The organism is Streptomyces aureocirculatus (assembly GCF_000720475.1).
Classification (GTDB): domain Bacteria; phylum Actinomycetota; class Actinomycetes; order Streptomycetales; family Streptomycetaceae; genus Streptomyces; species Streptomyces aureocirculatus.
This window is the reverse complement of the sequence record NZ_JOAP01000001.1, coordinates 1-113436: the sequence shown is the minus strand read 5'-3', so window position 1 is coordinate 113436 and position 113436 is coordinate 1. Positions and strand designations below refer to the sequence as shown.

At 72.0% G+C, this 113436-nt stretch carries 100 protein-coding genes, 1 tRNA gene and 1 pseudogene (1 of these 102 only partly in view); 47 read left to right on the top strand and 55 right to left on the bottom strand.

The genetic code is table 11. From position 1 onward, the window contains the following. Nucleotides 1–509, top strand: partial view of an alpha/beta fold hydrolase gene (locus IG78_RS0100520; protein WP_030558851.1) — the 3' portion only. Its footprint begins 259 nt before the window's first position; only the last 509 of its 768 coding nucleotides appear in the window; its start codon lies off the left edge, out of view; its stop codon occupies nt 507–509. Between the two features lie 46 nt (nt 510–555). On the opposite strand, the gene IG78_RS0100515 is transcribed toward IG78_RS0100520, so the two are convergent. From IG78_RS0100515 to IG78_RS0100475, 8 genes are all read right to left on the bottom strand, one after another. After that, complete coding sequence (locus IG78_RS0100515; RefSeq protein WP_030558850.1) at nt 556–822, bottom strand: DUF4235 domain-containing protein; 267 nt, start codon at nt 820–822, stop codon at nt 556–558. Nucleotides 823–935: 113 nt separating this feature from the next. Further along, nucleotides 936–1208 carry a hypothetical protein gene (locus tag IG78_RS0100510; RefSeq protein ID WP_051852241.1) on the bottom strand — a complete coding sequence of 91 codons (273 nt, stop codon included), beginning with the start codon at nt 1206–1208 and terminating at the stop codon, nt 936–938. Between the two features lie 84 nt (nt 1209–1292). Beyond that, the gene (locus IG78_RS0100505; protein WP_030558847.1) at nt 1293–2642 is read right to left on the bottom strand and encodes a TRAP transporter large permease subunit; all 1350 of its coding nucleotides are present in this window, start codon (nt 2640–2642) and stop codon (nt 1293–1295) included. After that, entirely contained in the window at nt 2639–4033 is a 1395-nt protein-coding gene (locus IG78_RS50875; protein WP_225881882.1) for a class II aldolase/adducin family protein, read from the bottom strand. The genes IG78_RS0100505 and IG78_RS50875 overlap by 4 nt, the downstream gene beginning before the upstream one ends. Then, complete coding sequence (gene otnK / locus IG78_RS0100490; RefSeq protein WP_063760681.1) at nt 4030–5463, bottom strand: 3-oxo-tetronate kinase; 1434 nt, start codon at nt 5461–5463, stop codon at nt 4030–4032. Before otnK ends, IG78_RS50875 begins: the two co-directional genes overlap by 4 nt. Continuing rightward, nucleotides 5442–6179, bottom strand: coding sequence for a hypothetical protein (locus IG78_RS0100485; RefSeq protein WP_225881881.1), 738 nt, complete (start codon nt 6177–6179; stop codon nt 5442–5444). Before IG78_RS0100485 ends, otnK begins: the two co-directional genes overlap by 22 nt. Continuing rightward, nucleotides 6176–6967 carry a hydroxypyruvate isomerase family protein gene (locus IG78_RS0100480; RefSeq protein WP_030558843.1) on the bottom strand — a complete coding sequence of 264 codons (792 nt, stop codon included), beginning with the start codon at nt 6965–6967 and terminating at the stop codon, nt 6176–6178. The genes IG78_RS0100485 and IG78_RS0100480 overlap by 4 nt, the downstream gene beginning before the upstream one ends. Nucleotides 6968–7707: 740 nt before the next feature. Next, complete coding sequence (locus tag IG78_RS0100475) at nt 7708–8715, bottom strand: phosphoglycerate dehydrogenase (protein ID WP_030558842.1); 1008 nt, start codon at nt 8713–8715, stop codon at nt 7708–7710. 115 nt (nt 8716–8830) lie between these two features. On the opposite strand from IG78_RS0100475, the gene IG78_RS0100470 reads away from it, so the two are divergent. Further along, nucleotides 8831–9514, top strand: coding sequence for a GntR family transcriptional regulator (locus IG78_RS0100470; RefSeq protein WP_030558840.1), 684 nt, complete (start codon nt 8831–8833; stop codon nt 9512–9514). Between the two features lie 103 nt (nt 9515–9617). On the opposite strand, the gene IG78_RS0100465 is transcribed toward IG78_RS0100470, so the two are convergent. Beyond that, nucleotides 9618–10124 carry a hypothetical protein gene (locus tag IG78_RS0100465; protein WP_051852287.1) on the bottom strand — a complete coding sequence of 169 codons (507 nt, stop codon included), beginning with the start codon at nt 10122–10124 and terminating at the stop codon, nt 9618–9620. A gap of 685 nt (nt 10125–10809) precedes the next feature. Between IG78_RS0100465 and IG78_RS0100460 the strand changes: the two genes are divergently transcribed. Continuing rightward, nucleotides 10810–11559: a S1 family peptidase gene (locus IG78_RS0100460; RefSeq protein WP_078964666.1), complete on the top strand. Its 750-nt coding sequence runs from the start codon at nt 10810–10812 to the stop codon at nt 11557–11559. 156 nt (nt 11560–11715) lie between these two features. Beyond that, nucleotides 11716–13959, top strand: a complete 2244-nt coding sequence (locus IG78_RS0100455; protein WP_051852240.1) for an MGH1-like glycoside hydrolase domain-containing protein — start codon at nt 11716–11718, stop codon at nt 13957–13959. A gap of 22 nt (nt 13960–13981) precedes the next feature. On the opposite strand, the gene IG78_RS0100450 is transcribed toward IG78_RS0100455, so the two are convergent. The 3 genes from IG78_RS0100450 to IG78_RS0100440 all read right to left on the bottom strand — a co-directional run bounded on the left by IG78_RS0100450 (nt 13982) and on the right by IG78_RS0100440 (nt 16946). Beyond that, entirely contained in the window at nt 13982–14707 is a 726-nt protein-coding gene (locus IG78_RS0100450; RefSeq protein ID WP_030558835.1) for a nucleotidyltransferase domain-containing protein, read from the bottom strand. A 144-nt stretch (nt 14708–14851) separates the two neighbouring features. Next, nucleotides 14852–15601 carry a nucleotidyltransferase domain-containing protein gene (locus tag IG78_RS0100445; RefSeq protein ID WP_030558834.1) on the bottom strand — a complete coding sequence of 250 codons (750 nt, stop codon included), beginning with the start codon at nt 15599–15601 and terminating at the stop codon, nt 14852–14854. Nucleotides 15602–15686: 85 nt separating this feature from the next. Next, nucleotides 15687–16946 (bottom strand): SLC13 family permease, encoded by a 1260-nt coding sequence (locus IG78_RS0100440; protein WP_030558832.1) that lies wholly within the window; start codon nt 16944–16946, stop codon nt 15687–15689. 217 nt (nt 16947–17163) lie between these two features. On the opposite strand from IG78_RS0100440, the gene IG78_RS0100435 reads away from it, so the two are divergent. Next, nucleotides 17164–17379 carry a hypothetical protein gene (locus IG78_RS0100435; RefSeq protein WP_030558831.1) on the top strand — a complete coding sequence of 72 codons (216 nt, stop codon included), beginning with the start codon at nt 17164–17166 and terminating at the stop codon, nt 17377–17379. 33 nt (nt 17380–17412) lie between these two features. Here IG78_RS0100435 and IG78_RS0100430 read toward each other — a convergent pair whose 3' ends face one another. Beyond that, nucleotides 17413–18066, bottom strand: coding sequence for an RNA polymerase sigma factor (locus IG78_RS0100430; RefSeq protein WP_404827631.1), 654 nt, complete (start codon nt 18064–18066; stop codon nt 17413–17415). A 215-nt stretch (nt 18067–18281) separates the two neighbouring features. Here IG78_RS0100430 and IG78_RS0100425 point away from each other — a divergent pair, with 215 nt between their 5' ends. Beyond that, a complete protein-coding gene (locus tag IG78_RS0100425) occupies nt 18282–19352 on the top strand; it encodes a MerR family transcriptional regulator (protein ID WP_030558828.1) in 1071 nt (356 codons plus the stop codon). A gap of 21 nt (nt 19353–19373) precedes the next feature. Here the strand turns inward: IG78_RS0100425 and IG78_RS0100420 are convergent, their stop codons facing one another. From IG78_RS0100420 to IG78_RS0100400, 5 genes are all read right to left on the bottom strand, one after another. Beyond that, nucleotides 19374–20747, bottom strand: coding sequence for a cryptochrome/photolyase family protein (locus IG78_RS0100420; protein WP_030558827.1), 1374 nt, complete (start codon nt 20745–20747; stop codon nt 19374–19376). Nucleotides 20748–20852: 105 nt separating this feature from the next. After that, nucleotides 20853–21899, bottom strand: coding sequence for a Rieske (2Fe-2S) protein (locus IG78_RS0100415; protein ID WP_030558826.1), 1047 nt, complete (start codon nt 21897–21899; stop codon nt 20853–20855). Beyond that, a complete protein-coding gene (locus IG78_RS0100410) occupies nt 21896–22948 on the bottom strand; it encodes a phytoene/squalene synthase family protein (protein ID WP_063760680.1) in 1053 nt (350 codons plus the stop codon). The genes IG78_RS0100415 and IG78_RS0100410 overlap by 4 nt, the downstream gene beginning before the upstream one ends. After that, on the bottom strand, nt 22945–24477 hold the full coding sequence (gene crtI / locus IG78_RS0100405) for a phytoene desaturase family protein (protein ID WP_037684658.1): 1533 nt from the start codon (nt 24475–24477) through the stop codon (nt 22945–22947). Before crtI ends, IG78_RS0100410 begins: the two co-directional genes overlap by 4 nt. Beyond that, a complete protein-coding gene (locus IG78_RS0100400; protein ID WP_051852238.1) occupies nt 24474–25802 on the bottom strand; it encodes a polyprenyl synthetase family protein in 1329 nt (442 codons plus the stop codon). The genes crtI and IG78_RS0100400 overlap by 4 nt, the downstream gene beginning before the upstream one ends. Before the next feature lie 230 nt (nt 25803–26032). On the opposite strand from IG78_RS0100400, the gene IG78_RS47465 reads away from it, so the two are divergent. From IG78_RS47465 to IG78_RS0100370, 6 genes are all read left to right on the top strand, one after another. Continuing rightward, a complete protein-coding gene (locus IG78_RS47465) occupies nt 26033–27265 on the top strand; it encodes a lycopene cyclase family protein (protein ID WP_030558821.1) in 1233 nt (410 codons plus the stop codon). Continuing rightward, complete coding sequence (locus IG78_RS47460; protein ID WP_107054786.1) at nt 27262–28854, top strand: FAD-dependent oxidoreductase; 1593 nt, start codon at nt 27262–27264, stop codon at nt 28852–28854. Before IG78_RS47465 ends, IG78_RS47460 begins: the two co-directional genes overlap by 4 nt. A 303-nt stretch (nt 28855–29157) precedes the next feature. After that, nucleotides 29158–29508, top strand: coding sequence for a hypothetical protein (locus IG78_RS0100385; RefSeq protein ID WP_030558819.1), 351 nt, complete (start codon nt 29158–29160; stop codon nt 29506–29508). Nucleotides 29509–29635: 127 nt separating this feature from the next. Further along, nucleotides 29636–30955, top strand: a complete 1320-nt coding sequence (locus tag IG78_RS0100380; RefSeq protein WP_030558818.1) for a cytochrome P450 — start codon at nt 29636–29638, stop codon at nt 30953–30955. A gap of 70 nt (nt 30956–31025) precedes the next feature. Beyond that, a complete protein-coding gene (locus IG78_RS0100375; protein WP_030558817.1) occupies nt 31026–31880 on the top strand; it encodes a helix-turn-helix domain-containing protein in 855 nt (284 codons plus the stop codon). Nucleotides 31881–31947: 67 nt separating this feature from the next. Beyond that, a complete protein-coding gene (locus IG78_RS0100370) occupies nt 31948–33015 on the top strand; it encodes a methyltransferase (protein ID WP_037684657.1) in 1068 nt (355 codons plus the stop codon). A 47-nt stretch (nt 33016–33062) separates the two neighbouring features. On the opposite strand, the gene IG78_RS0100365 is transcribed toward IG78_RS0100370, so the two are convergent. Further along, a complete protein-coding gene (locus tag IG78_RS0100365) occupies nt 33063–33521 on the bottom strand; it encodes a nuclear transport factor 2 family protein (protein WP_030558815.1) in 459 nt (152 codons plus the stop codon). Between the two features lie 227 nt (nt 33522–33748). Here IG78_RS0100365 and IG78_RS0100360 point away from each other — a divergent pair, with 227 nt between their 5' ends. Then, on the top strand, nt 33749–34306 hold the full coding sequence (locus IG78_RS0100360) for a TetR/AcrR family transcriptional regulator (protein ID WP_030558813.1): 558 nt from the start codon (nt 33749–33751) through the stop codon (nt 34304–34306). A gap of 128 nt (nt 34307–34434) precedes the next feature. On the opposite strand, the gene IG78_RS0100355 is transcribed toward IG78_RS0100360, so the two are convergent. After that, complete coding sequence (locus IG78_RS0100355) at nt 34435–35382, bottom strand: methionyl-tRNA formyltransferase (RefSeq protein WP_030558812.1); 948 nt, start codon at nt 35380–35382, stop codon at nt 34435–34437. A 211-nt stretch (nt 35383–35593) separates the two neighbouring features. Here IG78_RS0100355 and IG78_RS0100350 point away from each other — a divergent pair, with 211 nt between their 5' ends. The 7 genes from IG78_RS0100350 to IG78_RS0100320 all read left to right on the top strand — a co-directional run bounded on the left by IG78_RS0100350 (nt 35594) and on the right by IG78_RS0100320 (nt 54447). Next, nucleotides 35594–36649, top strand: a complete 1056-nt coding sequence (locus IG78_RS0100350) for a FecCD family ABC transporter permease (RefSeq protein ID WP_078964664.1) — start codon at nt 35594–35596, stop codon at nt 36647–36649. Nucleotides 36650–36669: 20 nt separating this feature from the next. Continuing rightward, on the top strand, nt 36670–37776 hold the full coding sequence (locus tag IG78_RS0100345; RefSeq protein ID WP_051852285.1) for a FecCD family ABC transporter permease: 1107 nt from the start codon (nt 36670–36672) through the stop codon (nt 37774–37776). A 43-nt stretch (nt 37777–37819) separates the two neighbouring features. Next, nucleotides 37820–38680 (top strand): ABC transporter ATP-binding protein, encoded by an 861-nt coding sequence (locus IG78_RS0100340; protein WP_030558808.1) that lies wholly within the window; start codon nt 37820–37822, stop codon nt 38678–38680. Between the two features lie 111 nt (nt 38681–38791). Continuing rightward, complete coding sequence (locus tag IG78_RS0100335) at nt 38792–39847, top strand: iron-siderophore ABC transporter substrate-binding protein (RefSeq protein ID WP_030558807.1); 1056 nt, start codon at nt 38792–38794, stop codon at nt 39845–39847. 2 nt (nt 39848–39849) lie between these two features. Next, nucleotides 39850–41637, top strand: coding sequence for an ABC transporter ATP-binding protein (locus IG78_RS0100330; protein WP_030558806.1), 1788 nt, complete (start codon nt 39850–39852; stop codon nt 41635–41637). A 71-nt stretch (nt 41638–41708) separates the two neighbouring features. Further along, nucleotides 41709–52757: a non-ribosomal peptide synthetase gene (locus IG78_RS0100325; RefSeq protein ID WP_030558805.1), complete on the top strand. Its 11049-nt coding sequence runs from the start codon at nt 41709–41711 to the stop codon at nt 52755–52757. After that, entirely contained in the window at nt 52744–54447 is a 1704-nt protein-coding gene (locus IG78_RS0100320; protein ID WP_030558804.1) for an ABC transporter ATP-binding protein, read from the top strand. The genes IG78_RS0100325 and IG78_RS0100320 overlap by 14 nt, the downstream gene beginning before the upstream one ends. A gap of 7 nt (nt 54448–54454) precedes the next feature. On the opposite strand, the gene IG78_RS0100315 is transcribed toward IG78_RS0100320, so the two are convergent. The 10 genes from IG78_RS0100315 to IG78_RS0100270 all read right to left on the bottom strand — a co-directional run bounded on the left by IG78_RS0100315 (nt 54455) and on the right by IG78_RS0100270 (nt 63890). After that, nucleotides 54455–55642, bottom strand: coding sequence for an alpha/beta hydrolase-fold protein (locus IG78_RS0100315; protein WP_030558803.1), 1188 nt, complete (start codon nt 55640–55642; stop codon nt 54455–54457). 81 nt (nt 55643–55723) lie between these two features. After that, nucleotides 55724–56140 carry a hypothetical protein gene (locus IG78_RS0100310; RefSeq protein WP_030558802.1) on the bottom strand — a complete coding sequence of 139 codons (417 nt, stop codon included), beginning with the start codon at nt 56138–56140 and terminating at the stop codon, nt 55724–55726. A 33-nt stretch (nt 56141–56173) separates the two neighbouring features. Next, nucleotides 56174–56593 (bottom strand): hypothetical protein, encoded by a 420-nt coding sequence (locus tag IG78_RS0100305; protein WP_030558800.1) that lies wholly within the window; start codon nt 56591–56593, stop codon nt 56174–56176. A 661-nt stretch (nt 56594–57254) separates the two neighbouring features. Continuing rightward, on the bottom strand, nt 57255–58319 hold the full coding sequence (locus IG78_RS50870) for a helix-turn-helix transcriptional regulator (RefSeq protein WP_225881880.1): 1065 nt from the start codon (nt 58317–58319) through the stop codon (nt 57255–57257). A gap of 58 nt (nt 58320–58377) precedes the next feature. Continuing rightward, complete coding sequence (locus tag IG78_RS0100295; protein ID WP_030558797.1) at nt 58378–59364, bottom strand: SDR family NAD(P)-dependent oxidoreductase; 987 nt, start codon at nt 59362–59364, stop codon at nt 58378–58380. A 69-nt stretch (nt 59365–59433) separates the two neighbouring features. Then, a complete protein-coding gene (locus IG78_RS0100290; protein ID WP_030558796.1) occupies nt 59434–60618 on the bottom strand; it encodes an alcohol dehydrogenase catalytic domain-containing protein in 1185 nt (394 codons plus the stop codon). Between the two features lie 101 nt (nt 60619–60719). Next, the gene (locus IG78_RS0100285) at nt 60720–61319 is read right to left on the bottom strand and encodes a flavodoxin family protein (protein WP_030558795.1); all 600 of its coding nucleotides are present in this window, start codon (nt 61317–61319) and stop codon (nt 60720–60722) included. A gap of 128 nt (nt 61320–61447) precedes the next feature. After that, nucleotides 61448–62122 (bottom strand): HAD family hydrolase, encoded by a 675-nt coding sequence (locus tag IG78_RS0100280; RefSeq protein ID WP_030558794.1) that lies wholly within the window; start codon nt 62120–62122, stop codon nt 61448–61450. Between the two features lie 215 nt (nt 62123–62337). Then, nucleotides 62338–62574: a hypothetical protein gene (locus tag IG78_RS0100275; protein ID WP_051852236.1), complete on the bottom strand. Its 237-nt coding sequence runs from the start codon at nt 62572–62574 to the stop codon at nt 62338–62340. Between the two features lie 8 nt (nt 62575–62582). Beyond that, nucleotides 62583–63890 (bottom strand): cytochrome P450, encoded by a 1308-nt coding sequence (locus IG78_RS0100270; protein WP_030558792.1) that lies wholly within the window; start codon nt 63888–63890, stop codon nt 62583–62585. Between the two features lie 125 nt (nt 63891–64015). On the opposite strand from IG78_RS0100270, the gene IG78_RS0100265 reads away from it, so the two are divergent. Then, the gene (locus IG78_RS0100265; protein WP_030558791.1) at nt 64016–64762 is read left to right on the top strand and encodes a uracil-DNA glycosylase; all 747 of its coding nucleotides are present in this window, start codon (nt 64016–64018) and stop codon (nt 64760–64762) included. 13 nt (nt 64763–64775) lie between these two features. On the opposite strand, the gene IG78_RS0100260 is transcribed toward IG78_RS0100265, so the two are convergent. Next, entirely contained in the window at nt 64776–65369 is a 594-nt protein-coding gene (locus IG78_RS0100260; protein ID WP_225881879.1) for a helix-turn-helix domain-containing protein, read from the bottom strand. A gap of 119 nt (nt 65370–65488) precedes the next feature. Between IG78_RS0100260 and IG78_RS0100255 the strand changes: the two genes are divergently transcribed. Beyond that, on the top strand, nt 65489–66334 hold the full coding sequence (locus IG78_RS0100255; RefSeq protein WP_030558788.1) for an alpha/beta fold hydrolase: 846 nt from the start codon (nt 65489–65491) through the stop codon (nt 66332–66334). On the opposite strand, the gene IG78_RS0100250 is transcribed toward IG78_RS0100255, so the two are convergent. Then, complete coding sequence (locus IG78_RS0100250) at nt 66324–67283, bottom strand: helix-turn-helix transcriptional regulator (protein WP_030558787.1); 960 nt, start codon at nt 67281–67283, stop codon at nt 66324–66326. The genes IG78_RS0100255 and IG78_RS0100250 overlap by 11 nt on opposite strands. A 332-nt stretch (nt 67284–67615) precedes the next feature. Here IG78_RS0100250 and IG78_RS0100245 point away from each other — a divergent pair, with 332 nt between their 5' ends. Beyond that, the gene (locus tag IG78_RS0100245) at nt 67616–67915 is read left to right on the top strand and encodes an ANTAR domain-containing protein (protein ID WP_030558786.1); all 300 of its coding nucleotides are present in this window, start codon (nt 67616–67618) and stop codon (nt 67913–67915) included. 112 nt (nt 67916–68027) lie between these two features. Here the strand turns inward: IG78_RS0100245 and IG78_RS0100240 are convergent, their stop codons facing one another. Beyond that, a complete protein-coding gene (locus IG78_RS0100240) occupies nt 68028–68693 on the bottom strand; it encodes a TetR/AcrR family transcriptional regulator (RefSeq protein ID WP_030558784.1) in 666 nt (221 codons plus the stop codon). Between the two features lie 252 nt (nt 68694–68945). Between IG78_RS0100240 and IG78_RS52385 the strand changes: the two genes are divergently transcribed. The 7 genes from IG78_RS52385 (at nt 68946) to IG78_RS0100210 (ending at nt 76842) form a co-directional block, all read left to right on the top strand. Next, nucleotides 68946–69395 carry an SDR family oxidoreductase gene (locus tag IG78_RS52385; RefSeq protein ID WP_318657395.1) on the top strand — a complete coding sequence of 150 codons (450 nt, stop codon included), beginning with the start codon at nt 68946–68948 and terminating at the stop codon, nt 69393–69395. Next, complete coding sequence (locus IG78_RS52380; protein WP_318657394.1) at nt 69392–69784, top strand: Rossmann-fold NAD(P)-binding domain-containing protein; 393 nt, start codon at nt 69392–69394, stop codon at nt 69782–69784. The genes IG78_RS52385 and IG78_RS52380 overlap by 4 nt, the downstream gene beginning before the upstream one ends. 604 nt (nt 69785–70388) lie before the next feature. After that, nucleotides 70389–70880 carry a hypothetical protein gene (locus IG78_RS0100230; RefSeq protein ID WP_030558783.1) on the top strand — a complete coding sequence of 164 codons (492 nt, stop codon included), beginning with the start codon at nt 70389–70391 and terminating at the stop codon, nt 70878–70880. Between the two features lie 68 nt (nt 70881–70948). Next, nucleotides 70949–71551, top strand: coding sequence for a carbonic anhydrase (locus tag IG78_RS0100225; protein ID WP_030558781.1), 603 nt, complete (start codon nt 70949–70951; stop codon nt 71549–71551). A 44-nt stretch (nt 71552–71595) separates the two neighbouring features. Beyond that, nucleotides 71596–73266 (top strand): SulP family inorganic anion transporter, encoded by a 1671-nt coding sequence (locus IG78_RS0100220; RefSeq protein WP_078964662.1) that lies wholly within the window; start codon nt 71596–71598, stop codon nt 73264–73266. 387 nt (nt 73267–73653) lie between these two features. Beyond that, nucleotides 73654–74556, top strand: a complete 903-nt coding sequence (locus IG78_RS0100215; protein WP_030558778.1) for a geranyl diphosphate 2-C-methyltransferase — start codon at nt 73654–73656, stop codon at nt 74554–74556. Between the two features lie 165 nt (nt 74557–74721). After that, nucleotides 74722–76842, top strand: coding sequence for an ATP-binding protein (locus tag IG78_RS0100210; RefSeq protein ID WP_030558777.1), 2121 nt, complete (start codon nt 74722–74724; stop codon nt 76840–76842). Between the two features lie 381 nt (nt 76843–77223). Here IG78_RS0100210 and add read toward each other — a convergent pair whose 3' ends face one another. Together add and IG78_RS0100200 are read right to left on the bottom strand one after the other, a co-directional pair. Next, on the bottom strand, nt 77224–78174 hold the full coding sequence (add, locus tag IG78_RS0100205; protein ID WP_030558776.1) for an adenosine deaminase: 951 nt from the start codon (nt 78172–78174) through the stop codon (nt 77224–77226). Further along, entirely contained in the window at nt 78171–79295 is a 1125-nt protein-coding gene (locus tag IG78_RS0100200; RefSeq protein ID WP_078964661.1) for a nucleoside hydrolase, read from the bottom strand. The genes add and IG78_RS0100200 overlap by 4 nt, the downstream gene beginning before the upstream one ends. A gap of 99 nt (nt 79296–79394) precedes the next feature. On the opposite strand from IG78_RS0100200, the gene IG78_RS0100195 reads away from it, so the two are divergent. After that, nucleotides 79395–80402, top strand: a complete 1008-nt coding sequence (locus IG78_RS0100195; RefSeq protein WP_051852235.1) for a LacI family DNA-binding transcriptional regulator — start codon at nt 79395–79397, stop codon at nt 80400–80402. Nucleotides 80403–80748: 346 nt separating this feature from the next. After that, nucleotides 80749–80895 (top strand): hypothetical protein, encoded by a 147-nt coding sequence (locus IG78_RS48985; protein ID WP_157855729.1) that lies wholly within the window; start codon nt 80749–80751, stop codon nt 80893–80895. Nucleotides 80896–80944: 49 nt separating this feature from the next. Here IG78_RS48985 and IG78_RS0100185 read toward each other — a convergent pair whose 3' ends face one another. Further along, a complete protein-coding gene (locus IG78_RS0100185) occupies nt 80945–81790 on the bottom strand; it encodes a class I SAM-dependent methyltransferase (RefSeq protein ID WP_030558771.1) in 846 nt (281 codons plus the stop codon). 258 nt (nt 81791–82048) lie between these two features. Here IG78_RS0100185 and IG78_RS0100180 point away from each other — a divergent pair, with 258 nt between their 5' ends. Next, nucleotides 82049–83230: a glycoside hydrolase family 113 protein gene (locus IG78_RS0100180; RefSeq protein WP_169749655.1), complete on the top strand. Its 1182-nt coding sequence runs from the start codon at nt 82049–82051 to the stop codon at nt 83228–83230. Nucleotides 83231–83273: 43 nt separating this feature from the next. On the opposite strand, the gene ppk2 is transcribed toward IG78_RS0100180, so the two are convergent. Both ppk2 and IG78_RS0100170 read right to left on the bottom strand, forming a co-directional pair. Next, the gene (gene ppk2 / locus IG78_RS0100175; RefSeq protein WP_030558769.1) at nt 83274–84293 is read right to left on the bottom strand and encodes a polyphosphate kinase 2; all 1020 of its coding nucleotides are present in this window, start codon (nt 84291–84293) and stop codon (nt 83274–83276) included. 121 nt (nt 84294–84414) lie between these two features. Continuing rightward, entirely contained in the window at nt 84415–85281 is an 867-nt protein-coding gene (locus IG78_RS0100170) for an aminoglycoside 6-adenylyltransferase (RefSeq protein ID WP_037684654.1), read from the bottom strand. Nucleotides 85282–85471: 190 nt separating this feature from the next. Here IG78_RS0100170 and IG78_RS0100165 point away from each other — a divergent pair, with 190 nt between their 5' ends. Next, nucleotides 85472–86212, top strand: coding sequence for an SDR family oxidoreductase (locus tag IG78_RS0100165; RefSeq protein ID WP_030558767.1), 741 nt, complete (start codon nt 85472–85474; stop codon nt 86210–86212). 63 nt (nt 86213–86275) lie between these two features. Here the strand turns inward: IG78_RS0100165 and IG78_RS0100160 are convergent, their stop codons facing one another. Beyond that, on the bottom strand, nt 86276–87484 hold the full coding sequence (locus tag IG78_RS0100160) for an MFS transporter (RefSeq protein ID WP_030558766.1): 1209 nt from the start codon (nt 87482–87484) through the stop codon (nt 86276–86278). Nucleotides 87485–87610: 126 nt separating this feature from the next. Here IG78_RS0100160 and IG78_RS0100155 point away from each other — a divergent pair, with 126 nt between their 5' ends. Next, on the top strand, nt 87611–88072 hold the full coding sequence (locus IG78_RS0100155) for a winged helix-turn-helix transcriptional regulator (protein WP_030558765.1): 462 nt from the start codon (nt 87611–87613) through the stop codon (nt 88070–88072). 11 nt (nt 88073–88083) lie between these two features. Here IG78_RS0100155 and IG78_RS0100150 read toward each other — a convergent pair whose 3' ends face one another. Then, entirely contained in the window at nt 88084–88713 is a 630-nt protein-coding gene (locus tag IG78_RS0100150; protein ID WP_030558763.1) for a LysE/ArgO family amino acid transporter, read from the bottom strand. Between the two features lie 69 nt (nt 88714–88782). On the opposite strand from IG78_RS0100150, the gene IG78_RS0100145 reads away from it, so the two are divergent. Further along, nucleotides 88783–89739, top strand: coding sequence for a LysR family transcriptional regulator ArgP (locus IG78_RS0100145; protein WP_030558761.1), 957 nt, complete (start codon nt 88783–88785; stop codon nt 89737–89739). Between the two features lie 64 nt (nt 89740–89803). Here IG78_RS0100145 and IG78_RS0100140 read toward each other — a convergent pair whose 3' ends face one another. After that, nucleotides 89804–91084, bottom strand: coding sequence for a low temperature requirement protein A (locus IG78_RS0100140; protein ID WP_037684653.1), 1281 nt, complete (start codon nt 91082–91084; stop codon nt 89804–89806). Nucleotides 91085–91269: 185 nt separating this feature from the next. Between IG78_RS0100140 and IG78_RS0100135 the strand changes: the two genes are divergently transcribed. Both IG78_RS0100135 and IG78_RS0100130 read left to right on the top strand, forming a co-directional pair. Beyond that, nucleotides 91270–92262 (top strand): GlxA family transcriptional regulator, encoded by a 993-nt coding sequence (locus IG78_RS0100135; protein WP_030558759.1) that lies wholly within the window; start codon nt 91270–91272, stop codon nt 92260–92262. A gap of 127 nt (nt 92263–92389) precedes the next feature. After that, nucleotides 92390–93013 (top strand): isochorismatase family protein, encoded by a 624-nt coding sequence (locus IG78_RS0100130; RefSeq protein ID WP_030558757.1) that lies wholly within the window; start codon nt 92390–92392, stop codon nt 93011–93013. Nucleotides 93014–93041: 28 nt separating this feature from the next. Here the strand turns inward: IG78_RS0100130 and IG78_RS0100125 are convergent, their stop codons facing one another. The 10 genes from IG78_RS0100125 to IG78_RS0100080 form a co-directional block, all read right to left on the bottom strand. After that, nucleotides 93042–94202: a M24 family metallopeptidase gene (locus tag IG78_RS0100125; RefSeq protein ID WP_037684651.1), complete on the bottom strand. Its 1161-nt coding sequence runs from the start codon at nt 94200–94202 to the stop codon at nt 93042–93044. Beyond that, nucleotides 94199–94714 (bottom strand): hypothetical protein, encoded by a 516-nt coding sequence (locus tag IG78_RS0100120; RefSeq protein ID WP_030558754.1) that lies wholly within the window; start codon nt 94712–94714, stop codon nt 94199–94201. Before IG78_RS0100120 ends, IG78_RS0100125 begins: the two co-directional genes overlap by 4 nt. Nucleotides 94715–94808: 94 nt before the next feature. Continuing rightward, the gene (locus IG78_RS0100115; protein WP_037684650.1) at nt 94809–95666 is read right to left on the bottom strand and encodes a class II fructose-bisphosphate aldolase; all 858 of its coding nucleotides are present in this window, start codon (nt 95664–95666) and stop codon (nt 94809–94811) included. A 190-nt stretch (nt 95667–95856) separates the two neighbouring features. After that, on the bottom strand, nt 95857–96735 hold the full coding sequence (locus IG78_RS0100110) for an SIS domain-containing protein (protein WP_030558751.1): 879 nt from the start codon (nt 96733–96735) through the stop codon (nt 95857–95859). Between the two features lie 76 nt (nt 96736–96811). Beyond that, complete coding sequence (gene melA, locus IG78_RS0100105) at nt 96812–98152, bottom strand: alpha-glucosidase/alpha-galactosidase (protein ID WP_037684649.1); 1341 nt, start codon at nt 98150–98152, stop codon at nt 96812–96814. Next, nucleotides 98149–99105, bottom strand: coding sequence for a carbohydrate kinase family protein (locus tag IG78_RS0100100; RefSeq protein ID WP_030558749.1), 957 nt, complete (start codon nt 99103–99105; stop codon nt 98149–98151). Before IG78_RS0100100 ends, melA begins: the two co-directional genes overlap by 4 nt. A gap of 66 nt (nt 99106–99171) precedes the next feature. Then, entirely contained in the window at nt 99172–100059 is an 888-nt protein-coding gene (locus IG78_RS0100095) for a carbohydrate ABC transporter permease (RefSeq protein ID WP_030558748.1), read from the bottom strand. Continuing rightward, nucleotides 100056–101006, bottom strand: coding sequence for a carbohydrate ABC transporter permease (locus tag IG78_RS0100090; protein WP_030558746.1), 951 nt, complete (start codon nt 101004–101006; stop codon nt 100056–100058). Before IG78_RS0100090 ends, IG78_RS0100095 begins: the two co-directional genes overlap by 4 nt. Nucleotides 101007–101015: 9 nt before the next feature. Then, nucleotides 101016–102347, bottom strand: coding sequence for an ABC transporter substrate-binding protein (locus IG78_RS0100085; protein WP_030558745.1), 1332 nt, complete (start codon nt 102345–102347; stop codon nt 101016–101018). A gap of 194 nt (nt 102348–102541) precedes the next feature. Next, nucleotides 102542–103360, bottom strand: coding sequence for an endo alpha-1,4 polygalactosaminidase (locus tag IG78_RS0100080; RefSeq protein ID WP_030558744.1), 819 nt, complete (start codon nt 103358–103360; stop codon nt 102542–102544). Nucleotides 103361–103640: 280 nt separating this feature from the next. Here IG78_RS0100080 and IG78_RS0100075 point away from each other — a divergent pair, with 280 nt between their 5' ends. Then, nucleotides 103641–104399, top strand: a complete 759-nt coding sequence (locus IG78_RS0100075) for a DeoR/GlpR family DNA-binding transcription regulator (protein WP_030558742.1) — start codon at nt 103641–103643, stop codon at nt 104397–104399. Between the two features lie 128 nt (nt 104400–104527). Here the strand turns inward: IG78_RS0100075 and IG78_RS53045 are convergent, their stop codons facing one another. Both IG78_RS53045 and sph read right to left on the bottom strand, forming a co-directional pair. After that, nucleotides 104528–104698, bottom strand: coding sequence for a Clp protease N-terminal domain-containing protein (locus tag IG78_RS53045; protein WP_283936544.1), 171 nt, complete (start codon nt 104696–104698; stop codon nt 104528–104530). Between the two features lie 175 nt (nt 104699–104873). Next, nucleotides 104874–105716 (bottom strand): annotated as a pseudogene (sph, locus tag IG78_RS0100065) (sphingomyelin phosphodiesterase); the annotation flags it as partial. 26 nt (nt 105717–105742) lie between these two features. Between sph and IG78_RS0100060 the strand changes: the two are divergent. The 4 genes from IG78_RS0100060 (at nt 105743) to IG78_RS0100040 (ending at nt 109102) form a co-directional block, all read left to right on the top strand. Further along, entirely contained in the window at nt 105743–107323 is a 1581-nt protein-coding gene (locus IG78_RS0100060) for a recombinase family protein (protein ID WP_030558738.1), read from the top strand. A gap of 694 nt (nt 107324–108017) precedes the next feature. After that, a complete protein-coding gene (locus IG78_RS50435) occupies nt 108018–108416 on the top strand; it encodes a hypothetical protein (RefSeq protein WP_199813207.1) in 399 nt (132 codons plus the stop codon). Nucleotides 108417–108626: 210 nt separating this feature from the next. Beyond that, nucleotides 108627–108698 (top strand) — tRNA-Pro (locus IG78_RS0100045). 191 nt (nt 108699–108889) lie between these two features. Beyond that, complete coding sequence (locus IG78_RS0100040) at nt 108890–109102, top strand: hypothetical protein (protein WP_030558732.1); 213 nt, start codon at nt 108890–108892, stop codon at nt 109100–109102. Between the two features lie 389 nt (nt 109103–109491). Here the strand turns inward: IG78_RS0100040 and IG78_RS0100035 are convergent, their stop codons facing one another. Beyond that, a complete protein-coding gene (locus IG78_RS0100035) occupies nt 109492–110067 on the bottom strand; it encodes a DUF4352 domain-containing protein (protein ID WP_030558731.1) in 576 nt (191 codons plus the stop codon). Nucleotides 110068–110471: 404 nt separating this feature from the next. Between IG78_RS0100035 and IG78_RS0100025 the strand changes: the two genes are divergently transcribed. The 3 genes from IG78_RS0100025 to IG78_RS0100015 all read left to right on the top strand — a co-directional run bounded on the left by IG78_RS0100025 (nt 110472) and on the right by IG78_RS0100015 (nt 112447). Beyond that, complete coding sequence (locus IG78_RS0100025; protein ID WP_249926072.1) at nt 110472–110702, top strand: hypothetical protein; 231 nt, start codon at nt 110472–110474, stop codon at nt 110700–110702. Between the two features lie 251 nt (nt 110703–110953). Beyond that, nucleotides 110954–111550: a DNA primase gene (locus tag IG78_RS0100020; protein WP_030558729.1), complete on the top strand. Its 597-nt coding sequence runs from the start codon at nt 110954–110956 to the stop codon at nt 111548–111550. Between the two features lie 432 nt (nt 111551–111982). Beyond that, nucleotides 111983–112447 (top strand): phage terminase small subunit, encoded by a 465-nt coding sequence (locus IG78_RS0100015; RefSeq protein WP_030558728.1) that lies wholly within the window; start codon nt 111983–111985, stop codon nt 112445–112447. An 18-nt stretch (nt 112448–112465) separates the two neighbouring features. Here the strand turns inward: IG78_RS0100015 and IG78_RS0100010 are convergent, their stop codons facing one another. Further along, a complete protein-coding gene (locus tag IG78_RS0100010; RefSeq protein WP_051852282.1) occupies nt 112466–112873 on the bottom strand; it encodes an AQJ64_40280 family protein in 408 nt (135 codons plus the stop codon). A gap of 290 nt (nt 112874–113163) precedes the next feature. On the opposite strand from IG78_RS0100010, the gene IG78_RS52520 reads away from it, so the two are divergent. Then, on the top strand, nt 113164–113241 hold the full coding sequence (locus IG78_RS52520) for a 50S ribosomal protein bL37 (protein ID WP_370443954.1): 78 nt from the start codon (nt 113164–113166) through the stop codon (nt 113239–113241). The last annotated feature ends 195 nt before the right edge of the window (nt 113242–113436 follow it).

Here is a 113436-nt window from a genome sequence, read left to right as displayed (position 1 = left end):
CCGCGGACCTGGTCGGGCACAGCGACGGGGCGCTGGTGGCGATGCTGGTTGCCATGCGGCGGCCGGACCTGGTGAAGCGCGTCGTGCTGATCAGCGGTGGCTTCAACAAGGCGGGCGAGGCGGCGCCGGACGCCGAGTGGGACGTCGACGCGATCTTCGAGTTCCTCGGTCCCACGTACGCCGAGGTGTCGCCCGACGGCCTCGAACACTTCAGGGTGGTGGCCACGAAGATCGGTGAGATGGCGGCGCGGGAGCCGGACCTCCAGGCCTCGGAACTGGCCGCCGTGACCCGGCGGACGCTCGTGATGTTCTCCGACGACGACCTGGTGACGATGCGGCACGCCGTGGAGATGTACGAGGCCCTGCCGAACGCCGAACTCGCTGTCGTGCCCGGCACCTCGCACTTCCTCACCCAGGAGAAGCCGGACCTGGTCAACGCCCTCGTCCTGGACTTCCTCAGCACCGACAAGCCGGTCCGGACCATCGCACCCATCCGGCGCGCGGCCTAGGGGGAACGGGGACTCGGCCGACCGGGTGACCCGGTCGGCCGAGCCGTCAGCCGGGCCAGGCGCCAGTCATCCGGCGCGTGGCGACGGCGCCACCGCGGTCGACCGCGGCCTTGACCACGGAGAAGATCGCGCCCTGCAGAGTGGCGGCAAGGAGCACCTCACCCCAGGTCCTGTCCTCGTCCGTGGCGTCGGGCGCGTCCTCGTCGTGCCCCAGCTTCTTCCACGCCTGTTTGAACACCGCCCCGGCCAGCATGCCGCTGACGGCCCCCAGGGCGAGACCGACCGGCTTGTACGCGATCTTCGATGCTTTCATGGGTGACTGCTCCCCAGGGTCTCGAATCGGACTCGGTCCGACACCCGTGTGCCCCAGGTCGATGGCCTCACACACCTGCCGTCACGAGCCCGCCCACACGGCACCCGCCCGGCTCAGTCCCAGACGCTCACGCCGTCCTCCTCCCCGCCGTCCTGGTCGCCGGTGCCCCGGTCCCGTACGTACAGGAGCAGGAACGAGCAGATCCCCGCGGCTCCCGCCACAACGCACACCACCTCGGTGACGTCCGTGCCGAAGAGTTCCATGAGGTGCCGGTCGCCCGCCGCGAGGGCCACTACCTGGCCGGTCACCACGGTGAGTCCGCCGAGCAGGAAGGCGACGAGGAGCACGCGGGTCGCGCCGAGGAGAAACGTACGGACGTGATGCATGAGGCACTCCGTTCTCTGTGCGGCTCTGTACTCGGTGAGGCCCGGTGAGGCCCGGTGAGGTGCTGTACTGCGCCCCCGTCGGGCTCAGCCCGGGACCCACAGCACGCCCACCGCCATCAGGACGCCGAACACATAGGTCGGCAGCAGGTAGTAGAGGGCGACGGGTACGAAGATGCGGGCCGGGTCGATGTCGGCGATGCCGGCGGCCACGTACAGCGGCGCGGCGCCCGGCGGCGAGCAGCCCTCCGACGAGGCCCACACGATGACCGACGCGAAGGCGACATGCGCGGGGATGCCCGCGGCGGTGAGCGCGGCGAAGGCCACGGGGCCGACGGCCGCGAGCGTGGACGTGGTGTTGAGGGGACCCGCGACCACGACAAGGACCAGGCCCACGACGAGCGCGGCCACCAGTGGCGGCACGTCCTGGAGGTCCTCCAGATAGGGCGCGAGCTGGTCGCCGAGGCCGAGCCGGGAGAGGACCTCCGAGGCCGCGAACGCCGACACCATCGTGACGCCCACAAGACCCAGCTTCGGGCCGATCTCGCCCAGGGTCCGCCACCAGTCGGGCCCGCCGCGCGGCAGCGCCCGGCGCTCCACCAGGAGCCCGGCGATCAGCATCACCACCGGCAGCCACACAAGGAGGGGCACGGCGTCCGAGGCGTCGAGACCGCCGAGCCGGTCGGTCGCCCAGTCGCTGGCGGGGCCCGTCGTGAGCAGCACCGGCACCGCGACGGCGGCGAGGACCAGGAGCGAGGTCCAGCCCGCGCCGAAGGAGTCCCGCAGCGGCCGGATGTCCGCCGCCGCCATGGTGCCGACCCCGCGCCACCGCACGATCCCGTACGCGATGGCGAGCCGCATCGCGACCATCCACGCACCGGTGACGAACAGCGTGGCGACGACGTCGCGCGAGGAGAGCACGGGCACCACGGTGGGCGCCGCGAGCAGCACGAAGAACGCGCCGCTGAACGGGAAGGTGGCGCCGACGCCCGCGTTGCCCGAAAGGACGAGCGCGGCCGTCTCGCCGCTGGCGCGGGACCGCTTCATCCAGGGGATGGCCAGCGAGCCGACGGTGGCGACGATGGCCGCGCCGTTGTGCGCGACGGCGCCGAAGAGGCCGGACGCGACCGTAGCCGCGTACGCGGAACCGCCCTTGCGGCGGCCGAGCAGCGAGCTGAGGATGTCGATCATCCGGTGCACCAGGCCGGTACGGGTGAGCAGTTCGCTGACGAAGACGAACGCGAGCGCCGCGAACGTGATCTCCGACTTCAGCCCTTCCACGAGGCTCTCCCAGGCCACGCGCGGCGCGTCCGTGCCCCCGAACGCCGCGCTCGCCAGGAATCCGAGCACCATGGCCTCGCCGATGTTGCGTCTGAACGTCACGTTCCACACGACGATGACCCCGATGAACGCCACCAGGGCGAGGATGGCGTTCACCGGCGTGGGTCTTCGAGTCCGGCCGCACGGTACGCCGCACGCGCGGGAGCGGCGGTCAGGTGCCGCAGGAGCGCGGTGGCGCCGGGGCTGCCCACCGCGTGCGTGCCGAGCGCCACTGACAGCTCGGTGTAGTGCTGGACCTCCTCGGGGAAGGGGCCGACGACCTGGGCGTCCGGCACGAAGCGCAGTTCGCTGAGCTGCTGTACGGCGAGGTCCGCACGCCCGTCCGTCACCGCGAGCGCGGTGAAGCCCTTCTCGACCACGGTGGCACGGGAGTTGACCTCGTCCGCGATGCCGAGCCGGTCGAGCAGGGCGGCGAACGCGACACCGCTCGCACCCGTCCGCGAGTACGCGACCGAGCGCGCGGACGTCAGCGCCCGCACGAGGGCGTCGGTGCTGGAGAGGTCCACGGCGGGCGCTCCCGGGGGTACGGCCACCCCGATGCCCACCCGCGCGAGCGGCCGCAGCGAGGACGCCGCGAGCTCCCCGGCGGCGGCAAGGCGCGTGAGGGCGCCGGACACGCCGACCATGACGTCGGGACGCGCCCCGGACTCCAGGTGCCGCAGCAGCACGTTCGTGGGTTCGTAGACGCCCTCGACGTCGATGCCGGTCGTACTGCTGAATCCCTCGAGGACCACGTCGTCGAGTGCCTTCTTGATGGCGAGGGCGCTGAACAGGGCCACCGGGCGCGGTGGCCGGGGGGCGAGGTCCGCGCGCTGTGCCCCGGTCAGGCGGGCGTGGTCCGTGCCGCGGAGCAGCAGGAAGATCCGCGCCGTCTGCTCCAACTCCTCGACGGCATCGAGGGCCCCGTCCAGACCGGGAGCCGCAACGACCGGGCCGTGGTGCCGGAGCAGCAGCGCCGTGTGGGTACGGGCCTTCTCCGCCACCGCCCCTGCGAGCCGTGTGTCCCCCGGCGCGGCGTACGGGAGCAGCGGGAGGCGGCCGACGCGCATGGCGTAGTAGGCGGTGAGCGCGGGCAGCACGTCGTCCGGGTCGAGGCCGTCGAGACACGACACGGCGGTGGCGTACGGGGAGTGCGTGTGCACGACGGCCCGTGCGTCGGGGCGGGCGCGCAGCACGGCCGCGTGCAGGAAGGCCTCCTTGGACGGTGGCGGCCCGTGCAGATGGGTGCCGTCGGCGCCGATGACGGCCAGGTCGTCCGCCTCGACGGTCGCCAGATCGGCGCCGGTCGGGGTGATGAGGATCGTCCCAGCGCCCGTGCGCAGCGACACGTTGCCGGTACGGCCGTGCACGAGCCCGCGGGCGGCGAGGGCACGAGCGGTGACGACGACGGCGGCGCGCCCGGCCGGGTGGGGCGCGGGGGCGGTCGCGCGTTCCGCGGCGGCCTGGAGGGGGACGGGTGCGGCGGCGGAGGTCGGCATGGCGTTCATGAGCGGGCTCCTTCGGTGCGTCCGTGCGGGGGAGGTGGCGGGGCGGAGGGCGAACGGTCCGGGTGCGGCTCCGGAGCGGCGGGGAAGGGGTCGCGCGACGGCTCCGGAGCGGCGGGGGAGCGGTCCGGGGAGTGCTGCGAGGCGGATGGCGAGCGGTCCGGGGGAGATGCCGATGTGGTGGCCAGGAAGTCGGGGGCGCCGAAGTTCCCGGACTTGAGCAGCAGTGCGATGTCGGGGCCCGACGTGGGGCGGATCCACGGGACGCCGGGCGCGGCGGCTCGGCCGACCCAGCCGCCGGTGACGCCGAGCGCGGCGACCACGGCCCCGGACGTCTCACCGCCTGCCGCGATCAGACGCCGTACGCCGCGCGCCACGAGCCCCGCGGCGATGCGCCCGGTGGCCTCCTCAAGGACGGCGGCGGCGCGTTCGGCGCCCAACTCCCGCTGAATGGCGTGCAGTTCATCCGGCGGCACGGAGGAGTGGAAGACGGGTGCCCCGCGGGGCAGGCCGGGCGGCAGCGCGTCGTACCAGTCGAGGGCGCGCCCGGCGAGGTCGCCCGGGTCGGGGGCGGTGATTGGGTCGAGCCGGTGCACGGGCCGCCCCCGGGCCCGCAGGGCGGCGAGTTGCTCCAGGGTGCGTGCCGAGCAACTGCCGGACAGGACGGCGGCGGGCCAGGCCGCCAGCGGATCGTCCTCGTCGTACGGGCCGTGGGCTCCGCCGCGCACCGTGTGGGCGAGCCCCCCGGCGAGTCCGGCGGCCCCCGCGACCAGGGGGGCTCCGGCGGCGGCCAGGCCGAGGGTGCGCAGATCGCTCTCGTCGAGCGCGTCGGCCAGGAGATGGCGGACACCGCGCGCCGCCGCGTCGTCCACGGCCGCGCGGACGGCGTCGGCGCCCGCGCGTACGGTCTCCCACCGCACCAGGCCGACAGGCCGGTCCGTCTGGGCCCGCAGCAGTTGGGGCAGCGAGGAGTCGGTCATCGGGGTCACCGGGTGGTGCCGCATCGGTGACTCGGCCAACGGCAGGCCGTGCACGAAGAGATGGCCACCGTACTGGGTGCGTCCGTGCCGCGGTGAGCTGGGCGTCAGGAGCACCGTGGGTACGTCCAGGGCGTCGGCGAGGGCGTCGAGTACCGGCCCGATGTTGCCGTCCGCGGTGGAGTCGAAGGTGGAGCAGAACTTGAGGTAGACCTGCCGTACGCCGTGCCCGCGCAGCCTGCGCAGCGCGGCGAGGGAATCCGCGACGGCCCTGGCCGGGGTGGCCATCCGGCTCTTGAGCGCGACGACCACGGCGTCGTGCCCACCGGGCGGCTCCAGGTCCGCGTCCGGCACCCCGAAGTACAGGACGGTCCGCAGACCGCTCTCGCGCAGGGCGAGGGCGACGTCCGTCGCCCCCGTCACATCGTCAGCGATCACTCCGAGCGTTCCGGGCACGGGGCACCTCCTCCGTCCGCCGTAGCTGCTTCTTCCACGGCGGCCCGCAGGGCGCGAGCCGCGGCGTGTGGGCCCGTGTGCACGGGCAGCCCGAGAGCGGCGGACAGCTCGTCGGCCCGTGGGGCGAGGGAGTACTGGGCGAGGAGCACCGCGTCCGCCCCGTCCGCGTCCGGGTGGCCCTCCGGCGTGATCACCCGGCCGATGGCCTCGGTGGGGGAGTGGGCGGACCGCGCCGCGGCACGGAAGCGCTCCAGGGAGTCGTGCACCGCCCCGGCGAACGTGGCGAGGACGAGCACGCGGCGGTGGCCGCCCGCGAGGGCCGCGGCGAAGGCGGCGGAGTCCGCGGCGAGGACCGGGACCGGGGCCTCCGCACCGGTACGAGTCGCCATGGGTCCGTACAGCGAACAGGTCAGCAACACCCCTTGGGCGCCGCCCTCGACGGCATGCGCGATCAGCCGCCGCATCCGGGCGTCGAGCGCGGGGGTGAGCCCCCCGTGAGCGTCGGCATCGGTGAGCAGGGTGTCGTCGAGCAGATTCCAGGGCTCGGCCTCGGGGAACCCCTCGGCGAGCCCGGCCACGGCGGGCCCGATCGCCGCCGGGGTGGCGCTGATCAGCGCTATGCGGTGACGGGCGGGTGTGCGGGCGCCGACGCGGTCGGGGGTTTGGCCGGGGCTGGGGTCGGGGGCGCGGCTGATGCTGGGGTCGGGGGTGCTCATGCCGTCACCTCCGTGACCCAGCCGAGCCCGGCCACGGTGCCGGCGGCGGGCCGGTATTCGCAGCCCACCCAGCCCGCGTACCCGGCCTCGCGCACCGCGTCGAAGACGCGTGGCCAGCGGAGTTCGCCGGTGCCTGGCTCCGTGCGGTCGGGCGGGTCGGCGATCTGCAGATGCAGGGCGTACGGCAGCCAGGCGCCCAGGGTCCTGACGAGGTCCCCCTCGGTGACCTGGGCGTGGTAGAGGTCGAGCAGCAGCCCGGCCCGGTCGCGGCCGACCGCTTCCACGACCGCCGCCGCCCGCGCCTGGGTGCGCAGGAAGTACCCGGGCGCGTCACGCTCGTTCTGCGCTTCGACGACGATCCGTACGCCGGTGCCGTGCGCCTGGTCGGCGGCCCAGGCGAGGTTGGTGACGTAGGTGGCGAAGGCGCGCTCGGCGCTCACGTCCGGGGGCACGATTCCCGCCAGGACGTGCAGGAGCCCCGCGCCGAGTTCGGTCGCGTACGTGAGGCCGCGCTCGATCCCGGTACGGAAGTCCGTGGCCCGCCCCGGGAGGCAGGCGAGGCCCGCACGCTCCGGTGAACCGGGCTCCCCGGCGGGCGAGTTGATGAGCACCTGCCGGAGCCCCGCGGCCCGCAGCAGCCCGCGCAGCCGCGCCGGGGGGTAGGGGTAGGGAGCCGCGTACTCGACCCCGCCGAAGCCCGCGGCGGCCGCCGCGTCGAAGCGCCGCTCGAAGGGCAGCTCCGTGAACAGCCACTTGAGATTGGCCGCGAGGGGAAACCCGCCCGGCACACGAAGGGCGCACGCGGGAACGAGGGACGCTGCGCTGTTCGTGGGCGGTGCGGGGTCGGTGGGCGGCGTGCGGTCCGCAGTCGCCGCGAGCTCGGTGGACGTCGCCCTGTCCGTGGGCGATGCGGAAGCAGTGGGTGGTGGGCTGTCCGTCGGCGGTGCGGGGTCGGTGGGCGGCGTGTTGTGCGCAGTCGCTGCGAGCGGGGTGGGTGGTGCGCTGTGCGCAGCCGCCGCTGGCGCAGTGGAGGGCGAGTTGTCCCTCGGCGGTGCGGGGTCGGTGGGCGGCGTGCGGTCCGCAGTCGCCGCGAGCTCGGTGGACGTCGCCCTGTCCGTGGGCGACGCGGAAGCAGTGGGTGGTGGGCTGTCCGTCGGTGGTGCGGGGTCGGTGGACGTCGCCCTGTCCGTGGGCGACGCGGAAGCAGTGGGTGGTGGGCTGTCCGTCGGTGGTGCGGGGTCGGTGGGCGGCGTGCGGTGCGCAGTCGCTGCGAGCGGGGTGGGTGGTGCGCTGTGCGCAGTCGCCGCTGGCGCAGTGGACGGTGAGTTGTTCCTCGGCGGTGCGGGGTCGGTGGGCGGCGTGCGGTCCGCAGTTGCCACGAGCGCAGCGGGAGGTGAACTGTCCGCGGCCGGTGCGGAAGCAGTGGACGGCGTGCTGTCCGGAGCCGTCCCGGGCTGGGCGGCCGGGTGCGTCGCCGAGGGGGCGGGGCCGCCGGGAGCCCGCCGGGGGGCCCGCCCGGAGGGGGGCATCACCGCACCTCCGCGCGCTCGTCCGCGTACCCCGGATTGACGAGGTGCGCGGGTGGCCGCCCGGACAGGACGTCGATCACCTGGCGGGCGGCCGAGAGGCTGGAGCGGGATCGGGCCTGCGCTGTCGCGCCCGCGATGTGGCCGGTGACCAGCACATTGCCGAACGCTCGTAGCCTGGAGTCCGGCGGCAGGGGCTCGTGCTCGGTCACATCCAGTGCGGCGCCGGCCAGCAGGCGGTCGGCGAGCGCGTCGGCGAGGGCCTCCTCGTCGACGATGCCGCCCCGCGCGGTGTTGATCAGATACGCGCCGCGCCGCATCCGGCGCAGCGCGGCACCGTCGATCAAGTGCCGGGTCGAGACGTCGAGCGCGAGGTGCAGCGTCACGAAGTCGGCCTCGGCGAGCACCTCGTGGAGCGGCAGCGCGACGACCCCGGTCTCCTCCAGGAAGGCGGGGTCCAGGTGGGGGTCGTGCCCCACGACGCGCATGCCGAGGGCCGCGCCGAGACGGGCCACGGTCCGCCCGATCGAGCCGAGCCCGACCACCCCGAGCGTGGCCCCGGCCAACTCCCGCCCGCTGGGCTGCGACCAGCCGCCCGCCCGTACATCGGCGACGCTCTGCGGTATGCCCCGCGCGCAACTCACCATCAGACCGAGGACGTGCTCGGCGACCGACTGCCGGTTGGCGCCGGGCGTGTGAGTGACGGCGATGCCGAGCCGAGTGGCGGCGGCCACGTCCACGTTGTCGTACCCGGCGCCGCACCGGGCGACGACCCGCAGCCCGGGGGAGGCCCGGAGCACCTCGGCGGTGAACGCGTCGGTCCCGGCGACGACGCCCGAGGCACCCGCGCGGGCGACGGCCGCAGGCAGCGCCCCGTCCGTCGTGCCCCGGTCCGCGGGGCGCGCGAAGACCGTACGGAAACCGGCCTCCCGCAGCAGGCGGTCGACCTCGCCGTCAGGTTCGAGATACGCCGTGGTCACGAGCACCACGGACGAGCCGCTGTCATGCATCGGGATCCTCCTTGATCAGTCGCTATACTATAGCGATAAGCAAAATAGTATAGGATTAGGCCGTGATCAAGAGTGCGGGGCGGCTGCGCTAGGGTCGGGCACCGAAGGAGGCATGATGGCTACGACGCGCCCGCCCGCCCGGCAACCCCTGGCCGACAAGATGTACGAGGTACTCCTCGGCCAGTTCATGGACGGTCTGTGGTCGCCGGGGCAGTCCGTGAACATCGGCGCTCTGTCGCGTGAGCTGAATGTCAGCCAGACCCCGCTGCGCGAGGCGCTCGCGCGCCTTGAGCACACGGGACTGGTGCGCAGGGAGGCGCTGAAGGGGTATCGCGTCGCACCGCTCTTCACCGAGCGCGAGCTGATCAAGCTGATGGACGCACGCCTTGTCCTGGAACCTGCGATGGTGCGCGAGGCGGCGCGGCGCACCACGCCCGAGTTCCTCGACGAGCTCAAGGAGAGCATCGAGGAGCTGAAGCGCTGCGCGGCGGCGCCCCGTTCGGCCTCGGTGCGTCCGTACTGGGCCGCCGACGAGCGCTTCCATCTGCGCATCGCCGCCCAGTGCGACAACCCGTTCCTGGAGACCGCCTACCGCTCACTCGGCGGCCATGTCCAGCGCTTCCGCCTCTTCGCCGAACTCGGCGCCTCCGAGGCCGAGTCCCCGGCGCGCGAACACGCCGCCGTTCTGGAGGCGATGGTGACGGGCGACGCGGAGGGCGCCGCGAAGCGGATGCGGCGGCACATCGAGAACGCGAAGGCGCGGGCCCTCACGGACCGCCAGGCGGTACGAGAGGGCTGACGGTTTCCCTGGTCGGCCCGGCCCGGCCCGGCCCGGCTCGGCTCGGCCCGGCTCGGCTCGGCTCGGCCCGCCTCGGCCCGGTCCGCGTACGCGGTCGGCCCGCTCAGTGCGCGCCGGACACCTCGACGGTCTGGTCCCCGTCGGGCACGTCCTTCACCGTCACCGCGTCGTCGGGCACGCCGAGCGCCTGCGCCACGGTGGTGGTGAGCCCGGCGAAGTCAGGGCCCGTGGGCACGGGCACCTCTTCGCCCGCTCCGTAGGCCTCGATCGCCTTGGTGAAGTAGCTCGGGTGCCAGGCGCCGACCGCGCCCCTGACCTCGACGTCGGTCACCGCGCGCGGCCCGACCACGCTCTTGACGCGGTCGAGGATCTCGTCCGAGCGCAGCTCGCCGGGCACTTGGAAGAGACTCGCGTGCGCGCCCACCGCGCCGCCCGAGCGCAACTGGACCGTGACGGTGAGACAGCTCGTGACGCTCGGATAGCGGATGACGCCCCCGGGAGCGGCCTCCTTGACCTGGCCCTCCGTCACCACGGTCTCGGTGGTGGCGGAGGACACCCCGGCGGTGGCGGAGACGGGGCCGGTGGCCGTCGCGGCGTGTGCCGAGGGCATCGGCGTCAGGCAGACCGCCGTCAGACAGGCCGCGGCCAAGAACCCGGACGCCACCGGACGCGACAGGGGTCGGAACGGGCGTCGGGGCAAGGGGAGCTCCTGGATGAGAGTGCTGTGGCTGGGTGACGGCACCGCGGCTGACCCGGCCGCAGGCCGTGACCAGCACTCTATGCCGAGCGCGACGGCCGTACCACTGCACAAGGCCCCCGCCGCGACGGGGGAGCGCGGCGGGGACTTAGTCCCCTGTACCCGTCACCGTACGGGCTAATCCAGGGGGGCCTCGCGACTTTCGAGGCGAACAGGCTTACGGGCGGCGCCCCTTGGCACCGGAAATCCTTCCGTCTGTCGGCACCCGGGCAGGAGAATGAGCTTGAGTATGTGCGCGTCTGCAACTCTACGCGGATAGGCGCAGGCGATGACGGGTGCGGATGTGGAGCGCAGTCATCGCCCGGCCGATCGGCGACGCTGTTGCCGCGACTCCGCTTTCGAGTAGACGCAACGCCGCTTCCCCGTAAAGGGATTGCGGAATTTCGATGCTCAACCTCTTGCGTTGGTCACAGCTCGTCTGCCACATTCGCCCCAGCCAAACTGGCATGCACGCGCCAGGCCACCCGCCTGTCGCGCGCACCGCGGCTGCATACCTATGCGGCTGAGTCCTCATCAAGGACTTTCCATCCCCCACACAATGGAGACGAACGTGCGAATACCCAGACTCGTCCCCGCGCTCGCGGCCACCGCTCTCGCCGTCCTGGGGCTCGCCCCCACCGCGATGGCGCAGGCCTCGCAGCCCGCCCCCGCCCCCGCCGTGGCGAAGGGCACCTCCGCACAGCCGATCATCGGCGGCGGCTACGCCAGCGACGCCCCCTGGGCGGCCCGCCTGTTCTCCAACGGCCGGCAGACGTGTAGTGCCACGATCGTCGCCCCGACGTGGATCCTCACCGCCAAGCACTGCGTGAGCGGCGGCGGCCTCTCGTTCCGCATCGGCAGCCTCGACCAGACCACCGGCGGCACCACCGCCAACGGTGTCAGCATCCACAACCACGCCTCGTCCGACCTGTCCCTCGTCAAGCTCGACCGCTCGGTCTCCGGCACCTACGCACGCCTCGGCCAGCCCGGTTCGGTGCAGGTGGGTCAGTCCGTGCAGGTGTACGGCTGGGGCGCCACCTCCCAGTGCGGCTCGGAGATCAACTGCCAGTCCAGGCTCCTGAAGGTCGCCAACGTCACGGTGACCGGCGGCTGCACCGACGCCTACCGGGGCCAGGCCATCTGCGCCCGCCGGGGCAACGGCATCACCGCGGGCGGTGACTCCGGGGGCCCGATGATGGCGGGCGGTATCCAGGTCGGTGTCGCCTCCACCAGTGACCGCCAGACCACGACCGCGTACACGAACGTGACGGCGTACCGGTCCTGGATCCAGAGCGTCGCGGGCGTCTGATCCCGTACCCCCGTACCCGACTGTCCGTATCGCCTCCGCGCGGGTCGTCGCGCGGAGGCGACACGCGTTCCCCGTCCCCGCGCGTGCGTCCCGACTTCTCTGCCCCCGCGCGTCCTGACCCGCGGGTCTCGCGCCCCCGAACGGCCGGAGCCACCCTTGCGCCCTCGCTCCCCGCGTGTCCTGACCGCCCTCGCCCTCACCCTGGTCGTCGGTATCGCCCCCGCCGCCGGCGCGTCGCAGCCGGCACCCGGGCGAGAGGACCCCGCACGGCAGGGGACGGCGGCCCCGGCCGCGCACGCCCAGCTCCCTCCTTCCGCGTACGCGAACGTCCTGGACCTGCAAGGCGTCCCGGCGTCCGCGCAGCCCGGCGAGTTCAACCCGGTCGGCGTCTTCGCCGACCGCGGCGCCTGGCACGCCTACGCACTGCCCTCGGCGAAGGACCCCTCGTCGTACGGCGGCTTCACCGGCCCGCTGCACATCGCCCAGGAATACCCGTGGTGGCTGAGCAAGTCCTTCAGCCGGATCCGGCTCACCGAAGCGGGCGCGGCCCTCGACCTGGCCGCCGGGGGCACGCCCGAACTCACCTCGCTGCCGGGCGCGCTGCGCCAGACCTACCGCCCGCACGGCCTGCGGCTCACCCTGGAGCTGCGCTTCGCCTCCGACCGCACCGCCCTCGTCCGGGCCCGCGTCAGCAACACCGGCCACCGGCCGCGCACCCTCGGCGCGGGCTGGACCGGCACCCTGCTGCGCCCCGACGCGCCACCCCAGCGGGACGCACCCGCGCTGTCCGCCACCGCCCGCGGAGTCGCCGTGGGCTTCGCCCGCGTCCGCGAGAAGTGGGACTACCTCACCGACGGCACCGAACGCTTCGAAGTCACCCACCGCGAGCCCGTCCGTACGACGCTCGCGGGCGACTCCTACCGCACCGAACTCGCCGCGCCCCTCGTCCTCGCGCCCGGCGCGTCCCGCACCCTGGACTGGACCGAGAGCTACACCTTCACCGCGGCCGAACGGTCCCGCGAAGCCGTCTCCGTGCGCCGCGTCCTGGACCGTCCCGCCGCCACCGCGCCGGCGGGCGATGCCCGCTGGCGCCGCTACGTCGCGGGGGTCACCGCGGCCGTGCCGCCCGCCCGGCGCCGACTTGCCGTCAAGTCCCTGGAGACGCTGGTCACCAACTGGCGTTCCGCCGCCGGACGCATCCGGCACGACGCCATCAGCCCCTCCCTCTCCTACAAGTGGTTCGCCGGTGGCGTCTGGGCCTGGGACACCTGGAAACAGGCCGTCGGCACGGCCCGGTTCGCCCCCGGGCTCGCCAAGTCGCAGATCCGCGCGATGTTCGACCACCAGGTCCGGTCCACGTCGGCGACCAGGCCGCAGGACGCGGGGATGGTCCCGGACGCCGTCTTCTACAACGACACGTCCGACGGCGGCGGCAACTGGAACGAGCGCAACAGCAAACCGCCGCTCGCCGCCTGGGCCGTGTGGGAGGTCTACCGCAGGAGCGGTGACCGGGCCTTCCTGCGCGAGATGTACCCGAAGCTCGCCGCGTACCAGGCGTGGTGGTACCGCAACCGCGACCACGACCGCGACGGGCTCGCCGAGTACGGCGCCACGCTCGACCCGGCCAACGACAGTGCCGAGCAGCGCAGGCTCGCCGCCGCCTGGGAGAGCGGCATGGACAACGCGCCGCGCTTCGACGCCGCCCTCGGTGCCGCCGTCGTCGCCAACCGTGACGCGTCCGGCGCGGTGACCGGCTACTCCCTCACGCAGGAGTCCGTCGACCTCAACGCCTATCTCGCCGCCGACCAGGGCCACCTCGCCGCCATCGCGCGGGCGCTGGGCGACGGGGCGGGCGAGCGGCGCTGGCGGGGCCGGGCCGCGGCCACCCACCGCGCCGTCCGCGAGCGGATGTACGACGCGCGCGACGGCTGGTTCCACGACACGGCCCTCGACGGCGAGCGCCTCACGGCACGGGGGCGTGGCATCGAGGGCGCCATCCCCCTGTGGACCGGCACCGCGTCGCCCGCGCAGGCCGCAGCCGTACGCGACAAGCTCACGGACCCCGGCGAGTTCGCCACCCCCGTGCCCTTCCCCACCGTCGCGCGCAGCTCCCCCCACTTCGCCCCGCAGCGCTACTGGCGCGGTCCCGTCTGGCTCGACCAGGCCTACTTCGCCGAGGCCGGGCTGCGGCGCTACGGCTACACCGCCGAGGCCCGCACCCTCACCGGCCGACTCGTGACCGGCGCCCGCGGCCTCGCGGCCGAAGCCCCCGTCATGGAGAACTACGACCCGCTGACCGGGGCGCCTCTCAACTCGCCGCACTTCAGTTGGTCGGCGGCGGTACTGCTGCCGATGCTGAGCGAGGACCGGGGGTACGGGGGTGGACAGCCGCCGTCGTGATCAGCGACCTCCGCTGTCGTGATCAGGGGTTCCACGGGTGGGCGTAGCCCTCCCGCAGAGGGCCGCCGAGCACGCCGAGCAGGTCTCGTACCGCCGTGGCCAGCGGGGCAGGGTCGCCCCGCTCCGCCACCGTCCGGTGGCCCTCGAGGAGCGCCCGCCCCCGGACCGGATCCGCGCCGAGCAGCCTGCGGGGGAGCCACTTGCCGATGCCCGTCCACGCGCGGTGGTGGGCGGTGAGCAGATGTGCCGCCTCGCGCAGCGCGTGATCGGCGAGCGACAACTGTTCGTAGCGGTCCGCCGGGGCCGTGTCGACCAGGTCGTCCAGGTAGCAGGTGAGCACATAGCGGCCGTGCTCCCACTCCGCGGGGGTGAGCGGTGGCGGCCCGGCGGCGAGTGTCCGCCGGGCCAGTTCGCGGGTGCGGGCCACGTGCCCGAACGGGTCGGCGAGCGGCAGCCCCTGGTCGTACAGGAAGAGGACCGTGCCCCGACGGCGGGCCCGGTCCCAGGCGAAGAACTCCGGTATGTCGGCGAGGGTGTTGAGGAACAGCTCGGCGACGCGGCCCTCGTGCCGGACCACCTCGCGGCGGCTGCGGTCGGAGTCCGGCAGGAGCACCGCCACGTCGAGGTCGCTGGTCGCGGTGGCCCGCCCCTGGGCGAGGGAACCGCCGAGCACGGCGCCGAGGGCATCCGGGAAGCGCCCCGCGACCAACCGCAGGGCCTCGCCCCGAGCCGTCTTCTGATCATCCATGGGTGCTCATCGTGCCAGCCCCGGCCCCGGGCGACGGTCCGGCCCCGCCCCGGGCGCGGATCGGGCACCGACGTGCGTGACGTACGTGACGTGTGCGATGTCGCGACGTGTGCGATGTCGCGACGTGTGCGACGTACGGGCAAGTCACGCGGCTGCCGCGAACATCCCCTCCGCCTCCTCGGCAGCGCGGGCCAACACGGCGGGGTCCGGTCGTAGTTGTGCGACCACACCGTCGACGTCGCGCAGACCCGCCCTGTGCAGGAGCCGCTTCTCGTTGGTGACCCACTCGCCGCGCGCCGCCAGCACGGCGTGGGCGGTCTGCAGAGCGGCCGTGGCGAGCGATCCCGCGACCTCGGTGGCCTGTCCGCGCGGTACATGGGCGGACCTGGTGTACCGCAACGTCATGGCCGCGCGCTGCCGCCATATCGCGGGTGCGGCCTCGCGGAGGGCGTCCGGGTACGCGGGGCGGGGCAGCGTGCCGCGCAGCACCTGGTTGACGGCGAGTTCACCGACGACCAGGTAACTGGGGATCCCGGCGAGGTGGAACATCAGCGGCTCCCAGCGGAAGCGCCCTCGCCGGGCCTCAGCGAGTTCGTGCTCGACGACGTCGAGGTCGCGGTAGTGCACGTCCACACCGCGGCCTTCGACCGTGAACCACGCCCCGCCGTTGAACACGCCGCCGCCCCAGCCCCCGATCCCGGACACCTCACCGGCCCAGCCGATGGCACGCAGGTCGGCCGGGTCGAAGTGGCCGCGGTAGTACACCGCCAGGTCCCAGTCGCTGTCCGGGGTGTGCGTGCCCTCGGCGCGTGAGCCGCCGAGAGTGACGGCGTGGACGGCGGGCAGGGCCGCAAGCCGGTCGGCGATGCGGTCGAGGAACAGGGCGTCGGTCATCAGGGAGTCCGATCGTGTGATGTCACGTCGAGGACGCTTCGTCGTGTGGGGGTTTCGTCGTACGGAGGTCGTATGGGTGTCACGGTCAGGTGTCGATGATCTGTAGGGACCCCCACAGGGCGAAGGTGGCGGCGAGCAGCGTCAGGGGCACGGTGAGCAGGCCGAGTACGGTGAATTCCTTGAGGCGGACCTCGTGGTCGTGGTGGTGGATGATGCGCCGCCACAGGAGCGTGGCCAGCGAGCCCGCGTAGGTGAGGTTGGGCCCGAGGTTGACTCCGAGGAGGACGGCCAGAACCGCTCCGGGGCCGGAGGCGGCGGCCGGCGGGGCGAGGGCAAGCACCGCGGGCAGGTTGTTGATCAGGTTCGCGAGGACGGCGGCGAGCGCGGCGGTGCCGAGCAGCGCGGGCAGCGCGGTGCCGTCGGGCAGGGCGTGGCCGAGCACGTGGCCCAGGCCGTTGTCGAGCACGGCGCGTACGACGATGCCGAGCGCGAGGACGAACGCCAGGAACGGCAGGGCGGCGGACCGCACGACGGCCGCCGGTGTGGTGCGGCGCCGGGCCAGCGCGCGGACGGCCATGACCAGGGCACCGGCCGCCGCGGCCCACGCCGGGTCGGCCCCGGCCGCGGAGGTGAGGGCGAACCCGGCGAGCGTCGCGGCCACCGTCACCATCGCGAACAGCGGCAGTTCGGCCGGGTCCTGCTCCCCGTCGTCCGCCGTGGGCGCGGCGAGTTCGGCGGCGAAGAAGCGGCGGAACACGGCGTACTCGACGGCGATCGCGGCCAGCCACGGCAGCAGCATCAGGAGAGCGAAACGCGTGAAGGAGAGACCGGTGGCCGTGAAGGCCAGCAGATTCGTCAGGTTCGACACCGGAAGCAGCAATGACGCCGTGTTCGACAGATGGGCGCACGCGTAGGCATGGGGTTTCGCCCGGGCGCCCATCCGGGTGGCGGTCGCGAAGACCACAGGAGTCAGGAGGACCACCGTGGCGTCCAGGCTGAGCGCCGCCGTGATCACGGACGCGAGGGCGAACACCGCCCCGAGAAGCCGCTGCGGGCGGTGCCGCGCCCACCGGGCCGTCCAGATGCCGCAAGCCCGGAACAGTCCCTCGTCGGCGCAGAGCCTGGCCAGCACGAGTACGGCCGCCAGGAAGCCGATCACCGGCCCGAGCCGGACGGCCTCCTCGCGCACGTCGTCGAAGGGGATGGCACCGCTGACGATCACGAGGGCGGCCGTCGGCACCGCGAAAACCGCCTCGGGTCGCCCGAAGGGGCGGACGACGGCACACACGAGTACAACGATCAGCGCGACGACGGACAGGGACTCAAGGAGCATGCCGTCGATCATTCACGCCGTCTGCGGCGACGGAGCCACCCACCCCCACGTGCCACGGCCAGGAAGGGATCCGCCCCACCACGTGGGCGAGTCCGACCACATTGCTTCATCTTCGGGATCGCGGGCACCAGTGCCGCATGAAGATACTCGTCGTCCTCGTCCTCATCGGCCTCGCCGCGGCCTGGTACCTGCAATCGCGAAAGCGGCGATGACCGCGCACCCTGGAGGCATGGCAGGCACAGCGCCGATAGTCGTGCATCCACCGTCCGGCACGGGAGGCCGTCGGGTGACCGTGCGCGGAGAGATCCTCGGTCTCGCGCACAGCGACGGTGACGTGATCGAGTTCCTGCGGCGTGCCGGTCTTCCGGAGGCGGCGGGCCTGCTCGACGACCCCGCGTGGGTGAAGTGGCGGGGCGGTCACGCGCACCGCTACGAGGCGGCGTGACGGGCGGCCCGGTACGCGTGCCGTGGCACGAGGTCACGCGAAGTCGCTCGAACAGGCCCGCCCGGCGTCGTCCGCCGCGGCCGCGTCGAGCACCAGGCGCAGCCGCCGCAGCCCCCTGCGCGTATGGCTCTTGACGGTGCCGAGCGGCATGCCCGTGCGCTCGGCGACCTGTGTCTGGGTGAGGTCCTGGAGGAAGGCGAGCGAAAGGACCTGCTGCTGGGGCAGGGGCAGGCGGGCGAGTGCCTCCCGGACGAGGACCCGGTCGACGACGGATTCCGGGTCGCAGGCGGGCGGCGGCGCCGTGTCCACCCGTCCGGCCACGGCGGCGAGCAGATCGCGGCGGCGGGTGCGTGCCGACAGGGCGTCAGCGACCTTCCTGCGGGTGATGCCGACGATCCAGGCGCCAAGCGCACCACGGTCCTGCCGGTATCCGTGCCGTCCCCGCCACACCGCGAGGAAGACCTGCTGCGCGACGTCCTCGGCCTCGCGGGCGTCGCCGAGCGAGCGGGCCGCCGCCGCGTGCACGGGGTCGCCCCAGCGCCGGTAGGTCTCGGCGAGCGCCTCCGGGTCGCCCGCCACGAGCGCGGCGGAGAGATCCGCCTCGGCCCGCGCCTGCCGCACCGGTGCGGCCTCGACCGGTGCGGGCGCTTCTCGTACCGCACCCCCTTCGGGCACTGCTGCCGTCACCCGCACGAGGACTCCTTCACGTCGGCGAAGACGGGAGGGCCCGGCGGGCACAACCGCCCGGCGGCCCCGGGCGGGGAGCGGCCTGCCTCCCGCTGTCGGCGACGTTCCTACGGGCCCGCGCGACGCGGCAACACGCATCGTTCTTGCGTCGTATCGTCGACGTCGTGGAAAGGGTCGAGGTCATGGAAACGGCCGGGATGACGGAAGCGGCCGGGATGACGGAAGCGGCGGAGCACTCGACGGCCGCCCCGGCCCCAGCCGCCCCCGCGGCCCCAGACGTCCCAGCCGCCCCCGCGGCCCCCGCGGGCCTCGCCACCGGTGCCGTAGCGCGGATGCTGGGCGTGGCCCCCACCACGCTGCGCTCCTGGGACCGGCGCTACGGCATCGGGCCCGACCGGCGTGCGGGCACCAAGCACCGGCGCTGGGCACCGCACGACATCGCCGTGCTCAAGGAGATGTGCAGGCTCACGTCGTCCGGGGTGCCACCGGCGGAAGCCGCCCGCGCCGCCTCCCGGACCGCACCGGGCGGCACGGCAGGGCGCGGACCCGAGGACGTCGGCACACCACCGTCACCAGGGCCGCCCGGCGGTGGCTGGGGCCCGCTGCCCCTCGGGCGGGTCCGCAAGGAGTGCCGGGGCCTGGCACGGGCCGCCGTGCGGCTCGACTCGCCCACGGTGGACGCGCTGCTCGACTCCGTGCTCGCCGCGCACGGCCTGGTGACGGCCTGGGACGAGGTGATGATGCCCGCCCTCAGAGCCGTCGGACGCAAGTGGGAGACCTCGGGGGAGCGCTATGTGGAGGTCGAGCACCTGCTGTCCTGGCACATCTCCTCCGCGCTCCGCCGCATCCCGGCCGCACGCGCCCCGTCAGGGACCGGGCCGCCCGGCCCGTCCGGCCCGCCCGTCCTGGTAGCGGGCGTCCCGGGCGAACTGCACACCCTGCCCATGGAGGCCCTCACCGCGGGCCTCGCCCAGTACGGCGTACCGGTGCGCATGTTCGGCGGCGCCGTACCGGGGGCGGCCCTGCGGGCGGCGGTGCGGCGGGCGGGGCCCGGCGTGGTGGTCCTGTGGTCCCAGTCGCGTACGACCGCGAGCGTTCCCCTGGTCCGGCATCTGGACGCCATCGACTGGGGCGTGCCGGGGGCCAGGCACAGCGCCCTGGTCATGGTCGCGGGCCCGGGCTGGGCGGGGGCACGGCTGCCCGACGGCGTGGTGTACCCGCAGAGCCTCGGCGAGGCGCTGGGCCTGGCGCGCGAGTTCTCCGTACGAGGGCGGGCCCCGGGCTGACGGCGGGGCGGCGGGGCCGGGTCATGTACCGCCCCTGGCCTGCTGGAACCGGGCCAGGCCCGCGGACAGTTCCAGGAGCGGCTCGGGATAGTCGTACGCTGCCCGCTCCTGGCCGACGAGCTTCCACGGCTCGTGCGCCGCGGCGCCCTGAAGGCCCTTCAGCTCGGGGACCCAGCGGCGTACGTACGTGCCGTCCGGGTCGTGGCGCCTGCCCTGGAGCACCGGGTTGAGTACGCGGTTGGGCCGGGTGTCGTTGCCCGTGCCCGCCACCCACTGCCAGTTGAGCTGGTTGTTGGCGATGTCGCCGTCCACCAGGTGGCGCAGGAAGTGCCGGGCGCCGACGCGCCAGTCCACGTACAGGGTCTTGGTCAGGAAGCTGGCGACCAGGAGGCGGCCGCGGTTGTGCATCCAGCCCTCGTGGGCGAGCTGGCGCATCGCCGCGTCGATCACGGGGAAGCCGGTGCGCCCCTCCTTCCACGCGGCGATGTCGTCAGCGGCCTCGTCCTCGCCGCGCCAGCGGTCGCCGCGGCCGCGGTAGTCGTCGCGGGCCGTCGCGGGGCGGGCGGCGAGCACCTGGTGGTGGAAGTCCCGCCAGCACAACTGCCGTACGAACGCCGTCGCGCCCGGGCCTTCCTTCTCCCCGGCACGGTGGACGGCCTCGACGGGCGAGAGGGCGCCGAAGTGCAGATACGGGGAGAGGCGCGAGGTGCGGTCGCCCGGCAGATCGTCGTGCCCGTCGCCGTAACCGGCGATCCCCGACCGCAGCCACGCCAGCAGCCGGGACCGCGCCTGCGCCTCGCCGCCCGCGGGCACGCCCGGCGACACGCCCCGTACGTCGGCACGGGACGGCACGGGTTCGGAGTCCACGCCGTCCGGGACGCGGACGGCGCGCGGCGCGGTGAGCGGGTTCCGCTTGCCCTGCTGTGCCCAGCGCCTGAAGTACGGCGTGAAGACGGCGAAGTGGTCGCTGCCCGCCGGTGTCACGGCGCCGGGCGCGACCGCGGTGACCACGCCGTCGTGGACGTGCAGGGTGCGGCCCCGCCCGGTGAGGGCGGACCGCAGCCGCTCCTCCCGGCCCTGCGCGTAAGCGCTGACCCCGCCCGACATGTGCACCGAATCCGCGCCCGTCGCGTCGACCACCGCGCAGACCTCGTCGACGACGTCGCCGGAGCGGACGACGAGGTGTCCGCCCCGGTCGCGCAGCGCCTCGTCGAGGGCCGTCAGGCAGTCGGCGAGGAAGGCCGACCGGTTGGGCGTGGCGAACCCCGCCGCTTCGATGCGGTCGTCCCGCACGAACAGCGGGACGACACCGGCCGCCTCGTCCAGCGCCGCGCGCAGCGGCGGATGGTCGTGCACCCGCAGGTCGGACGTGAACAGCACGACCGAGACGTTCATGGCGCTACTCCTGGAACGGGAATGTGCGAGGCACGCGGGAGGGGGACTTGGCGGGGCGGCGGTACGGGGTGAGGCAGGGGGAGGCGCCGGGCGTGGGTGGCCTCCTCAGCCGGGGAAACGGCCGCTGCTGCGCAGCGTCCAGCGCCGCTCGGCGTAGGCCAGGTCGTCGCGCCACAGGCGGCCCGCCGCGGCACGCAGCAGCGGGCGGAGCAGGGGCGCGGCGGCGCGCGCGACCGCGAAACCGGGGCGCTCCGAGGTGGCGACGACCGCCTCGACCACGGCGGTGCGCGGGCGTCCCGCACGGTCAGGGGTGAGCGGCGTCGCATGGGACTCGACGACGGAACCCGCCCCCTCGCCCTCCGTGATGTGCATGACCACCGTACGGGGCTCGGGCGCCGTGAAGACCGCGCGCACCGGCACCACCATCCGGCTCGCCAGCTTGAACGAGACGTCCACGACGAACGCGTCCTCGTCCTTGTCCTTGTCGGCATGGGCATCGGCGTCGGCGTCGGCGTCCGGCTGCGGGGCGTGGGCCACCGTGAGATCGACGAAGGAGTACGGATGGAACCAGGCGCCGTGCCACGGGTCGAGCCGGTTGGCGATCACATCCTCCGGAGCGCACCGGCCGACCCCGGTGTAGACGGCGTGCACCGCGGACGCCAACGGCGGCCGGACCGGTAGGACGGGACGTTCCGTCGGCGGTTCGCCGCCGACGCGGTCGAGGCGGACCCACAGCAGGACGCCGTCGTCGTGGCAGGGATACGCGTCCCAGCCCGGGAACTCCCCGCCGTCCAGGGCGAGGCCGTGCCAGTGGCAGACGAGCGTGCCGCACCGCACCGGACTGTCCTTGAGGGGCGCGCCGAGGTGCGGACAGGCACCGGAGCCCGCGAGGAGCCGCCCGTCGGGCCCGCGCCACAGCACGACCTCCACCCCCGCGACCGTACGCCCAAGCGGCCGGTCGGCCCCCAACTCCCGGGAGGCGCCGAGCACGTACCAGTTGCCCGACGGCCTGCTCCGCGCGCGCCCGAGCGCGCTCGCGATGAGGGCGGGGCGTGCCTCGCGCCAGGTGGGGCGCTGCTGCTCCCAGGCGACGGGGCGGCGGCGGAGCCGCAGCGGTGAGAGCCCGCGCCGCGCGGCCCTGTCGCGCTTCATACGGCCCGCCGTGCCGCATCGCCCGCCGGAGCGTGTGTGCCGGGGCCCGGTTCAGGGCCCGCCGTACACGCGACGGCCTCTCGTACGCCCCCCGACGCCCTTGCCCCCACCGGCAGTCTGGCCGCGGCACGCGCCGCGAGCGCCGCCGTGAGACCCCGCAGCGCGACACCGGCCCGGCGCCGCCGCGGCACGGCCGCCCTGCGGTGCAGTACCGCGTAGCCATCGGCGGCGACGGCGTCCAGGATGCCGCCGTACAGCACGAAGGCGGTCCGCACGCACGGCCGTGACACCGGGTCGAGCAGGGCGATGCCGGGTGCGGCGCGCGCGTAGACCCGGCGGGTGAGCCGCTCCGTCTCCCGCAGCGCCGATGTGACCCGCCGGTCCGTGCGCCCGGTGGCCCGGCACCACTCCAGGAGCGCGCGGTCGGCGCCGTGGGCGGCGAGCAGGTCGGCGGGCAGATAGACGCGGCCGCGGTCGAGGTCCTCGCCCACGTCCCGCAGGAAGTTGGTGAGCTGGAAGGCGACGCCGAGGGACGCGGCGTAGGGCGCGGCTTGTTCGCGCGGCACCACCGTGCCGAGGACCGGCAGCATCTGCAGCCCGATGGCGGCGGCCGAGCCCCGCATGTAGGCGTACAGGTCGTCGTAGGTCGGGTAGTCCGTGACGACGAGGTCGCTGCGCATCGACGCCATGAAGTCCTCGAAGAGCGCGGGCGCGATGGCGTACCAGCGGGCGGTGTCGGCGACGGCACGGACCACCGCGTGCTCGCTGCGCCCGTGCCGCAGGCCTGCCGACAGGTCCGCGTGCAGCGCCCTGAGCGCGGCGGCGCGCTCCGTGGGCGGCGCCTGGGTACCGAGGCCGTCCACGATCTCGTCGGCCCACCTGGCGAAGCCGTACAGGGCGTGCACCGCGGGCCGCCTCTCGACCGGCAGCAGCCGTGTGGCCAGGAAGTACGTCTTGCCGTGCTGGGCGTTGAGACGCCGGCAGCGGGTGTAGTCGGCGCGCAGGCGGGCGTCCGTGATACCCGCGGCCGTCAGCTCGCGGTCCGTCACAGGGTGCCGCCTCTCTCGTAGGGGTCCATCGGTGTGGGCCGTGGTCCCGTGACCCGTGCCGCCGCCAGCTTCCCGGAGATCAGCACGGTCGGCACGCCGACGCCCGGCGTGGTGCCGCAGCCGGCGAGCACGGCGTTCACGGTCCCGCGTACGAGGTTGCGGGGCCGGAAGGGGCCGGTCTGGGCGAAGGTGTGGGCGACGGCGAAGGGTGTGCCGGCCGCATGGCCGTCCGCGGTCCAGTCCACCGGCGTGACCAGGCACTCCTGCTCGACGGCCGCGGCCACGCCGGGCAGTCCGCGCCGGTCGAGCTCGCCGAGCAGCTCGTCGCGGTAGCGGGGCGCGAGGACCTGCCACTCCTGCGTTCCCGGGCCGATGTCGGTGTTGGGGCAGGGCGCGAGGACGTAGAGGAGGTGGTGTCCTGGCGGTGCGAGCGAGGGGTCGGTCACGGTGGGGTGGGTGATGAGCAGCGACGGGTCGCTCATCGGGGTGCCGGTGCGGGTGAGCTCTTTGAACGTCTGCTTCCAGGCGCCGCCGAAGGACAGATTGTGGTGGGCGAGTCCGGGCCAGGAGCGGTCGGTTCCCGCGTGCAGGACGACGGCCGACGGTGAGTGCCGCAGTTGCAGCGGGCGGCGCGGCTCCCGGCCGAGGAGACGGTAGGCGACCGGCAGATCGGGGGTGAGGACGACGGCGTCGCACGGGATGCGGGCATGCTCCGTGACGACCGCGGTGACGCGTTCGCCGGTGCGCTCCAGACGGGTGACTGGGCTGTCGTAGTGAAAGGTGGCGCCTGCGTCGGCCGCCGCGTCGGCCAGGGCGCGGGGGAGTGCGTGCATGCCGCCGCGCGGGAAGTACACCCCGGCGACGGTGTCCATGTAGGCGATCACGGCGTACGCGGCGAGCGCGCGCTCCGGTGGGACACCCGCGTACAGCGACTGGAAGGTGAAGACGCGCCGCAGCCGCTCGTCGGACAGGAAGCGGCCGATGCGGTGATCGAGGCGGCCGAAGCCGCCGAGGGCCGCGAGGCGCGCCAGATCGGCGGAGAACAGGGCGAACGGCGAATCGAAGTTCGTGTCGATGAAGCGCCGCATCTGGACGGCGTACAGCTTCGTCAGCCAGGCCCGCAGATGCCGGTACCCCACCGCTTCGCGGGCGCCCGCGAAACGCTCCACCTCGGTCTCCATGGCGACGGCGTCGGTGTGGACGTCCAGGGCGGTGCCGTCGGCGAACCGGGCCCGGTAGGCCGGGTGCAGGGCGAGGAGTTCGAGCCGGTCGGAGAGCCGGTCGCCGACGGCCGCGAACGCCTCCTCCACCAGGTCCGGCATGGTCAGGACGGTCGGCCCGGTGTCGACGCGGTAGCCGCCGAGCTCCCGCAGCCCTGCCCGGCCGCCCGGCTGCCCATTCCGTTCCACGACGGTCACCCGGCGGCCCGCACCGAGGAGGTGCAGCGTCGCGGAGAGCCCGGCGAGACCGGCGCCGACCACCACGACGTGGTCGGTCGGACCGCGCAGGGTGCGCGGCTGCCGCGTCACGGGGCGCCTCCTCGACCGAGGGCCGTCGCTGCCCGGCCCTGTACGAGGGCTGCCGCTGCGCCCGCCCCGCCCGCTCCGGTCGCCGTGGCGAAGAGCTGGACCAGCCGGTCGGCCACGTGCAAAGGCGCCTGCACGCGTGCGAGGCGGCGGGTGCCCTGGGCCACGAGCCGCTCGATCCTGGACTCCACGACGGCGCGGGCCCCCGTGTCGTCGAGTGCCGCACGCACCCGGTCGAGCAGGTCCGGCGACAGCTCGGGATCGCCAAGGGCGCGGCGCAGGAGCGCGAGCGTGCCACGGTCCCCGCGCGCCTCGGCGCGGGCCGTCGCCACGGCGACGAGATAGGTGAGCTTGCCGTCCCTGATGTCCTCCCCGCAGGGCTTGCCGCTGGCCCGCGGATCCCCGAAGACCCCCACGAGGTCGTCCCGCAATTGGAAGGCGATGCCCGCGCAGCGTCCCGCCGAGCAGAGCGCCTCCGTGGTGCCGGGGCGGGCGCCCGCGAGCGCCGCGCCCAGGGCGAGCGGCCGCTCCACGGTGTACAGCGCGCTCTTCAGACAGGCGATACGCACCGCCCGCGCGACGGAGCGGCTGCCGGTGGCCTGGCTGTGCAGGTCCAGATACTGGCCCGCCACCATCTCGGTGCGCATCGCCCGCCAGATCTCCTGGACCCGGTGCCGGTGCGGCGCCGCCGGGACGGCCTCCGCGAGCACGTCGTCGGCCCAGGCGAGGGCCAGATCACCGGCGAGCACGGCGGCGGACGTGCCGAAGGCGGGGGCGGCCCGTACGGCGGGGGAGTCCGGGTACTGGTCCGCGAGGTCGGCGTGCACGGAGGGCCCGCCCCGGCGCAGCGGCGACGCGTCCATCACATCGTCGTGGATCAGCGCGCACGTCTGGATCAGCTCCACCGCGGCGGCGACGCGCAGCGCGGCCCGCACGGTGGCAGGCGTGTGCCCGCCCGCCGCGCGCATCCCCCACCACAGGAACCGGGGGCGGATGCGCTTGCCGCCGTCGAGCGTGAAGCCCACCACGCGCCGGGCGATGTCCTCGGCGAACAGCGGATCGACGGCGGCGGCCTCGGCGGCACGCCCGCGCAGCACCGCGCCCAGCGTCTCCTCGACGGCACCCACGACATCCGCGTCCACGACATCCGCGTCCACGACATCCGCGTCCACGACGTCTGCGTCCATGGCTTTCGCCTCGGCGGCTTCCGCGTCGACGGTCTCCGCGTCGACGGCTTCCGCCGGACGGAAGCCGCCGCCGTCGCAGGCGTGACGGCCGTGCGCGGGCGCACCGGGAGAGGGGTGCTCCTTGACTTCGGTGCGGCGCATCGCGCGTCCTCCCAAGACGTTCGTGCTGTCGGGTCGTGCGGTAGTGGTTCCGGTTGAGGGCCCGCCACGGATGCAGGAAGCGGAGAAATGATGCAGAAGGACGCACCCGATCAGGTCGCTGCATCCGATCAGGGCGATGCCGGGGAATAACTCCGGGGTTCCACGGAAACCCGCACGGAAACCCACACGATCTCTGTCATCACCGCGACACCTGGGAGCCGGGAGCTGATGTGCGCACATGCGGGCACGACACGGACGTGGCGATCGTGGGCGCGGGTGCGGCAGGCCTGTCCCTGGCCCACTGGCTGCGTTCCGGTTCACCGGCGGGCCGGGCCGCGTCCCTGACGGTCACCCTGATCGACGCGCCCCCGGGACCCCTGCGCCCCGCCGAGCGCACCTGGTGCTTCTGGGAGCGCCCCGGCGGTCCTTTCGACGCCCTCCTGGCCTCCTCGTGGCAGCAGCTCAGGGTCCGTGGGCGGACGGGCGGCGCCGTCGTCGGACGCCCCGCGCCCTTCCGGTACAAGATGCTCAGCTCCGCCACCTTCACGTCGTACGTCGAGGGCCTCCTGGACGCGGCGCCGCATGTGCGCCGTCTGGAGGCACGGGTCACCCAGGTGCGGGACAGCGGGGACGGCGCCGAGGTACGGGCCGTCACGGCCGGGGGCGCCCCGATGCAGGTGCACGCCCGCTGGGCGTTCGACTCGCGGCCCCGCCGCCCCGAACCCGCGAGGACCGCGCTGCTCCAGCACTTCCGCGGCTGGTTCGTGCGCACGGAACAGCCGTGCTTCGACGCGTCGGTGGCCGACCTGATGGACTTCCGCACCCCGCAGCCGTCCACGGGCCTGTCGTTCGGCTACGTGCTGCCGCTCAGCCCGCGCACGGCCCTCGTGGAGTACACGGAATTCTCCCGCCGGGCGCTCTCCGACGAGGCGTACGACCAGGCCCTGCGCCAGTACGCCGAAGAGGTGCTCGGGCTGCGGGCCTACGAGGTGACGCGGACCGAGCAGGGCGCCATCCCCATGACGGACGGCCGCTTCCGGCGCCGCGACGGCGCCTGTGTGTTCCGCATCGGCACCTCGGCGGGCGCCACCCGCCCCTCGACCGGCTACACGTTCGCGGGCATCCAGCGCCAGACCCGCGCCGTCGCCGCCGCCCTGGCCGGGGGCACGACACCGGTGCCCCCGGCCGCGTACCCGCCGCGCGCCCTGCTGATGGACGCGGTTCTGCTGCGGGCACTCGACACCGGCCGGGTGCGCGGCGCCGACTTCTTCACGGAGCTGTTCCGGCACGTCCCCGCCGAGCGCCTGCTGCGCTTCCTGGACGCGGACACCCGGGTGTGGGAGGACATCGCCATCGGCCTGCGCACCCCCGTCGGACCGATGCTGCGCACCCTCGCCGAACTGCCGCTCACCCCCCGGCGCGCGACCCCGGCCGCGGCTCCCGGACGGCGGGTGCGGAGGTGACGCCCGCCGGGTGGCCGGGGGCGCGGTCGGCGCGGTGGCGACCGGGTACGGGTGCGCCCCGACGGGGACGTGACCGCCGGGCTGAGATCCTCCTGCCCGCGCCCGGCAGCCGTCTGATCGGCGCGGACGCCCCTCGCGTCGCCGTCGTGGGCGGCGGGATCGCGGGCCTTGCGGCCGCCACCGGGCTCGCCGAGCGCGGGGTGCGGGTGACGGTCCACGAGCGGGACGCCCACCTCGGGGGACGGCTCGCCGGCTGGCCCGTACGGCTCGCCGACGGCAGCCACGCCACCATGAGCCGGGGCTTCCACGCCTTCTTCCGGCAGTACTACAACCTGCGGGGACTGCTCCGCCGCGTCGACCCCGGCCTCACGATGCTGCGGGGACTGCCGGACTATCCGCTGCGGCACAGCGACGGCCTGTACGACAGCTTCGCCCGGGTGCCGCGCACCCCGCCCTGGAGCGCCCTGGGCTTCGCCGCCCTGAGCCCCTCCTTCGGCTGGCGCGACATGGCCGGGATGAACCCGATGGCGGCGCTGCCCCTCCTGGACGTGCGGGTGCCCGACGTCTACCACGACCTGGACGGCACCAGCGCCTGGGACTACCTGGAGGGCATCGGCTTCCCCCCTTCGGCACGGCACCTGGCCTTCGAGGTGTTCTCCCGCAGCTTCTTCGCCGACCCGCGCGAACTCTCCGCCGCCGAACTGGCGCTGATGTTCCACATCTACTTCCTCGGGTCCAGCGAGGGCCTGCTCTTCGACGTGCCCGCCGAACCGTTCCCCGCCGCCCTCTGGGACCCCCTGGCCGGTTACCTCACCGGGCTCGGCGTCGACCTGCGCACCGGCCACAGCGTCGACGCCGTGACCCCGCACGAGGGCGGTGGCCTGAACGTGACCTGCGACGACGGGCCCACGCGGCATTACGACGCCGTGGTCCTCGCCCTGGACGCGGGCGGCCTGCGGCGGCTCGTCGGCGCGTCGGCCGGGCTCGGCGACACACCGTGGCGCCGCCGTGTGGCCCAACTGCGCGACGCCCCGCCGTTCCTCGTCTCCCGGCTGTGGCTCGACCGTCCTGTCGCCGCCGACCGCCCCGGCTTCCTCGGGACCAGCGGCTACGGAGGGCTCGACAACGTCAGCGTCCTCGACCGGTGGGAGGGCGAGGCGGCCCGCTGGGCACGGCGCACCGGGGGATCGGTGGTGGAACTGCACGCCTACGCGGTCGACCCCGCCGCCGACCGGATCCGGGAGCAGAAGGACCTGCTGGCGCAGTTGCACCGGGTCTACCCGGAGACGGGGGAGGCCCGGATCGTCGACCAGCGGCACGAGTGGCGCGCGGACTGCCCCCTGTTCACCGTCGGCTCGTACGCGGACCGCCCCACGGTCCGCACCCCGCACCAGGACGTGCTGGTGGCCGGTGACCTGGTGCGCACGGACCTGCCGGTCGCCCTGATGGAGCGCGCGGCGACCAGCGGCTTCCTGGCCGCGAACGCGCTCCTGGAACGGTGGGGGGTGCGCGGCCAGACCCTGTGGACCGTGCCCGCGCGGGGGCGCTCCGCCGTGCTGCGGGCGCTGGCTTCACGCGGGGGCGAATAGGGCGCCTGCCGCGCTGCCGGGACCGCTGGAACCTCCGGGACCGCTGGAACCTCCGGGACCGCTCAGGCCTCCGGGGCCCCCGTGATCGGCGCGGCCGCAGCGCCTCCGGGGCCGCCGTGACCGCCGCGGCCGCAGCGCCCGCGGGACCGCCGCCCCTCCCGGGCCCCGGGACCGCCGGGCCCCCACCGCAGAGCCATCGATCCTGGCCCACCTGCCGCAACGGGGCGGGCCCGGACGGCTGACCCCGGCGAATCACCGCCCCCGCGCCGGGCCGATGTCAGTGCCCCCTGCGACGGTGGAGACATGACCACCGCCTCGCACACCGCACCCGGCGACCTGGTCGCAGCCTTGCGCCTGCCGGTGTGGAACACCCTGTCCGCCCGCGCCGAAAGCCTGCGCCGGGCGCTGCCGCCCCGCCCCGACGCCCCGGCCGCGCGCTATGCGTGGCTGTGCTCCCTCACCCCCGAGCAGGCCCGTGACGCGGCCCTCCTCGACCACCTGGACGCCCTGTGCGGGCACCTCGCCGGACACCCGGCCCTCGGGTACGACGCGGACGACCCGCTGCCGGACGCCGCCCTCCAAGCCGCCGAAGGGTTCAACCCGCAGCTCACCTCGCTCATCGTCCGCTATCGCAAGGCACGCGCCGCGGGCTGACCGGACACGTGGCCGGAAATCCCCCTACCGTCGGCACCACCGGGATCGTCATCGTGGTCGAGATCGTCGTCATCGGCCCGGTACGTGAACCACGGTGCGCGGGGGCCGTCTGCCAGGAGGTGTGGTCATGCGGATCCCCGGACCCGAGCCGCGCGCGGACGGCGGGGTGGGCGCCGTCGCGGAAGCGGGCGGACTGCACACCTACCAACTGCGCCTGCACGCCGAGTACGGTCCGGTCGTGCGGTTCCAGCTCCCGGGCGCCGACACGGCCGTGTCGATCGCCGACCCCGTACTCCTGGAGGCCACGGCCCACATCGACAAACGGCCGGAGCGGCTCTTCGAGTTCCTGGCCCCGCTGTGCGAGGCGGAGAACCTCCAGGTGCTCGACGCCGATGAGCACACGCCGTGGCGCCGGGTGCTGTTGTCCGTCTTCGCCGGACGCCCCTCGCACGAACGGCACTTCGCGCGGTTCGCCGCGCTCACCACGGAACTCGCGGACCGCTGGGCCGAGCGAGCGGCGGAAGGACCCCTGGCCCTGCAGAAGGACCTCACGGCGCTGACGCTGCGGATGATCTGTGAGTACGCCCTGGGCGGCGAGGCCGCGGATCCCGACCGCGTGACGGACGCGTTCGAGGAGGTCCTCACCGAGTACCTGGGGCGGCTGTACCAGGTGCCGCTCCCCGGCACGCAGGAAGAGCGCGCCCGGCGCGCGGAGGCCGCCCTCGACTACTTGCGCAAGACGGTCGACCGGGTCGTCGAGGCGCACCGCGCCGGTGGCCGCACGGACCGGAGCGATCTGATCGGCGCGCTCGTGGAGGCCGGTGAGCGGCCCGCACGCATCCGGGACACGGTCATGGTGACTCTCCTCGCCGCCCACCACACCACCGGTGTGGCCGTCTCCTGGGCCCTGCATCTGCTGGCGTCGAACCCCGTAGCGGCGGCGCGAGTCGTCGACGAACTCGACGAGGTGCTCGGCGACCGCGCGACGCCCGACTACGCCGACCTCAAACGCCTGACCCGCCTTGAGATGGCGCTCAAGGAGTCGATGCGGCTGTACCCGCCGGGCCCGTACGGCGCCCGCGAGACGACGGAGGCGCTCACCGTCGGCGACTACGAGATCCCGGCGGGCGCGACGGTCTTCTATCCGTTCTGGGCCGTCCACATGAACCCCGAACACTGGCCGGACCCGGAGCGGTTCGACCCCGAGAGGTTCACCCCGGAAGAGACCGCCAAGCGGCCGCGGCTCGCCTACCTCCCCTTCGGCCTCGGCCCACGTAGCTGCGAGGGCGCGGGCCTGGCGATGGTCGAGGCCGAGCTGGTCCTGGCCGTGCTCCTCAAACGCTTCCGGTTCCGCCCCGCGCCGGGACACGAGGTGACGCCGATCGAACGGTTCGTGCTCTGGGCCGCCGACGACATCCACATGATCGTCACGCCGCGGGACGCGTGACGCGTGCACCGCGGCTCCGTGGAGAACATTTCTCCAAGACGGGTGCTGCCGGGTCGGGCACGGTGGGGGCATGCACAGTGACGGAGCGGGAGAAGGCTGGGACGTCGTGCGGCCCGCGCGGCGCACGGGTGCGCCGGTGGTGGACGGTGTCCGCATGGCCGGGTACCGCTGTCCGGAGTCCGGGGGCCTGGACATGCACGTGTTCCCGCAGCCCTTCTTGACGGTCGTACTCGGCCTCGGGGGGCCGCCGTTGAGCGTGGAGAGGGACCAAGGGAATACGGGGAGCGTGGACCGGCGTGCCGTGGGCAGTCTGGTGGCCGGTCCCGTCCCCGGCCCGACGCGCGTACGGGGGGCGTCGTTCGCCTGCGTCGAGCTGCGCCTGTCACCCGTGGCCGCCTACTCGGTCCTCGACGCCGCGCCGGTGGACCTGCACACCACGGTGGCCGGTCTTGAGGACCTGTGGGGCGGGCACGGGGGGCGGCTGAGCGAACGGCTGGCCGGGGCGGGGACGTGGCCGGAGCGGTTCGCACTGGTCGAGACGTTCCTGGCGGGGCGGAGCGAGCGGGGCCCTTCGGTGGACGCGGAGGTGGTGGCGTGCTGGTCGCACATCGTGGCGCGGCGGGGCCGGGTGAGGGTCGGTGCACTGGCGGCCGCGACCGGTTGGAGCCGCAAACGGCTGTGGTCCCGGTTCACCGCTCAACTCGGCCTCACCCCCAAGCGCGCGGCCATGCTGGTCCGCTTCCACCGCGCGGCCCGCCGCCTCGCCGCGGGCGCGGACGCCGCGCAGACCGCGCTTGCCTGCGGCTACGTCGACCAGTCCCATCTGCACCGCGATGTGCGTGCCTTCACCGGCTGTACGCCCAGTGCCCTGGCACGGACGGTGAGTTCCATCGATCCGGACGCCGACACCGAACGAACCAAATGAACCGAGCAAATCGAGCAAACCGGACAAACCAAGTGAACCGAACGATGAGAGTGAAGGGGAAAGCACCGTGACGGACAACGAGGATCAGGCCGCGGTCGGGGCCGCACCGGCGGACGCGGCCGACGTCGGCCGGATCGTCCAGTTCGCGTTCGGCAGCATGGCGGCGCAGACGCTGCGCGCGGCACTGCGGCTGCGCGTGGTCGAACTCATCGGTGACGAGGAGAAGGACGCCGCCGACGTGGCCGCCCTCGCCGCCGCGGCGCCGCAGCCCATGCTCAGACTGCTGCGCGCGATGACGAGCCTCGGCCTGCTCGAGGAACGCGCCCGGGGCACCTTCGCCGTCACGTCCGCGGGCGCCCTCCTGGATCCCGGACGCCCGGGGTCGCTCGTTTCCCTCGCGCGGATGTTCACCGAGCCCATGATGCTGCGGTCCTGGGAGCAGCTCGACGACAGCGTCCGCAGTGGCGACGTCGCGTTCGACAAGATCCACGGCACGGACTTCTTCGGCCACCTCAAGGAGAACCCCGAGCTGTCGGCCGCGTTCAACGCCGCGATGGGCGAGGCCGTCCGCCAGACGGCGTCAGTCCTGCCGCACGTGGTCGACTTCAGCCGGTTCAGCACCGTCATGGACGTCGGTGGCGGCAACGCGACCCTGCTCAGCGGTGTGCTGGCGGCGCACCCCGCCCTCGCCGGAGTCGTCTACGACACCGAGGAGGGCCTGGCCCAGGCCCCGGAGACGCTGCGCGCCAACGGCCTGGAGGACCGCTGCTCCCTGGTCCCCGGGGACTTCTTCCGCTCGGTGCCCGAAGGCGCCGACCTGCACCTCATGAAGAGCATCGTGCACGACTGGCCGGACGAGCGTGTCGTCACGATCCTGCGCAACTGCCGGGCCGCTCTGCCGGCCGAGGGCCGGGTCCTGATCGTCGAACCCGTGCTGCCCGAGGTCGTCGACCCCGAGACCGCGGGGAACACCTACCTGAGCGACCTCAACATGCTGGTGAACGTAGGCGGCAGGGAACGCACCCGGACGGAGTTCGAGGAACTGTGCGGCCGAGCAGGCCTCACGGTCACGTCGGTGACCCCACTGGCCGGGGCCGGCCCCTTCCATGCCGTCGAGGCCGCCGTGGGCGGCTAGCGAGCGGCTTGCGGACGGCCGGTTGAGGGTGGGCGGTTGGCGAACGGTCAGCGGACGGGGAGCGCCTTTCGACGCTCGCCGTCAGGCCGCGGGCCGAAGATGCGCCGCTCCGCCTCCGTTATCGGTACGTCGTTGATGCAGGCCTCGCGCCGCGCCATGAGTCCCTCCTCGGTGAACTCCCACAGCTCGTTGCCGTAGCTGCGCCACCACCGGCCGTCCGCGGTCCGGCACTCGTACTGGAACCGCACGGCGATCCGGGCGCCGTGGAAGTCCCACAGCTCCTTGCGCAACGCGTAGTCCCGCTCCCGGGACCACTTCTCGCGCAGGAATTCCACGATCTCGGCGCGGCCGGTGACGAACCGGTCCCGGTTCCGCCAGACCGAGTCGACGGTGTACGCCGTCGCCACGCGCTCGGGGTCGCGGGTGTTCCACGCGTCCTCGGCGGCCTGCACCTTCCGCAGGGCGCTCTCCTCGTCGAACGGCGGGAACGGGGGGCGTGCTGCCATGACGGTTCCTTCCCAGGAAACTCGGCGGGAGAACGAGCGTTCTCTGCTGCGGCCCCCACCTTAGAGAACGCTGGTTCCCCGGGGTAGCGCGTTTGCCCGCGCGGCAAATCCAGCGCCCGCCGAACTGCGTGTCCGTGCTGCGCGTACCTGCCCCGTGACACCCGTGAGGACCGTCCGTGACGGAGGGGTACGGTAGCCCTGCGGGGCAGTGAGGAGGACTTCGGTCGATGGACAGCACAGTCGCCACCGGGCGGGCGTTGGACGCGGCCGAGGAGCTCTTCTACCGGCAGGGCGTACAGACCGTCGGCATGGACGACATCCGGGCGGTGTCGGGGGTGTCCCTCAAGCGCCTTTACCAGCTCTTCCCCGCGAAGGAACGGCTCGTCGAGGCCTACCTGGAGCGGCGCGACGTGCGCTGGCGGGAGCGCCTTGCCGAGCACGTCGAACAGCACGAGGACCCCGAGCGGCGCGTCGTGGCCGTCTTCGACCAACTGGGTGAGTGGTTCGGGGAGCCCGGCTTCAACGGCTGCGCCTGGATCAACTCGTACGGGGAGCTCGGCGCCACCTCGGAGCCGGTCGCCCGCCAAGTGCGGCTGCACAAGGCGGCGTTCAAGGAGTATGTGGCGAACCTCGTGGCGCGGGCCGGTCTGCCCGCCGACCTCGGCGAGCACGTGTTCCTGCTGGCCGAGGGCGCGATGGTGAGCGCCGCGATCACCGGAAGCACCGCCCCGGCGGCGCACGCGGCGGAGGCGACCCGCCTCCTGATCGCCGCGCACCGGCGCTGATTGCTGCGCACGGGCGCTGATCGCCGCGTACCGGTGCGTCGCCGTACACCGGCGTTGACGGCAGTACACCGCGCCGCCCGCCACCCCGCGCGACCGTGCGCGGGGGAGCGGGCGGCCCGGCCGTCGGGTCAGGGGCGGCTGGTCAGATATCCGCCCATGGCGGTGAAGTACTCGGTCGCGGCGAGCTCGCGGCCGTCCTCGGTGCGGACGCGTGTGATGGCGAGGCCGTGGTTGCGGCCCGTGCGGGCGTCGGCCCCGGCGACGATGACCACGCCCTCGCCCTCGCGGTAGAAGATGCGGCCGGGGGTGCCGCCGTACTTCCCCTCGGACACGACCGCGGCCAGGACTTCGAGGCGCTTGCCCCGGTGGAAGGTGTAGGCGCTGGGGTAAGGCTCGGACTGGGCGCGCACCAGGCGCTCGAGGTCCGCCGCGGGCCAGGTCCAGTCGATGCGGCTGTCCTCCAGGGAGCGCTTGTGGAAGAAGCTGGCCCGGGTACGGTCCTGCGGGGTGAAGTCCTTGTCCCCGGCGGCGATCCGGCCGAGGGCGCCGATGGTGACGGGGGCGATGAGGTCGACGGTCTTGTGGAAGAGGTCGGTCGCGGTGTCCCTCGGGCCGACCGGCACGGACTCCTGGCGGACGATGTCGCCGGCGTCGAGCTCGTCGTTCATCATGTGCGCGGTGACGCCCACTTCGGACTCGCCGTTGATCAGGGCCCAGATCAACGGGGAGAAGCCCGCGTATTTCGGCAGCAGCGAGTCATGGACGTTCAGCGTGCCGTGGCGGGGGAGGTCGAAGAGGCGCGGCGGAATCCACGTACGCCAGTTGTTGGCGACGATGATGTCGGGGTCGGCGTTCTTGAGCCGCTCGAACAGTTCCTCGTCGTCGGGGCGGTTGCGGATGAGGACGGGGATGCCGTTCGCCTCGGCGAGATCGGCGACCGAGTCGCTCCAGATCTTCTCATAGGCGTGCTCGCTCTTGGGGTGTGTCACCACCAGCACCACGTCGTGCTCGGAATCGATGAGGGCCTGAAGGGTGCGGTGCCCCCAGGTCTGATAACCGAACATGACGACCCGCATGGGGTTCCTCCTCAGAGCAGGGATTGACCGGCGCCAGTAAAGCAAGGCTTACCTTAGTTTTCAATGTGTGTGCGCGATGCCCCAGTTGATGGGGGTGCTCATCCCTTTTGCCCTGTCGACACCGTCATCATTTTAGCTTAGGCTCACCTAAACTCCATGATGCTCAGGACTCATACGTCCCCAGTGGATCAAAGGGATAACGTACTTCGACATGAGCACGACTGCAGTTGAGCGCCCCGCACCCACCGTCATGGGGGCCCGTCGGCGCCGGATGGCGGGTTTGAGCGCGCTTGTGGCGGTCCTCGTGGTCGCGGCGGCCGTGTCCTTGGCCGTCGGCGCGCGGGCGTTGAGCCCCGCGGAGGTGTGGCACGGGTTGTTCGCGGAGCCGGAGTCCGATCAGCGGCTCACCGAGATCCGGCTCATCGTGGAGACCGTACGCGTGCCCAGGACGGTGCTCGCGATCGTGGCGGGGATCGCCCTGGGGGTCGGCGGAGCGCTGATCCAGGGTTATACGCGCAACCCCATCGCGGACACGGGCCTGTTGGGCGTGAACGCCGGTGCCTCGTTCGCCGTCGTGACGGCGATCGCCGTGTTCGGTCTCAGTGACCCGTTCCAGTATGTGTGGTTCGCCTTCCTGGGGGCGGCCGTCGCCGGTGTCGTCGTGTTCGGCGTCGCGAGCATCGGCCGGGGGACCGGCAATCCGCTGACGCTCGCCCTGGCCGGGCAGGGCATCACGGTGTTCCTCGCGGCGATGACCACGGCGGTCGCGCTTTCGGACCAGGCGTCGCTGAACGCGCTGCGGTTCTGGAACTCCGGCTCCGTGGCCGGTGTCGGCTTCGACGTCATCTGGCCGGTGACCGGGTTCGTCGCGCTCGGCCTGGTCCTCGCGGCCGTCACGCTGCCCGCCATCAACCTGCTCAACCTGGGTGACGATGTGGCCCGTGGGCTCGGCGTGAACATCGCGCGGAGCCGGATCATCGGCATCGTCGCCATCACCCTGCTCGCGGGGGCGGCCACGGCGGCGTGCGGACCCATCGCGTTCCTCGGGCTCATGGTCGCCCATATCGCCCGCTATCTGACCGGCCCCGACTACCGCTGGCTCGTGCCGTACGCGGGCCTGCTCGGCGCTGTCGTCCTGCTGGTCTGCGACATCGTGGGCCGCCTGGTCGTGCGCCCCGGCGAGTTGGACGCGGGTGTCGTCGTCGCTCTCCTCGGCGCACCGTTCTTCGCGGCCCTGGTGTGGCGCGGAAAGTTCAAGAAGGCGTGAACGTGACAGACGCGAAGTCCGTGCAGGCGGGGAAGCCCGACAAGCCCGGGGTGCCCGGAAGCGCCGGGAAGCCGGCGGTGGCGCCGGGCGTGCGGCTCGGCGGCCTCTCGTTCGTGTGGCGGCCCTACGTCCTCGGCGTCACGCTGCTCCTGGCCGGCGCGACCTTCCTGCTGTTCTGCCTGTCCATCGCCGTGGGGGACTTCCAGATCGGCCTGCCCCGGGTGATCGCGACGATCTTCGGCCGGGGCGAGCAGGTCGACGAGTTCATCATCATGGATCTACGGCTGCCGCGTGCCCTCGCCGGGATCGTCGTGGGCGTCGCACTCGGCGTCTCCGGCGCCATCACCCAGTCCATCGCCCGCAATCCGCTGGCCAGCCCGGACGTTCTGGGCATCACGGGCGGTGCGAGCGCGGTCGCGGTGTTCCTGGTGAGCGTGTCGGGCGGGACCGCGACGGCGGTCGTCAACTCCGTGGGCCTGTCCGCCGCGGCACTCGCCGGCGGCCTGTTTACCGGTCTGCTCGTGTACTTCCTGGCGTGGCGGCGCGGCGTCGACGGCTTCCGGCTCATCCTCATCGGAATCTCGGTGAGCGCCGTCATGGAGGCCATCACCACCTGGCTGCTCGTCTCGGCCGACATCAGGGACGTGGCGCGGGCCCAGGCGTGGCTGGTGGGATCGCTGGACAACCGGGCCTGGGAAGACGTCGAGATCGCGCTCTGGGGCACGCTCGTCCTTTTGGTCGTCGTGTCGTGCGCCGCGTTCCAGTTCAAGCCGATGCACTTCGGCGACGAGGTCGCCGCGGGCCTGGGCGTCCGCTACCAGACGGTGCGCGCGGTCCTGCTGCTGTGCGCGGTCCTGCTGGCCGGGATGGCGGTGAGCGCGGCGGGGCCCGTGCCGTTCGTGGCCCTGGTGGCGCCGCAGGTGGCGATGCGCCTCGCGCGCTGCCCCACGCCCCCGTTGGTGGCCTCGGGCATGGTGGGGGCGCTGCTGTTGATCGGCGCGGACCTCACCGTGCGCACGGCACTGCCGAACAGCCTCCCGGTGGGTGTGGTCACCGCCGCGATCGGCGGCCCCTTCCTCGTCTATCTGCTGGTACGGGCGAACCTCGGTCGGGGGAACGTCAGGTAACTGGTACAAAGGTGAGGCAAACCTTAATAAGCGAGGGGGGCTTGTGGTCGCGCAGTACATCACCGAGATCGAGTCCGGGGTCGTCGCCGACTCCCGGCTTGCAGCCAACGGCGTCACCGTCGGGTACGGCAGCCGGACCGTCATCGACGATCTCGACGTGGCGATACCGCCCGGGGTGATCACCACCATCATCGGCCCCAACGGCTGTGGCAAGTCGACCCTGTTGCGCACCCTGACGCGGCTGCTCAGGCCCACCAAGGGCACGGTCGTCCTGGACGGCGAGGACATCGTCAAGCTCAAGACCAAGGACGTGGCGAAGAAGCTCGGTCTGCTGCCGCAGGCACCGGTCGCGCCCGAGGGGCTCACGGTGTCCGACCTGGTCGCCAGGGGCCGCCACCCGCACCAGAGTTGGCTGCGGCAGTGGTCCGCCGACGACGCCGACGTCGTGGAGCGCGCCCTGGCCATGACCGGGGTCGCCGATCTGGCCGACCGCCCCGTCGACTCGCTGTCCGGCGGCCAGCGTCAGCGCGTCTGGATCTCCATGACCCTGGCGCAGGGCACCGACCTGCTGCTCCTTGACGAGCCGACCACCTATCTGGACCTGGCGCACGCGGTCGACGTGCTCGACCTGGTGGACGATCTGCACGAGTCCGGGTGCACGGTGGTGATGGTCCTGCACGACCTGAATCTGGCCACGCGCTACAGCGACAACCTCGTCGTGATGACGGAGGGTTCGGTCCTGGCGCAGGGGCACCCGCGCGACGTGATCACCGCCGAACTTCTGTACGAGGCGTTCGGCCTGCGGGCCAAGGTGATCGACGATCCGGTGGGCGACCGGCCGCTGATCGTCCCGATCGGTCGAACTCACGTACAGGTCGACGCGATTCAGCCAAGCGCAAATTGAGAGTTAGGCTAGGCTAACCTCATTTTGAGCGGTAAAGTTTGCCTGCCCCGACAGGGGCGCACCGGGCCCTCCAAGGGGCGTTCCGGCCGGCGTGAGAGCAAGGGATCTCGAATGCACCTCCAACGAACGACGCGTACGACGCCGTGGCGGCGGCTCGCGGCCGTGGTCTCCGCCGCGGCCCTCGGTGTCGGCCTCCTCGCGGGATGCGGTTCGGACGACTCAGACGACGGCGACAAGGACAGCGGCAACGCCGCGGCAGCGCCCGGCACGTTCCCCGTCTCGGTGGAGCACGCCTTCGGATCCACGAAGATAACCAAGGCCCCCAAGCGGGTCGTCTCCGTCGGCTACACCGACGACCAGGCGATCCTGGCGTTCGGCGTCAAGCCGGTCGGCATGGTCGACCAGTACCCGAACCCCGAGGGCAAGTCCCCCGACATCAACACCCAGTGGCCCTGGGTGAAGGACAAGTGGGGCGACACCAAGCCCGAGGTCGTCATGAAGAACGGCGACTCGGGCCCGAACTACGAGAAGATCGCCTCGCTGCGTCCTGACCTGATCATCGCGGTGTACTCCGAGATCGACAAGGCCGCCTACGACAAGCTCTCCAATATCGCCCCCACGGTGGGCCGCGGCAAGGCCGAGAAGGAGCCGTTCAGCGCTCCGTGGCAGGACAACGCGGTGCACATCGGCAAGGCGCTCGGCCAGGAGGACAAGGCCAAGAAGCTGGTGGACGGCATCCAGGCCAAGCTGGACACGGCCAAGAAGAACCACCCCGAGTTCGCCAAGCAGACGGCCGTGCCGCTGTCCTGGTACAAGGACTCGGTCGCGCCGTTCACCACCACCGACGTACGCGGACGCCTGGTGACGGGCATCGGCTTCAAGGGCCAGAAGAAGATCGACGAGGTCGCGGACGGCAAGTTCTTCACCGTTCTCTCCCCCGAGCGCATCGACCTCGTCGACGTCGACCATCTCTTCGTCATCAATGACGCGGCCGACCAGAAGGCCCTGAAGAAGTTCAAGCTCTTCACCAACCTGAAAGCGGTCAAGAAGGGCAACGTGTCCTATCTGCTCGACAGCGAGGGCCCGGCGGTCGGCGCGGCCATGTCGCAGGGCACGCTGCTTTCCCTGCCGTACGCGATCGACGAACTCGTCAAGTCGGTCGGCTAGGTGTGAGCACCACCGAAACGAGGGCCGCCCCGGCGGCCCTGCGCACGGCGACCGGGCGCGAGGCCACCCGGTGGGTCACGGCGCACTGCAGGCAAGTGCCCTGGCTGACAGCCGCCACCGTGCTCAGCACGGTGGCGGGCGCGGCGCTCCAAGTCCTGCCGGTGCTCCTGCTCGGCCGGGTGGTCGACGGGGTGGTCGACGGCGAGTCCCGCTCGGTCCTGATCACCGTCGGAGTCCTGATGGCGGCCGCCGCGCTGCTCGGCGCGGTGGCCACCGGAGTGTCGACCTATCTGATCGGACGCCTCGGCGCGGACCTGCTCGCGCAACTGCGGGAAGGCGCCGTCCGATCGGTGCTCGGCATGCCGAGCACCCGGATCGAGCAGGTCGGCCGCGGGGACGTGCTCTCCCGGGTCGGTGACGACGTGGCGGTCCTCTCCAAGGGCATCCGCATGGCCATCCCGACCGTCTTCTCGGCGGGCGTCCTCGTCTTCATCGCCACCGTCGGCATGTTCGGCCTCGACTGGCGGCTCGGCCTCGCGGGCGCCGCCGCGCTGCCCGCCTACGCCCTGGCGCTGCGCTGGTACCTGCCCCGGTCCGCCCCGCTCTACCGCAAGCAGCGCATCGCCCAGGCCGACCGCGCCCAGGCGCTGATCAGCGGCCTGAACGGGATCGACACCGTCCGCGCGTACCGCCTGGAGGACTCCTTCCGCGAGAAGGTCACCAGCGAATCGTGGCGGGTGCGCGAGTACGGGATCGAGGTGTTCCGGTTCTTCGGCCGGTTCGTCGGCAGGGAGAACCGCGCCGAGTTCATCGGCCTCGTCCTGATCCTCGTGGTGGGGTACGCCCTCCTGGAGGCCGACGCCGCCAGCCTGGGCGAGGTCTCGGCGGCCCCGCTGATGTTCCACCGCCTCTTCACCCCCCTCGGCGCCATCATGTTCACCTTCGACGAGGCACAGAAGTCGGGCGCGAGCCTGACCCGCCTCGTCGGCGTCCTCAGTGAGGACTCCGAGGACCGGCTCGTCGGCGACTCGACGGTCGCGCCCGCCGACGCCGTGCCGTACGCGGTGACGGTGGCGGGCCTGACGTACCGCTATCCCGACACCGAGCACCCCGTACTCAAGGACGTCGACCTGACGATCCCGGCGGGCGGTTCGCTCGCCCTGGTGGGGGCGACGGGCGCGGGCAAGACGACCCTGGCCGCGCTGATCGCAGGTATCGGGACGCCCGAGGCCGGGTCCGTGCGCATCGGTGACACCGACCTCGCCGGTCTCGACGAGGCCGGGGCGCGGGCCCTGGTGAGCATCCTGACGCAGGAGACCCATGTGTTCTCCGGCTCGCTCAAGGACGACCTGCGCCTCGCCGCGCCGCGGGCGACCGACGAGGAGCTGCGGCAGGCGCTGCGCACGGTCGGCGCCGACACCTGGGTCGACGCGCTGCCGGAGGGGCTCGACACCAAGGTCGGCGAGGGCGGCGAACGCCTGGACGTGACCAAGGTGGCCCACGTAGCCCTGGCCCGGCTCGTGTTGGCGCGGGCACCGGTGGTGGTGCTCGACGAGTCGACCGCGGAGGCGGGCAGCGAGGGGGCCGCCGAATTGGAGCGGGCCGTGCTCGCCGCGTGCGCGGGCCGGACCACGCTGTTCGTGGCCCACCGCCTCACCCAGGCGATGGCGGCCGACCGCATCGCCGTCCTCGACGCGGGCCGCGTCGTGGAGCAGGGCACGCACGACGAACTGGTGGCTCTGGACGGCAGGTACGCGCGACTGTGGCAGGCGTGGCGAGAAGGTAGTTAGGTAAGCCTTAGTCAGGTGCGGTCGAGTTCGGTTCCCGAGTTCGGCCTGTGGAAGGAAAAGCTGAGTCTCCGATGACGGAATCGCGCGCTGGTCTCGTACTGCTCACCCCTGAACGCCTGGCCGACGTACGCCGGCGTACGGGCGACTACTCCGACAGGACCCTCATCGAAGCCTGCGCCATCGGCCTCGAGTACTGGGCGACGGGCGAGGGCCCGAGCGGCATCGACCTCACCGCGGGCACCCTGTTCGCCGACGTCATCGGCTGGGTCGACAACGGCGGGACCGCACCCGGCGCATGGCGGCCCGGCGCGGACGGCCTGAGCATCACCGTCCCGGAGGGCGTCGAACCCGCCGAGGCGCAGCGCGCCCTCGACGACCTGGCCGACTTCCCCGACCGGCCGCTCGGCACCATCGGCCCCTCCGACGCGGCGGCGCGCCTCGAAGCCCTGGCGCGGTGGAACGACACCGCGGCCGACCGCGTCCGGCCGACCGTCGTGGAGATGTTCCTCGAACAGGCGCGGACCCGCCCCGACGCGGTGGCCGTCGTCGACGAGCGCCGCACCCTGACCTACCGTCAGGCAGCCGAGCTGTCCAGCCAGTTGGCGCACCACCTGCTCGAACGCGGGCTCGCCGCCGAAGAGGTGGTCGGCATATCCCTCGGCCGCTCCGCCGAGATGGTGATCGGCCTTCTCGGCGTGCTCCGGGCGGGCTGCGCCTTCGTGCCGCTCGACCCGCAGTGGCCCGCCGCCCGCCGTGCCGTCGTCGTCGACGACGCCCGGATCGTGGTGCAGCTCAACGCCACCGGCGGCCATGAACCTGGCGAACCGGAAGCCGTCGCCGTCGACCTCGACGCCTGGAGGTACGCCTCCTACCCCACCGAGGGGACCGGGATCACCACCCCCGGCGACTCCCTGGCCTACGTGATCTTCACTTCCGGTTCGACCGGGCGGCCCAAGGGCGCGATGATCCGCCACGAGGCCATCAGCGAACGCCTGCTGTGGCAGGTGAACGAGATCCTGGGCTTCGGCCACGACGACGCGTCGCTGTTCAAGGCGCCGCTGTCCTTCGACATCTCCCTCAACGAGATCTTCCTGCCGCTGGTGTGCGGCGGCAGGCTCGTGGTCCTGCGGCCCGGCGGCGAACGCGACCCGCACCACCTCATCGGCGTGATCGCCGAACAGCGCGTCACCTTCACCTACCTGGTGTCGTCCATGCTGGACGTCCTCCTGGAGATCGCCGGCGACTCCGGCCGCCTGGACAGCCTGCGGCACGTGTGGTGCGGCGGCGAGGTCCTCACCCCGGAGCTGTACGAGAGGTTCCGCACCCGCCTCGACATCCCCATGTACCACGGCTACGGCCCGGCCGAGACGACCATCGGCGTCTCCCACGTCATCTACCGGGGCGCCGCCGAACGCCTGTCGACGTCGATCGGCAAGGCCAACCCCAACACCCAGCTCTACGTCCTCGACGACGAACTGCGCCCGGTCCCCGTCGGCGTCGGCGGCGAGCTGTACGTGGGCGGTTTCCTGCTGGGCCGCGGCTACGTCAACGCGCCGGGACTGACGGCGTCCCGGTTCGTGGCGAACCCCTTCGCCGCCGACGGGTCCCGCCTCTACCGGACCGGTGACCTCGCCCGGTTCGCCCCCGACGGGTCCCTGGACTTCCTCGGGCGCGCCGACAACCAGATCAAGATCCGCGGCATGCGCCTGGAGATAGAGGACGTCGAAGCCGGTCTCGCCGAGCACCCGGGGGTGCGCCACACCTGCGTCGTCGCGAAGAAGAACGCGGCGGGCGGCACCTACCTCGTGGGATACGTGATCCCGGCCGCCGGGAGCGAGGACCTGGCGGCGGACGACGTCAAGGCGTGGGCCGCCGCGCACCTGGTCGAGTACATGGTGCCCGCCCACGTCGTCGTGATGCCGGAGTTCCCGCTCACCGCGAACGGCAAGCTCGACCGCAACGCCCTGCCGGAACCCGTCGTCGGCACCGGCGCCCTCGTCGCGCCCGCCACCGAGAACGAACGCGTGGTATGTGCGACGGTCGCCGCGCTCCTCCAACTGGACGAGGTCGGCGCCGACCAGGACTTCTTCCAACTCGGCGGCGACAGCATCCTGGCGATCTCGCTCCTGAGCGCGCTGCGCGACGCGGGCCTCTTCGTCACGGCGCGGCAGATCTTCAGCAACAGCGTCCTGGGCGCCCTTGCCGCCGTGGCGAGCCGGGAGGACGTCGCCACCGTGGACCACGACGACACCGCGACCGGTGCCGTCGTGGGCTCGCCCATCGTGCAGTGGCTCGGCGAGACCACCGACGCCGTCGACGGCTTCGTGCAGTCCGTGGTCCTCAACACCCCGGCGGACCTGACCGCCGACGCCCTCGACGCGCTCCTCACCGCCGTGGTGACCCGGCACGACATGTTGCGCGCCAAGCTGGTGCGCGGCGCCCGCTGGAGCTTCGACATCCCCGGCGCCGACCGGGCCGCCGTGGGATGGCAGGAGAGCGACAGGACGCTCGACGAGTGCGTCGCCCTCGCCACTGAGGGCCTGGACCCGGCGGACGGCGTGATGCTGCGCGCCGTCTGGCGCCGCGCGGCGCGTCAACTCGTGCTCGTCGCCCACCACGTGGTGATCGACGGCGTGTCCTGGCGGGTCCTGATGGAGGACCTGGCCACCGCGTGGCGGCAGCACGCGCAGGGCGCACCGATCGAACTGCCCCCGGTGGGCACCTCCTTCCGGCGCTGGACACAGCTCCTCGGCAGTGCCGGATTCGACTCCGACCGCGCCTACTTCCAGCGGCCCCTGCCGGGAGCGGACCAGCCGATCGGCAGGCGCGCCCGCTCCGAGGCGGACACCGTCGCGCGGGAGCGGATACGCACCGTATCGGTCGGCGCCGACGTCACCTCCGCGCTCCTCGGCGAGATACCCGCGAAGTTCCACGCGGGCGTCAACGACGTCCTCCTCACCGCGCTCGCCGTCTCCCTCGCCAGGTGGCGCCGCGACCTCGGGCAGGACCAGACGTTCGCCCACATCGAGCTGGAGGGCCACGGCCGCGAGGGCCAGTTCGTGGCGGACGCCGCCGGCTTCGAGCCCGACCTGTCACGCACCGTGGGCTGGTTCACCACCCTGTTCCCGGTGACCGTGGACCCCGGCGCCCCCGCGGAAGGCACCGGCCCGACCGCGCCCGCCTTCCTCGCCGCCGCGCTCAAGGCCGTCAAGGAAGACCTCGCGCGGGTCCCGAGCAACGGCGTCTCCTACGGCGCCCTGCGCTATCTGGCAGACACCGCGTTCGACGCCCCCGCACCGCAGGTCCTCTTCAACTACCTGGGCCGCTTCGACGCGGGCGCCCCCGGGGACTGGCAACTGGCGCACACCACCGGGCAGCTCGGCGAGAAGCGCGACCCCGCCATGCGGCTGCCGCGCGCCCTGGAGTTCAACGCGATCGCCGAACCCGCCGCGATCGGTGCGCCCGCCGCGAGTGGCGAGCCCTCCACGCACGGTGCGCCCTCCACGAGCGGCGAGTACGAGCTGGTCACCACCATCTCCTGGCCCGAAGGGATGTTCAGCGACGAGGACATCACCACCATCGGCGCGTACTTCCGCGAGGCCTTGACCGGCCTTGCCGCGCTCGACCACGGCGGCCACTCGCCCAGCGACTTCCCCCTGGTGCCCCTCACGCAGGCCGACGTCGACGCCCTGGAAGGACCGGCGCTGCGGGACGTCCTGCCGCTGACCCCGCTCCAGGAAGGCCTGTACTTCCACTCCGTCTTCGACGACGAATCGGCGGGCGCCTACGTCGAGCAGCAACTCCTCACGCTGGACGGCGAGGTGGACGCCGAGCGGCTCGCGGCGGCGGCCACCCGGCTGCTCACGCTGTACCCGAACCTCGCCGCGCGGTTCGTCGCCCTCGCCGACGGCCGGGTCGTCTCCGTCCTGGACGGCGGCGTGGAGGCACCCTTCACCACCCTCGACCGCCCCGGCATCACCGACGCCGAGATCCGCGCGTACGCCGAGGAGGACCGCAGGGCGGGCTTCGACCTGGCCACCGGGCCGCTGATGCGCTACACCCTCGTCCGCGCGGGCTCCGGCAGGAACGTCCTGGTGCAGACCGTGCATCACATCGTCGCCGACGGCTGGTCGGTGCCGCCCATGCTGCGCGCGCTCCTCGCCGAGTACCACGCGCCGGGCACCGTGTATCCGCTGGGTGGTTTCGCCGACTACGTACGCTGGCTCGGCGAACGCGACGACGACGACAGCGACCGGGTCTGGCGCGAGGAACTCGCCGAACTGCCCGCCGCCTCCCTGGTCGCCGAGGGACACACCCCCTCCGAGCGGTTCGCCGACACCGCGGTGGAAGCCGACGGCGTCGACATCGACGCGGCCGCCCGCGCGGCCGGAGTGCCGCTGAGCGTGGCCGTGCACAGCGCCTGGGCGGTCACGCTCGGCGGCATCCTGCACGGCAGGGACGTGGTGTTCGGCTCCACGGTGTCCGGGCGTGACGCGGACGTGCCCGGCATCGAGGACATGGTGGGTCTGTTCATCAACACCGTTCCCGTACGCGCCCGCTGGGCCGCCGGCGACACTTCCAGTGACCTGCTGGCCTCGGTGCGCGCACACCAGAGCGCGGTCCTCGCGCACCAGCACGTCTCACTGGCCAGGATCGGCCGCCAGGCCGGCGCGGGCCCGTTGTTCGACACCCTGGTCGTCTTCGACGTCGCGACCGACGTCGAGGCCCTGCGGCGGCCCGATGACACGCTCGTCGTCACCGACATCGTGAACGAGGGCGCCCCGCACTATCCGTTGACGCTGGTGGTGGAGCGCACCCTCGACGGCCGCCCGCGCTTCAACCTCATTTACGACGGCGCACTCCTAGGCGAAGCGACCGCGCAAACGATCCTGCACACCTTTACCCGGGCCCTCACCGGCCTGCTCACCCGGCCCGAAGCCCGGATCGACGACCTGGCGGCCGCGAGCGGGACGTATCAGGACCAGGTCACCCCGACGACCCTGGGCGCGCTGTTCGACGCCGCCGCCCTGCGCGACCCCGCCGCCACCGCCGTCACCCAGTGCGGACTCGACGGCGACACCCGGTCGCTGACCTACGGGGAACTGGCTGCCGCGAAGAACGAACTGGCCGCGGCCCTGCGCGCGGCCGGAGTCGGTCCCGGCAAGCGCGTCGCCGTCGCCGTGCCGCGCTCCGTCGAGCAGGTCACCGCCCTGGTCGCGATCGTCGCCGCGGGCGGCGCGTACGTACCGCTCGACCTCGCCCACCCCGACGAACGCCTGGAGTACATACTCGCCGACGCCGCCCCGCAGGTCGTCCTCGTGGACGGCGAACACCGGGACCGGTTCACGCGACTCCTCACCCGGGCCGGGGTGCGGGCCCGCGTACTCGTCCAGGGGGACGCCCTGCCCGAGGCCCCGGCCGTACCCGCGCCCGAGCCAGGCTGGCACGACCCCGCGTACGTGATCTACACCTCCGGTTCCACCGGCAGGCCCAAGGGCGTCGTCGTCCCGCACTCCAGCGTGGTCACCCTGCTCGCCCGCACCCGGCCCGCCATGGAGTTCGGCCCCGACGACGTATGGGTCCAGTTCCACTCGTACGCCTTCGACTTCGCGGTCTGGGAGCTGTGGGGCGCGCTGGCGCACGGCGGTGAGCTGCTGGTTCCGGAGTACGCGCTGACCCGCTCCCCGGTCGACTTCCACCGCCTCGTCCGCGAGCACGGGGTGACCGTCCTCAACCAGACACCGTCGGCGTTCTACCAGTTCATCGAGGCCGACCGGCACGCGGGCGCGCCCGCCACCGCGCTCCGCAGGATCATCTTCGGCGGCGAGGCCCTCGACCTCGGACGGCTGCGCGGCTGGGTACGGGAGCACGGCACCGCCGCGCCCGAGCTCGTCAACATGTACGGCATCACCGAGACCACCGTGCACGTCACCCACCGGGTCCTGACGGACGCCGACTTCGACGCCGGCGACGACGCCAGCCCCATCGGCGGCCCGATCCCCGGCCTGGTCACGTATCTGCTCGACGACCGGCTCCGACCGGTCCCGCCGGGCCGCGTCGGCGCCATCTACGTCGCCGGTGACCAGGTCTCGCTCGGCTATCTGGGCCGGGCCGGACTCACCGCGGGCCGGTTCGTCGCGGACCCGTTCGCGGCCGACGGCTCCCGCATGTACCACACGGGCGACCTCGCCCGCCGTACGCTCGACGGCGAGCTGCGGTTCACCGGTCGCGCCGACGACCAGGTGCAGCTCAAGGGCTTCCGCATCGAACTCGGTGAGGTGGAGTCCGCGGTACGGGGCCTCGACGGCGTGGTCGACGCGGCCGTCACCGTCGCCGGCAGTGGCGACCACCTCGTGGCCCACGTCGTGGGCCGGGTGCCCGCCGACTTCGCCGCGCTGCTTTCCGCGAAGCTGCCCGTGCACATGGTGCCGAGCCGGGTCCTCACGTCCGCCGCGTTGCCGTTGACCGTCAACGGCAAGCTGGATCGGGAGGCTCTGGCCGAGCGGGAGGCTCAGGCTGAGCGGGCCGAGCGGGCCGCGGTCGACACCGGTGCGTCTTCGGGTGTGGGCGCGTCCGGGCCGGGCGCGCAGTTCCCCGCGCCCCCGACGGGGCCCGTACTCGCCTCACTCGTCGACATCTTCGCCGCGACGCTGCCCGGCTCCGACGTCGACGGCGACACCGACTTCTTCAAGGCCGGGGGCGACAGCATCGTCGCCATCACCGTCATCAACCGCGCCCGCGCGCTCGGACTTGCGATCGCGCCCCGGGACATGTTCCTGTTCAGGACCCCGCGCGGTCTCGCCGAGCACCTGGCCGCGCAGGCCCCGCAGGCCGCGGCGGCACCCGCGCCCACCCGGTACGAGGACGGCCCGCTCCCGCCGACACCGATCATCCTGCGCCAGCGCGAACTGGGCGGCAGCCTCGACAGGTTCGCCCAGGCACGGACCCTTCAGGCCCCCGAGGGCACCGGGTTCGCCGACGCCCGGCGTGCCGCGAACGCCGTCGTGGCCGCCCACCCGGCGCTGCGGCTGCGGCTGCGCGCCGAGCACGGCGTCTGGGCCCTGCGCACCGAACCCGCCCGTGAGACAACCGTCTCCCGTACGGACGCGACCGACGCCACGGCGGTGGCCGACGAAGCCGCGGGACACCTCGACCCCGGGTCCGGGGACGTCATCGCGTTCACCTGGCTGGAGGCGCACCGCACCCTGGTCGTCACCGCGCACCACATCGCCGTCGACGCCGTCTCCTGGCTCGTCCTTCTCGACGACCTGGCCACCGCCATGAGCGGGAAGGCCCTGGCCCCGCCCACGACGTCGTACGCCGAGTACGCCGAAGCCCTGACGCTCCAGGCGGCCCGGGCGACCGACGACCTCGGACACTGGGTGAGCACGCTCCAGGCACCCGCGCTGCTGCCGAACCCCGCCGTCGACGGGCTGCGCGAGACCACGGTCGTCCTCGCGCCCGACGTGAGCGACCTCGTGACCCGTACCGCCCCCGCCGCACTCGGCGTCGGACTCACCGAACTGCTGTGCGGCGCGCTGCGCACCGCGCTGACCCACGTACAGCGCACACCCACCGACCTCGCGGTCGATCTTGAGCGGCACGGCCGGGTCCCGGCCCTCGCGCACCACGACTACACGCGCACCGTCGGCTGGTTCACCGCCATCGCGCCCGTGCGCCTCACCGCGCACACCGACCCGGTCGCGGCGGCACGCGAGGTCGCCGACCGCCAGCCGGACGAGCGCGCGCATCTCGCGTACGGGCTGCTCAGGTACCTCAACCCGCAGACGGCGCCGCTGCTTTCCGCCCGTCCGCAGGTCCTGTTCAACTACCTCGGCCGGGGCAGCGAGTCCCAGGCGCCGCACCTCACCGGCGGCGACCAGGGCAGCCCGTACGCCGTCGAGGTCAACGCGTGGACCGACGCGGACAGCGGAAGGCTGCACGCGGCGTTCACCCTCGCCGACGGCGTCCCGGACGAGATCACCGAGCACTGGCGCGGCGCCCTGGAGCACATCGCGGCCGCCTCCGCGACGGCCGAGCGCACGGCCCCGGTCACCCCGCTCCAGCGCGGCCTGTACTTCCAGGCGCAGATGGCGGGCCAGGCCGGGCACTACGTCGCGCAGAGCTGGTTCACCTTCGACCGGCGCCTTGACCCCGAAGCCCTGGCCGAGGCGATGGCGCACGTCATCGCGCGGCACCCCGTCGTCGGGGCGGGCTTCGGCACCGACGACGACGGGAACCCGGTCCAGGTCCTCAAGGCAGGACGGCGCGTCGACGTCCGCACCGTCGAGCTGACGGGCGAGGCGGACGTGGAGGCCCTGCGGATCCGGGACCGGGACACGGGCTTCGACACCGGAGAACCGCCGCTGATCCGCCTCACGGTGGTGCGGCTGCCCGACGGCCACGACGGTCTGCTCCTGAGCTACCACCTGCTCCTGTGGGACGGCTGGTCCCGCGAGATCGTGCTGCGGGACCTGTTCGACGCCTACCGTGCGGTCGTCGCGGGCGAGCCGGTGGACACGGCCCCCGCCACGCCGGGCTTCGAGGACCACGCCCGGGCGCTCGCCGCCAAGGACCCCGCCGTGGCGGAGCGCTTCTGGGCCGCGCACCTTCAGGGCCTGCCGGGCCCGACGCTCCTCGCGGGACCGGCCCCCGCCCTGTCGGACGACCTGCCGGGCACCCTCGTGCACACGCTCACGACCGAACAGTCGGACCTGCTGCGGGCGGCCGCCAAGGCGCACGGCGTCACCCTGAACTCGGTCCTCACCGGCGCGTTCGGGCTGCTGCTCGGCGCCCACACGGGCCGCAGCGACGCCGTGTTCGGCGTGACCGTCTCCGGCCGTGACGGCGAGGGCCTCGCCGACATCGTCGGCGTGCTCCTCAACACCGTGCCCCAGTGGACGCGGGCACGGGCCGCCGACACCGTCCAGGAGTATCTGACGGCCGTGCAGACGGCCAGGGTCGAGGCGATGGAGCACGAGCACCTGGGGCTCGGCGAGATCCAGCGGGCCAGCGGCCACGACACCCTGTTCGACAACCTGTTCGTGCTCCAGAACTTCCTGGACATGGACGCGTTCGCCGAGATGAACGCCCGGCACGGCATCACGTCGGTGCGGGCCGACGACTCCACCCACTATCCGTTCACCTGGGTCGTCACACCCGGCGACCGGCTCACCGTCAAACTGGAGCACCGCGACGGCGACACCGCGGGCGCCCGCCGCCTCCTCGACGACTACGTACGCGTCCTGGAGGACCTGGCCAGGTCGACAGGACCCCTCGGCGCGCTGCCCGGCCTCGGACAACCGCCCGCTCCGGCCGGGCGCACCGACGTCGGCACGGACACCGTCGTCGACCGCTTCGACCGGGCCGCGGACCGCCACCCGCAGCGCGTCGCGCTCGTCGCCCACGGCGCGACCATGACGTTCGCCGAGCTGCGGGACCGCAGCCGCGCGGTGGCGGGGGTGCTCGCCCGGCGGGGCCTCGGACCCGAGACGACCGTGGGGCTCGCGCTCCCGCGCTCCCTCGACTCGATCGTGGCGCTGTTCGCCGTGCTGCGCGTCGGCGCCGCGTACGTACCCCTGGAACTCGACCACCCCGACGAGCGGATCGCGGCGATCGTCGCCGACGCACGACCGGACGTGATCCTCACCGTGAGCGCCGTCTCACCCCGCCTGACCGGGGACCTCGTCGGGCCCGGCGACCTGGTCGAGCTCGACCGGCCGCTGCCCGCGGCCGAACCGTTCGTCACGTTCGCACCGGACGACCCGGACCGCCTGCGGCACCCCGCGTACACCATCTACACCTCGGGGTCGACGGGGAAGCCCAAGGGCGTGGTGACCGAGTACGCCGGGCTCACCAACATGCTGATCAACCACCAGCGCCGGATCTTCGAACCGGTCCTCGCGGAGCACGGCCACCGGACCTTCCGCATCGCGCACACCGTGTCGTTCGCCTTCGACATGTCGTGGGAGGAACTCCTCTGGCTCGCCGACGGCCACGAGGTGCACATCTGCGACGAGGAACTGCGCCGCGACGCCCCCGCCCTGGTCGCGTACTGTCTGGAGCACGGGATCGACGTCATCAACGTCACCCCGACCTACGCGCAGCAGCTCGCAGCCGAGGGCCTGCTCGACCACCCGGAGCGGCGCCCGGCACTCGTCCTGCTCGGCGGTGAGGCCGTCACGCCGACGCTGTGGCGGCGGCTCGCCGAGACACCGGGTACGGTCGGCTACAACCTGTACGGGCCCACCGAATACACCATCAACACCCTCGGCGTCGGCACCTTCGAGTGCCAGGACCCCGTGGTGGGCGTGCCCATCGACAACACCGAGGTGTACGTACTCGACCCGTGGCTGCGGCCGCTGCCCGACGGCGTTCCCGGGGAGCTGTACGTGGCGGGCATCGGCATCGCGCGCGGCTACCTCGGCCAGTCCGCCCAGAGCGCCCACCGGTTCGTGGCGTGCCCGTTCGGCACACCCGGCGAGCGCATGTACCGCACCGGGGATCTGGTGATCCGGCGGCCCGACGGCAACCTGATGTACCTCGGCCGCACCGACCAGCAGGTCAAGATCCGCGGGCACCGCGTCGAACTGGGCGAGGTCGAGGCCGCGTTCGCCGCGCACCGGGCCGTGCGGTTCGCCGCCGCCGTCGCACAGCCGGACCCGCAGGTCGACGGCTCGTACCGGCTGGCCGCCTACCTCGTCATCGACGGCGCCGAGCTGGCGGCGGTCGCCGCCGAGGTGGGCGCGGGCCTGCCCGACTTCCTGCGCCCGACGCACTACGCCCAGGTCGAGAGCATCCCGCTGACGGTCAACGGGAAGGCTGACACCAAGGCGCTGCCGGAGGCCAAGCCGCTCGGCGCGCTGACCACCGCGGGGGAGCGCGGTCCCGAGACCGAGACCGAGACCGTGGTGTGCGAGTACTTCGCCGAGGCACTGGACCTGGATGATGACGAGGTGAGCGCGGTGAGCGACTTCGTGTCCCTCGGTGGGCACTCCATGCTGGCGGTGCGCCTCGTCGGGCTGCTCCGCCGGGAGTTCGGTCCCGCCCTCACGATCCGAGACCTGTTCACCCTGCGAACCCCGGAAGCGATTGCCCGCCATCTCGATGACAACTCCTGACACGCAGCGGCCCCGCCCGGGGTCCGACATCCTCCGGACCGCACTGCGCCGCAACGTCGGCGCCATGGTCTGGGGCACCCTCCTCATGGGCCTCTACCAGGCGGGTGAGACGGCGTTCCCCATCGCACTCGGCCTGATCGTCGAACACACCATGCGCGACGACCGGAACCTCGGCTCGCTCGCCCTGTCCATCGGCGCGCTCGCCGTGATCATCACGACGGTGTCGCTGTCGTGGCGGTTCGGCATGCGCATCCTGCAGAAGGCCAACACGACCGAGGCCCACCGCTGGCGGGTACGCGTCGCGGGCTGCGGCCTGCAGCCGGTCGCCAGGGACGTCGACCTCAAGTCCGGCGAGGTCCTGACCATCGCCACCGAGGACGCCGACCAGACCGCCGACATCGTCGAAGTCGTGCCGCTCCTCGTCAGTTCGCTGGTCGCGGTGCTCGTCGCCGCGGTCGCGCTCGGCCTCGCCGATCTCCGCCTCGGCCTCCTGGTGATCGTGGGAACCGTGGCGATCCTGTCGGTCCTGAGCGTGATGTCCAAGCGGATCGGCGCCAGCACCCAGGAACAGCAGGCGCGGGTGGCGCGGGCGGGCGCGAAGGTCGCCGACCTGATCAACGGTCTGCGCCCGCTGCACGGCTTCGGCGGCAACCACGCGGCGTTCCGTTCCTACCGCGCGGTCAGCACCGAGGCGAAGCACCAGGCGATCACCGTGGCCAAGGTGAACGGGGCGTACGCGGGCACCGCCCTCGCCCTCAACGCGGTCCTCGCCGCCGCCGTGACCCTCACGGCGGGCTGGCTGGCGTTCGACGGCCAGATCAGCATCGGCGACCTCGTCATGGCCGTGGGGCTCGCGCAGTTCATCATGGAACCCCTCAAGATGTTCTCGGAGATGCCCAAGTACGTGATGATCGCGCGGGCGTCCGCCGAGCGGATGGCCCTGGTACTCGGTGCCCCGCCGGTCACGACCCCGGGGCCCGAGCGCCCGGCGGCGGGCGGCGACGTGGAGATCGACTGCGTCCGCCACGGGGCCCTGCGCAAGCTGAAGTTCAAGGTGCCCGCCGGTGAGTTCGTGGCGATCGCCGCGTACCAGCCGCACGCGGCGGCCGACCTCGCGTCGATCCTCGCCGCCAAGGTGCCCCCGCACGCCTACGACGGGACGGTGCGGGTCAGCGGGCAGGAACTCGCGGACCTCTCGGTGGCGGCGGTCCGCGAGCACATGCTGGTGAACCCCTACGACGGGGAGATCTTCGCGGGCACGCTCCGTACGAACATCGACCCTTCCGGCACCAGCCGCTCGGTCGCCGAGGCCGTCGAGGCGTCCATGCTGACCGATGTCGTCGCCCTCCACAAAGAAGGGCTCGACTACGCCGTCCGCGACCGGGGTGCGAACCTCTCCGGCGGGCAGCGCCAACGCCTCTCGCTGGCCCGCGCCCTCGCCGCCGACACCGAGGTCCTGGTCCTGCACGACCCGACGACGGCCGTGGACGCGGTCACCGAACAGCTCATCGCACGCAAGGTCGCGAAGCTGCGCCGCGGCCGCACCACCATCGTCCTCACCAGCAGCCCGGCCCTCCTGGACGTCGCCGACCGGGTCCTGGTCCTGGACGAGGGCGCCATCACGGCCGAGGACACCCACCGGCACCTGCTCGCCACGGACGAGGGCTACTGCCGGGCGGTCGCCCGGTGAGGTGAGCTCATGGTGCGGCCACCCCGTGACGGGCCGGTCGGGCGAGCGCCCAGGCCACATCCCTGAGCAGGGCGTGCCGCCAGCCCGCACGGTCGTGGCCCGACGCCGAGCGGGACACCCGCACGGTCGCACCGGCCTGCCCGGCCAGGCTCTCGACCAGCTCGCAGTGCGGCAGCATCCGCGTCTCGTGCTCCCCGACGTCGAACGCGACCCGGAGGCCCGACAGATCGGCGCCCTCGCGCAGCCGCTCCGCGATGACACCGCCGACGGGTCCGCCCAGTGGGTCCGCCAGGTCCATGACGCCCGGCGCCCACCAGAACGACGGTGACTGACAGGCGACGCGCGACACCAGGCCCGGGAACTCGAGGGCGGCATACAGGGCGCTCAGCCCGCCGAGGCTCTGCCCGGCGACGACGAGGCGGTCGGGGTCGACGGCGACCCCGGACTCCGCGACCAGCGGAAGCAGTTCGTCGCGGACCGCCTCCCACAGCTCGGGCCTGCACGTGAACTCGGCCTCGCGGTCCTTGGCGGGGAGGAAGACCAGGGTCACAGGAGGCATCGCGCCGTCGGCGAACGCCGCGTCGAAGGCGGTCATGGCCGGGTGCAGGTGCAGCCAGTCGTCCCCGTCGAGCAGCAGGACCACTGGCCCGCCGCCGCCCACCGGATGGACCCGTACGGTCCGCCGTCCGCCGAGGCGTGCGCTCGCCCAGCGCAACCGGGTGCCCGGCAGGGGCAGCACGTCGTCGGCGCCGACAGCGGGCCAGTACAACTGGGCCGGGGCGTCCGGGGTCGCGGCGATGGACCGGTCACCTCCCGCGCCCAAGGGGTTCAACGGATCGGCGTACGCGGCGCCGTCCGCGCCGTCTGCATCGTCCGCGCCGTTCACGAGGAACTGATACGTCACACGCAGCCGTGCGGGCATCGGCACCTGCGCGAACCAGCAGTCCGTGTCGCCGAAGCGGCTCAGGGACACCGGTTCCGACCAGCTCTCGAAGCCGACGCGCGCCGCCGACCCGCGCCACAGGAACAGGGTCACCCACCCGCCGTCGGCGGCGGGTACGCAAGCGGGTGCGCCCGCCGCCGCCCAGAACTCCTCGGTCCCGGGCGTCCCGGGGAGCCCGAACCGGGCGAAGGCGCCGAGGGAATCGGAGTGGTCGCCGGTATCGGCCGCGGGGTCGGACACAGGATGGTTCATGCAGGTGAGCCTAACCTCACCCGCACGCACCCTTCCAGAGGTCACAGCGTGGACGGGGGAACCCGGGTGCGGGACCCGTCCTCACTGCCAGGTGCCGAGGACCTGTGTGTTGTCGACCCCGGACAGGAAGTAGAAGTAGTACTCCCCGCCGCTCAGGTTGTAATAGGCCGACGTCTCGCCGTTGCAGGGGACCTTGACGACATTGCCCACCGGCCGGTCGCGTCCCCACGTGACGTGGTAGAGCCGCGCGGCCAAGAAGTCGCCGGAGCAACCGCCGTGCAGGGACACTTGGTGGCCGCCCTGCGGGCGGTCCGCCTTCGGCGAGTACCCGTACACGTTGAACCAGATGTTGAAGTGGAACGGAGCGGCGACGGCGGCCCGGTGCGGCGGCGGCACGGCGGGGTGTTGCCGTGCCTCACCCGCCTGGCCCGGGGCCGCTGCCAGGCCCAGGGTGAGGAGTGCGGTCGCGGAGGCGAGGCAGGTACGCAGGGTGCGCATGGGGAGGTCTCCGATCTGAGTGAGGTGTACGGGTCAGGCGCCGTCGGCGACCACGTTGGTGTTGTCGACGCCGGAGATGAAGTGGAAGTAGTAGAAGCCGCCGCGCAACTGGTAGTCGATGGTCTTCGGTGCCCTGTTGCAGGAGACCTTGAACGCGCTGCCGACCCGGGGGTCGACGCCGGTCGCCGAGTGGTAGAGCTGCCCCACCAGGGCGTCGCTGTCGCAGTCCGCCTTGAGGGTGTAGCGGTGCACTCCGAACCGGATGCTGAGGGTCGGTGAGTAGCCCTGTCCGTTGAACCACGTGTCGAAGAGGAGGCTCTTGGTGTGCGCGTGGGGTGGCCGGTCCGGGAGGGCGGGCGACCTGGGCGCCGCCGCTGCCGGGGCGGCTGGGGCGGCCACCAGCGCGGCCAGCGCGGCCAGTGCGGCCGCGGAGTGTCGATGCATGAGCGTCATGCCTTCCTGACGGGGCCCGACGGGCCCGACTGGTGCTTGCCCACACTGGGGCTTGCGGGAGCCGCGTCGGCGGCGTGCCCGCGCCGGGGAGGGAAGGGCGGGCGCGTTTCCCGCGGACGGCCCTTCGCCGGCCCCCCGTGCCGGCGAAGGGACCCTCACCTCCCCTCCTGGTCACCCCGCGGGCAACCCGGCCGACGGGGTGTGCCCAGAGTCTGCGGCGGCTCGCGAACCTCCCACAACAACAACCCGCCCGCTTCACCCAAGTCGGGATTCCCAAGCCCCTGACCTGCTGGGACACGGATGTCCCGGGATGCGTACGAGCGACTGCCGAGGCAGCGCGAGGCGTCGTCCTGGTGGTGTCGCACCATGAGCGGATGACGCGTACCGAGGATGTGGCCACCGCACACGCCGGCGTCGGAGTGGCCTCGCTGGCGGCGGCGGAACTGCTGGCGCCGCGCAACCGCGTGCCGGTGCCCACAGTGCGGGTGAACGAGGCGGCGGTGGCCACCGCGTTCGTCAGTGAACGCCATCTGCGCATCGACGGCCGGGCCCGCCCTGGTCGAGACGCCGCACGTGGGTCAGAGCAGCCCTCGGCTGCCGGCGTCCGCATCCGTACCGGCCCAAGACCCGCGACGGCCCTTGCGCGCGCCGCAGGAGAGCCTCAGTACGAGAGGCAGGCGATGAGTTCCTCCCGGCTCGCCACCCCAGTCTTGCGGTAGATCGCCTTGAGGTGGTCGTTCACCGTGTGCGGCGACAGATGGAGGCGGCGGGCGATCTGCTTGACGGCTTCGCCCCGCATGGCCTGCTCGACGACCGTCTGCTCCCGCGCGGAAATGCCGTACCAGAGGGCGAGGGCGGGCAACAGGTCGGCGGCCGGGGCTGGTTGCAGCGTGACCACGACGGCACCCGCCGTCCCGCCGGTCAGCGGCTGGGCCCGTAGGGAGAACCAGCCGTGGGACGTGGGGGCGCGGGTCAGGGCGGGGGCGGCGGTGCGCCGCGCGGTGTAGGCGAGGTGCCAGAGGAACGCGAAGCGCTCCGCGGGGTCGGCGGGGCGGCCCCTCCGCGTGGGGTAGACGCCGGGGAGGAGCCGGGTCAGGGGATCGGCGCCCGTCGACGTCATGCCTGTGATCCGGTCGTCCGCGTCGATGACGACGACCACGGGAGGGAACCGGAAGTGCCGGGGGCGGAGCGGTCTGGCCGTCATGAACACCTGCACCGCCCGGGCGAGGGGCTCGGCGAGGTCGGCGGCGCGCGTGGCCTCGGCGGGGGAGAAGGGCCGGGAGCCGCGCTCACGCAGCAGGACCAGGGCGCCCCGGGCGATGCCCCGGTGCACCAGTGCCACACACATCTCGCTGCCGTAGCTGTCGGCCGCCATGAGGCGGTGGAGCCTGCGCGTCTCGGGGCGTTCGTCCCAGGCACCGGCGCCGAGCACCACGACGGGGAAGGCGCCGTCGACGAGTTCGGCGACGGGGCTGCGGGTGCGGCCGAGGGCGTCCTCGCTGTCCATGCGGCGCCGGGCACCGGAGTCGTAGCTGTTCGCACAGGAGAGGAAGCAGCGGGCACCCGTGACGGGGTCGAACCCGGTGAGCAGATAGCCGTCGTGCGGTACGACACGGCCCACTTGGCGCGACAGCTCGTCGCCGAGTTCGGCCGCACCGCCGACGCGAGCCGCCACGTCCGGCACCGCCCGGCACACTGAGTCCACGGCACCCGCCCCGGTGGTCATGAACCGATGCTGGCACACCACGCCCCACCAAGTCCGGGTATTTGGCTGTTCCTGCCGACTACGGGGCGGATCGCTGGTTGTACGCGTCCGCCGCCTTCTCGTTCATGGCGCTGCCCATGGCCTGCACCCTGCCGGTGACGGCGCCCCGCGGCGGTGCGATGTCCTTGCCCTCGTGCAGGGGCTCCCGTACGCCGGTTCCCTCGGGGAGCAGCCGGGCCACGAGAGCGTTGAGGCGTGTCGTCGCCGCGGGCGCCACACCGTGCGCGAGGCCCGCGGCTCGCGCCAAGGGCGTCAGGACGAGGCGGGTGCGCCGCCGGACCACGGCGTGGACGATGCGCTCGGCCGCGCGCTGGGCGTTCATCGAAAGGAATGGCGCCCCGGCGAGCGTCGAGAACCACCCGTACTCCTTGCCGCTGTCGCCGCCGAACTGTGCGTGCAGATGCGAACCGGTGCGCATCAGGCCGGGGTACACGGCCGTCACGGTGACGCCGTCCGCGGCCGTCTCGGCGTTCAGTCCTTCCGCGAGCACTCCCGTCGCCGCCTTGGCGCACGCGTACGGCAGCAGATGCGGCACTCCCATCAGGCCGCCCACCGATGAGATGAGCGCGAGGCGTCCGCCGTGCGGACTCTCCCTCAGGTACGGCAGGGCTTCGAGCGCGGTGTGCAGGGCCCCGAGGAACATCGTGTCCATCGCCGACCTGAACTCGTCAGCGCCGATCGAGTCGAGCGGCACGACCTGGATGATCCCGGCGTTGGCGACGACGATGTCCGGCCCGCCGCTCGTCTCGTGCGCCGTACGCAGCACGGCCCGGACCTGTTCCTGGTCGCGGACGTCGCACGGGGCCGTGTGGAGGGTCGCCCGGGGGTGCCGCCGGTGCAACTTGGCCCGGGCGCTCTCGAGTTCGGAGGGGTCACGCGCGGCCAGGGTGACGGTACAGCCCCGTGCGGCCAGGCGGTCGGCGATGAGCAGACCGAGGCCGCGCGACCCGCCCGTGACCAGGGCGGAGTGCTCCGACAGGGCCTGCGGGGAGCGTGTCGTACGCATGTCCGGGGTCTCCTCGTCCGGTCGCTGCGGCTTCGGGCACCACGGTTTGCGGCGCCGCGGCTTCCGGCGCTACGGCCTCAGGAGCGTCTTGATCATTCCGTCTTCCTTGGCCTGGAAGGTCCGGTACGCGGCGGGGCCCTCCTCCAGCGGTACGTGGTGCGTGGCGAAGCCGTCCACGCCGAGCGGGTCGTCGTCCGTCAGGAGGGGCAGGATGTCGTCCACCCAGTGCTTGACGTTGGCCTGGCCCATGCGCAACTGGAGCTGCTTGTCGAACATGGTGAGCAGCGGCAGCGGATCGGCCGCACCGCCGTACACACCGGACAGCGAGATGGTGCCGCCGCGCCGGACGATGTCGATGGCGGAGTAGACGGCGTGCAGCCGGTCGAGGCCGACGCGGTCCATGAGCTTCTCCGCCACGGCGTCGGGCAGCAGCCCCACGCCCCAGTGCGCGGCCTTGGCGATCGGCGCGCCGTGTGCCTCCATGCCGACGGCGTCGATGACGGCGTCGGTGCCGCGCCCCTGGGTGAGGTCCCGGACCGCGTCGCCGAGGTCCTTGCCGTACCGCCGCAGGTCAAGGGCCTTCACGCCGTCCTTGTGCGCCCTGCTCAGCCGGGCGGGCACCAGGTCGACGCCGACGACGAGGCTCGCCCCGCGGTGCAGGGCGATCCGGGCCGCCATGGCCCCGATCGGACCGAGTCCGAGGACGGTCACGGTGCCGCCGGGCGGGATGTTCGCGTACTCGACTGCCTGCCAGGCCGTCGGCAGCACGTCGGAGAGGTAGACGTAGCGGTCGTCCGGTGGGCCGTGCGGCACCTTGATCGGCAGGTCGTTGCCGAACGGGACCCGCAGGAACTCGGCCTGGCCGCCGGGGACCTGGCCGTAGAGCTTGGTGTAGCCGAACAGTGCCGCGCCCGTGCCGCGCTCCTTGACCTGGGTGGTCTCGCACTGGGAGTGCAGGCCGAGGCCGCACATGTAGCAGTGCCCGCAGGAGACGTTGAAGGGCACCACGACCCGGTCGCCGACCGCCAGCTCCGTGACATCGGCACCGACCTCCTCCACGATGCCCATCGGCTCGTGTCCGAGGATGTCGCCGGCGTCGAGATAGGGCCCGAGCACCTCGTACAGATGCAGGTCGGAGCCGCAGATGCCGCTGGACGTCGTCCGCACGATGATGTCCGTCGGCTCTTTGATCACGGGATCGGGCACGGTGTCGACGCGGACGTCTCGCTTTCCGTGCCACGTCAGTGCTCGCATGAGTGCCTCCTGCGGTGCGGTGGTCTGTCATGCCCCGGGTCTCCCGCCGGGCCCACATCATGCGTGCGGCGGCGGTCGGGAAGCCGTGCGGGGTGGATCGCTCACGAGGGCGGGTAGGGCTTGGCGGACAGGAGTCCGGCCAGGTGGTGGGCGTTGACGGCCAGGGCTCGGGTGGCCGACGCCACCTCGTCGGGGGTGGCGTCGAGGTCCTTGTAGTCGGTGCCGTGCATCGCTTCGCCGACCCAGTACGTGACCGCGTTGGGGGCGAGCGAGAAGCCGACGTCGTTCAGGCCCTGGAACAGGTCGGCGCTCACCTTGTGGGCGCCGTCCTCGTTACCGACGACCGCCACGGCGGCGACCTTGCCGTACGTGAGCAGCCGCCCCTCGTCGTCCGTCTCCGACAGCTCGGCGTCGAGGCGTTCGAGAACGCGCTGGCAGACGCTGGAGGGGTGGCCGAGCCAGATGGGCGTGGCGAGCAGCAGGATGTCGGCCGCCATGACCTTCTCGCGCAGGGCGGGCCACTCGTCGCCCCCGCCCATGTCGATACCGATGCCCGGCGGCACCTGGTGGTCGGCGATCCGGACCGTCTCGCTCGTGGCTCCCAGTTTCTCGAACTCGCGTATGACCTGGTCCGAGAGCACCTGGGTGCTGGAGGGGGCGGGCGATGCGTTCAGGGTGCACACCAAGGACAGAACGTGCATGGCGGGGGTGGACCTTTCTGATTCTTCGAGGTGAGAGGGGCTGATTCTTCGGGGGTAAGAGGGTCTGAATTCTTCGGCAGTGAGAGGCGGAGGGGGCCGGGTGAGAGGCGGAGGGGGCCGGGGCTGCCTCACCCGGTCCTGTCCGAAAGGGCCGCTTCCAGGTCGTCCAGGTCGGCGAGGAGATCCGCGGGCGTGGCATAGACGGCCGCGGCGCCCTCCGCCTCCAGGTCCCGGCGCGGGATGCCTCCCGAGAGGACCGCGACACCGCGTACGCCGGCGCGGCGCGCCGCCCGCATGTCCCACACGGTGTCGCCGACGAACAGCGCCTCGTGCGGCTCGCACCCGGCGATGTCCAGGGCGTGCCGCACGGGGTCGGGAGCCGGTTTGCCCGAGGAGACGTCGTCCGCGCTCGCGACGCCCGCGATGACGTCGTCAGCGTCGATGGCGCGGCGCAGGGCCTCCAGCTCCGCGCCGCCCGCCGAGGTCGCGAGGACGACGCGCCATCCGCGGGCGTCGAACGCGTGCAGGAGTTCCTTGGCGCCGTCGAGTGCGGGCAGCCGCTCGAAGCAGGTGGCGTACAGGACCTTGTGCGCGGTGCTGATGTCCTCGTCCGCGGACCGGTCGCGGCCGTCACCGAGCAGGTGGGCGATGAGGTCGGTCGAGCCGAGCCCGATGGCGCGGTGGATGTCGTGCGTCGCCACGTGGTGTCCGGCTTGGCGGAACGCCTCCCACCAGCAGACGACATGGAGATGGTTCGTGTCGGCGAGTGTCCCGTCGACGTCGAACAGCGCCGCGCGCGCCATGGCCTCACACCCTTCCTGTCGATCGTCCCGCGCCGCGTCCCACGCGGCACCTTCAGGTCCTAGCCGCAGGCGTACCTACGCCGCAGGCGTACCTACGCCGCAGGCGCACCTACGCCGCAGGCGCACCTCCGGCGCGCACGCCGTACGCCGGACCTCCGCTGCCCGCGCCGGACCTCCGGCGCCCGCACCGCACCTCAGGCGTTCGCGCCGGACCTTCAGTGGTCGCGTCGGGCGTCTTCCTGCGCGGTGGGGCTCGGCGTGAGCGTGTCTCCTGCCTCGCCGTCCTTCTGCTCGCGCTTCTTCTTGTCGCGCTCCGTACCGGGCAGTCGCGTCTCGGCGTCCTCGACCTCGTCGAAGATCTCTTCGACCGCTGTCTCGGCGTGCTCGTGCGACGTGTGCCCGCTCTTGGGCGCGTCTCCGCCCTTGTGCTCGTGATCGTGCTCGTGATGCATGTCCGTCCTCACTTCGTCGAGATGTCGGTGATCTGGAAGCTACTGCGCGGCCTGGTCGGCATCCGGTTCAAGGGGATGCGCAGATCCTGCTCGGGCACGCGGTAGTCGAGCCGCGCGAGGCGGGGGAGCAGCGTGCTCAGGACGGCCAGCGTGATGTCCTCGCCCGGGCAGCGGTGGCCTTCGGACGCCTCCCCGCCGCCCTGCGGGACGAGCTCGTCACGGCCGGGTTCGCGGCCGGTGAACCGCTCCGGGTCGAACGTGTACGGCTCGTGCCACAGGCCCGGGTCGTGGTTCTGCCCGTAGATGTCGAGCAGTACGAGGGTGCCCTCCTCGATGGGCTCGCCGTGCCACTCCACGTCCGCGGGGGCGAGCCCGGCGACGAACGGCGCGAACGGGTAGAAGCGCCGCAGCTCGTGCGCGAACGCGCGGGCGTACCCCGAGCGGTCGAGGGCCAACGGCTCCCGGAGCGCCGGGTTGCGGTGCAGCGCGTGGGCGCCGAACACGGTGTACCAGGTGACGGCGACGGTGGGGCGGATGATGTTGAGGATCTCCACGGCGGCCGTGCGCGGGTCGAGCAGCTTGCCGTCCGCATCCCGGTGCGCCGCCACGGCCCCGACCGCGGTGGCGGGGCGGCCGGTCCCGGAGCTTTCGCCGTCGGCCGAGCGGATCTCCTCGACGAGCAGGGCCAGCCGCTTCTCCTGGCGCCGCCGGGAGCGCCGGGCCTGGAAGTGCCGGGGCCCCGCGGTGGCGAAACCGTCGACCATGGTCACCAGGTCGCGGGCGGTCCTGCGCGCCTCGGTGTCCTCGGGGCCGGGGTCGTCGGGGTCCGCCGAGCCTCGCGAAGCCGCCGCCCCCTGCGACGCTGCGTCCCCGTCATCGAGCGGCACCCCCGCCCACGCGCACACGGCACGGGTGATCAGGACGCTGACCTCGTCGAACAGCGAGACGCCGGAACGGCCCGACCACTCCTTGGACGACCGGTCCCACTCCTCGGCCACCTGCTCGGCGAGCGCCGCGACGCCGGCGGCGTCCTTGAGGAGCGACACGAACAGGGCCTTGCGCGTCCGGTGCTCCTGCCCGTCGAGGGTGTGCACGGCACCATGGCCGAAGAGCGTGCTGAGGACCGGTTCCGGCAGTGCCGTCCTGCGCCGTACGTGCTGCTCGTCGTAGAAGAACTCGACGGCGGCCGGGCCCCGCAGTGCCACGGCGGGTTTGCCGAGCAACCTGGTACGGACAGGCCCGGGGCCCTTGCGGCGGCTCAGGTCAGGAAGCCAGGCGTATCCCTGGGTGAGCAAGGGCAAGGTGCTGTCCACCATCCGGCGGTACCTCCACAAACACGGGCAACAAGAGCAACATCGGCACGGGTGCCCAGGCCGCACGCGATCAATCGCGACCGTGGGCCGCCGACGTGTTCCCCAGGCACACGATCTAGCGTGGACGCATGGATCTCCCGCTTGCCGAGTTGGACGCACGCGTCACGGAATGTGCCGCCTGTCCGCGCCTGGTCGCGTGGCGGGAGGAGGTGGGCCGGGTCAAGAGGGCCGCTTTCGCCGACTGGACGTACTGGTCGCGCCCCGTGCCCGGATTCGGCCCGCCGGACGCTTCGCTGCTGGTCATCGGGCTCGCTCCCGCGGCGCACGGCGGGAACAGGACGGGCCGGATGTTCACGGGCGACCGTTCCGGAGAGGTGCTCTACGGGGCGCTGTACGAGGTCGGCCTCGCCTCCGGGCCGGTGGCTGTGTCCCTGGACGACGGCCTGACACTGCGCGGAGTCCGGGTGACGTCGCCGGTGCACTGCGCCCCGCCGGAGAACAAGCCGACGCCGGGCGAGCGGGACACGTGCAGGCCCTGGCTGGTGCGGGAGCTCGACATCCTCGCGCCAAAGCTGCGCTCGGTGGTGGTCCTGGGAGCGTTCGGCTGGCAGGCGGCGCTGCCGGCGTTCGCCGAGGCGGGCTGGAAACTGCCCAGGCCGCGGCCGAAGTTCGCGCACGGCGCGCGCGTGACGCTGGAGCGCGCGGCGCCCCCTCCGGCGGGCCCCGGGCCAGACACCCCGGGCCCGGTCACCCTGTACGGCTGCTTCCACGTCAGCCAGCGCAACACCTTCACCGGCCGTCTGACCCCGGACATGCTCAAGGACGTCCTGCGACGGGCGGCGGGCGAGGCGGACATCCCGCCGTACGCCCCGTGATCACAGGGGTTCTTCAGCAGTCGTCCCGAAGCCGCACGCGCTGGATCTGCTGGGCCAGGGCGCGCCGCATCGACGCCGTGACGACGGCGGCGGACGAGCCGGCGCCGACCATGTCGGCCGCGGCCTTCGACGGTACGTCGAGGCCACGGCTGATCTCGTCGTACGCGGTCCGGTACGCGCCCGGCAGGTCCGACCGGTGCGCCCGCAGATCCTCCTCGACCAGGCGCCGCAGCGCGTCCACGTGCCGCGGCGTGAACCGTTTCCTGCCGCGGGCCAGGGCGTGGACGTGCCGGGTGCAGTGGGCGGTGTCGGCGAGGGACTCCGAAAGCGCTTCGGCGAGGCCCCAGAGGCGCCCTTCGAGCCACGGGGTGTCGTACTGCTGGAGGGAGAGCTCCAGCGGGGGCGGCAGCTCGCCGCGCTTGTACCTGGCCACCTGCTTCGACACGGCGGGCTGACTCACCTCGGTGAGCCGGGCGATCCTGTCCTGCGTCCAGCCGAGGTCGGCGAACGTCTTGATCATCTCGGCACGGAGCCGCCGCGTCTCCTCGCCCGCACGGATGACCTCGTTCATGCCCGCGAGCAGCAGCGCCGCCTGCTCCTCGGTCAACGCCCCAGGGCCGGGCCGCCCTCGCTGCTCCGCACTAGTCACCACCTGGTTATACACCTTGGCGGCCCTTCGGCATAACTCGGTTGTATAACTGGGTTATGAGTGCCAGGCTCCAGGACATGCCGACCTACTCCGCACCTGACGGAACCCAGCTCGCCTACCGCTCGACCGGGGACGGCGAGCCCCTCGTCTGCGTCCCCGGGGGCCCCGCCGACTCCACCTATCTGGGCGACCTCGGCGGTCTGTCGGCCCACCGCCGACTCGTCGTTCCCGACCTCCGCGGCACCGGCCGGTCCGCCGTGCCGGACGACCCGGCCTCGTACCGCTGCGACCGCCTGGTCGACGACATCGAGGCGCTGCGCGCGCACCTCGGGCTGCCGCGGATCGACCTCCTCGGGCACTCCGCCGGCGCGAACGTCGTCACGCAGTACGCGGTCAGACATCCGGAGCGCATCGGCAGGCTCGTCCTGATCACCCCCGGCACGCGTGCCGTCGGCATCGAGACCGACGGCGAGACGCGTCGTGCCCTTGCCCGGCTCCGCGAGCGCGAACCCTGGTTCCCGTCCGCGTACGCGGCCCTGGAGGCGATCACCGCGGGCACCGGTACCGACAGCGACTGGGAGGCCGTGTCCCCCTTCTTCTGGGGGCGCTGGGACGCCGTGGCACGGCGGCACCAAGCCGCGGGGCGTCCGGACAACCAGGAAGCCGTCGCGCTCTTCGGCGCCGAGGGGGCCTTCGATCCCCCGGCCGCCCGTGCGGGCCTCGCCGTCTGCGAGACGTCCGTCCTGCTGCTCGCGGGGGAGTCCGACCTGAACAGCCCACCCCGTACGGTGGCCGCGTTCGCGGCGCTGTTCCCGCGCGCGGAACTCGTCGTGCAGGCGGGGGCGGGGCACTACCCCTGGATCGACGACGCCGGGCGGTTCGTGGCGATCGCCGCGGCCTTCCTGGTGCGGCTCAGGAGCTGATCAGGGTCTGCTGGGGTGCCCGCCCATAGGTCTCGCGGTAGAGGGCGGCGAAACGGCCGACGTGGAAGAAGCCCCAGCGGGCGGCGATCCGGGTGACCGTGACGCCGTCCGTCGGGGCGCTCGCCGTCAGGTCGTGATGGGCGTGCGCCAGACGCACCCGGCGCAGATGCGCGAGCGGAGTGGTGTCCAGGTGCCGGCGGAACGCGTACTGCAGTCCGCGGACGGTGACGTGGGCCGCCGCGGCGATGTCGGTGACGGTGATGGGCTGGTCGGCGTGGTCGTCGATGTACGCGAGCGCCCGGCGCAGCGTTGCGTTGTGAGCGTCGTTGCGGTCGCCCGCGGTCGGGCTGATGAGCGCGGTGTTCGGGAAGGCGGCCAGTACGCTCGCCGCCAGATGCTGGGTCGCGGTGGAGGCGATGAGGGGCTCGTCCGCGACGGAGGCGTCCGCGAGGACATGGTCGCGTACGTAGATGATGGCCTGGCGGAGCTGTTGAGCGGCTGCTGCTGAGCGGGGGCGGTGGCCGGCCAGGCGGACCGGCCCGGGTCTGCGTTCCGGGGCGGTCGCGGCGACCTGCGTGAGCAGGTCCGGGTCCAGCATGGTGATGGTGTAGCGGGCACGGCAGATCCGGCCCGAGTAGGGCAGTTCGGGCGGCGCCAAGGACGCCACCTCGCCGGGACCGAAGGCGTCCTCCACCCCGCGGAAGACATGATCCTGGATCGTGCCCTCGTGCATGACGCACAGGCAGATCCGGCCCAGCGGCGTGACGGAGTAGCTCATCTCGAAGTCCAGGTCGACCTCGTCGACACTGACCGAGGGCAGGCTCGTACGGACGATCTGCGCCCGGACGGACGCGGGGGTGCTGCTGCCGATGCGCATCTTGGCGTAGGCCTGGCTGAGGAACTGTTCCGTGAGGCCCAGATCGTCGCTGTCGAAACGCAACGTGTCCATGACCGCCCTCGCCGGTGCATAGCAGCGCTCTTGAGCCGACTGTAGGCCTCGGGCTGCTCGATCGGTATGCCTCATTTGGACGATAGCAGCAGGGAGACGGGGCCGGACGCCACGCCGGAGTGCTCGACCCGCCCCCCGGCGGAACGCTCGCCTTCACCCCCGCGCACCGGTTGAGCGGCAGGTTCGTTTTTTGTACTGGCCCTGGACGGGCTGTTCGCTTTCTGTGTCGTGGCGGTGGTCCGCGGCTGGCCATAGTGGGTGGAAAAGGCCAGGCGCGCCGCTTCCGGTGCCCCTGGCCTCATGGGTGTGGAGCAATGGAGGCGCGGCGTCCCATGGCGGGAGCGGACGGATTCACCGAGCGGGTCACTGTGCTGCAGCGGGAGGTCCACCAACTGCGTGCGGCGGTCGCCTCGCACGCGGTCGTCGACCAGGCGATCGGCATGGTCGTCGCCCTCGGCGGCGTGCGGCCCGAGGAGGGCTGGCAGGTCCTGAAGACTGTGTCCCAGCACACCAACACGAAGCTGCGCGAGGTGGCGCAGCACATGGTGGAGTGGCCGCAGCGCGGTCGGCTGCCCGACGACATCCGCCGGTCCCTGGAGGCCGCACTCGCCGCCCGGTCGAGTCGGGAGTAGTGCGCGGCAGGTAGTTGTCCCCACCGCTCAACGGACGCCCTCTGCCACTCGGCGGACGCCCTCTGCCGCTCAACGGACGCCCTCTGCCACTCGGCGGACGCGCCCCTGTCGCTCACTCGGCAGGCGTGCCGATGATGCCGTTGATCAGGACGCGCAGGCCCCAGGCGTCGCGGTCGCCGGGGGCGAACAGTGCCTGGCGCATCGACGTGACCATGGGGTAGCGGTCGCCGGGCAGGTTCGCGTAGCGGTCCTTGGCCTTGGCGATGGTCGATTCCTCGCTGGCGTCCTGGGTGTTGTACGCGCTCTGCTCGACACCGGCGGCGGCGATGTGGAGGTAGAGCAGATCCACCGCCCAGGCGGCGGTGGTGTCGTCGAGGCCGCCCTCCTTGAGCAGGGCGAGCATGCGGTCGACGACGAGCAGCGCGTTGCTGCCCGTGGGGATGGCGCCGAGGGCCACCACGGCGAGGCCCTCGTGCCGGCCCAACGCTTCGACGGTGGCGGCGGCCAGGGCGTGCAGTTGCTCCCGCCAGGTGCCCTCCGAGCTGAGGGGGACCCTGGCCAGGGACTCGTCGAGCATCGCGGCGAGCAGGTCCTCGCGATGGGCGACATAGACATAGAGCGAGGCCGGGCCGGTGTCGAGGGCCTTGGCCACGCGGCGCATCGTCAGCGCGTCTAGGCCGTCGCGGTCGAGGATGTCGAGGCCCGTCCGCACGATCACATCGCGGCTGAGCGGGGCCTTGGAGGGCCGCGCGCGGCGGCTGATCGGTGGCGTGCTCATGGGCGAAGCCTAGCTCGCTGACGAACGCTGTTTGACACGAACGGTGTTCGTTTCCTAGCGTGGTCAACAAGTCGACGAACGATGTTCGTGTCAAACGATGTTCGTGACGAACAGTGTTCGTCCGTCGCTATCGACCCGCGCGCCGCTGTGCGCGACGCCCCTCCCTCGCTGCCCCCGGCCCTGGACCGGCTCTGCTCTGCTCCGGCTCCGCTCCGGCGTGCGTGGCCGACCGATCGAGAAAGAGACCACGTCATGATCCTGCTCACCGGAGGCCGCGGCGCGGTCGCCACCCAGTTGCTCGGCCTGCTGCACGAGGCCGGTCTGCCCGTGCGCGTCGGCTCCCGCATGCCCGCCGACCTGAACCTGCCAAGGGGAGTGCCCGCCGTCCCCCTCGACCTCACCGACCCGGCGACCTTTCCCGCCGCCCTGGACGGCATCACCTCCGTCTTCCTCTACGCCGGCCCCGACCGCATCGGCGACTTCGTCGAGCAGGCACGCAAGGCAGGCGTCACCCATGTCGTGCTGCTCTCGTCATCCGCGGTCCTCGGCCCCGGTGCGGCGACCGACCCGCTGGCCAAGTCCCATCTCGACGTCGAGAGCGCCCTGTTGGCCTCGCCGCCACCACCACGATCCTGCGGCCGGGCTCCTTCGCCTCCAACGCCGCCGCCTGGGCCTGGCCCGTCAAGGCCGGACGCCCCGTGAGCCTGCCCTACCCCGGGGCGCACAACGACCCCATCCACGAACGGGACATCGCCGACGCGGCCTTCGCCGTGCTCACCGATCCGCGCCACCGCGGCGGCTGCTTCACCCTCACCGGACCGGAGTCCCTGACCTTCGCCGAGCAGATCGACCAACTCGCCGCTGCTACCGCCACGACGATCCCGGTCAAGCACGTCACCCGCGCCGAATGGAAGCAGGAGATGGCCGAACACATCCCCGGCGCCTTCGCCGACACGCTGCTCGACTGGTGGGAATCGCACGACGGCAAGCCCGTCACCACGACCCGAACCGTCGAATCCCTCACCGGCCACCCCGCCCGCCCCTTCGCGGTCTGGGCCGCCGACCACGCGGCCGATTTCACCCGTTCCTGACCGGCACGCCTGCCTGTAGCAAATTCTTACGACATGCCCGCCCTGTGTTCGAGTTAAAGGAGTGAGCGGCATGCAACACGCATGAAACATGAAGGCCCCCTCATGTGGCGAGCGGAGGGGGCTTTCGCCTTCCGGAGAACTCGCTCGTCTGCGTTTCCGCCATTCGCGAGGGTGGGCGGATAAGCTCCCCACGGGCGGGAACGCGCCACTCCTGTCCGGTATCTGCTGGTCAAGGGAGTTGTGTGACGGGCGGGTCCTGGCGGTGTTCTCGCGGGACATCGCGATGCCACCGAGGTGAAGAGATCGTGAACGACGCGCGATGATTCGCAACGGATCAGGCCAAATTGGCGTCGACAGAGGGTTTTTGAGCCAGTGCGAGATTGCTCACCTTTGACTTTGACTTGGCATCGCTTTTACTTTGAATTGCAGCGGTGAATGCGCATCGAGCCCGCCGCGCAACCCCCTTCCCAGGAGGTACGACGTGGAGAAGTTCGACGAGGGCGCGGGCGGTCCCGTACCGGCGAGGAAGCCGGCCGCGGCAGACCGGACCCGCGCACAGCACCGGCATTGACACCACCCCCAGCACACCGAACGCCTTGAACCGATGACGCACTTCGCCACCGGCCGCCCGAACGCGCACCCCCACACGCCCGCGGACTCCCGGCCGGTCCCGGGAGCGACGCCGCGCCGCCTCCTGACGACCGTCCCGGCGCGGGCGCGTCAGTGGGCGACAGCAGCGGTGATCGCCCTGTTGACGCTCTTCCTCGGCGGCGCGGCCCCGGCCGCCGCCACGACCCCCACCTCCGCGTCCGTCCTGCCGCTCGCCACGCCGGACACCTACCCGGCCGCCGAGGAGACGAAGGAACGAGTCCTCCGGGACGGCGAAGTCCTCCATCCGCCACGCCACTTCACGCGCAACCGCCCCCACGTACCCGCCGCCCGAAGCTGCACCGTCCCCTTCTGGGCGCGGTCCCTGACGCTCTGCCGCCCCGATCCACGCATCGACCCGGGACCCGGCTGTTCCCGCTCCGGCACCACCGATCCCAGCAGAGCGGGCGCCGGTCTGCTGATCCTCCTCTGCGTGTCGCGCTCCTGAGGGCGCCCACACGGGCCCCCGCCCGCGCGCCCCCACCCCACACCGACACCCCAGGAGGTGTCTCCGCCATGGAGACCTTCATCACCCATGCCCGAGACTTCACCGCCCGCATCGCCGAACGGCGCGAGGAACAGGAGACGTTCGGCCGGCTCGCCGCCGGGCAGTCCCCGCTCGCCCTCTTCATCACCTGCTCCGACTCCCGGGTCGTACCGTCGCTGATCACCGGCGCGCGCCCCGGTGAACTCTTCGAACTGCGCACCGCGGGCAACGCGGTGCCGCGCTACGAGGCCGACCGCCCCGCCGGCGCCGAAGCCGCGACGATCGAGTACGCGATGCGGGTGCTCGGCGTCGCCGACATCGTGGTCTGCGGCCACTCGCACTGCGGTGCCGTCGGCGCGCGGGCCCGCGGCGACGACCTCACCGGACTGCCTGTCGTACGGGACTGGCTGGACCGTCAGGTCTCCGGTGGACTGCCCTGCGACGACGGCCCCACGGTCGCCGGCGCCGTCAAGCGCCATGTGCGCGAACAACTGGAGCGGCTGCGCGGCCACCCCTGTGTCGGCGAGCGCCTCGAAACCGGCGCCGTACGCCTCCACGGCTGGTACTACGAGGTCCACACCGGCCTGGTCATGGCGCACGACCCCGAGACCGACCACTTCCTGCCCCTGTGACTCCCGTGCGCCCCGTGACCCCTGTGAAGGCAGACGAACCCCTCATGAAAAGGCCCCCAGTGCGTGACTTCTCCACACTGCGAGCGGACTTCACCGCGTCGATCGTGGTCTTCCTCGTCGCCGTCCCCCTGTGCGTCGGAGTGGCCGTCGCCTCCGGCGTGCCCGCCGAACTCGGCCTGGTCACCGGCATCGTCGGCGGCCTCCTGACCGGTCTGCTGCCCGGCAGCAGCCTCCAGGTCAGCGGCCCCGCCGCCGGTCTGACCGTGCTGGTCTACGAAGCCGTGCAGGAGTACGGCCTCGCCGCCCTCGGCGCCCTGGTCCTTGCCGCCGGACTCCTCCAACTGGCCATGGGAGCCCTCGGCCTCGGCCGCTGGTTCCGCGCGATCTCGGTCGCCGTGGTCCAGGGCATGCTCGCCGGCATCGGCCTGGTCCTCATAGCCGGACAGCTCTACGCCCTCGTCGACGCGAAGGCCCCCGCGTCCGGCCTCGACAAGCTCGCTGAACTCCCGCGGCTCGCCGCCGACACGGCCGGTTCGGGCGACGCCCTGAGCGCGTTCGCCTTCGGTGCCTGCACCATCGCCGTCCTGGTGCTGTGGCCGCGGTGGCGACGGGCCACCCGGGTGCTGCCCGCGCCGCTCGTGGCGGTCGTCCTCGCGACCCTCGCCGTGTTCCTCCTCGACCTGCCGGTGGCGAAGGTCGAGGTGCACGGACTCGTCGACGCCGTGCGACTGCCCGGCGGTGACACGTTCTCCGCCCTGGTGGAGGGCGGCGCCCTCGTGGGTGCCATCGGCACCGTCATCGCCTTCACCCTGATCGCGTCCGCGGAGTCGCTGTTCAGCGCGGCGGCCGTGGACCGCATGCACGACGGCCCGCGCACCGACTACGACAAGGAGCTGATGGCGCAGGGCGCGGGCAACACCTTGTGCGGGGTGCTCGGCGCGCTCCCGATGACCGCGGTGATCGTACGCAGCTCCGCCAATGTGTCGGCCGGCGCGAAGACCAAGGCGTCCCGTGTGCTGCACGGCGTCTGGCTGCTCGCGTTCGCCGCCGCGTTCCCCGCGGCGCTCGGCATCATCCCGGTGGCCGCTCTGGCCGGCGTCCTCGTGCACGCGGGCTGGAAGCTGATTCCGGTCAAGGACTTCGGGCCGCTGTGGCGCACGCACCGCGGTGAGGCCGTCGTCCTCGCCGTCACGGCCCTGGCGATCGTCGTGACCAACATGTTCGAGGGCGTCCTCATCGGCATGGGGCTCGCCGTCGCCAAGACCGCCTGGGAGACCTCGCACGTCCATCTGGAGGTCGAAGGACTTGAGGGCACCGGCACGATCCGGGTCCGCGTGGTCGGCAACGCCACGTTCCTGCGGCTGCCGAAGATCCTCGACCGCCTTGAGGCCCTGCCGCGCGACCGCAGGACGGAACTGGACCTGTCAGGACTGCGGCACATGGACCACGCCTGTGCCATGGAGCTCACGGGCTGGGCCGAACGGCACGACGCGGCGGTCGGCGCCGAGGCCGGGGCCTTCGGCGTCACGGTCACGCCGTCCAAGGACAGGGCGGAGGGCGGCAGCGACACGCCCGGCCCCGACGACGCCTCGGGCCGCACGGCCGACGACGCCTCCGCCCGTGGACAGCGAGACGGTGACGGATCGGCTCGTACACAGCAGTTGACAGCAGCCGAGATGGCCGAGCGCAAGGAGACCGCGGGATCGCGCACCTGACGGTGCGGAACCGTCAGGGCGACACCCCGCCTCCCCCCGGCGACTCGCCCACCGGGCGGCACGCTCTTCACGAGCGTGCCGCCCGTTTTCTCATGAGGGCGCACTCGCTGCCTCAAGGGCGCAGCAAGTGCGCCGTTCCGGCAGCGAAGACGGCTTCCGTGCGCGTGCCGCGCCCCGCGCACGGAGTCGTGCCGCGGTAACGGCAGCACGCTCCGGGCCCGGGTGCGCTGTGGGGGCGGGGTGTGCTTCCGGAACGTCCCAACGCGTCCAGTGGCCTCCCGCACGCGGTTCCACGCTCCCCACCGGGGCTGTTGGCTTGCCTGGCATGCCCATGGAACTCACGCACGGCCGTGCGTAGGTGCCGTCGCCACGCCACGAGGAGCCCCGTTGACCATCGCCGACGCCGAGTCCACGGCAGCGCAGATCCCGACCCAGTCCACGTACCAGCACCGCGTCGCGGACTACTGGAACGCCGAGGAGAACCCGGTCAACCTCGAACTCGGGAAGATCGACGACCTCTACCACCACCACTACGGCATCGGGGAGGTCGACTGGTCGGTGCTCGACACGGGCCCCGAAGGCGCCCCCGAGCCCCCCTCCCGTGCCGACCACCGGCGGGCGCGGATCACCGCCGAACTGCACCGGCTCGAACAGGCGCAGGCCGATCTGCTCGCCACCCGTCTCGGCCCCCTCACCCCCGAGGACCGCGTCTTCGACGCCGGCTGCGGGCGCGGCGGCGGCTCGGTCGTGGCGCATCTGCGTCACGGCTGCTTCGCCGACGGCGTCACGATCTCCGGCAAACAGGCCGACTTCGCGACGGAGCAGGCCCGCAAGCGGCGCATCGACCACAAGGTGCGCTACCACCACCGGAACATGCTCGACACCGGGTTCCCCACCGGCGCGTACGCGGCGTCGTGGAACAACGAGTCCACCATGTACGTCGAACTGGAACTGCTGTTCGCCGAGCACGCCCGGCTGCTGCGCCGCGGCGGCCGCTATGTGACGATCACCGGCTGCTACAACGACGCCTACGGCCGGGCCTCCCGCGAGGTGTCCCTCATCAACGCCCACTACATCTGCGACATCCATCCGCGCTCGGAGTACTTCCGCGCCATGGCCCGCAACCGGCTCGTACCCGTACACGTCCAGGATCTGACCGCCGCCGCCATGCCCTACTGGGATCTGCGCAAGCAGGCCGAACACCTGGTGACCGGCATCGAGGAAACGTTCCTTGCCGCCTACGCCAACGGCAGCTTCCAGTACCTGCTGATCGTCGCCGACCGGGTCTGAGGCGTCCCGCGGGCGGACGGCCTGATTCCCCCTCCTCGTGCGGAGTCACTTGCGCCCTTCCCGAGACGCGGCACGGTGCCATCGGGCAGTGTGCGGCGTCGCGGAACGTGCACCGGTTGCCACGCGCTCACGGGACGCGGCACGGGGGGAGAGGGGGCCGCCACGGTGGTCGAGGACGCGCAACATGGCAACCTGCCCGCGGAGACGTCGAGCTGGGTCGGCCGGCACGGCGAGGTGGAACGGGTGCGGCAGATGTGCGCGCAGTCGCAGCTTGTGACCCTCACCGGCGCCGGGGGAGTGGGCAAGACCCGGCTCGCTCTGAAGGCCGCGGGACTGCTGGCCGCACGCTTCCGGCACGGCGTCTGGCTGGTGGAACTGTCCCCCCTGCACGACGGCGCGCTCCTGGCGCACGCCATCGCCGAATCGTTCCGCGTGCCCGACCGGACGGCCCGGCCGGTGATCGAGTCGGTGGCCGAATATCTGTCGGGACGTGAGCTGCTCCTCGTCCTCGACACCTGCGAGCACCTCATCGACGACTGCCGAACCGTCACCGAGGCCCTGCTCGCGCTCTCCCCGGGCCTGAAGATCCTCGCCACCAGCCGGTGCCCGCTCGACCTGCACATCGAACAGGTCGTGACCGTCGAACCCCTCCCGCTGCCCGTCCTCACGGCCCGGGCCGCGCCGGAGTCCGACGCGCTGACCCTGCTGACCGCCCGGGCAGGGGAGGCGGTCCCCGGATTCACCGTGACCGAGACCAACCGCAGCGACCTGATGAGGCTCTGCGCCAGGCTCGAAGGCCTGCCCCTCGCCATCGAGCTTGCCGCGGCCCGGCTGCGCGAACTGCCCCTCGCCGAACTGACGGAACGGATGGACGACCGCTTCGCCGTCCTCGACGACATCGAAGGAACGCGGTACGGGGCCGGGCCGCCCGGGCCGACCGAGCCCCCCTGGCACCGCGCGCTGCGCACCGCGGTCGGCTGGAGCCACGAACTGTGCACCCCTCATGAACGGCTCCTGTGGGCCCGCCTCTCGGTCTTCGCGGGCTCCTTCGACGCCGCGGCCGTGCAGCGGGTCTGCGCCGACGAACGGCTTCCGCGCGCGGACGTCCCGGCACTCCTTGCCGCACTCGTCGACAAGTCGATTCTGACGTGGCTGCCCACGGGCGGTGGCGAGCGGTACCGGATGCTGGACACCATCCGTGAGTACGGCGTCCACTGGCTGCACGACCTCGGCGAGGAGCCCGTGCTGCGGCGCAGGCACCGCGACGGCTGCCTCGACCTGGCCCGGCGGGGCGGCGCCGAATGGCTCGGACCCGACCAGTACCACTGGTACGACCGGATGCACGCCGAGCACGACAACCTGCGGGCGGCACTGGAGTTCAGCCTCACCGAGAAGGACGGGACGGCGGCTCTCGACCTCGCGGGCTCGCTGTGGTTCTTCTGGACCGCGTGCGGTCTCGCCCGCGAGGGGCAGGTGTTCCTGGAGCGCGCCCTGGCCGCCGACGCACGGCCGGGCCGCGCACGGAGCAGAGCCCTGTGGGCGCTCGCCATCGCGCTCGTGTGCATGGGTGACAAGGCGGGCGGCGCGGTCCGCGCCGTCGAGTCCCTCGCCGCCGCGGAGCGGGACGGCGACGCGTACGAGGCCCGCACCGCCCTCGGCGCCTACGCGGCCGCGAAGAGCAGTGACGGCGACCTGGACGCGGCGGAGACGACGGCCCGAAAGGTGCTGTCGTCGTACCCCGACACAGCGGACGCGGCCGGCGGCGAACTGTCCCTGGCCGCCCTCCTGGCCTGGTGCTCCCAGAGCCATGTGCATCTCGTCCGGGGGGAGATCGACCGGGCCGTCGACCTGATGGGCCGGATGCGCGCGGCCTGCGACCGCAGGGGTGAGCGCTGGATGCGCGCCTACGGCGACTTCTTCCTCGCGCAGGCGGAGCTGAAGCGGCGCCGCCCCGGGGCCGCCCGCCGCCACGCCCGCGACGCCCTGGAGGTGAAGCACCGCATGCACGACTCCCTGGGCATCGGCCTGACGGTCGCCGTCCTCGCCCGGGTGGCGTCGGCGGCGGGCCAGGTCGAACGGGTGGCCCGCCTGCTGGGCCTCGCCGACCAGGTCTGGGCCACCGTCGGCGAACCACAGGCCGGGGTGACGGAGTTTATCGCCGCTTGCCGGCAGTGCGAGCGCCAGGCACGGGGTGCCCTGGGCGACCACGCCTTCGAGACGGCGTTCGAGACGGGCCGGACGCAGGCGCTGGACGAGGGGGTGGCTTACGCGCTGGGGCGCGCTTGAGGCGAGCGACCGCCGCGACCGGCGTTCGCTTCGGTGAGTCTGGTCGCCTCCGGCGGGTTTTTGGTTGCTCCCGGTCGGTCCGGTCGCGCTCCCGGTCGGTCCGGTGGGAGCGGTCGGCCCAGTGATTCCGGTAAGTCCGGTCGCCCCCGGTCGGTCCAACCAGTCCGGTGGGTCCGGTAAGTCCGCCCCCGGTCGCCCCTCGGTCGCCCTCGGTCGCCCTCGGTCGCCCTCGGTCGCCCTCGGTCGGTCCGGTCGGCACGATCAGCCGTCAGCCGTCAGCCGTCAGCCGTCAGCCGTCAGCCGTCAGCCGTCAGCCGTCAGCCGTCAGCCGTCAGCCGTCAGCCGTCAGCCGTCAGCGGTCGGCCGGGCTGGCGTTGAGGGCTACGTGAATACCGCGCGGGCCGCGTGTTCTTGCGCGAGCGCCTCGTCCGCGGCGCTCCACCCGGCCGTTCGCCGCAGCGCGGCGAACTCGCGGCCGAGCGAGGTCGCGGAGGTGGTACGGGTGTCCGTGCTGATGGTGACCGGGAGGCCTGCGGACAGGAGCCGGGTGGCCGGGTGTGCGGCGAGGTCCGGCACGGCGCCGGTCTGCACATTGCTCGTGGGGCACATCTCCAGGGCGACGCGGTCGGCCCGCAGCCGGGCCAGGAGCGCGTCGTCACCGGTGCACCGGACACCGTGGCCGATGCGGCGGGCGCCGAGCACGTCGAGCGCCTCCCACATGCTCTCCGGCCCGGCGGCCTCGCCCGCGTGGACCGTACAGGGCAGCCCGGCCGCATGCGCCACGTCGAACGCCGCACGGTGCGGGCGCGCGCCGTGGAGCCGTTCGTCCCCGGCCAGGTCGAGTCCGGCGACCGAGTCCCGGTGCCGCACGGCGGCCTCGGCGACGGCGAGGCTCTCGTCGGGCGACTGATGGCGCAGACAGCACAACAGCAGTCCGGTCCGCACCCCGGTGGCGCGGCGCCCGGCCGCCAGGCCATCGGCGACGGCACGTACGGCGTCGTCGAGCGACATGCCGTGCCGGCCGTGGAGCTGCGGGGCGAAGCGGACCTCGCCGTGGACGACACCGTCGGCGCTCCAGTCCTCGACGAGTTCCCGCGCCGCACGGGTGAGGGCATCGGGCGTCTGAAGGACCCGCACGGGAACGTCGATGTAGGTGAGGAAGCGGGTGAGGCTGCCGCAGTCGGGCGGGGCGACCACCAGCTCCTCGACCGGCCGGTCCAACGTGATGCCCTGCTCGCGCGCGAGGTCGGCGATCGTGCCGGGACGTACGGAACCGTCCAGGTGGCAGTGGAGTTCGTGGCGCGGCGGGGGTGTGGGGGCGGGGGAGTTCATCGGCTGCTCTCCAAGGGGGTGGCGGCGGGGGCGACGGCAGGAGCGGCGGTCACGCGACCGCCGGTCACGGAGCCGTCGGTCACGGAGCCGCCGGTCACGGAGCCCCCGGTCACGGAGCCGTCGGCTACAGAGCCGTCGGCTACAGCGCCGGGGCGCGTCGCGGGCGAGTCCGGAGCGGGCACCCGGCGGGACACGGTGTCGAACAGGAGCCGCTTGAACCCGGCCTCGTCGACGCGACGCACCAGTCTCAGGTTCGGCGCGGGCGCCGCCGCCCGGCGGTCGACGATCATCTGCCCCCTGACCTCGTCGCCCACGGCTATGTCGACGTACACCGACTCCTGCTCCGTGATCAGGTCGGGCCGCAGGGCGACGGCCATGGCGACGGGGTCGGGCAGGTCGTAGCCTGCGAGCCCGGTGACGTCCCTGGCCCAGTCGGCCACGGTGCGGTTGATGCGATGGGCGAAGACGGCCATGGGGGTGCCGATCCGTTCGAGGCTCCGCTGGTCCTCCGGGGTCATGACCGCGTCCTTGCGGGACACGTCCCAGCCGATCCAGGTCACCTTCTCGGGCGTGGCGGCCCGCGTCACGACCCGGGCGGCCTCGGGGTCGGCCCAGACGTTGAACTCGGCCGTGGGGGAGATGTTCCCGTGCGCGTCGGCGGCACCCGCCATGCAGTAGACGTGGCGGTACCGCGTGAACAGCAGCGGATCGCGCAGCAGCGCCGCGGCGATGTTGGTGAGGGGTGCCAGGGTGACCAGCGTCAGCTCACCGGGGTGGTCCCGGGGCAGCGAGAGCAGCACGTCGACCGCGTGCCGCGGCTCTGGACCCCGTACCGGATCCGGCAGACCGACGTCCCCCATGCCGTCCTCGCCGTGCACGTGCTGCGCACTGGAGAGGTCGCGCAGCAGGGGGCGCGGGCAGCCCGGGTGGACGGGGACGTCGGTGCGGCCCGCGATCTCCAGGGAGATCAGGGCGTTGCGGGTGCCGGTGGTGAGCGGGACGTTTCCGGCGACGGTGGTGACGGCCCGGACGTCCGCGAGGCCGCAGGCCGCGGCCAGCAGCAGGGCGACCGCGTCGTCGGATCCGGTGTCGGTGTCGATGACCATCGGGAGAGCGGGCACGGGCCCTGCTCCTTTCGTACGGCGGGGGCCTCTGGTGACGACAGCCTCCCGGGGCGGGAGCCTCTTGTCTAAACGTTTAGATGCCAGAATGCAAGGATCATGACGAAGCGAACGACGAGAGCGGCGACGCTGACCGACGTGGCCCGCAGGGCCGGGTCCTCCACGGCGGTGGTCAGCTACGTGATGAACAACGGCCCGCGCCCGGTCGCCGCCGCGACCCGGGAACGCGTCCTCGCCGCCGCGGCCGAGCTCAACTACCGCCCCAACCGGGTCGCGCGCGCCCTGCGCTCCCGCACCACCGGCGTGGTCGGCCTCGTCCTCGCCGACGCCTCCAACCCCTACTTCGGTGCCCTGGCCCGGCACATCGAGCAGGCCCTCGGGGCGCGTGACAAGCTCACGCTGACCGGCAACGCCGACTACTCGATGGACCGCCAGCGGCACCTCGTGGAACGCTTCCTCGCCGCTCAGGTCGACGGCCTCGTCATCGTCTCCGCGGACGGCGGCGCCGACGTGGCAGCCGAGGCCGAGGCGGCCGGAGTCCCCGCCGTCTACGTCCATCACCGGCCCGAGCCAGGACGCGCCCCCGTGGTAGGCGCCGACGACGACGCAGCCGTACGGGCCGCCGTCGCCCACCTGCGCGCCCACGGCCACCGTCGCATCGCCTTCCTCGCGGGCCCCGACGACGCGGGCCCCGTCGGGCGCCGCCACGCGGCCTGGGAGGCCGCCGCGGACACCACCGGCGACATGCTCCTGCGCTGCGCCTACTCCCGGGCCGCCGCTGACGAGCTGACCCGGCGCCTCGTGGCCCGGGACGCCATGCCGTCCGCCCTGATCACCGCCACCGACGAACAGGCCATCGGCGTGCTCGCGGGCGCCTGCGCCACCGGCCTCCCCGTACCCGGCAGGCTCGCCGTCATCAGCCTCGACGGGACCCCCGACAGTGCCCACACCGCCCCCGCCCTGACGGTCACCGAACAACCCCTGCGGGCCATGGCCCAACAAGCCGTCGACCTGCTGATCGACGGCGCCGCGCCCCGGCCCCTGCCCGAGGCCGCGCTGATCCTGCGGCGGAGCTGCGGATGCGGAGGCGAGGCTGCCGCCGCGTGAACGGGGGATGGCGCCGGGGTGGCCCGCGGTGGTCGGGGTGGGGCTGGAGCTGGTGTAGGCTCAGTGCAACTCCGGTGCAGGGCACGGGAGTCGCGCGTCTGTGGTCCAAGGAAAGACGTCCATCATCCGATGGGAAATGCAGGTGCAAGGCCTGCCGGGCGCTCCATGAGCGAAGCCCCGCCCACCGAACAGGTGGGCGGGACTTCGTCGTTGAGCACGTCTGAGAGCGTCCGCCCGGGTGTCCGCCCGCTCGCGCGTGGCCCAAGTCCGCCCAGCCGTACAAGGCTTGGGCCTCAGTGCCCCGCGACCAGTTCCCGGGCCGGCCTGACCAAGGTCCCGATCGCCGGTGGGGGCCAGGCCCGGCTCCGTCACCTCCCCGCGCAGCAGCGCGACATCGACCGAGCCCTTGGTGAGCCCTGAGGTGCTCGCGATCGCCCTCGTCGTCGGCGCCAGTGCGGGCGCGGTGCGGACGGGCGGAGCGGGGCGGGACTGAGGGAGCGGGGCGGGGACCGAGGAGCGGGGCGACGGGACCGAGAAGCGGGTCAGTCCCGTCGCCCCGCCCGCCAGACGAACACCTCTGTGCCCGGCTGCCGTGCGGAGAACAGGCCGGACGGCGAGACCGCACGCAGCAGTCGCCGCAACTCCGCCTCGAAGTCGTCCAGATGGGCGCCGAACAGGTGCGGTGCGGAGAACGACATCGAGAACACCCCGGCGACGACGTCGTCCTGCGACCGCTCCAGGACCTGCCCGCCGGGTACGACATGACGCTCGGGCCCGGAGAACCCCGCGCGCAGCAGCACCGTCGCCTCGCCGCCGGGAGTGCCGTGCCGCAGCGTCCCGGCTCCCGCCCGCCGCACCTCACCCAAGTACCGCCGCACCAGGTCACCGACCGCCGCATCGGGAACCAGGGGATGCGGGAGCCCTTCCGCGGTGCGCGTCTGCGACTTCAGGTCCGAGATGTGCACCAGTGCCCCGCCGGGCCGCAGCATGGCCCGCACCGTCGTCGCGACCAGGTCACGGTCCATCCAGTGGAAGGACTGCGCGAAGGCGGCGACCGTGAACGTGCCCAGACCCGCGGGCAGTTCCTCGGCCCGCGCCCGCACCCAGCGCGCCTTCCCGGAAACCCCCTGGGCGGCGGCCGCCCGCTCGGCCTCGGCGATCATCCCGCCGTCCGGATCGACGCCGACGACCTCGCCGAACAACTCCACGAGCAGCAGCGCGAGCGTCCCCGGCCCACACCCCACGTCGACGAGACGCCCGCGCCCATCGAGCCCCAGAGCCGCACCGAGCACCTCCGCGAGGCCGGGGGGATACGGCAGCCGCCCCCGCCGGTAGTACGCGGCACTCCCCGCGAACAACGTTTCGTCCCACTCCCAGTCAGCAGTCACACCCACCCACCCTGCCGCAACCGCGCAGTCCGCACTCCCCGAATTTTCGGGATACCTCCACGTCCCCCACCGCTCGAAGATGAGCAAGGCGCCTCCCTCATCCGCAACCTCGGACTCGCGGCCCGTTCCGGCAGGCCGCGACTTTGGTTACGGCGGCGGCGACCGATGGCCGATGATCCGCCCCCTGCCCGACGGCGACTCTGGAGAAGTCCTGTTGACGATCGACAACGGTGGGGGTGGCGGATGCGGAACACGTCGATGACGCGAGGGAGTTTCCTCGCGGGGGCCGCGGCGGTGGGTGCCGGTGCGCTGGTGGGCACGGCGCTGTCCGGGCAGGCGGCGGCCACGGCGCAGACGGCGGAGCAGACGGCGGCCACGGCGCAGGCGGCGGACGAAAGGGCCGGAGGTGCCGGCCGGGCCGGGCGCGGGCTCACGTACCGGGGTGTGATGTACGAGTGCCTGGACGGGGAGACGCCGCACACGGGCTGGGACCGCGCACGGATGCGGTCCGACCTGCGGGCCGTCGCGTGCGATCTGCACGCGAACTCCGTCGTCGCCTTCGGCACCGGCGTGGAGCGCCTTGCCGCCACCGCCACCGAGGCGGCCGAGCGCGGCCTGCACGTATGGCTCCAGCCACGCCTCGCCGACCTTCCCGAGCGGCAGATCCTCGACCACCTGGCGGAGACCGGCCGCGAGGCGGAGCGGCTGCGCAGGCAGGGCGCGCGGGTGTACCTGAGCGTGGGGTGCGAGTTCATCCTGTTCGTGCCGGGCATCGTCCCTGGCGACAACGCGGTGGAGCGCGTGCGGAACATGATGGCCGGGAACTGGAACCCCGAGCAGGCGCAGCGCAAGCTCGACCGGTTCATCGCTCTGGCCGCGAAGACGGGCCGCCGGGTGTTCCACGGCCCGCTGACCTACGGTTCCGCGTTCGGCGACAAGGTGGACTGGGACCTCTTCGACCTCCTCGGCGTCAACTACTACTCGTACTTCGACGATCCTCGTGGATACGTCAAGGAGCTCGGCCCCTACCGCGAGTGGGGCAAGCCCGTCGCGATCACGGAGTGCGGGACCTGCACCTTCGAGGGCGCGCCCCAGGCCGGCGGCATGGGCTGGGACGCCGTCGACTACGACAAGCCCAAGCCGGAGGTCCGCCCCGGGGTGCGGCGCAGCGAGCGCGTCCAGGCCCGGTACCTGACCGAGGTCCTGGATGTGTTCGAGCGGATGAACCTGCACGCGGCGATGGTGTACCAGTTCGTCACACCGGACGCGCCGCACCGCCGCGAACGCCGCTACGACTACGACATCGCGAGCTACGGCCTGGTCAAGCCCCGGTGGCGGACGGAGGACGACCCGACGTCCGCATGGCACTGGGAGCCGAAGGAGTCGTTTCACGCCGTGGCGCGGCACTTCGCCGCCCGTACCGGCCCCCGGACCGGGTGACGCGGTGACCGGCGCCCGCCCCCGGAAGGGCGCCGGTGCCCGCCTACGCCGCGTCGGTCGGGTGGACCCCGGGTCCTTCGGAGTGGTCGGCCAGCGGGGTGGGGGAGAGGTCGGTGAGTTCCTCGCCCGGTTCGAGGAGGGTGTCCGCGGCGCCGACGATGAGCGGGTCGGGGCTGCCCGCGCTGTCCTTGTCCTTGGCGGGGTAGTCGCAGCGCGCCAGCAGGTGCCGCATCGCCTCCAGACGTCCGCGCCGCTTGTCGTTGGACTTCACCACCGTCCAGGGGGCGGACACCGTGTCGGTGGCACGGAACATGTCGATCTTCGCGGCGGTGTACGCGTCCCACAGGTCCAGGGAGGCGATGTCCGTCGACGACAGCTTCCACTGCCGCACCGGGTCGACCTGGCGGATGGCGAACCGGGTGCGCTGCTCGCCGCGGGACACCGAGAACCAGAACTTCACCAGGAGCACGCCGTCCTGCACCAGCATCTCCTCGAACACGGGGGCCTGGGCCAGGAAGTGCCGGTGCTGCTCGGGCGTGCAGAAGCCCATGACGCGTTCGACGCCGGCGCGGTTGTACCAGGAGCGGTCGAAGAAGACGATCTCACCGGCCGACGGGAGCTGGGTCACATAGCGCTGGAAGTACCACTGGCCGCTCTCCCGCTCGGTCGGCTTGTCGAGGGCCACGACCCGCGCGCCGCGCGGATTGAGGCGCTCGGTGAAGCGCTTGATCGTGCCGCCCTTGCCGGCCGCGTCCCGGCCCTCGCAGATCACGACGATCCGCTGCCCGGTCTCCTTGACCCACTTCTGGAGCTTGAGCAGCTCGATCTGCAGCACGCGCTTGGCGCGTTCGTACTCCTTGCGGCGCAGCTTGTGGTCGTACGGGTAGTTCTCCCGCCAGGTGTCGAGGGGGAGACCGCCCTTGTCGAGGAGTATGGGCTGTTCGGGTCTCGACCAGTCGACGGACAGCTCGTCGAGGAGCCCCAGGTCATCGGCGTCCCGCTGTCCGCCCCCGGGGGCCTCCCCGTGTTGGCCGCGCTGCGGATTCTCGGGTCCAGTCCCCATGGCGTACGCCTCCTCGGCCCGTCGTCGGCAGTTCGCTCACCGGTTCCCCCGCCTGCCGAAATTATCCCCGGTCGGGGGCGCGGGCGAGCGTGGGTGACCGGCCCGCCACCGTCGCCCGCCCTCAGGGCGCCGACGGAATCGCCGGAATCTCGTCGAGCGTCGGGCGGATGACGTTCTCCGCCTTCTCCGGGTACGAGAATCCGTGCGCGTCGGCGACTTCGCGGGCCAGGCGGGAGAAGAGGTCGGCGGTGGCCCGGGCGGCGCGCAGGGCGTCGTCCGCGGCGAAGCCGCCGAAGATCCGCGGCAGGCTCTCCCACACGTCGGGGTCGGTCCAGCGCCGCATGCGGGTGCCGCCGTACCAGACGTCGTGGTCGGCGCCCTTACGGCTCAGGGCGTGCCACTCGATCATGCACTCGAGGAGTTCCTTCGTGGTCCAGTCCCGGGACTTGGCCACCCACAGCTCGCCGCGGGCCAGGTAGCGCGGCAGGTGAGCGACCTCGAACCAGAACTCCGCGCAGAGGTCCTCGAACTCCTCGGCGTCGGGCAGTTCCGCCCGTACGCTCCCCGTGGCCCGCGGCAGCGCGGCGGCGGCGCCCTCGCGGTCCCACAGGACCTCGTAACCCCGCTCGTGCAGGTCGTCGAGGCCCTCGGCGGCCAGCAGTTCCAGGCGCTCCACCGGCACCACCTGGAAGTCGACCTTCACGCCCCCCTCGAAGAACACCAGCCGGGCCGGGTTCTCGTACGGGCCATCGAGCCCCACCTGGACCACCACAGGGCCGAGCTCCTCGACCCAGGCCCCGTCGTCCTCGTACCGCTCGGTGTCGGTGGTGTAGAGCTCGATGTCATGGTCGGAGAAGGCGTCCACGGTGCCGTCGCGCCGCGCCCGTGACCCGGTGCGCAGCACGGCCCGGACGTCCGGCTGGTTCCGGGCCCAGGCAAGCACGCGCCCGACGATGCCGTCCTCGTCGGCCGCTGACTCAGTGATCATGGCGTCACGCTACTGCAGGGCCGCGGGGCCGCCGAAGCGGTTTTCGCCGCCCCGTGTGCGTGTCCTGCCCTGGACGGACTTCACCAGGACCGTGTCCGTGGCCGCCCAGTGGCACCGGTGGAGACGGTGTGGCAAACAACAGAAGGGGTGGCGACAGCGGCACTCGGTTCACGGACGAAAGGGCACGATCATGAAGATCACGGTCATCGGAGCCACCGGACTGATCGGTTCCCAGCTCGTCACGCGGCTCGGTGCCGCGGGGCACGAGGTGGTCCCCGCTTCCCTGTCGACCGGAGTCGACCTGCTGAGCGGCGCGGGGCTCGACGGAGTACTCACCGGCGCGGACACGGTCGTCAACGTCACCAACTCGCCCACCTTCGACGAGGCCTCCGTCGACTTCTTCCGCATCACATCGAGGAACCTGCTGTCCGCGGGGGAGCGCGCGGGAGTCCGCCACCAGGTCGTCCTGTCCATCGTCGGGGTCGACCAGGTGCCGCAACTGGACTACTACCGCGCCAAGACCCTCCAGGAAGAGTTCCTGAAGCGGGGGGCGACGCCGTACTCGATCGTGCGCGCCACCCAGTTCTTCGAGTTCATGGACGCCGTCATGTCCTGGACCGCGGACGGCGGCACCGTCCGGCTCCCGGCCACCCCCGTCCAGCCCATCGCGGCGGCCGAAGTGGTCGAGGCCCTCGCCGATGTCGCCACCGCCCCGCCCCTCAACGGCACCCTGGAAGTCGCGGGACCCGACGTCCTCCCCCTCGACGAGCTGGGCCGCCGCACGCTGGCGGCCAGCAAGGACGACCGCACCGTCGTCACCGACGACAAGGCGGGCATGTTCGCGGCAGTCGACGGCGCTGCCCTGATCGCGAGCCCCGGCGCCCGCCTGGCCCCCACCCACTACGAGGACTGGCTCGGCACCCGGCGCTGACGGGCGGTGGTGATGCGTGCGGCGCAGGCGTCCCGGCCCAGGTGGCAGCCGCCCGCAAAGTGCTCACGCCGCCGTCAGGCCCCACAGTGCCAGCGCCAGCACGCTGAAGCCCGCGCCGAGGGCGCACACCGCGCCCCAGCCCGCCGCCGCGTACAGGCTCGTCGACGCGAGTGCTCCCAGGGCGCTGCCCGCGGAGTAGAACATCATGTAGCCGCCGATCACCCGGCTGCCCGCGTCGGGCCGGTGGGCGTAGATGGCGCTCTGGTTCGTGACGTGGACGGCCTGCACGGCCAGGTCGAGCACGATCGCGCCCGCGGCGAGCGCCCACAGGGAACGGCCGGTGAGGGCGAGGGGGACCCAGGAGAGGACGAGGAGGGCGAGTGCGGCGCCCGTGGTGGCGCGGGCGTGTCCGCGGTCGTGCAGCCGTCCGGCGGGGGCGGCCGCGAGCGCGCCCGCCGCGCCGACGAGGCCGAAGGCGCCGATGGCCGTGTGCGACAACGCGTACGGTGCCTCGCTCAGCGGCAGGGCCACACAGCTCCACAGCGTGCTGAACGCGGCGAAGACGAGCAGGGCGTACAACGCGCGGGTACGCGGGACCGGTTCGCGCAGGAACAGCGTGACCGTGGAACGCAGGAGGCGGCGGTAGGGCACGCGTGCGCGCGGTTCGCTGTCCCGGGGCAGCGCGCGGTGCAGGGCCCCGGCCAGGAGCAGGGTCACCGCCGCCGATCCCAGGTAGACGGAGCGCCAGCCCGCGAGGTCGGACAGCAGCCCCGAGACGGTGCGGGCGAGCAGAATGCCGAGGACGACGCCGCTCGTCACTTGGCCCACGACCGTTCCTCGCCGGTCGGGACCGGCGAGGGCCGCCGCGTAGGCGACGAGGGACTGGGTGACGACGGCGAGGAAGCCCACCGCGGCGGCCGACGCGAGCAGCATGGGGACACCGCTCGCCGTCCCCAGCGCCACGAGAACGGCCGCGAGCAGTGCCGACTGCGTAGTGATGAGTTTCCTGCGGTCCAGCCTGTCGCCGAGCGGCACGAGCAGGAACAGGCCGAGTCCGTAACCGATCTGAGTGACCGTCACCAAGGCGCCGACGGCACCCTGTCCGACCCCGAAGCTCCGGCCGAGGGTGGCCAGGAGGGGCTGGGCGAAGTACACGTTCGCCACGGCCGATCCGCTCGCGAGGGCGAACAGCAGGACCGTGCCGCGCGAGGGCCCCGGTCGGCCGGTGCCGGTCCTCGTCGATTCCCGTGACGCCTGGCAGTCCACAGCCATCCGTACCCCGCCCCTCGAAGTGGTTGCAAGTTGCTACCGAACGACCGTAGGCCAAGCTGGTAGCATGTTGCAACCGAAGGTGGATGTGTGTGTCGAGGTGAGGTCGGGGAGGCAGGCGGTGGCGGCATGGTGAAGCGGACCAGCTTCGACGACAGTGAGTGTCCGGTGGCCCGGTCGGTCGATGCCGTGGGGGACTGGTGGTCCCTCCTGATCGTGCGCGACGCCTTCGACGGCAAACGGCGCTTCGGCGAGTTCCAGCGCAGCCTCGGAGTCGCGAAGAACATCCTCACCACCCGGCTGCGCGCCCTCGTCGCGGGCGGCGTCCTCGACCAGGTGCCCGCATCCGACGGCAGCGCCTACCGGGAGTACGTCCTCACCCCCAAGGGCCAGGACCTTTTCCCGGTCGTCGTCGCACTCCGGCAGTGGGGCGAGGCGCACTCCTTCCGCCCCGGCGAACCGCACTCCCGCCTGGTGGACCGCCGTAACGAACGCCCGCTGGGCCCGCTGCGGGTACAGGCGGCGGACGGCCGCGTCGTGACCCCGGACGACACCGTCGTCGTCAAGGTCGAGCCCCCGCGGGAGCCGTGACGCAGGGCGCGTCACACGGTGCGTACAAGCAGCAGGACACCCATCGTGAGCATTGTGGCCGCCACCAGACAGTCCAGTACGCGCCACGCCTTGGGGCTCGCAAGCACCCCGCTGAGGAGGCGGGCGCCGTAGCCGAGGCCTGTGAACCACACCAGGCTGGCCAGCATCGCCCCCAGGCCGAAGACCCAGCGCAGCGAACCGCGGTCGGCGGCGACGGAACCGAGCAGGAGCACGGTGTCCAGGTAGACATGCGGATTGAGCCAGGTCATTGCCAGGCAGGTGAGCACCGCTGTGCGCAGCGAACCCGTCGCGGCGCCCTCGACCGCCATCGCCTGCCCGTCACCCGCCGAGCGCAGCACCCGGCGACCGGCCAGGACGCCGTAGCAGACGAGGAAGCCACCGCCTGCCAGGCCGATCACGGTCAGCGCGCCCGGCCGGGCGGTGACAAGGGCGCCGAGACCGGCCACGCCGAAGGCGATGAGCAGCGCGTCGGACAGGGCGCAGATGCCGACCACCGCGAGCACGCCCTGACGGCGCACCCCCTGACGGAGGACGAACGCGTTCTGCGCGCCGATGGCGACGATGAGGGAGAGACCGGTGCCGAATCCGGCGACGGCCGCCGTGAGGATGTTGCTGTGCATGGGGACGACGCTAAGAAGCATCCGGCCGTCAGTACAGCTAATGTTTCTTACCTAGCATTAGTAGTCGTGATGACCGATCTTCCCCTGGACCAGGTGCGCACCCTGCTCGCCGCCGTCGACGAAGGCACCTTCGACGCCGCCGCGGCCGCCCTGCACGTGACGCCGTCGGCGGTCAGCCAGCGGGTCAAGGCGCTGGAGCAGCAGACCGGCAGGGTGCTGCTGATGCGGACCAAACCGATCCGGCCGACGGAGTCGGGGCAGGTGCTCGTACGGTTCGCGCGGCAGTTGGCCGCGCTCCAGCAGGACGCGCGGGCCGAACTCGGCATCGCCGACGCCTCGGGCCCCGCACAACTGCCCATCGCGGTGAACGCGGACTCCCTCGCGACGTGGTTCCTGCCCGCGCTGAACCGGGTGCCGCAGGACCCGCCGATCTGCTTCGAACTGCACCGTGAGGACGAGGCGCACACCGCCGCCCTGCTGCGCGAGGGGCAGGTGATGGCCGCGGTGACGTCGTCGGCGCGGCCGGTCGCCGGGTGCACCGTGCGCCCGCTGGGCCTGAACAGGTATCTGCCGGTGGCCAGCTCCCGGTTCGCGGAGCGCCATCTGGCGGCAGGGCCGCTCGCGCACTGCCTGCCCGACGCGCCGGTCATCGTCTTCGACCGCAGGGACGCCCTCCAGGACCAGTTCGTACGGAAACTCCCGGCCGACGGCGACGGCACCGGCATCGGCACCGGCGGTGGCGGTGGGAGCGAGGGCGGCGGCCCACGGGCCGGTTCGGTACGCCACTACGTGCCCACGTCCGAGGGGTACTGCGACGCGGTGGCCGCCGGGCTCGGCTGGGGTCTCGTACCGGAGCAGCAGGCGGCACCGCTGCTCCGCTCGGGCGGCCTCGTCGAGCTCACGCCGGGGCGATGGCTCGACGTGCCGCTGTACTGGCAGCAGTGGAAGCTGGACGTCCCGGCGCTCGGGCTCGTGGCGGAAGCCGTCGCCGCCACCGCCGCGGAGTTCCTGCACGCCCCCGCCTGACGCCGCGGCGTCAGGCGGGCGCACCGGCAGGGCGAGCCGTCTGCCGTGGCCGGGCGGGCGGCTCTCAGCCCGTACGCAGGTCCTCCAGCATCCGCCGCTGGTGACGGTGGCCGACGGTCTCGTAGCCGATCACCGTGACAAAGGGGGAGAGCATCACCACGAGCAGGCACACCGCGGTGGCGACACCGGCGGCGGACAGCAGCACCGCCACGGCGAGAACCGCGAGCGTGGCGGAGATGAGCAGCAGGTGCAGACGGTCGACCGCGGACAGCAGCAGCGTGTGCAGCAGATAGACCATCAGCAGATAAAGGCCCACCGGCAGGGCCAGGGACAGCACCACGGCGACCTCACCGATCTTCGTGTGGTGCTCCAGATGCAGTCCCGCCACATGCAGCCCGGCACCCGCGGCGGCGATCCCCATGAACAGCGGGATGTGCCCGTACCCGAAGAGATAGCCGCGGCGGCGGCGGTGTACGAGGATGTCGCCGAAGGGCGTCGAGAAGTACACCCACCACATCCCGAAGGTCAGCCCGACCCCGGCGACGACGACGGCGACCGCGTTCCCGGTCCAGTGCGTCCCGTCCCCGCCGCCGAGCAGGTCACCGGACGAGGCGACGGTGCCGACCACCCCCTCGCCTAGCGTGATGATGGCGAACAGGCCGTACCGCTCCGCGACGTGGTGCGGGTGCCAGGGCGTGCCGCCCGCGTTGCCCTGGGTGAGGACCGGGAGGACCAGTTCCAGGACCGCGAGGACGACGAAGGCGCCGAACACGGCCACAAGGGGCAGGTCCGCGAAGCCCACCACGATCCAGCCGACCTGGGCGATCACCGTCCAGCGGATGTTCGCCGTCCCCACGGCGTGGAACGACGGGGACTCCCTGGCCGCGCGCCGCCACTGCAACACCATCGCGATCCGCATCACGACGTACCCGATGACCATGGCGCGCAGTTCGAGGTGGCCACCCTCCTCGACGGAGTGGAACATCGCGGGCAGACCGAGCGCGAACACGACGACACCCATCATCTGCACCATCGTCAGCGCGCGGTAGAGCCAGTCGTCGGTGCCGAACGCCGAGGCGAACCAACTGAAGCTGATCCACGCGACGCTGATCGCGAACATCGCGAGGGCGAACGCGACGACCGCCTTTCCGGGATGTCCTTCCGCGACCATCTCGGCGAACTGGGAGGCCGCGGTGCCGACCGCGACCACGAAGGTCAGGTCGAACAACAACTCCAGGGGAGTGGACACCCGACCGTGTTCCTGCGGGTCGCGACCGGTCATCGGCATCCGGCGATGGGCGGGGCCGCCCTTGCCCGCAGGCTCTGTGGGGTCGGGGTGGCTCATGCGCAGAATGATGACGCATGCGGTTGCAGTCGCAAGTCGAGCGTTGCCTGTGGCGGTGCGCCCGGGTGCCGGGCGCTTCCGGCTCCTCCCACCCCCGCCCGTCCCTCGGTCCCGTCCATCGGCATGTCCGGATGTGACAGGGAATCGTCATTGCGGCCATCGGTGACAGCGGCCAGCATGGAGGCATGCCCCTTCCGCACCGGGTCGTCATCGCGGTCTTCCCCGATGTCGATCTCCTCGACGTCACCGGACCCGCCGAGGTCTTCGCCCTCGCCAACCGGGTGACCGCCGGCCGCGCCGGGTACCACGTGGTCCTCGCCGGACCGGCCGCCGGCGCGGTCAGGACGTCGGCGGGCGTGCGGCTGCTCACCGACGTGGCCTTCGACGACGTCGGCGACCAGGTGGACACCCTGCTGGTGCCTGGCGCCGTCGACATGACCGACGACGGGCCCCTGGCCCGGATCGACGCCGACGTCGTGGCGTGGGTGAAGGCGACAGCCCCGCACGCCCGGCGGGTGGCGTCGGTGTGCGTGGGGGCACATGTGCTGGCCGCGGCCGGACTGCTCGACGGGAAGACAGCGACCACGCACTGGTCGACCGCCGCCCAGCTCGCCGCCGACCACCCCGACGTCACGGTCGACCCGGACCCCATCTTCGTCCGCACCGACCGCGGCAGGCTGTGGACCGGGGCCGGTATCAGCGCCTGCCTGGACCTCGCCCTGGCCCTGGTCGCCGAGGACCAGGGCGAGGAGACCGCGCTGACGGTGGCCCGGCAACTGGTCGTCTACCTCAAACGGCAGGGCGGCCAGAGTCAGTTCTCCGTACCGCTGCGCCGCTCGGCGACCAACCGCAGGGACATCGACGAACTGCGCCGGTGGGTCGCCGACCACCTCGACGGCGACCTGTCCACCGGGGCCATGGCAGCCCGGATGTGCCTGAGCGAGCGGCACTTCGCCCGTGTCTTCGCACAGGAGACGGGCACCAGCCCGGCCGCCTACGTCGAGGCGGCCAGGATCGAGGTCGCCCGGCGCCTCCTGGAGACCACCGACAGCCCGCTCGACGAGGTCGCGAGCACCTCGGGGCTCGGCTCGGTGGAGACCCTGCACCGGGCGTTCCGACGACAGCTCGCCACCACCCCGGCGGCCTACCGCCGCCGCTTCCGCACCCAGTCCGCCTGACCCGTTTCCGCACGGCTCTCGCCACGTACAGCCGTGTCCACGTACAGCCACGTACACCTATGCCCATGTACACCTATGCCCATGTACAGCCATGCCCATGAACAGCTATCGCCACGAAAGGCCCACGATGAGCACGAACCACGCCTCCACCACCCTGCGCGACGTGATCGGCCTGGACAACGAGCCGCCCCGGCTGAGCGAGTCCGCCCTGATCCTGATCGACTACCAGAACACCTACCGCACCGGTGTCATGGCCCTTGAGGGCGCAGAGGAGGCCCTCGCGGCGGGCGCCCGCCTCCTGGCACGCGCTCGCGCCGCGGGCTCCCCGGTCGTCCACATCATCAACGACGGCGGCGAGAACACCCCGTACGACATCCGTGCCCACATAGGGGCGATCAGCGACGAGGTGGCCCCGGCGGACGGGGAGCCGGTCGTGGTCAAGCAGTTCCCCGACTCCTTCCACGCCACCGACCTGGAGCAGGTACTGCGGGACCGCGGCTTCGCACCGGGCAGCGGCCGCGATCTCGTCCTCGCGGGGTTCATGACGCACATGTGCGTGACCTTCACCGCCCAGGGCGCCTTCAACCGCGGCTACCGGCCCACCGTCGTCGCCGACACCACCGCCACCCGGCCCCTCGGCTCCCCGGACGGCACGGTCCTGCCCGCCGCTGCTCTGCGCACGGCGGCCCTGACCACCGTCACGGACCTGTTCGGCACCGTCGTCCCGAACGCCGACGCCCTGCGCGCCTGAGCGTTCGTGCACATGGCCCGACGGGGGTTCAGTCCGTGCGCGGTGTGCGCGTGAGGACCTCGCAGCCCCCGTCGGTGACCAGTGCCGTGTCCGAGAACGCGTGCGTGCCCAAGTCGTCGTCCAGGACCCACGACTGGACGTGGAAGGTCATGCCGGGCCGCAGCTCCATGGTGTCGCCGGGACGCAGCGTGCGCGAGCCGCCCATCCAGCCGGGCGGGAAGCCGATGCCGACGAGGTAACCGCAGTGATGCCGCTCGTACGGTCCGCCGCGTGCTTCCTCGATGACCGCGCACCACGTGCGGAAGACCTGTTCGGCGGTGCTGCCGGGGCGCAGCGTCCCGCACAGCGCGTCCATCGCCGAGCGCGATGTGTCGCGCGCGCGGGCGTTGCGCGCCGCGTCACGCCGGTCGAGGTGGAGCAGCCGGGCGAGCGGCGCGTGGTAGCGGCCCCGAGCCGCGGAGAGTTCGATGAAGACGGCTTCGCGTGCGCCGAGCCGGTGCCGCGACCAGGTCAGATGTTCCTGTCGCAGCCGCTCGGTGCTGCGGACGAGGGGCGCGAAGGCGGGCAGGTCACCGCCCGCGCGCAGCATGGCGTCGTGGACCGCAGCGGCGATCTCGTTCTCCCGGGCTCCGGCGGTGGCCGCGGCGAGACCGGCCCCCATGGCCGTGTCGGACAGGCGCGCCGCGCTGCGGATCCGGTCGATCTCCCGCTCGGTGTGGAGGTGCCGCAGGGTGCTCAGGAGGTCGTCGCACGGCGTCCAGTGGGCTGCCCGCGACGTACGCAGCCGGTCCCAGACGGCGGGCGGGAGGGTGAGCGAGGCGGCCTGATAGCCGACGGCCCGGCGTGCGGGCACGAGTTGGGTGAGTACGTCGAGCAGTGCGTCGGCCGGGTCCGTGGCGTCCCCGTAGCCATGGTGACCCACGCCGTGCGTCTGGGCCGCCGCGGTCGGGGCCTCCATGGCCCGCTCGACCAGGACGGGACTGCCGTGCAGGGGCACCACGAGGCCCGTCACGGCGAAGTGGCCCTGGTGGTCGAGGCCGCTCAGGTAGTGGACGTCCTCCGGCGCGGTGACCAGCAGCGCCTGAAGGCCCTGCCGGTCCATGGCGGCCCGGACGGCGTCCCGGCGCTGCTCGTACTCCTCCGGGGGAAAGTCCGGTTCCTGGGTAAGGAGATGCCGCTCACCACTCATCGGCCGCCCTCCGGAGACAGTCGCTCACCGCACCAACAGCAGAAGGGCGCCGAGGCCTCGGCCCGCATCCTGCCGCACTCGGGGCACACCCGGTCGAGCGCGCAGGCCGCCTCGCCGCCCTCCTGGACGTCTGTCCGGGGCGGCGGCGCCGAAACGGCGATGCTCATGCCGGGGCGGCGGCCGTGCACGGTCAGATGGACAAGACCCCGCGGACCCGCGCGCAGCCCGCGCCGGGACCCGCGTGGCAGCCACACCACCGCCCCGGACGACAGCGCGAGCTCCTGGCCCTCGCTGTCCAGGAAGCCGTCGCCCGCGACCACGACCAGGAGGACGTCCAGGGAGTTCTCCTCGTGCTCCGCCACACCGCCGCCCGGGGGCAGCCTGAGCAGGTTCGCGTCGAGTTGTCTGCGCTCCTCCGCCAGCTTCCACAGCGCGCCCGTCCGCTCGGCGGACACGAGGGGGACGTACTGGTCGAAGGAGACCAGCAGGCGGGGCTTCTCCTGCGCGGACATCAGCGCCTCCTGGCTGCGCGGCGGACGGCTGAAATCCTACGGGTCCCGGGTGGCGAGAATCGTCAGGCGGTCGGCCACCCGCGGCGCGCGGGGGCTACGAGGCGTACACAATTGGCTCGGCGGGCTCCGCGGCGGCGAACAGGCGCAGCAGCCGGGCGACCTCGACGGCCATCGCCTCCCGGCCCCGGCCGACATAGCGCCGGGGGTCGACGACGGCGGGGTCGGCGTCGAGGACGGCGCGCACGGCCGCGGTGAAGACGGTGTTGAGGTGCGTCGAGATGTTGACCTTCCGGATGCCCGCGGCCGCCGCGGCGGCCAGGGTGGCGTCGTCGGCCCCCGACGAACCGTGCAGGACCAGTGGCACCCGTACGGCGGCGCGCAGGGCCCGGACGAGGTCCAGGTCGATACGGGCGGTCCGTTCGGTCATGTGGTGGGAGGTGCCCACGGCGACGGCCAGGGCGTCGACGCCGGTGTCCGCCACAAAGCGGGCCGCCTCCTCGGGGTCCGTGCGCACCCCGGGGGCGTGCGCGCCGTTCTTGCCGCCGATCTCGCCGAGTTCCGCCTCGACGAACACGCCGCGGGACCGGCAGTGGTCCGCGATCGCGCGGGTACGGGCGACGTTCTCCTCCCAGGGCAGATGGGCGCCGTCGAACATCACGGAGGTGAAGCCGAGCGCGACGGCTTCCTCGACGAGGTCGGGGCGCGTCGCGTGGTCCAGGTGGAGGGCGACGGGGACGGCGGCGGCCGTGGCGGCGGAGCGGGCGGCCGCCGCGAGCGGGGCCAGGGCACCGTGGTGGGCGACCGCGTTCTCACTGATCTGGAGGATCACGGGCAGCCGGGCCTGCTCGGCTCCGGTCAGTACGGCCTCCACCTGTTCGATGAGAGCGCCGTTGAAGGCGCCCACCGCGGCGGTCGTGGTGCGGAGCATGGCGTGCGGGGTGTCCAGGGGCATGGCTTGCGTTCCAGGGGTCGGCATGGTCCGGGTGAGCGCGGGGCGTTCCCGGCGGGGACGGGAGGGAGGAGACCCGGCCCGTCGTGTGCGGACGAGTCCAGTACGAGGACCTGCGCCCGGCACGCCGAGAGCACGCGCCTGACGCCGCGGGGCCGCCCTCCGGGCGACGGAGGGAGTTTGACGACAGGCCCTAGGCGAGGACGACGGAGCGTGTCAGGTGCGCGGGCCGGTCCGGGTCGCGCCCCGCGTCCTCCGCGAGCCGTACGGCGACCCGCTGGGCGAGCACCAGCTCCGCGAGCGGGTCGAGCTGTGCCCGGCGCAGATGGGCGCCGGTGGCCTCGACGCGGTCGGCGAGTTCGGCGGGCAGCGGGGACAGGCTCCACACGGCCCGGCCGGGCCCGGCCACGGCGATGGGCCCGTGCCGGTACTCCATGACCAGGTAGGACTCGGTCCACCGCGCCGCCGCCTCGCGCACCTTGAGCGCGGCCTCGTGGGCGAGCCCCGCGTGCCAGCCATCGCCGAGGAACGTGATCTGCTCCGCCCGCAGGAGTTCCGGGTCGAGCGGCGCGTCGAGCGCGGTGACGAGGTCCTGTCGGGCCTGCTCGACGGAGTGGCCCAAGTGGGCCAGAAGCAGGATCAGTTGGGTGGTGGGGTAGCGGGTCTGGACGACGGACCGCTCGTCCGCGCCGGCGAGCACGATCACATCGTGGGCCGCCCGGGCGGCGGGGGAGTCCGCCACCGCGGTGATCGTGGTGACCCGGGTGGTGGGGTCGGCCGACGCGAGCGCGGTGAGGATCTCTGTGGTGGTGCCGGAGCGGGTCAGGGCGATGATCCGGTCGTAGCGGCGGTGCAGTTGGGCCGCCGAGGCGGGGTAGGCGTCGGTCGGCCCGTGCCCGCTGTCCTCGCGCAACCGGGCGTAGGCCTGGGCCATGAACCACGACGTGCCGCAGCCGATCACGGCGACGTGCTCACCTTTGGCGGGCAGCGCGGGGGCGTGGACGGGCAGTTGGTCGAGTACGTCCTGCCAGCACTGCGGCTGGCTGGCGATCTCCTGGCTCGTGAGTGACATGAGGGGCTGCTTCCCGTTCTTCGTCTTCGTGAGGGTTCTTCGTGAGGGATTTCGTACGGGGCTCGATGACGGCGGGTCAGGCGGTGCCGACGGCGCCCGCACGCGTGGGGTCGGCCAAGGTGGCGCGCAGGGAAGGCTGGAGCAGGTCCCCGTGGGCCCGCACCATGTCGTCGCACAGTTGCCAGATCTGGTCTACGGTGAGCGTCGCCGCGGTGGCCGGGTCGGTCATGGCGGCGTGCCGGATGTGGCGCGGCTCGTCGTCGAGGGCGGCGCGCACGACCAAATCGTTCATGCTGAGGTAGGTGCGGTTGAGGGCGGCGAGCTGGGGCGGCAGGGAGCCGGCGCGGGTGGGCTGGACGCCGGTCGCGTCGACGAGGCACGGCACCTCGACCACGCCGTGCGCGGGGAGGTTGTCGATCAGGCCGCCGTTGGGGACGTTCCCGTACACGGTGCGGGGGGTGCCGGTGACCATGCTGTGGATGATCTGCGGCGCGTACTCCATGGTGCCCTCGACGGTGAGCGGGGCGTTCCGCGCCAGGGCGTCGCGGGTCTTGTGGTACTCGGCGACGTTCTCCTCGACGATGCCGAGGTAGGCGCCGACCGGCAGCCGCAGGCGGTCGATCTCGCTGTCGTGGTGCAGGTACCAGGGGACGTACTCGGAGGAGTGCTCGCTGGTCTCGGTGGGGTAGTAGCCGAGCCGCCGGTACATGTCGACGCGTACCCGGCGCCGCAGTTGCTCGTCCCGGTCGACGAGCGCGTCCAGGCGCGGGTAGAGGTCCTGCCCCTGGTGCTCGAAGCGAAGGACCCAGGCCTGGTGGTTGACGCCCGCGGCCCGGTAGGTGATCTCCTCGTACGGGACGTCCACCAGCTTGGCCAGGTCCCGCATGGTCCAGTACACGGAGTGGCACAGACCGACGACCCGCGTCAGACCGGTGGCCTGCGTGAGGTACTGGACGTTCATGGCCATCGGGTTGGTGTAGTTGAGCAGCCACGCCTCTGGGCACACCTCGGCGATGTCCTCGCCGAGCTGCTTGAGGAAGGGGAAGGTGCGCAGGGCGCGGAAGATGCCGCCGACGCCCAGGGTGTCGCCGATGGTCTGGCGCAGCCCGTACCGGGCGGGGACGTCGAAGTCGGTGCGGGTGGCCTCACCCATGCCGATCTGCACGATGTTGATGACGAAGTCGGCGTCGGCCAGGGCGGCGCGGCGGTCGCTGTGCGCGGTGACACGGGCGTCGGCGCCGAGCTCCCGCGCGATGAAGCGGGCCGCGGCCCGCGCGGTGGTGAGCCGTTCGGCGTCGATGTCGTGCAGCGCTATGTGGGCGCCCTTGAGCTCGGGGAAGGCGAAGAGGTCGGCGAGCAGGCCCTGGGTGAAGACGACGCTGCCTGCACCGATGAAGGCGATCTTGGGATGAGTCATGAGACGTGTGCTCCGCTGAGGGTGGTGTGGGCGATGACTTCGTCCCACGTGGGCTGGGCTTCGGTACCGCCGGCGGCCCTCGTGGAGAGGGCGCCGCACACCGCTGCGAACCGCAGTGCCTCGTGGGGCGGTTGACCGTGGAGCGTGGCGGCGACGAAACCGGCGTCGAAGCTGTCTCCGGCGCCGACGGTGTCCTGGGGGATGAGGGTCAGGCCCGGTGCGGTGGACAGGGTCCGGCCGTCGTGGCACAGGGCGCCTTCGGCACCGTTCTTGACGGCCACCAGCGGGACGCGGGTGGCGAGCAGCGCGGCGGCGAGCTCGGGCGATTCGGTCCCGGGGCCTGCCAGGCGCAGGGCTTCCCGGGCGTTGGGCAGCAGGATGTCGGTCTCGGCGAGTACCGCGTCCATGGCCACCCGGTCCCAGGCCCCGGTCGGGTCGTCCTGGGTGTCGAGGGAGGTGGTGGCGTCGTGGGCGCGGGCGGTGTGCAGCAGGCCCGGCAGGTCGGCGGCGAGGCGGGGCTGGAGGAAGTAGGACGCCGAGTGCACGTGCCGGCTGCGGGTGAGCAGGTCATCGGGCACATCGCGGCCGGAGGTGGCGGTGAGGGCGCCGGGCGAGGTCAGGACGGCGCGGTCGTCCCCCCGGGTGAGCACGACGGTCAGGGGGGTGGACAGGGCGGGGTCGAGGGCCAGGGCGCGGGTGTCGACGCCGCGGTCGGCGAGGGCGTCCCGTACGTAACGGCCGGCGTCGTCGTCCCCCACGCGCCCGGCGAACGCCACCTTGAGACCGAGGCGTGCGGCACCGCACGCCATGATCGCGGCGGATCCCCCGAGCACGAGGGAGCCGGAGTCGATGAGCTGCTCGCGCTGGCCGAACGCGAGCGGGTCGGTGAGCGGGCCGAGGATGACATCGGGGTTGGCGTCCCCGATGACGAGCAGGTCGTAGGCGGGCGGCATCGCGGTCCTTCGGGTCGTACGGAATCAGAGCGTGGGCACAGGGAGGGCGGGGGGGAAAGGAGGCGGTCAGCCCTTGAGACCGCTGGAGGTCACCGAGCGGATGAACGCCTTCTGCGCGAACAGGAACGCGACGAGCACCGGAAGCACGGTGAGCACATTGCCTGCCATCACGGCGGACCAGCGGGTGTGGTGCTGCCCCTGGAACGTGGTCAGGCCCAACTGCAGCGTGTACTGGGTGTCGTGGTTGATGGCGATCAGCGGCCAGGTCAGGTCGTTCCACGTGGTCAGGAAGGTCAGGACCGCCACGGTGGCGAGGGCGGGCCGGGCCAGCGGCAGCACGATCGAGTACAGCACCCGCAGCCGTGAACAGCCGTCGATCCAGGCGGCCTCCTCCAGCTCCCGGGGCAGGGAGAGGAAGAACTGCCGCAGCAGGAACACCGCGAACGGCGTGACCAGCGAGGGCACGATCAGCGCGCCGAGGGTGTCGATGAGCCCGAGCTTCTTCATCACCAGGAAGGTGGGGATCATCGTGAGCTGGAACGGGACCGCCATCGTCGCCAGCATCAGCACGAGCAGCACCCGCGATCCTGCGAACCGCATCCGGGCGAACGCGTAGCCGCCGAGCGAGCCGAACACGAGGTTCGACGTCACCGCGACCGCGGAGACGATCACGGAGTTGAGCAGCCACCGCGGGAACATGGCGTTGCCGAGGACATAGCTGTACCCGCCGAAGTCGATTTTCGAGGGCCACAGCGCCGGTGGAAAGCGGTTGATCTCCGCGTTGGACATCACCGAGCTGAGCAGCAGCCACAGCAGCGGCACCGCGAACAGGGCGGCCAGTGGCGCGAGCAGCAGATGCCAGGCGCTGAACGGGAGCCGCGGGCGGCGCCGCGGGGCAGGCTCGGCGACCGGGCGGGAGCCGACTTTCGAGGGACTTGTCGTGGTCACGGTCATGAGGCGGCTGCTTTCGTACGAGGGGTGCGCTCGCGGCGCAGCAGGCGCATCACGACGGCCAGGACGAGGAGCGCCACCGCGAGGACATAGGCGGCCGCGGCTCCGTACCCGGCGGTGAACTCCTTGAAGGCCTGCTCCCAGATGAAGTAGACGATCACGGTGGTGGAACCGAGCGGTCCGCCCTTGGTGGTGACGTACACGAGGTCGAAGACCTGGAGGGCCTGGATGGTCTGCCAGAGCAGCAGGAACACGCTCACCGGCGAGAGGGCGGGCAGCGTCACGTGCCGCAGCAGGTGGAAGCGCCCGGCGCCGTCCAGGCGGGCCGCCTCGATCAGGGACTGGTCCACGTCCTGGAGCGCGGCCAGGTAGATGACCGTACACAGCCCCGTACCGCTCCACAGAGTGATGGCGACCAGGACGAACAGGGCCTGTGAGGGGTCGGTGAGGAAGCCCTGCGGTGAGATGCCCAGATGGTGCAGGACGGAGTTGGCGGCGCCGAACTCCGGGTCGAGGATGAAGGAGAACAGCACGCCCTGCGCCGTGGCGGAGATGACGAACGGCACGAAGAACAGCGTCCGGTACAGACCGACGAAGCGGATGCGTCGATTCAGTACGAGGGCCAGGGCGAGCCCCAGGGCGATGCTCAGCGGCACATAGAGAACGGTGTAGACGACGGTGTTCTTCACCGCCTGGTGGAAGTTCGGGTCCTCGCGCAGGGCCCGGTAGTTGTCGAGGCCCACCCAGCGGCTGGGTGTGACGAGGTCGTTGGCCTGGAAGGACAGCAGCAACGACCAGACGACGGGCAGGACGCTCAGGCCGAGGATGACAAGGACCGCGGGGGAGATGAACGCCCAGGCGGTGACGGCCTCGCTGCGGCGCCGACGGCGCAGGGCACGTGACTCGGAGCGGTTCGCCGGCATGGTCAGCGGGATGGGAAGTCGGGGCATGGCACGTCCTCAACGCGGTATCAGCAGGGCGGCGTTGGACTCGTCGGCGCAGGAGCGCACGGCGTCGGCGGGGCTCGCGCGGCCGAGCAGCACGGAGACGATGGCCTGGCCGAGGGAACGGGAGACGCGGGGGTAGGCGGGGTGCACGGGGCGCACCCGGGCGGAGGAGACCGCTTCGGTGAACACCGTGAGCCCGGGGGTGCGGGTGGCGTGCTCGCGCCAGGCCGGGCGGTCCTCGCTGCGGCGGCCCAGCGGGAGGCTGCCCGCCTGTACGTCCCACCGGCTGTCCTGGGCGGGCTGGATCAGCCAGGTGACGAAGGTCCTCGCCGCCTCCGCACGTGCCTCGCCGTTGTCGAACAGGGTCCAGGTGTCGGGGCCCGAGATGGTGAGGGGGCGGCGGCTGAAGCTGGGCAGCGGCACCACGTGGTAGTCGATCTCGGCCTGCTGGATGTCCGGCAGTTGCCACGGCGCGGTGATCACCATGCCCATCCGCCCGGACGCGAAGACCTGGTACATCTGCTCGCTGCCCGGCTTGGGGTCGATGTAGACGCTCCTGTCGCGCGCCAGCTTCTGGACGACCTCCAGGGCGCGTACGCCCGCCTTCGTGAAGCCGATGTGCTTCCCGTCCCCGGCGATCACCTCACCGCCCAGGTCCCACACCATCGGCCACAGCCGCCACACGGTGTCCTCGTCTCCGGTGCCGGGCCAGCCGGTGCCGAACCGGCCCTTGCCCTTGTCGGTGAGGCGGCGTGCGGTGTCGGTGAACTCGTCCCAGGTCCAGCCCGCCTCGGGCAGGTCGATTCCGGCCTCGGCGAACACCTTCTTGTTGCAGACCACGGCCAGGCAGTCGAGGAGCGCGGGCACGGCGCGGACCCGGCCGTTGACGGTCACGGCTTCGCGCGCCGCCGCCCAGTAGTTCCGCCACGGCGTCCCGCCCTCGCGTACGTGTGCCGTCAGGTCGACGACCTGCGGGCTGCGGGCCACGCTCGCGAGGTCGGAGCCGAAGACATAGGCGATGTCGGGGTAGGAGCCGGACGCGAGGGCCGCGGTGACCTTCTGCAGCATGGAGTCCGCGAGGACGCCGCCGCCGAGGTCCACCCGGATGTCCGGATGGGTGCGCTCGAACTCGGCGACGAGGCTCTTGACGACCTTCGCGGCGAGGTCGGTCTGCCCGTGCCACATCTGGATGGTGACGCGTCCGTCGGCCCCGACCCCGTCGGCGGCCCCCGGGGCACAACCGCCGGCCACCGCGCCACCGGCCGCGACGAGCGCTCCGGCACCGGCGGCGCGCAGCACGCTGCGCCGCGACGGCGCACCTGGCGCACCGGGTACTGCAGTCATCACAACCTCCAGGAGGAACGGGCGCGACCCGCCGAGTCGGGGGAGAGCACGAGGGGCCCGCGGGGAGCTTCACGGGCAGTCCCGGGGGAGCTTCGCGGAGAGCCCGCGGAGATCCCGCGGAGGAAGAGGCCTGGGCGGGGTGACTGCCGGGTTCCGGAGGCCCGGAACCCGGCGGTTCGGGACTTGGCTGTCCGTCAGCAGGTCTGGCGGAGGTACTTGCTGCTGCCGACGGGCGAGACGCCGACGTCACGGCGCACGATGCTCAGCCGGTCACCCCAGTTGGAGCAGGCCTTGCGCAGGCCCGCGGCCGAGTACTCGATGACGAGGACGTTGTCCCCGTACGCGGCCGCGTACTTGTCGCACTCGTCCCACTCGCCGCACTCCTCGGCGACGGCGAAGTCGAGGCCGGTCTCCTTGTGCGCGGCGGCCAGGTCCGGCGTGTTCTTCTGCGCGATGGCGAGGCCCTTCTTGTGGGCGTGTGCGGAGAGCAGCGAGATGAAGGACTTGGCGTGGCTCGCCTTCAGATACGAGGGGAAGCGGGTGTAGGTGTCGTAGTTGTCAGGCTCGACGGCCTGGAATCCCTTGTTAGCGCAGCCGGTGATCCACTCGTTGACCTTGGCGGCGATCCGCTCGCGCTTGTCGGCCGTGCGGATGTCGAGGACGGCCTCGCCCCAGTCGCCGTCGTACACGACCTTGCCGTTCCTGTCGCGCAGGAGCAGGTCGGAGTCCCAGTCCTTCTCCGCACCGGGCTGTGCCTGGAAGGCGTTGACGTAGCAGAGGTTGTACAGGCCGGGTACGGGGGCGGCCTTGTGGTCCCGGCTGACGACCTTGACCCCGGACGGCGGGGTGTAGGCGCCGCCGATCTGGTAGTCGAAGCCGGCCTGGGCCGGGGGCAGCGCCGGCGCGGCCGCTCCGGCCGATGCCGTCGACGGTACGAGCAGGCAGGCCGCAGCGGCGGCCGTACAGGTCACGGCCGCGGCCGTACTCCTGCGCACAACACGATTGAGGCTCATCGGTGAGCTCCAGCAGTCGGAGGGCACGTCCCCGCCTCGGACCCGGAGCGGTCCTGGCGACTCAGTCCGGGCTCATGGCCGAGGCCAACTACCGGCTAGGCGTACCTCTGCGCCGAGTGCTCGACATCGGCGTTGCCAGGGAGTAAAGCGAGCGCGTTCAGCCATGTCAAGGGATCGGAATTGAGAGAACACCCGTCAACTCACTCACAACCACGCGTGGAATTGCGCGTTCTCTGCTCGATCCGTGAGCGAATCTGCTCGCCGGGGTTATGCTCACCGAGTGCTGAGAAGCGACCGCCATGTGCGGATACTCGACCACGTCGCCGCGCAGGGCAGCGCCGACGTGACCCAGCTTTCCCTGCTGCTCGGGGTCTCCCAGGCCACCGTGCGCCGCGATCTGCAGCACCTGAGCGAGCAGCGATTGCTGGAGCGCACCCACGGCGGTGCGGTGGTCGGCGGTCTGAGCATCGAGCTGCCGTTGCAGCACCGCGCGGATCAGCGCTCCCCGCAGAAACAGGCCATCGCCCAGGCCGCCGCCGACCTCGTCCCCGACGGCGCGGTGGTGGGTCTGACCGGGGGCACCACCACCACGGAAGTGGCCCGGCTGCTCGCCGACCGGGGCCCCGTCACCATCGTCACCAACGCCGTCAACATCGCGGCGGCCCTCGTCCTCCGTCCGACCGTCACGCTGATCGTGATCGGCGGCACCGCCCGCAGCGAGAGCTACGAACTGGTCGGCCCCATCGCCGAGAAGACCCTCGCCGATCACCACACCGACATCGCGTTCCTCGGCGTGGACGGCATCAGCGCCGCCCACGGCTGCACCACCCACGACCAACTGGAGGCCGCCACCGACCGGGCCTTCGCCTTCCACAGCACCCGCTCCGTCGTGGTCGCCGACCACTCCAAGATCGGCCGGACGACGTTCGCGAAGATCTGCCCGGCGGCCGACGTGGACACCCTCATCACGGACGGACAGGCGCCGGGGGCGGAGCTGTCGGCGATCGCCTCGGTGGGGGTGCGGGTCACCGTCGTCTGACGGGGCGGGCCCTGCGGGGCCTTCGCGCGCACCCTGCGCCCCGATGCGCAGCCCGGCAGCAGGTGCCGGGGAATGGCCGTGCCGCCCGGCCGAAAGACCGGGCGGCACCACATACTCGCTGCCGCTGGCTACGAGGCGTCCCCGGCCACGCGGGCCAGTACCGCCTCGCGCAGCCCGGCGGGGTCGGCCCCCAGGGCCGCGAGCACGTCCAGACCGCGCCCTTCTCCCGCGGCCAGCAGGCCGAGCAGGATGTGTTCGGTACCGAATGTCTCTTGGCCAAGGGCGCGCGCCTCGCTCAGGGTCTGTTCGAGCGCCTTCTTGGCGTCCTCGGCGTAGGCGGGCCGCGGGTACGGGAAGACGCCGGGGCCGAAGTTGTCGTCGGCCTTGCGCTGGATCTCCGTGACGTCGATGGAGGGAGGACAGGGCGTCTCCTCAAGCGGACGGCGCAGGGCGACGACGGCCTGTAGGTGTGCCCTACTGGCCGAGCACCGGATAGTGGTCGGACAGGTTCGTGTACGTGTATTCCTTGCCCCAGCTCGACACCGTCCAGGGGGCGCCGGCCTCCTTGACCACGTCGTTGCGCCAGCCGGCGGGGCGGGCGTGGCCCTGGCGGTGCAGGACGTGGTCGAGGTCTTCGCGCGGGTCGTCGGGGTAGCGCTCGGAGGCGATCGAGTTGTCCTTCGTGTCGAAGGAGTACGGGTGCCCCGTGCGGGAGTCCGCGGGCGCGAGCCCCGCGTCGGCGAGCATCGAGGCGTACTCGCCGCTGTGCCCGTCGACGTTGAAGTCGCCCGCCACCAGGACCTGTTCACCGGCCGGGATCTTCTTGGCGTCAAGGAAGGCGTCGAGCTCCTTGAACTGCCCGGCCCGGGTGGCGGCCGCCTCGCCCGCGCCGCAGCCGGGGTCGGTCGACTGCGCGTGCGTCCCGACCACGTGCACCTTGGCGCCGCGCACGTCGAGGACGGCGTACACGAAGCCCTTGTTGGAGTAGGTGTCCGACCCGCAGGCGTCCTTGTAGACGTACTGTTCCTTGCGCACGATCGGCCACTTGCTCAGCACCGTCACACCGCCGTCCTCCGGCGTGAGCGCGGAGTACGCGCCGCCGGTGGCGTCCCACCCGCTCTTGGAGCGCCCCATGACCGGGGTCTGGTGCGGATAGTCCCCCTCGGCGTACTGACGCAGCACCTCGGAGGAGGAGTTGTCGAAGGCCTCCTGCACGACGGCGATGTCATTGCCCCGGAAGAACCGGGCCGCGGGGATCTCCTTGGCCCGGTGGTCCTGGCCCCAGTTCGGGTACAGCGTCTTGCTCATCAATAGTATGGCCTGACTGTAGTTGGGGAGGTGGAATGACCCAAGCTGAAGAGCGCCCGTACGACGGGTGCGGGAAGTGCCTCGTCGGGGTTCGTCGCCTGTCTCGGAAGTCAGACGCCACGTGGTCGCCGGAACGGCAACGAACCAACGTGCTGACTGCTGTGGCCAGCGTAGGCGGGCACGTCATCGGATGGGCGGACGATTGGGAGGTCTCGGGAGCGACGAACCCCCTGGACCGGCCGAAGCTAGGACCCTGGCTGAAGGGGGAACGGGGCCCGTGGGCGGGCATCGCTGGCGCGGCCGTCGACCGCATCGGCCGGAACATAGCGGACACGCTCAATACGGGGTACAGACTGCGTGACGAGGGGAAGCTCCTCGTCACGTACGGGCACAGCGGTCCTTGGGATCTGAACGACCCGAATGACGAGAATCAGTTCATTGCTCAGGCATGGGGCGCCCATATGGAGCTGCGCGCCGCTGAGACCCGCAATCGGGACGAGACCGTCAAATCGCGGGAGCAGGGGCGTAAGCGGGGGAAGCACAGTTACGGCTATCGGTATGTCCGCCTCCACCCCAAAGCCAACATCGATCACGTTGCACTGGACAACGGAGAGGACTTCCCGGAAGAGATCCGCGAGCGAGAGAACGCCGTACAGAACCTCCGGGACGCGGCGGAGCGAATTCTCGCGGACCGTACAGATAAGATCACACCGCACAGCGAAGCCGCCCGTTTGACGCGCAGGGGCGTCTATTCGCCTGCCGACCATGAGCGAGTAATGGGCGGTAAGGAGCCGCGCGGAGGACCGTGGGACGGCGAAGCGCTGCGGAAGATGCTTGTCTCTGAAGCGGCTCTCGGCTACCTGATGCACAGAGGGAAGCCTGTCGTCGACGACAAGGGGATGCCCACCCGAGTCGCTACCCCCCTGTGGAACCGAGAGACGCACGAAGCCCTCACCAAGAAACTCGCGCCGAAGAAGGTCTCCACCCCACGGGCAGAGGCAGGGGTACACCTGACATCGTCGATAGCCTTCTGCGGAAACTGCCACCATCGTCAGTACCGTTCAGGGAGGCCGGTGGCCATGACGTGTCAGTCACGAATGAAGGGGCTGACGGACTGCAAGCCGTCTCCAACCATCTACGTGTCGTACCTGGAGGAGGGGCTTACCGGCTGGTTCCTCAGCACATATGGCGACCATCAATACATGGAGACGATTTTCGACCCTGGAAACGGCGTCGAAGATGAGCTGAACGAGAAGATCGCTGCCCGGAACAGGCTGCGGGGCGACCGCGACGTAGGACTCTACGACGATGAAGAGGACGCCGCGTGGTACCGGGACCGGTACGGCGCGCTATCCGCTGACATCAAACGCCTACGCGCGACGCCGTCTCGTCCCGCTGGCATGGTCACTCGCCCGACTGGCGAGACCGTCCAGTCTCGATGGGAGTCTGCCGCTGACGACGGAGCACGTCGCCAGATGTTAAACGAGTTCGGCGTCACGGTAGAGGTGTTCCCGGACGGTCACTCACCCCGCTGGAGGCCACTCGTCGACGGAAAGGACCCGGATTCGCAGATTGCGGAATCCGTCGAGGCCATGCGGCAGAGGCGGATTTCGTAACGAGTTGATAACGGTCACGAATGGAGACTTGGGGGCTGCGGCCTCCACCCCGTAGGCCCGCCTCCCCCTGCCAAACTAACCCCCTTCTCAGCTTTCTCTCTAATGCGCGTTAGAAGAAGTTGAAGGTGGCGGTTAGTTTGGCAGTTTGGCACCGAGTCTGTCCGCACCCACCCCTACCAAAATCATCCCAGCGTCACACCCACGCCACTGTTCAAGTAGAGGGGGAAGATGACGATCGACGGCGAATGGCGCGTCACCCACTCCCCCTCTCGACGGCGGGCAGCCGTTCCTGCGCTCCCCGCACTCTCCTCCGGGTTGAGCACGGTTCAGCGGACCGGCCGCTTCAGGATTCCCGTTGTTTCACGGGCTGCTAGGCGGAACGGGGGAGCCAAGAAGGCGCTAGGAAGACCGTCGCAGGAACAGGGTTGCCGACGGCAGCGAGAAGCCCTGTGGGAACCCGGCCTGTCGCGCCACGGAAAGACACCGTGCCACTGGAGAACGCGGCGCCCGAGAAGGACACCGTACCGACGGAGAACACCGCGCCGTCGAAGTTCATGTTGCTGTCGATGGTGACGCCGGTGAGGTCGAGGTCGCAGCCTTGCCAGGAGCGGTGGGTGCCTCGGGGGCGTCGGTAGTGGTCGCTGATGAGGCGCAGGATGGTGTGTCGGACCTTGTGTAGAGCCAGGTAGCGGTGGTGTTCCTCTTGGCGGGCGGGGTCGTTGCCGGGGTCGGGGGTGTAGGGGAGTTGGAGGTAGGTGCACAGGACGTCGATGCAGGTCTGGCGCTGGTTTTGGTCGGGGGCGTCGTCGGCGAGGCCTGCGAGGGCGTGGACGCCGCCGAGGCGGACGGCTGGGGAGTCGGAGCCGAGTTTGTCGACGGCCTGGGAGAAGCGCTCGGTGTGCAGCCGGGTGGCTTCGCGGTGGGCGCCGGCCTCGTCGACGCGTTGGCGGCGGTAGGCGACGACCAGGACGACGAGCGCGCCGGACCGGCGACGACTCCGAAGGAGAGTTTCACCAGGTCGAAGAGCGTCTTTGCGTCGAGCTTCGTGGTGCGGTCGATCTCCTGGAAGTCCAGCAGGGCTACCAGGCTGTAGAAGACGCTGCCCGCGACCAGGATCGCAGCGACGAACGCAACCGTGAGAGCCCGGCCGACCTTCCACAACCGCAGCTCTCGATCATCCGGGCCGGTCTGCGGCCTCCGACTAGCTGTCATGAAGGTGGAGCCAAGGCGTGGAGACCCGCGGTTGCAGATGGCTCCTGCGGACTCGGCGGATCTCAGGCGAAGATAGACATCAAGGACTCGACGGGACGTGGCCAAGAGGTAAGGCACCCGCTTTGGGAGCGGGGGAGCGCAAGTTCGATCCCTGTCGTCCCGACACATCCGGCGACCGGAACGCCCGGTCCGGGCAGCGCCGGAGGCTGCCAGATTCATCAACCCGTCCGGAGGCCACATGCCACGCATTGCAATCCCCACCGTCACCGCGAGCCGCTCGGGAGCGGCCCTGACGAGGACGACGGGCGACCCCGTAAATCAGCACTACATCGACGGCAACGACGGCAGGCTGGCGTGATCGTCAAGAACAGCGGCTCGACCGTCGCGCGCACCGTGACGTTCCGACTGGCGAAGACGGTCGACGGGTTCGCAGTCGCCCCGCGGACGGAGACGCTTGCGGCGGGTGAGGAGCAGCTCTTCGGCCCCTTCGGGCCAGGCGACTACGGCGGTCGACTGCTCGTCGACGCCGATCATGCGGAGCTGACGCTCGCACCAGTCAGGATCTAGCGACTCCAGAACCATGCGGCGAAACCTGTAGCGGTGCTGGAGAGCAAGGCCAGGAGGCGCACAGGGACACGATCCGCTGTGATGCGGAAGCCTCCGATGCGGAGTTCGAAGTAGGGCATCTTCCTTGGCGAAGTCTGAGGCATAGCCCAACTCCCCGGTAGTCGTGGCCTGTTCGCTCGGCCTCGACAAACGGTAACAAGAGACTCTTATGGGCAAATTCGTCCTCCCAGTTCAGCCCACGTCCGCGACTGCGTGTCGCGCATAGAGCAGCCCCGCCCTGGAAGAGCGTTCCCGGAGGGACTGACGACGTCAAGGAGGCTGCATGGCGCGCATGCTGGGCGCTGCCGGGTTCGCCAGTACAGAGCGATCTGGCGAACGGAGTGGCGCAACTACTTGGGAAGCGCCACGGAGAACGCCGACTCCTCCGACATGATGTCGCCCCCGGGATAGCTCACCGTCCCGCCCTTGCGGCCGACGTCTAGCAGGAGCTTCCCCGTCAGGGCCTGGCCCGGCTTGTACGAGGTAGCAAGATCCGGTCCGTCCTCATATCCGAGGGTGGAGGCGTCCTGCGCAGCGGTGCCCGTGTTCTCCCAAGACATGACGCCGTACGGGGAGAAGTCGAACGGCTTTGAGCCCGTGTTCTTGATCGTGAGCCCGAGGAGGACGTACTGCCCCTTGGCCTTCTCCATCATCGCGGGCGCCCCGATGTACTCCGCGCCATTCACCGTGATGCGAGCCTTCGAGCCGTCCAGGTCGACGACCTTCGTCTCTCCGATCTTCAGCGTCGGGGAGGACGGCTCCTTCTCCCCCGCGGCCTCGCCCACGGAGCCCTTCTCGGCCTCTGCGGCCGGAGGCTTTACCGGCTTGTTCGACGCCTTGTCGTCCCCGCCGTCATCCGAGCATCCGGCGAGCGCAGCGATAGCCGCTGCCGCGAGCACAGCACCCCTGAGCGCGTACCTGCGCATGTCCAACCCCCCCCACTTCCACGCGGCTCATGTGGCCGCAGAGAGCGTCAGAGTACGGCGCGAGTGACGTCCGAGGAGGAAGAATGGCGTGGGAAGGAAGTACGCGCAGACAGCGTCTCCCGAAGGGCTGGCCCCGCATCCGACGCCGCATCATCCGCCGTGATTGCACGTGCCGTTGGAGGATGAGCGACGGTACAGCGTGCGGGGCGTGTGGCACTGACGTGGACCACATAGCCCGGGGTGATGATCACAGAGACGAGAACCTACGGCTCCTGTGCGAGTGGCGCCACCGCAGGAAGAGCGCGTCAGAGGGCGGCACAGCAGCAGTCCGTAAGCGCGTGCGTATGGCGCGGTCCCACGCCCACGCACCCGGCCCTGGAGGACTAGGCATGGCAGGTGCACACGTGGTGCTGGAGGAGGCCGACGACATCGGTGAGGACGGCGTGATCGTCACGCGCGTATCGATCAACGGCACCGACGTCGGACGTCTTGCGAAGCCTCCGAAGATCACGGTAGGACACGACCGCAGCGTGACCACGTTGACGCTCGTCCCGAGTCGCTTGGAGATCCGCGGCGAACTCGCCGGCGGAGATCGTCGCGAGCCTCGCGCAGGTTTTGCAGCGAAGATCGACTAGCCCCACCCCAGGGGGTGATCCCCTCCGGGAAGATCTCCTGACCGAAGAGGTGCTGGTCCTCTCTGTCTGTACGGGTCTGGGGGAAGTGGGTGAGGCGTCCACAGGCGCCCGCTGGAGGCGCGAATGCCGACCGGTCGTGCTGTTGCGGACCCCGGAACGGCAGGCGGGCGCACAGCGATCCGGGCTCGTGTCATCTTGGATCTGTGCAGGTCAGAGCATTGAAAGTGTGACCGGCCCATTAGGATGACCTCATGAACAGGATGTGCGAGCACTGCGAAGAGGCGATGCCGATCATGGATCGCGCTCATGCTAAAACGTGCTCGCCCCGGTGCCGGAAGGCACTGTCCCGCGCGAAGGCGCGCAACCCGCTCCCGGACGAGCTGACGACCCGCGACAGGTGGGTCCGGCGCTCCGCGGCGAAGGTCCCGCTGACGACGGTCGGCATGGTTGCGTCCTCGACGGACCCGCGGACCTGGAGCACGTACAAGGACGCTGCCGCATCGGCGGTTGGCGTCGGTCTCGGCTTCGTCTTGAGCGACGAGGACGACGTGGTCTGTCTCGACCTGGACCAGTGCTTGAACCCGCTCATTGGGCGTCTCGCCCCGTGGGCCGCAGCTATCGTCCGCGATGCGGGGGCCGCCTACGTAGAGGTCTCCCCGTCCGGCGACGGGCTGCGCATCTGGGGCCGCGCGACCGTCCGACAGGGACGGAAGCTCCGGCGCCCCGACGGCACAGCCGTAGAGATATACGGCACGGGTCGGTACATCGCAATGACGGGGCGCCGCCATGGCTCTTCTCCGTCGATTCTTGCGGACGTCTCGACTCTTGTGTCCTCGCTCATGGCGTGAGTGCTTGATGGCGGGCCGGGAACGGGGTCGCCCCTCCTATCGCTGGAGCCACCACGCCAGGCCGCTACCCGCGGCTGTGGTTATTGCGGTGATCAGCCATGCGGGTACGCGCTGAACGGTCAACCGGACCCCGCCACAGCGGAGCTCGAAGGATGGTTCCCTCGGGGGTTTCGTGGGCTGCTGCGACTCGTCCGGTCGCGGCAGGGAGTTCGTCACGGCGCTTCCTCCGTTCTGGTCCTCTGACGTGTACAGCGTCGCAAGTGCATGTCTTCACAAGCAAGTAGGTGTGGAGGAAATTATCCTGTGCACCCATGATTCTTCTTAAGAACCTTCGGTCGAGTGCTATTAAGTCTGACTTTTGGCCGCAAGATGTCCGGTTCGGAATCGGGCCGTAGATCCCATCTGGCTCCCTGAACGGAAGGAGGTACGCCCATGGCGGGACGAGGTCCCGCCCCGAAGGACTCCGCGAAGCGCCGTCGACGCAACGCCGCTGACCTCGAAACGGTTATCACCCCCGACGACGAACTCCGCGGCCCTGAGCTGCCGTCGGGTGTCCTGGGTGTCGACGAGGACACAGGCGAACCTGTCGAGTGGCACCCCATGACGCAGCTCTGGTGGGACTCCTGGCGCATGTCGCCACAGGCTCAGCAGTTCGTTCAGACGGACTGGCTCTTCTTGATCGACACCGCCCTTATGCACCACACCATGTGGGCGCGGGGCCGTTGGGAGTTCGCCTCCGAAGTGCGCCTGAGAGCAGCCAAATTCGGTGCCACGCCCGAGGATCGCGCACGCCTGAAGCTGACGGTCGACGACCCCACCACACGCCCGCAGGCGCCCGTACAGTGCCCCGACAACGTCAGTGACATCACGAGCCGTCGTACTCGCCTGACTGGTTAGGAGACCGGATGCCGCGCGCTATCGTGCGCGCCCCCGGTCACGCCGCTCCCGCTCTCTCGGGTGGAAAGCCGGACGCACGTCCTCCCCGAGAACGATGTGCGTCGTTGCGCCCGGCAGGGTGGGCAGCTCGGCCCAGTGAGTCACCGTCTCGGCGCCGGCGAGGCCGTAGGGCAGCCGGACGACCCCGTCGGAGTCGACGAAACAGTCGGTGTGCTCCGTCCCGTCCTCGCTTCGGTGCCAAGTCGCGAAGTGCATCGGCCTCACCAGCCAGAATTCCTCCCCCGATGCCGGTGCCGGTGCCGTCGCGGGCTCGGCGGCATCGTCGGCCGGGTGCCGGCCCGTGATCGCCGCTGCGACCGGAGTACCGGCGCTCGGCAGTCTCTCGCGCGCGTCCACCCACGTCACCACGGTGTGCAGATCCGTCATCTCCACCTCACCTCATCCGGGCACTGGCCCCCTGACCCCCTGGCTTACTGGCCCATCGGTTTGCTGGTTCGCTGATTCGGCCTCGACATCCGGCAAGAGTGCCCTGCGCTCGCGACGGTTGCGTGTGAAGATCTGCCATGCTGCTCCCAGCAGTGGCGTACGTGACGAATGTGACGTACGACACGTCATTGCGTCGGCTCGGCCGGGTAGGCGGCCGGGAGCTCACCTGGACATTCATGCATCCGGGGAGAACGACAACCGTACGGAACAGCACACCCTGGGAGGTAGCGATGTCCTCGAAGCGACGCCGCAAGAAGAAGGCCCGCCGCAAGAACGGCGCGAACCACGGCAGCCGTCCGCAGTCCTGAGGAGCCTGGGACTCCGTTCCGGGCGTGCCCCGGGCAAGGACGGCACAAGGGAGCGGGGCGACACCTCAGGGTGTCGCCCCGCGGCCGTGTACGCGCCCTAGGTGTATTGACCCGCAGGGTTGTTCACACGGCTGATGGGCGGTTTGCCGCCGAGTGCGGTGTGGCAGCGGTGGTGGTTGTAGGTGTGCAGGAAGT

Excerpts from the sequence above, each read along its gene's own strand:
- IG78_RS0100130 (WP_030558757.1), top strand. The coding sequence starts at position 92,390 with ATGAGCACGAACCACGCCTCCACCACCCTGCGCGACGTGATCGGCCTG.
- IG78_RS0100450 (WP_030558835.1), bottom strand. The coding sequence starts at position 14,707 with ATGGATGATCAGAAGACGGCTCGGGGCGAGGCCCTGCGGTTGGTCGCG.
- IG78_RS0100160 (WP_030558766.1), bottom strand. The coding sequence starts at position 87,484 with ATGGCTGTGGACTGCCAGGCGTCACGGGAATCGACGAGGACCGGCACC.
- IG78_RS0100170 (WP_037684654.1), bottom strand. The coding sequence starts at position 85,281 with ATGATCACTGAGTCAGCGGCCGACGAGGACGGCATCGTCGGGCGCGTG.
- IG78_RS0100320 (WP_030558804.1), top strand. The coding sequence starts at position 52,744 with ATGACAACTCCTGACACGCAGCGGCCCCGCCCGGGGTCCGACATCCTC.
- IG78_RS0100465 (WP_051852287.1), bottom strand. The coding sequence starts at position 10,124 with ATGCCCTCGGCACACGCCGCGACGGCCACCGGCCCCGTCTCCGCCACC.
- IG78_RS0100380 (WP_030558818.1), top strand. The coding sequence starts at position 29,636 with ATGCGGATCCCCGGACCCGAGCCGCGCGCGGACGGCGGGGTGGGCGCC.
- ppk2 (WP_030558769.1), bottom strand. The coding sequence starts at position 84,293 with ATGGGGACTGGACCCGAGAATCCGCAGCGCGGCCAACACGGGGAGGCC.
- IG78_RS0100440 (WP_030558832.1), bottom strand. The coding sequence starts at position 16,946 with ATGATCGACGGCATGCTCCTTGAGTCCCTGTCCGTCGTCGCGCTGATC.
- IG78_RS0100290 (WP_030558796.1), bottom strand. The coding sequence starts at position 60,618 with ATGCGAGCACTGACGTGGCACGGAAAGCGAGACGTCCGCGTCGACACC.
- IG78_RS0100445 (WP_030558834.1), bottom strand. The coding sequence starts at position 15,601 with ATGACCGACGCCCTGTTCCTCGACCGCATCGCCGACCGGCTTGCGGCC.
- IG78_RS0100140 (WP_037684653.1), bottom strand. The coding sequence starts at position 91,084 with ATGAGCCACCCCGACCCCACAGAGCCTGCGGGCAAGGGCGGCCCCGCC.
- IG78_RS0100255 (WP_030558788.1), top strand. The coding sequence starts at position 65,489 with ATGCCGACCTACTCCGCACCTGACGGAACCCAGCTCGCCTACCGCTCG.
- IG78_RS0100145 (WP_030558761.1), top strand. The coding sequence starts at position 88,783 with ATGACCGATCTTCCCCTGGACCAGGTGCGCACCCTGCTCGCCGCCGTC.
- IG78_RS0100085 (WP_030558745.1), bottom strand. The coding sequence starts at position 102,347 with ATGACTGCAGTACCCGGTGCGCCAGGTGCGCCGTCGCGGCGCAGCGTG.
- IG78_RS0100420 (WP_030558827.1), bottom strand. The coding sequence starts at position 20,747 with ATGAACGTCTCGGTCGTGCTGTTCACGTCCGACCTGCGGGTGCACGAC.
- IG78_RS0100425 (WP_030558828.1), top strand. The coding sequence starts at position 18,282 with ATGACGGAAGCGGCGGAGCACTCGACGGCCGCCCCGGCCCCAGCCGCC.
- IG78_RS0100250 (WP_030558787.1), bottom strand. The coding sequence starts at position 67,283 with ATGGACACGTTGCGTTTCGACAGCGACGATCTGGGCCTCACGGAACAG.
- IG78_RS0100375 (WP_030558817.1), top strand. The coding sequence starts at position 31,026 with ATGCACAGTGACGGAGCGGGAGAAGGCTGGGACGTCGTGCGGCCCGCG.
- IG78_RS0100230 (WP_030558783.1), top strand. The coding sequence starts at position 70,389 with ATGACGCACTTCGCCACCGGCCGCCCGAACGCGCACCCCCACACGCCC.
- IG78_RS0100240 (WP_030558784.1), bottom strand. The coding sequence starts at position 68,693 with ATGAGCACGCCACCGATCAGCCGCCGCGCGCGGCCCTCCAAGGCCCCG.
- IG78_RS0100125 (WP_037684651.1), bottom strand. The coding sequence starts at position 94,202 with ATGAGTGGTGAGCGGCATCTCCTTACCCAGGAACCGGACTTTCCCCCG.
- IG78_RS0100090 (WP_030558746.1), bottom strand. The coding sequence starts at position 101,006 with ATGCCCCGACTTCCCATCCCGCTGACCATGCCGGCGAACCGCTCCGAG.
- IG78_RS0100470 (WP_030558840.1), top strand. The coding sequence starts at position 8,831 with ATGGCTACGACGCGCCCGCCCGCCCGGCAACCCCTGGCCGACAAGATG.
- IG78_RS0100315 (WP_030558803.1), bottom strand. The coding sequence starts at position 55,642 with ATGAACCATCCTGTGTCCGACCCCGCGGCCGATACCGGCGACCACTCC.
- IG78_RS0100135 (WP_030558759.1), top strand. The coding sequence starts at position 91,270 with ATGCCCCTTCCGCACCGGGTCGTCATCGCGGTCTTCCCCGATGTCGAT.
- IG78_RS0100360 (WP_030558813.1), top strand. The coding sequence starts at position 33,749 with ATGGACAGCACAGTCGCCACCGGGCGGGCGTTGGACGCGGCCGAGGAG.
- IG78_RS0100335 (WP_030558807.1), top strand. The coding sequence starts at position 38,792 with ATGCACCTCCAACGAACGACGCGTACGACGCCGTGGCGGCGGCTCGCG.
- IG78_RS0100265 (WP_030558791.1), top strand. The coding sequence starts at position 64,016 with ATGGATCTCCCGCTTGCCGAGTTGGACGCACGCGTCACGGAATGTGCC.
- IG78_RS0100245 (WP_030558786.1), top strand. The coding sequence starts at position 67,616 with ATGGCGGGAGCGGACGGATTCACCGAGCGGGTCACTGTGCTGCAGCGG.
- IG78_RS0100035 (WP_030558731.1), bottom strand. The coding sequence starts at position 110,067 with ATGCGCAGGTACGCGCTCAGGGGTGCTGTGCTCGCGGCAGCGGCTATC.
- IG78_RS0100475 (WP_030558842.1), bottom strand. The coding sequence starts at position 8,715 with ATGCATGACAGCGGCTCGTCCGTGGTGCTCGTGACCACGGCGTATCTC.
- add (WP_030558776.1), bottom strand. The coding sequence starts at position 78,174 with ATGAACTCCCCCGCCCCCACACCCCCGCCGCGCCACGAACTCCACTGC.
- IG78_RS0100010 (WP_051852282.1), bottom strand. The coding sequence starts at position 112,873 with ATGACGGATCTGCACACCGTGGTGACGTGGGTGGACGCGCGCGAGAGA.
- IG78_RS0100385 (WP_030558819.1), top strand. The coding sequence starts at position 29,158 with ATGACCACCGCCTCGCACACCGCACCCGGCGACCTGGTCGCAGCCTTG.
- IG78_RS0100110 (WP_030558751.1), bottom strand. The coding sequence starts at position 96,735 with ATGTCACTCACGAGCCAGGAGATCGCCAGCCAGCCGCAGTGCTGGCAG.
- IG78_RS0100020 (WP_030558729.1), top strand. The coding sequence starts at position 110,954 with ATGAACAGGATGTGCGAGCACTGCGAAGAGGCGATGCCGATCATGGAT.
- IG78_RS0100460 (WP_078964666.1), top strand. The coding sequence starts at position 10,810 with ATGGAGACGAACGTGCGAATACCCAGACTCGTCCCCGCGCTCGCGGCC.
- IG78_RS0100285 (WP_030558795.1), bottom strand. The coding sequence starts at position 61,319 with ATGCACGTTCTGTCCTTGGTGTGCACCCTGAACGCATCGCCCGCCCCC.
- IG78_RS0100225 (WP_030558781.1), top strand. The coding sequence starts at position 70,949 with ATGGAGACCTTCATCACCCATGCCCGAGACTTCACCGCCCGCATCGCC.
- IG78_RS0100165 (WP_030558767.1), top strand. The coding sequence starts at position 85,472 with ATGAAGATCACGGTCATCGGAGCCACCGGACTGATCGGTTCCCAGCTC.
- IG78_RS0100220 (WP_078964662.1), top strand. The coding sequence starts at position 71,596 with ATGAAAAGGCCCCCAGTGCGTGACTTCTCCACACTGCGAGCGGACTTC.
- IG78_RS0100100 (WP_030558749.1), bottom strand. The coding sequence starts at position 99,105 with ATGCCGCCCGCCTACGACCTGCTCGTCATCGGGGACGCCAACCCCGAT.
- IG78_RS0100115 (WP_037684650.1), bottom strand. The coding sequence starts at position 95,666 with ATGCCCCTGGACACCCCGCACGCCATGCTCCGCACCACGACCGCCGCG.
- IG78_RS0100295 (WP_030558797.1), bottom strand. The coding sequence starts at position 59,364 with ATGCGTACGACACGCTCCCCGCAGGCCCTGTCGGAGCACTCCGCCCTG.
- IG78_RS0100155 (WP_030558765.1), top strand. The coding sequence starts at position 87,611 with ATGGTGAAGCGGACCAGCTTCGACGACAGTGAGTGTCCGGTGGCCCGG.
- IG78_RS0100015 (WP_030558728.1), top strand. The coding sequence starts at position 111,983 with ATGGCGGGACGAGGTCCCGCCCCGAAGGACTCCGCGAAGCGCCGTCGA.
- IG78_RS0100515 (WP_030558850.1), bottom strand. The coding sequence starts at position 822 with ATGAAAGCATCGAAGATCGCGTACAAGCCGGTCGGTCTCGCCCTGGGG.
- IG78_RS0100355 (WP_030558812.1), bottom strand. The coding sequence starts at position 35,382 with ATGCGGGTCGTCATGTTCGGTTATCAGACCTGGGGGCACCGCACCCTT.
- IG78_RS0100275 (WP_051852236.1), bottom strand. The coding sequence starts at position 62,574 with ATGCATCACGAGCACGATCACGAGCACAAGGGCGGAGACGCGCCCAAG.
- IG78_RS0100095 (WP_030558748.1), bottom strand. The coding sequence starts at position 100,059 with ATGACCGTGACCACGACAAGTCCCTCGAAAGTCGGCTCCCGCCCGGTC.
- IG78_RS0100180 (WP_169749655.1), top strand. The coding sequence starts at position 82,049 with ATGACGCGAGGGAGTTTCCTCGCGGGGGCCGCGGCGGTGGGTGCCGGT.
- IG78_RS50875 (WP_225881882.1), bottom strand. The coding sequence starts at position 4,033 with ATGAACGCCATGCCGACCTCCGCCGCCGCACCCGTCCCCCTCCAGGCC.
- IG78_RS0100350 (WP_078964664.1), top strand. The coding sequence starts at position 35,594 with ATGAGCACGACTGCAGTTGAGCGCCCCGCACCCACCGTCATGGGGGCC.
- IG78_RS0100365 (WP_030558815.1), bottom strand. The coding sequence starts at position 33,521 with ATGGCAGCACGCCCCCCGTTCCCGCCGTTCGACGAGGAGAGCGCCCTG.
- IG78_RS52385 (WP_318657395.1), top strand. The coding sequence starts at position 68,946 with ATGATCCTGCTCACCGGAGGCCGCGGCGCGGTCGCCACCCAGTTGCTC.
- IG78_RS0100485 (WP_225881881.1), bottom strand. The coding sequence starts at position 6,179 with ATGAGCACCCCCGACCCCAGCATCAGCCGCGCCCCCGACCCCAGCCCC.
- IG78_RS0100270 (WP_030558792.1), bottom strand. The coding sequence starts at position 63,890 with ATGGTGGACAGCACCTTGCCCTTGCTCACCCAGGGATACGCCTGGCTT.
- IG78_RS0100280 (WP_030558794.1), bottom strand. The coding sequence starts at position 62,122 with ATGGCGCGCGCGGCGCTGTTCGACGTCGACGGGACACTCGCCGACACG.
- IG78_RS50870 (WP_225881880.1), bottom strand. The coding sequence starts at position 58,319 with ATGACCACCGGGGCGGGTGCCGTGGACTCAGTGTGCCGGGCGGTGCCG.
- IG78_RS0100195 (WP_051852235.1), top strand. The coding sequence starts at position 79,395 with ATGACGAAGCGAACGACGAGAGCGGCGACGCTGACCGACGTGGCCCGC.
- IG78_RS0100080 (WP_030558744.1), bottom strand. The coding sequence starts at position 103,360 with ATGAGCCTCAATCGTGTTGTGCGCAGGAGTACGGCCGCGGCCGTGACC.
- IG78_RS0100325 (WP_030558805.1), top strand. The coding sequence starts at position 41,709 with ATGACGGAATCGCGCGCTGGTCTCGTACTGCTCACCCCTGAACGCCTG.
- IG78_RS0100310 (WP_030558802.1), bottom strand. The coding sequence starts at position 56,140 with ATGCGCACCCTGCGTACCTGCCTCGCCTCCGCGACCGCACTCCTCACC.
- melA (WP_037684649.1), bottom strand. The coding sequence starts at position 98,152 with ATGACTCATCCCAAGATCGCCTTCATCGGTGCAGGCAGCGTCGTCTTC.
- IG78_RS0100415 (WP_030558826.1), bottom strand. The coding sequence starts at position 21,899 with ATGAAGCGCGACAGGGCCGCGCGGCGCGGGCTCTCACCGCTGCGGCTC.
- IG78_RS0100510 (WP_051852241.1), bottom strand. The coding sequence starts at position 1,208 with ATGCATCACGTCCGTACGTTTCTCCTCGGCGCGACCCGCGTGCTCCTC.
- IG78_RS0100060 (WP_030558738.1), top strand. The coding sequence starts at position 105,743 with ATGACCCAAGCTGAAGAGCGCCCGTACGACGGGTGCGGGAAGTGCCTC.
- IG78_RS0100435 (WP_030558831.1), top strand. The coding sequence starts at position 17,164 with ATGGCAGGCACAGCGCCGATAGTCGTGCATCCACCGTCCGGCACGGGA.
- IG78_RS0100120 (WP_030558754.1), bottom strand. The coding sequence starts at position 94,714 with ATGTCCGCGCAGGAGAAGCCCCGCCTGCTGGTCTCCTTCGACCAGTAC.
- IG78_RS0100400 (WP_051852238.1), bottom strand. The coding sequence starts at position 25,802 with ATGCGCCGCACCGAAGTCAAGGAGCACCCCTCTCCCGGTGCGCCCGCG.
- IG78_RS52520 (WP_370443954.1), top strand. The coding sequence starts at position 113,164 with ATGTCCTCGAAGCGACGCCGCAAGAAGAAGGCCCGCCGCAAGAACGGC.
- IG78_RS0100305 (WP_030558800.1), bottom strand. The coding sequence starts at position 56,593 with ATGACGCTCATGCATCGACACTCCGCGGCCGCACTGGCCGCGCTGGCC.
- IG78_RS0100150 (WP_030558763.1), bottom strand. The coding sequence starts at position 88,713 with ATGCACAGCAACATCCTCACGGCGGCCGTCGCCGGATTCGGCACCGGT.